107 protein-coding genes and 1 tRNA gene (1 of these 108 only partly in view) are annotated in these 113,261 nt (G+C 63.7%); 33 read left to right on the top strand and 75 right to left on the bottom strand.

Annotation, left to right across the window (positions count from 1 at the left end):
- The first annotated feature begins 249 nt into the window (after nt 1–249).
- From P9A16_RS02375 to P9A16_RS02365, 3 genes are all read left to right on the top strand, one after another.
- Complete coding sequence (locus P9A16_RS02375) at nt 250–1,500, top strand: Zn-dependent hydrolase (protein WP_023515507.1); 1,251 nt, start codon at nt 250–252, stop codon at nt 1,498–1,500.
- Nucleotides 1,501–1,575: 75 nt separating this feature from the next.
- Nucleotides 1,576–3,030 (top strand): dihydropyrimidinase, encoded by a 1,455-nt coding sequence (hydA, locus tag P9A16_RS02370; RefSeq protein ID WP_024270839.1) that lies wholly within the window; start codon nt 1,576–1,578, stop codon nt 3,028–3,030.
- On the top strand, nt 3,027–3,401 hold the full coding sequence (locus P9A16_RS02365; RefSeq protein WP_023514105.1) for a hypothetical protein: 375 nt from the start codon (nt 3,027–3,029) through the stop codon (nt 3,399–3,401). Before hydA ends, P9A16_RS02365 begins: the two co-directional genes overlap by 4 nt.
- A gap of 92 nt (nt 3,402–3,493) precedes the next feature.
- Here the strand turns inward: P9A16_RS02365 and P9A16_RS02360 are convergent, their stop codons facing one another.
- Nucleotides 3,494–3,907 (bottom strand): cupin domain-containing protein, encoded by a 414-nt coding sequence (locus P9A16_RS02360; protein ID WP_023514106.1) that lies wholly within the window; start codon nt 3,905–3,907, stop codon nt 3,494–3,496.
- 119 nt (nt 3,908–4,026) lie between these two features.
- Here P9A16_RS02360 and P9A16_RS02355 point away from each other — a divergent pair, with 119 nt between their 5' ends.
- The 8 genes from P9A16_RS02355 (at nt 4,027) to P9A16_RS02320 (ending at nt 13,809) form a co-directional block, all read left to right on the top strand.
- Nucleotides 4,027–4,830 carry an ABC transporter ATP-binding protein gene (locus P9A16_RS02355; protein WP_037407945.1) on the top strand — a complete coding sequence of 268 codons (804 nt, stop codon included), beginning with the start codon at nt 4,027–4,029 and terminating at the stop codon, nt 4,828–4,830.
- The gene (locus P9A16_RS02350) at nt 4,830–5,165 is read left to right on the top strand and encodes a transporter (protein WP_023514108.1); all 336 of its coding nucleotides are present in this window, start codon (nt 4,830–4,832) and stop codon (nt 5,163–5,165) included. Before P9A16_RS02355 ends, P9A16_RS02350 begins: the two co-directional genes overlap by 1 nt.
- 3 nt (nt 5,166–5,168) lie before the next feature.
- Nucleotides 5,169–6,053, top strand: coding sequence for an ABC transporter permease (locus tag P9A16_RS02345; protein WP_023514109.1), 885 nt, complete (start codon nt 5,169–5,171; stop codon nt 6,051–6,053).
- On the top strand, nt 6,050–6,919 hold the full coding sequence (locus P9A16_RS02340; protein WP_023514110.1) for an ABC transporter permease: 870 nt from the start codon (nt 6,050–6,052) through the stop codon (nt 6,917–6,919). Before P9A16_RS02345 ends, P9A16_RS02340 begins: the two co-directional genes overlap by 4 nt.
- Before the next feature lie 23 nt (nt 6,920–6,942).
- On the top strand, nt 6,943–7,935 hold the full coding sequence (locus P9A16_RS02335) for an ABC transporter substrate-binding protein (protein WP_024270838.1): 993 nt from the start codon (nt 6,943–6,945) through the stop codon (nt 7,933–7,935).
- A 324-nt stretch (nt 7,936–8,259) separates the two neighbouring features.
- The gene (locus P9A16_RS02330) at nt 8,260–9,465 is read left to right on the top strand and encodes an efflux RND transporter periplasmic adaptor subunit (protein ID WP_023515440.1); all 1,206 of its coding nucleotides are present in this window, start codon (nt 8,260–8,262) and stop codon (nt 9,463–9,465) included.
- A 199-nt stretch (nt 9,466–9,664) separates the two neighbouring features.
- The gene (locus tag P9A16_RS02325; RefSeq protein ID WP_023515439.1) at nt 9,665–12,976 is read left to right on the top strand and encodes an efflux RND transporter permease subunit; all 3,312 of its coding nucleotides are present in this window, start codon (nt 9,665–9,667) and stop codon (nt 12,974–12,976) included.
- A gap of 149 nt (nt 12,977–13,125) precedes the next feature.
- Nucleotides 13,126–13,809, top strand: coding sequence for a Crp/Fnr family transcriptional regulator (locus tag P9A16_RS02320; protein WP_023512057.1), 684 nt, complete (start codon nt 13,126–13,128; stop codon nt 13,807–13,809).
- A 21-nt stretch (nt 13,810–13,830) separates the two neighbouring features.
- Here P9A16_RS02320 and ureG read toward each other — a convergent pair whose 3' ends face one another.
- The 22 genes from ureG to P9A16_RS02210 all read right to left on the bottom strand — a co-directional run bounded on the left by ureG (nt 13,831) and on the right by P9A16_RS02210 (nt 35,136).
- The gene (ureG, locus tag P9A16_RS02315) at nt 13,831–14,442 is read right to left on the bottom strand and encodes an urease accessory protein UreG (protein WP_023512056.1); all 612 of its coding nucleotides are present in this window, start codon (nt 14,440–14,442) and stop codon (nt 13,831–13,833) included.
- A gap of 94 nt (nt 14,443–14,536) precedes the next feature.
- Nucleotides 14,537–15,208, bottom strand: a complete 672-nt coding sequence (locus P9A16_RS02310) for an urease accessory protein UreF (RefSeq protein ID WP_023512055.1) — start codon at nt 15,206–15,208, stop codon at nt 14,537–14,539.
- Nucleotides 15,201–15,671, bottom strand: coding sequence for an urease accessory protein UreE (gene ureE / locus P9A16_RS02305; protein ID WP_023512054.1), 471 nt, complete (start codon nt 15,669–15,671; stop codon nt 15,201–15,203). Before ureE ends, P9A16_RS02310 begins: the two co-directional genes overlap by 8 nt.
- 107 nt (nt 15,672–15,778) lie before the next feature.
- The gene (locus P9A16_RS02300; protein ID WP_023512053.1) at nt 15,779–16,612 is read right to left on the bottom strand and encodes a GGDEF domain-containing protein; all 834 of its coding nucleotides are present in this window, start codon (nt 16,610–16,612) and stop codon (nt 15,779–15,781) included.
- Between the two features lie 139 nt (nt 16,613–16,751).
- The gene (ureC, locus tag P9A16_RS02295) at nt 16,752–18,458 is read right to left on the bottom strand and encodes an urease subunit alpha (RefSeq protein WP_024270837.1); all 1,707 of its coding nucleotides are present in this window, start codon (nt 18,456–18,458) and stop codon (nt 16,752–16,754) included.
- A 127-nt stretch (nt 18,459–18,585) separates the two neighbouring features.
- Nucleotides 18,586–19,203 carry a hypothetical protein gene (locus P9A16_RS02290; protein WP_023514122.1) on the bottom strand — a complete coding sequence of 206 codons (618 nt, stop codon included), beginning with the start codon at nt 19,201–19,203 and terminating at the stop codon, nt 18,586–18,588.
- Between the two features lie 11 nt (nt 19,204–19,214).
- Nucleotides 19,215–19,649 (bottom strand): lysozyme inhibitor LprI family protein, encoded by a 435-nt coding sequence (locus P9A16_RS02285; RefSeq protein ID WP_023514121.1) that lies wholly within the window; start codon nt 19,647–19,649, stop codon nt 19,215–19,217.
- A gap of 1 nt (nt 19,650) precedes the next feature.
- Nucleotides 19,651–19,956, bottom strand: coding sequence for an urease subunit beta (locus P9A16_RS02280; RefSeq protein WP_023514120.1), 306 nt, complete (start codon nt 19,954–19,956; stop codon nt 19,651–19,653).
- Nucleotides 19,957–19,966: 10 nt separating this feature from the next.
- Entirely contained in the window at nt 19,967–20,221 is a 255-nt protein-coding gene (locus tag P9A16_RS02275; protein ID WP_023514119.1) for a DUF1272 domain-containing protein, read from the bottom strand.
- Nucleotides 20,222–20,225: 4 nt separating this feature from the next.
- Entirely contained in the window at nt 20,226–20,528 is a 303-nt protein-coding gene (locus tag P9A16_RS02270; protein ID WP_023514118.1) for an urease subunit gamma, read from the bottom strand.
- A gap of 98 nt (nt 20,529–20,626) precedes the next feature.
- The gene (locus tag P9A16_RS02265) at nt 20,627–21,478 is read right to left on the bottom strand and encodes an urease accessory protein UreD (protein WP_023514117.1); all 852 of its coding nucleotides are present in this window, start codon (nt 21,476–21,478) and stop codon (nt 20,627–20,629) included.
- Nucleotides 21,479–21,667: 189 nt separating this feature from the next.
- Nucleotides 21,668–22,786: a branched-chain amino acid ABC transporter substrate-binding protein gene (locus P9A16_RS02260; RefSeq protein WP_023514116.1), complete on the bottom strand. Its 1,119-nt coding sequence runs from the start codon at nt 22,784–22,786 to the stop codon at nt 21,668–21,670.
- 111 nt (nt 22,787–22,897) lie between these two features.
- Nucleotides 22,898–23,242: a DUF6867 family protein gene (locus tag P9A16_RS02255; protein ID WP_024270836.1), complete on the bottom strand. Its 345-nt coding sequence runs from the start codon at nt 23,240–23,242 to the stop codon at nt 22,898–22,900.
- 106 nt (nt 23,243–23,348) lie between these two features.
- Entirely contained in the window at nt 23,349–24,074 is a 726-nt protein-coding gene (locus P9A16_RS02250) for an ABC transporter ATP-binding protein (protein WP_024270835.1), read from the bottom strand.
- On the bottom strand, nt 24,071–24,958 hold the full coding sequence (locus P9A16_RS02245) for an ABC transporter ATP-binding protein (RefSeq protein WP_024270834.1): 888 nt from the start codon (nt 24,956–24,958) through the stop codon (nt 24,071–24,073). Before P9A16_RS02245 ends, P9A16_RS02250 begins: the two co-directional genes overlap by 4 nt.
- The gene (gene livM / locus P9A16_RS02240) at nt 24,958–26,346 is read right to left on the bottom strand and encodes a high-affinity branched-chain amino acid ABC transporter permease LivM (RefSeq protein WP_024270833.1); all 1,389 of its coding nucleotides are present in this window, start codon (nt 26,344–26,346) and stop codon (nt 24,958–24,960) included. The genes P9A16_RS02245 and livM overlap by 1 nt, the downstream gene beginning before the upstream one ends.
- A gap of 3 nt (nt 26,347–26,349) precedes the next feature.
- Nucleotides 26,350–27,252 carry a branched-chain amino acid ABC transporter permease gene (locus P9A16_RS02235; protein ID WP_024270832.1) on the bottom strand — a complete coding sequence of 301 codons (903 nt, stop codon included), beginning with the start codon at nt 27,250–27,252 and terminating at the stop codon, nt 26,350–26,352.
- 285 nt (nt 27,253–27,537) lie between these two features.
- Entirely contained in the window at nt 27,538–29,964 is a 2,427-nt protein-coding gene (locus P9A16_RS02230; protein WP_024270831.1) for a GcvT family protein, read from the bottom strand.
- 120 nt (nt 29,965–30,084) lie between these two features.
- Nucleotides 30,085–30,639 (bottom strand): sarcosine oxidase subunit gamma, encoded by a 555-nt coding sequence (locus P9A16_RS02225; protein WP_023512211.1) that lies wholly within the window; start codon nt 30,637–30,639, stop codon nt 30,085–30,087.
- A gap of 9 nt (nt 30,640–30,648) precedes the next feature.
- Entirely contained in the window at nt 30,649–33,606 is a 2,958-nt protein-coding gene (locus P9A16_RS02220) for a sarcosine oxidase subunit alpha family protein (protein WP_023512210.1), read from the bottom strand.
- A complete protein-coding gene (locus tag P9A16_RS02215; RefSeq protein WP_023512209.1) occupies nt 33,603–33,878 on the bottom strand; it encodes a sarcosine oxidase subunit delta in 276 nt (91 codons plus the stop codon). Before P9A16_RS02215 ends, P9A16_RS02220 begins: the two co-directional genes overlap by 4 nt.
- Before the next feature lie 7 nt (nt 33,879–33,885).
- On the bottom strand, nt 33,886–35,136 hold the full coding sequence (locus P9A16_RS02210; RefSeq protein ID WP_023512208.1) for a sarcosine oxidase subunit beta family protein: 1,251 nt from the start codon (nt 35,134–35,136) through the stop codon (nt 33,886–33,888).
- Between the two features lie 203 nt (nt 35,137–35,339).
- Between P9A16_RS02210 and cysQ the strand changes: the two genes are divergently transcribed.
- From cysQ to P9A16_RS02190, 4 genes are all read left to right on the top strand, one after another.
- On the top strand, nt 35,340–36,146 hold the full coding sequence (gene cysQ / locus P9A16_RS02205) for a 3'(2'),5'-bisphosphate nucleotidase CysQ (protein ID WP_051758720.1): 807 nt from the start codon (nt 35,340–35,342) through the stop codon (nt 36,144–36,146).
- Nucleotides 36,147–36,338: 192 nt separating this feature from the next.
- Nucleotides 36,339–37,748, top strand: a complete 1,410-nt coding sequence (locus P9A16_RS02200; protein ID WP_023512205.1) for a capsule polysaccharide export inner-membrane protein BexC — start codon at nt 36,339–36,341, stop codon at nt 37,746–37,748.
- 24 nt (nt 37,749–37,772) lie between these two features.
- Nucleotides 37,773–38,564, top strand: a complete 792-nt coding sequence (locus P9A16_RS02195) for an ABC transporter permease (RefSeq protein WP_023517035.1) — start codon at nt 37,773–37,775, stop codon at nt 38,562–38,564.
- Entirely contained in the window at nt 38,564–39,247 is a 684-nt protein-coding gene (locus tag P9A16_RS02190) for an ABC transporter ATP-binding protein (protein WP_024270830.1), read from the top strand. The genes P9A16_RS02195 and P9A16_RS02190 overlap by 1 nt, the downstream gene beginning before the upstream one ends.
- A gap of 85 nt (nt 39,248–39,332) precedes the next feature.
- Here P9A16_RS02190 and P9A16_RS02185 read toward each other — a convergent pair whose 3' ends face one another.
- The 7 genes from P9A16_RS02185 to P9A16_RS02155 form a co-directional block, all read right to left on the bottom strand.
- Complete coding sequence (locus tag P9A16_RS02185; RefSeq protein ID WP_024270829.1) at nt 39,333–40,745, bottom strand: capsule biosynthesis protein; 1,413 nt, start codon at nt 40,743–40,745, stop codon at nt 39,333–39,335.
- A 176-nt stretch (nt 40,746–40,921) separates the two neighbouring features.
- Nucleotides 40,922–42,967: a capsular polysaccharide biosynthesis protein gene (locus P9A16_RS02180; protein ID WP_051758718.1), complete on the bottom strand. Its 2,046-nt coding sequence runs from the start codon at nt 42,965–42,967 to the stop codon at nt 40,922–40,924.
- Between the two features lie 95 nt (nt 42,968–43,062).
- The gene (locus tag P9A16_RS02175; protein WP_024270828.1) at nt 43,063–44,280 is read right to left on the bottom strand and encodes a polysaccharide biosynthesis/export family protein; all 1,218 of its coding nucleotides are present in this window, start codon (nt 44,278–44,280) and stop codon (nt 43,063–43,065) included.
- Between the two features lie 465 nt (nt 44,281–44,745).
- Complete coding sequence (locus tag P9A16_RS02170; RefSeq protein ID WP_278025516.1) at nt 44,746–47,829, bottom strand: efflux RND transporter permease subunit; 3,084 nt, start codon at nt 47,827–47,829, stop codon at nt 44,746–44,748.
- The gene (locus P9A16_RS02165) at nt 47,826–48,899 is read right to left on the bottom strand and encodes an efflux RND transporter periplasmic adaptor subunit (RefSeq protein WP_023515226.1); all 1,074 of its coding nucleotides are present in this window, start codon (nt 48,897–48,899) and stop codon (nt 47,826–47,828) included. Before P9A16_RS02165 ends, P9A16_RS02170 begins: the two co-directional genes overlap by 4 nt.
- Nucleotides 48,896–49,981: an efflux RND transporter periplasmic adaptor subunit gene (locus P9A16_RS02160; protein WP_023515227.1), complete on the bottom strand. Its 1,086-nt coding sequence runs from the start codon at nt 49,979–49,981 to the stop codon at nt 48,896–48,898. The genes P9A16_RS02165 and P9A16_RS02160 overlap by 4 nt, the downstream gene beginning before the upstream one ends.
- Nucleotides 49,982–50,519: 538 nt before the next feature.
- Nucleotides 50,520–52,841 carry a methyl-accepting chemotaxis protein gene (locus tag P9A16_RS02155; RefSeq protein WP_023512653.1) on the bottom strand — a complete coding sequence of 774 codons (2,322 nt, stop codon included), beginning with the start codon at nt 52,839–52,841 and terminating at the stop codon, nt 50,520–50,522.
- A 364-nt stretch (nt 52,842–53,205) separates the two neighbouring features.
- Between P9A16_RS02155 and P9A16_RS02150 the strand changes: the two genes are divergently transcribed.
- Both P9A16_RS02150 and P9A16_RS02145 read left to right on the top strand, forming a co-directional pair.
- Nucleotides 53,206–54,159 (top strand): ring-cleaving dioxygenase, encoded by a 954-nt coding sequence (locus tag P9A16_RS02150; RefSeq protein WP_023512654.1) that lies wholly within the window; start codon nt 53,206–53,208, stop codon nt 54,157–54,159.
- A 74-nt stretch (nt 54,160–54,233) separates the two neighbouring features.
- Entirely contained in the window at nt 54,234–54,791 is a 558-nt protein-coding gene (locus P9A16_RS02145; protein WP_023512655.1) for an NADPH-dependent FMN reductase, read from the top strand.
- 67 nt (nt 54,792–54,858) lie between these two features.
- Here P9A16_RS02145 and P9A16_RS02140 read toward each other — a convergent pair whose 3' ends face one another.
- Entirely contained in the window at nt 54,859–56,415 is a 1,557-nt protein-coding gene (locus P9A16_RS02140; RefSeq protein ID WP_023512656.1) for a VOC family protein, read from the bottom strand.
- 155 nt (nt 56,416–56,570) lie between these two features.
- Nucleotides 56,571–56,789, bottom strand: a complete 219-nt coding sequence (locus P9A16_RS02135; RefSeq protein WP_024270827.1) for a hypothetical protein — start codon at nt 56,787–56,789, stop codon at nt 56,571–56,573.
- Between the two features lie 659 nt (nt 56,790–57,448).
- Between P9A16_RS02135 and P9A16_RS02130 the strand changes: the two genes are divergently transcribed.
- Nucleotides 57,449–58,873 carry an efflux transporter outer membrane subunit gene (locus tag P9A16_RS02130; protein ID WP_023514546.1) on the top strand — a complete coding sequence of 475 codons (1,425 nt, stop codon included), beginning with the start codon at nt 57,449–57,451 and terminating at the stop codon, nt 58,871–58,873.
- A 106-nt stretch (nt 58,874–58,979) separates the two neighbouring features.
- Here the strand turns inward: P9A16_RS02130 and P9A16_RS02125 are convergent, their stop codons facing one another.
- Nucleotides 58,980–59,654, bottom strand: coding sequence for a GntR family transcriptional regulator (locus P9A16_RS02125; RefSeq protein WP_023514547.1), 675 nt, complete (start codon nt 59,652–59,654; stop codon nt 58,980–58,982).
- 113 nt (nt 59,655–59,767) lie between these two features.
- Between P9A16_RS02125 and P9A16_RS02120 the strand changes: the two genes are divergently transcribed.
- Entirely contained in the window at nt 59,768–60,607 is an 840-nt protein-coding gene (locus tag P9A16_RS02120; RefSeq protein WP_023514548.1) for a fumarylacetoacetate hydrolase family protein, read from the top strand.
- A 63-nt stretch (nt 60,608–60,670) separates the two neighbouring features.
- On the opposite strand, the gene P9A16_RS02115 is transcribed toward P9A16_RS02120, so the two are convergent.
- The 6 genes from P9A16_RS02115 to P9A16_RS02090 form a co-directional block, all read right to left on the bottom strand.
- The gene (locus tag P9A16_RS02115) at nt 60,671–60,832 is read right to left on the bottom strand and encodes a hypothetical protein (RefSeq protein WP_023514549.1); all 162 of its coding nucleotides are present in this window, start codon (nt 60,830–60,832) and stop codon (nt 60,671–60,673) included.
- 109 nt (nt 60,833–60,941) lie between these two features.
- Nucleotides 60,942–61,586, bottom strand: a complete 645-nt coding sequence (locus P9A16_RS02110) for a thermonuclease family protein (protein WP_023514550.1) — start codon at nt 61,584–61,586, stop codon at nt 60,942–60,944.
- Between the two features lie 146 nt (nt 61,587–61,732).
- Entirely contained in the window at nt 61,733–63,142 is a 1,410-nt protein-coding gene (locus P9A16_RS02105) for an adenylate/guanylate cyclase domain-containing protein (RefSeq protein ID WP_024270826.1), read from the bottom strand.
- Between the two features lie 104 nt (nt 63,143–63,246).
- A tRNA-Met gene (locus P9A16_RS02100) sits at nt 63,247–63,323 on the bottom strand.
- Between the two features lie 132 nt (nt 63,324–63,455).
- The gene (gene mnmA / locus P9A16_RS02095) at nt 63,456–64,652 is read right to left on the bottom strand and encodes a tRNA 2-thiouridine(34) synthase MnmA (protein WP_023514316.1); all 1,197 of its coding nucleotides are present in this window, start codon (nt 64,650–64,652) and stop codon (nt 63,456–63,458) included.
- Between the two features lie 225 nt (nt 64,653–64,877).
- Entirely contained in the window at nt 64,878–65,627 is a 750-nt protein-coding gene (locus P9A16_RS02090; RefSeq protein ID WP_024270825.1) for a helix-turn-helix transcriptional regulator, read from the bottom strand.
- A gap of 434 nt (nt 65,628–66,061) precedes the next feature.
- On the opposite strand from P9A16_RS02090, the gene sciP reads away from it, so the two are divergent.
- Complete coding sequence (gene sciP, locus P9A16_RS02085) at nt 66,062–66,337, top strand: CtrA inhibitor SciP (RefSeq protein ID WP_023515011.1); 276 nt, start codon at nt 66,062–66,064, stop codon at nt 66,335–66,337.
- A 65-nt stretch (nt 66,338–66,402) separates the two neighbouring features.
- On the opposite strand, the gene P9A16_RS02080 is transcribed toward sciP, so the two are convergent.
- Complete coding sequence (locus P9A16_RS02080) at nt 66,403–66,897, bottom strand: paraquat-inducible protein A (RefSeq protein ID WP_051758716.1); 495 nt, start codon at nt 66,895–66,897, stop codon at nt 66,403–66,405.
- A gap of 107 nt (nt 66,898–67,004) precedes the next feature.
- Here P9A16_RS02080 and P9A16_RS02075 point away from each other — a divergent pair, with 107 nt between their 5' ends.
- Nucleotides 67,005–67,286: a GNAT family N-acetyltransferase gene (locus P9A16_RS02075; RefSeq protein ID WP_023515013.1), complete on the top strand. Its 282-nt coding sequence runs from the start codon at nt 67,005–67,007 to the stop codon at nt 67,284–67,286.
- A gap of 78 nt (nt 67,287–67,364) precedes the next feature.
- Here the strand turns inward: P9A16_RS02075 and P9A16_RS02070 are convergent, their stop codons facing one another.
- Nucleotides 67,365–67,715 (bottom strand): hypothetical protein, encoded by a 351-nt coding sequence (locus P9A16_RS02070; RefSeq protein ID WP_024270823.1) that lies wholly within the window; start codon nt 67,713–67,715, stop codon nt 67,365–67,367.
- Nucleotides 67,716–68,242: 527 nt separating this feature from the next.
- Between P9A16_RS02070 and ctrA the strand changes: the two genes are divergently transcribed.
- On the top strand, nt 68,243–68,941 hold the full coding sequence (ctrA, locus tag P9A16_RS02065) for a response regulator transcription factor CtrA (RefSeq protein WP_024270822.1): 699 nt from the start codon (nt 68,243–68,245) through the stop codon (nt 68,939–68,941).
- Between the two features lie 156 nt (nt 68,942–69,097).
- On the opposite strand, the gene P9A16_RS02060 is transcribed toward ctrA, so the two are convergent.
- Together P9A16_RS02060 and chpT are read right to left on the bottom strand one after the other, a co-directional pair.
- Nucleotides 69,098–69,460, bottom strand: coding sequence for a response regulator (locus P9A16_RS02060; RefSeq protein WP_024270821.1), 363 nt, complete (start codon nt 69,458–69,460; stop codon nt 69,098–69,100).
- Nucleotides 69,461–69,575: 115 nt separating this feature from the next.
- Entirely contained in the window at nt 69,576–70,229 is a 654-nt protein-coding gene (gene chpT / locus P9A16_RS02055) for a histidine phosphotransferase ChpT (protein WP_023514488.1), read from the bottom strand.
- Nucleotides 70,230–70,472: 243 nt separating this feature from the next.
- Between chpT and P9A16_RS02050 the strand changes: the two genes are divergently transcribed.
- The 3 genes from P9A16_RS02050 to P9A16_RS02040 all read left to right on the top strand — a co-directional run bounded on the left by P9A16_RS02050 (nt 70,473) and on the right by P9A16_RS02040 (nt 72,722).
- Nucleotides 70,473–71,027, top strand: coding sequence for a DUF1134 domain-containing protein (locus tag P9A16_RS02050; protein WP_037407931.1), 555 nt, complete (start codon nt 70,473–70,475; stop codon nt 71,025–71,027).
- Nucleotides 71,028–71,164: 137 nt separating this feature from the next.
- A complete protein-coding gene (locus P9A16_RS02045; RefSeq protein ID WP_023514490.1) occupies nt 71,165–72,313 on the top strand; it encodes a hypothetical protein in 1,149 nt (382 codons plus the stop codon).
- 25 nt (nt 72,314–72,338) lie between these two features.
- Nucleotides 72,339–72,722 (top strand): hypothetical protein, encoded by a 384-nt coding sequence (locus P9A16_RS02040; protein ID WP_278025515.1) that lies wholly within the window; start codon nt 72,339–72,341, stop codon nt 72,720–72,722.
- Between the two features lie 37 nt (nt 72,723–72,759).
- Here P9A16_RS02040 and P9A16_RS02035 read toward each other — a convergent pair whose 3' ends face one another.
- The gene (locus P9A16_RS02035; RefSeq protein ID WP_023514492.1) at nt 72,760–73,590 is read right to left on the bottom strand and encodes a TrmH family RNA methyltransferase; all 831 of its coding nucleotides are present in this window, start codon (nt 73,588–73,590) and stop codon (nt 72,760–72,762) included.
- A 6-nt stretch (nt 73,591–73,596) separates the two neighbouring features.
- The gene (locus P9A16_RS02030; RefSeq protein ID WP_023514493.1) at nt 73,597–73,989 is read right to left on the bottom strand and encodes a hypothetical protein; all 393 of its coding nucleotides are present in this window, start codon (nt 73,987–73,989) and stop codon (nt 73,597–73,599) included.
- Between the two features lie 35 nt (nt 73,990–74,024).
- On the opposite strand from P9A16_RS02030, the gene P9A16_RS02025 reads away from it, so the two are divergent.
- Nucleotides 74,025–75,050, top strand: coding sequence for an RluA family pseudouridine synthase (locus tag P9A16_RS02025; RefSeq protein WP_023514494.1), 1,026 nt, complete (start codon nt 74,025–74,027; stop codon nt 75,048–75,050).
- 256 nt (nt 75,051–75,306) lie between these two features.
- Nucleotides 75,307–76,212 (top strand): RNA polymerase sigma factor RpoH, encoded by a 906-nt coding sequence (gene rpoH / locus P9A16_RS02020; protein WP_024270820.1) that lies wholly within the window; start codon nt 75,307–75,309, stop codon nt 76,210–76,212.
- Nucleotides 76,213–76,306: 94 nt separating this feature from the next.
- Here the strand turns inward: rpoH and P9A16_RS02015 are convergent, their stop codons facing one another.
- The 3 genes from P9A16_RS02015 to P9A16_RS02005 all read right to left on the bottom strand — a co-directional run bounded on the left by P9A16_RS02015 (nt 76,307) and on the right by P9A16_RS02005 (nt 80,682).
- Complete coding sequence (locus P9A16_RS02015) at nt 76,307–76,921, bottom strand: LysE family translocator (RefSeq protein WP_023515083.1); 615 nt, start codon at nt 76,919–76,921, stop codon at nt 76,307–76,309.
- A gap of 191 nt (nt 76,922–77,112) precedes the next feature.
- Entirely contained in the window at nt 77,113–79,317 is a 2,205-nt protein-coding gene (locus tag P9A16_RS02010; protein ID WP_278025514.1) for a hypothetical protein, read from the bottom strand.
- Nucleotides 79,318–79,386: 69 nt separating this feature from the next.
- On the bottom strand, nt 79,387–80,682 hold the full coding sequence (locus tag P9A16_RS02005) for an adenylosuccinate synthase (RefSeq protein WP_023517014.1): 1,296 nt from the start codon (nt 80,680–80,682) through the stop codon (nt 79,387–79,389).
- A 223-nt stretch (nt 80,683–80,905) separates the two neighbouring features.
- On the opposite strand from P9A16_RS02005, the gene P9A16_RS02000 reads away from it, so the two are divergent.
- Nucleotides 80,906–81,799, top strand: coding sequence for a DMT family transporter (locus tag P9A16_RS02000; protein ID WP_024270819.1), 894 nt, complete (start codon nt 80,906–80,908; stop codon nt 81,797–81,799).
- Between the two features lie 135 nt (nt 81,800–81,934).
- Nucleotides 81,935–83,746 (top strand): methyl-accepting chemotaxis protein, encoded by a 1,812-nt coding sequence (locus P9A16_RS01995; RefSeq protein ID WP_037407927.1) that lies wholly within the window; start codon nt 81,935–81,937, stop codon nt 83,744–83,746.
- A gap of 78 nt (nt 83,747–83,824) precedes the next feature.
- Here the strand turns inward: P9A16_RS01995 and serA are convergent, their stop codons facing one another.
- The 20 genes from serA to ruvC all read right to left on the bottom strand — a co-directional run bounded on the left by serA (nt 83,825) and on the right by ruvC (nt 104,378).
- Nucleotides 83,825–85,420, bottom strand: a complete 1,596-nt coding sequence (gene serA, locus P9A16_RS01990) for a phosphoglycerate dehydrogenase (protein ID WP_023513696.1) — start codon at nt 85,418–85,420, stop codon at nt 83,825–83,827.
- An 80-nt stretch (nt 85,421–85,500) separates the two neighbouring features.
- Nucleotides 85,501–86,682 (bottom strand): phosphoserine transaminase, encoded by a 1,182-nt coding sequence (locus P9A16_RS01985; RefSeq protein WP_023513695.1) that lies wholly within the window; start codon nt 86,680–86,682, stop codon nt 85,501–85,503.
- A gap of 177 nt (nt 86,683–86,859) precedes the next feature.
- Entirely contained in the window at nt 86,860–87,693 is an 834-nt protein-coding gene (locus tag P9A16_RS01980) for an outer membrane protein (protein WP_023513694.1), read from the bottom strand.
- 206 nt (nt 87,694–87,899) lie between these two features.
- Nucleotides 87,900–88,733 carry an outer membrane protein gene (locus P9A16_RS01975; RefSeq protein WP_023513693.1) on the bottom strand — a complete coding sequence of 278 codons (834 nt, stop codon included), beginning with the start codon at nt 88,731–88,733 and terminating at the stop codon, nt 87,900–87,902.
- A 262-nt stretch (nt 88,734–88,995) separates the two neighbouring features.
- Entirely contained in the window at nt 88,996–90,348 is a 1,353-nt protein-coding gene (glmM, locus tag P9A16_RS01970) for a phosphoglucosamine mutase (protein WP_278025513.1), read from the bottom strand.
- 340 nt (nt 90,349–90,688) lie between these two features.
- On the bottom strand, nt 90,689–92,611 hold the full coding sequence (ftsH, locus tag P9A16_RS01965) for an ATP-dependent zinc metalloprotease FtsH (protein WP_023516766.1): 1,923 nt from the start codon (nt 92,609–92,611) through the stop codon (nt 90,689–90,691).
- 200 nt (nt 92,612–92,811) lie between these two features.
- Nucleotides 92,812–94,098 carry a tRNA lysidine(34) synthetase TilS gene (tilS, locus tag P9A16_RS01960; protein ID WP_024271173.1) on the bottom strand — a complete coding sequence of 429 codons (1,287 nt, stop codon included), beginning with the start codon at nt 94,096–94,098 and terminating at the stop codon, nt 92,812–92,814.
- Nucleotides 94,099–94,118: 20 nt separating this feature from the next.
- Nucleotides 94,119–95,132, bottom strand: coding sequence for a tol-pal system protein YbgF (gene ybgF / locus P9A16_RS01955; protein ID WP_023515468.1), 1,014 nt, complete (start codon nt 95,130–95,132; stop codon nt 94,119–94,121).
- A gap of 151 nt (nt 95,133–95,283) precedes the next feature.
- Complete coding sequence (gene pal, locus P9A16_RS01950) at nt 95,284–95,820, bottom strand: peptidoglycan-associated lipoprotein Pal (RefSeq protein WP_023515469.1); 537 nt, start codon at nt 95,818–95,820, stop codon at nt 95,284–95,286.
- Nucleotides 95,821–96,059: 239 nt separating this feature from the next.
- Nucleotides 96,060–97,364, bottom strand: a complete 1,305-nt coding sequence (gene tolB, locus P9A16_RS01945; RefSeq protein WP_023514590.1) for a Tol-Pal system beta propeller repeat protein TolB — start codon at nt 97,362–97,364, stop codon at nt 96,060–96,062.
- A 21-nt stretch (nt 97,365–97,385) separates the two neighbouring features.
- Nucleotides 97,386–98,498, bottom strand: coding sequence for a cell envelope integrity protein TolA (locus P9A16_RS01940; RefSeq protein ID WP_023514591.1), 1,113 nt, complete (start codon nt 98,496–98,498; stop codon nt 97,386–97,388).
- Nucleotides 98,499–98,507: 9 nt separating this feature from the next.
- Nucleotides 98,508–98,960 carry a protein TolR gene (tolR, locus tag P9A16_RS01935; protein ID WP_023514592.1) on the bottom strand — a complete coding sequence of 151 codons (453 nt, stop codon included), beginning with the start codon at nt 98,958–98,960 and terminating at the stop codon, nt 98,508–98,510.
- 29 nt (nt 98,961–98,989) lie between these two features.
- The gene (gene tolQ / locus P9A16_RS01930) at nt 98,990–99,706 is read right to left on the bottom strand and encodes a protein TolQ (protein ID WP_023514593.1); all 717 of its coding nucleotides are present in this window, start codon (nt 99,704–99,706) and stop codon (nt 98,990–98,992) included.
- A 310-nt stretch (nt 99,707–100,016) separates the two neighbouring features.
- Entirely contained in the window at nt 100,017–100,493 is a 477-nt protein-coding gene (ybgC, locus tag P9A16_RS01925) for a tol-pal system-associated acyl-CoA thioesterase (protein ID WP_023512180.1), read from the bottom strand.
- Nucleotides 100,494–100,539: 46 nt separating this feature from the next.
- Nucleotides 100,540–101,442 (bottom strand): metallophosphoesterase, encoded by a 903-nt coding sequence (locus P9A16_RS01920; RefSeq protein WP_023512181.1) that lies wholly within the window; start codon nt 101,440–101,442, stop codon nt 100,540–100,542.
- The gene (gene ruvB / locus P9A16_RS01915; protein ID WP_023512182.1) at nt 101,443–102,483 is read right to left on the bottom strand and encodes a Holliday junction branch migration DNA helicase RuvB; all 1,041 of its coding nucleotides are present in this window, start codon (nt 102,481–102,483) and stop codon (nt 101,443–101,445) included.
- 40 nt (nt 102,484–102,523) lie between these two features.
- On the bottom strand, nt 102,524–103,141 hold the full coding sequence (gene ruvA / locus P9A16_RS01910; RefSeq protein WP_023512183.1) for a Holliday junction branch migration protein RuvA: 618 nt from the start codon (nt 103,139–103,141) through the stop codon (nt 102,524–102,526).
- Nucleotides 103,142–103,152: 11 nt separating this feature from the next.
- The gene (locus tag P9A16_RS01905; RefSeq protein WP_023512184.1) at nt 103,153–103,569 is read right to left on the bottom strand and encodes a type II toxin-antitoxin system VapC family toxin; all 417 of its coding nucleotides are present in this window, start codon (nt 103,567–103,569) and stop codon (nt 103,153–103,155) included.
- Nucleotides 103,550–103,810, bottom strand: a complete 261-nt coding sequence (locus tag P9A16_RS01900; RefSeq protein WP_023512185.1) for an AbrB/MazE/SpoVT family DNA-binding domain-containing protein — start codon at nt 103,808–103,810, stop codon at nt 103,550–103,552. The genes P9A16_RS01905 and P9A16_RS01900 overlap by 20 nt, the downstream gene beginning before the upstream one ends.
- 55 nt (nt 103,811–103,865) lie before the next feature.
- Nucleotides 103,866–104,378 (bottom strand): crossover junction endodeoxyribonuclease RuvC, encoded by a 513-nt coding sequence (gene ruvC / locus P9A16_RS01895; RefSeq protein ID WP_023512186.1) that lies wholly within the window; start codon nt 104,376–104,378, stop codon nt 103,866–103,868.
- Between the two features lie 171 nt (nt 104,379–104,549).
- Between ruvC and P9A16_RS01890 the strand changes: the two genes are divergently transcribed.
- Complete coding sequence (locus P9A16_RS01890) at nt 104,550–105,551, top strand: LLM class flavin-dependent oxidoreductase (RefSeq protein ID WP_023512187.1); 1,002 nt, start codon at nt 104,550–104,552, stop codon at nt 105,549–105,551.
- A gap of 178 nt (nt 105,552–105,729) precedes the next feature.
- Here P9A16_RS01890 and P9A16_RS01885 read toward each other — a convergent pair whose 3' ends face one another.
- From P9A16_RS01885 to P9A16_RS01875, 3 genes are all read right to left on the bottom strand, one after another.
- The gene (locus P9A16_RS01885) at nt 105,730–106,476 is read right to left on the bottom strand and encodes a YebC/PmpR family DNA-binding transcriptional regulator (protein ID WP_023512188.1); all 747 of its coding nucleotides are present in this window, start codon (nt 106,474–106,476) and stop codon (nt 105,730–105,732) included.
- A gap of 169 nt (nt 106,477–106,645) precedes the next feature.
- The gene (locus P9A16_RS01880; RefSeq protein ID WP_023512189.1) at nt 106,646–107,140 is read right to left on the bottom strand and encodes a hypothetical protein; all 495 of its coding nucleotides are present in this window, start codon (nt 107,138–107,140) and stop codon (nt 106,646–106,648) included.
- A gap of 15 nt (nt 107,141–107,155) precedes the next feature.
- Entirely contained in the window at nt 107,156–107,992 is an 837-nt protein-coding gene (locus P9A16_RS01875; protein WP_023512190.1) for an MBL fold metallo-hydrolase, read from the bottom strand.
- 165 nt (nt 107,993–108,157) lie between these two features.
- Between P9A16_RS01875 and P9A16_RS01870 the strand changes: the two genes are divergently transcribed.
- Complete coding sequence (locus tag P9A16_RS01870) at nt 108,158–108,694, top strand: pyridoxamine 5'-phosphate oxidase family protein (protein ID WP_023512191.1); 537 nt, start codon at nt 108,158–108,160, stop codon at nt 108,692–108,694.
- A gap of 20 nt (nt 108,695–108,714) precedes the next feature.
- Here P9A16_RS01870 and P9A16_RS01865 read toward each other — a convergent pair whose 3' ends face one another.
- Together P9A16_RS01865 and P9A16_RS01860 are read right to left on the bottom strand one after the other, a co-directional pair.
- Nucleotides 108,715–109,539 (bottom strand): TIGR00282 family metallophosphoesterase, encoded by an 825-nt coding sequence (locus tag P9A16_RS01865; RefSeq protein ID WP_023512192.1) that lies wholly within the window; start codon nt 109,537–109,539, stop codon nt 108,715–108,717.
- A 9-nt stretch (nt 109,540–109,548) separates the two neighbouring features.
- Nucleotides 109,549–110,133: a 5-formyltetrahydrofolate cyclo-ligase gene (locus tag P9A16_RS01860; protein WP_023512193.1), complete on the bottom strand. Its 585-nt coding sequence runs from the start codon at nt 110,131–110,133 to the stop codon at nt 109,549–109,551.
- 193 nt (nt 110,134–110,326) lie between these two features.
- Here P9A16_RS01860 and P9A16_RS01855 point away from each other — a divergent pair, with 193 nt between their 5' ends.
- Nucleotides 110,327–110,548: an ATP-dependent transcriptional regulator gene (locus tag P9A16_RS01855; protein WP_023512194.1), complete on the top strand. Its 222-nt coding sequence runs from the start codon at nt 110,327–110,329 to the stop codon at nt 110,546–110,548.
- Nucleotides 110,549–110,601: 53 nt separating this feature from the next.
- On the opposite strand, the gene P9A16_RS01850 is transcribed toward P9A16_RS01855, so the two are convergent.
- A complete protein-coding gene (locus P9A16_RS01850) occupies nt 110,602–111,588 on the bottom strand; it encodes a sugar-binding transcriptional regulator (protein WP_023512195.1) in 987 nt (328 codons plus the stop codon).
- A gap of 289 nt (nt 111,589–111,877) precedes the next feature.
- Between P9A16_RS01850 and tal the strand changes: the two genes are divergently transcribed.
- A complete protein-coding gene (gene tal / locus P9A16_RS01845) occupies nt 111,878–112,840 on the top strand; it encodes a transaldolase (protein WP_023512196.1) in 963 nt (320 codons plus the stop codon).
- A 296-nt stretch (nt 112,841–113,136) separates the two neighbouring features.
- Here tal and P9A16_RS01840 read toward each other — a convergent pair whose 3' ends face one another.
- Nucleotides 113,137–113,261 carry the end of a hypothetical protein gene (locus tag P9A16_RS01840; RefSeq protein ID WP_024271175.1) on the bottom strand. The gene runs 133 nt beyond the window's last position, so the window shows 125 of its 258 coding nt (coding positions 134–258); the start codon falls outside the window, past its right edge; its stop codon occupies nt 113,137–113,139.

Genomic DNA, 113,261 nt, shown 5'->3' with positions numbered 1-113,261 from the left:
TCGAACCGGAAAAGTGCCGCCAAATTCACCAGTTTAACCAGCCGCCATTTTCTTCGGCGCAGCCCAAGTTTTTGGTTTTTCGGCTTGAGTGCCGCAACGGAAGCTGTAATGTTTACCAACCGGTCAAATTATCAGCCAGTTATCACACAAAGGCAACTGCTGATCGGAAGGCGCAAAACAACAACGGCGCCGCCAGCCGGTGGGAACGAGAATGGGGCTGCAAAAGTCCGACGACATGGGAGCATAGACATGGCCGCACCCGGCGAGAACATGCGTGTCAACGCGGACCGCCTGTGGGATTCCCTCATGGACATGGCGAAGATCGGCCCCGGCATTGCCGGTGGCAACAATCGCCAGACACTGACCGACGCCGACGCCGAAGGCCGACGCCTGTTCCAGGCCTGGTGCGACGGCGCGGGCCTCACCATGGGTGTCGATACGATGGGCAACATGTTCATGACGCGCCCGGGCACCGATCCCGACGCCCTGCCCGTCTATGTCGGCTCGCATCTCGACACCCAGCCGACGGGCGGCAAATATGACGGCGTGCTCGGCGTGCTGGCGGGCCTTGAGGTCGTGCGCTCGCTGAACGACCTCGGCATCCGCACGAAACACCCGATCGTCGTCACCAACTGGACGAACGAGGAAGGCGCCCGCTTTGCACCAGCCATGCTGGCGTCAGGCGTTTTTGCCGGCGTGCATACGCAGGATTATGCCTATGGTCGCAAGGACCCCGAGGGCAAGGTTTTCGGCGAGGAGTTGCAGCGCATCGGCTGGATCGGCGACGAAACGGTCGGCGCGCGCAAGATGCACGCCTATTTCGAATATCACATCGAGCAAGGCCCGATCCTGGAAGCGGAAGGCAAGGACATCGGCGTCGTCACCCACTGTCAGGGCCTGTGGTGGCTGGAATTCACGCTGACCGGCCGCGAGGCGCATACCGGCTCGACGCCGATGACGATGCGCGTCAATGCCGGCCTCGCCATGGCCCGCATCCTCGAAATGGTGCAGACCGTCGCCATGGAGAACCAGCCGGGCGCCGTCGGCGGCGTCGGCCAGGTGTTCTTCTCGCCCAATTCGCGCAACGTGCTGCCCGGCAAGGTCGTCTTCACCGTCGACATCCGCTCGCCGGACCAGAAGAAACTCGACGGCATGCGCGCCCGCATCGAGGCAGAGGCGCCGAAAATCTGCGCGGCGCTGGGCGTCGGCTGTTCCGTCGAGGCGGTCGGCCATTTCGACCCCGTCACCTTCGATCCGACCCTCGTCGCCACCGTGCGCAAGGCCGCCGAAGACCTCGGCTACAGCCACATGAACATCATCTCCGGCGCCGGCCATGACGCCTGCTGGGCGGCAAAAGTCGCGCCGGCCACGATGATCATGTGTCCCTGCGTCGGCGGCCTCTCGCACAACGAGGCGGAGGACATTTCCAAGGAATGGGCCGCCGCAGGCGCCGACGTGCTGCTCCATGCGGTGATCGAGACTGCCGGCATCGCCGAGTGATCTTTTGCCGCCCGGTCTGTCGGGCGGTCTCGCGCTTTGTGCGCCACCAAAAATCGAGACAGGGAGCGGACCAACATGAGCACAGTCATCAAGGGCGGAACCATTGTCACCGCCGACCTCACCTACAAGGCGGACATCAAGATCGAGGGTGGGAAGATCATTGAGATCGGTCCTGATCTTTCCGGCGACGAGGTGCTGGATGCGGCGGGCTGTTATGTCATGCCGGGCGGCATCGATCCGCATGTGCATCTCGAAATGCCCTTCATGGGCACCTATTCGGCCGATGATTTCGAGAGCGGCACGCGCGCCGGGCTTGCCGGCGGTACGACCATGGTGGTCGATTTCTGCCTGCCTGATCCCGGCCAGTCGCTGCTCGATGCGCTGAAGCGCTGGGACAACAAGTCGACCCGCGCCAATTGCGACTATTCCTTCCATATGTCGGTGACCTGGTGGAGCGAACAGGTCTTTGACGAGATGAAGGCCGTGGTCGAGGAAAAGGGCATCAACACCTTCAAGCACTTCATGGCCTACAAGGGCGCGCTTATGGTGAACGACGACGAGATGTTCGCCTCGTTCCAGCGCTGCGCCGCGCTCGGCGCCCTGCCGCTCGTACACGCGGAGAACGGCGATGTCGTCGCGGCGATGCAGGCGAAACTGATGGACGAGGGCAACAACGGGCCGGAAGGCCACGCCTATTCGCGCCCGCCGTCCGTCGAGGGCGAGGCGACAAACCGCGCCATCATCATCGCCGATATGGCGGGTGCGCCGCTCTATGTGGTGCACACCTCCTGCGAACAGGCACATGAAGCCATCCGCCGGGCCCGGCAGAACGGCATGCGCGTCTACGGCGAGCCGCTGATCCAGCACCTGACGCTCGACGAAACGGAATATTTCAACAAGGACTGGGACCACGCCGCACGCCGCGTCATGAGCCCGCCCTTCCGCAACAAGCAGCACCAGGATTCGCTCTGGGCCGGCCTTGCGAGCGGCTCCTTGCAGGTGGTGGCGACCGACCATTGCGCCTTCACGACGGACCAGAAGCGCACCGGCGCCGGTGATTTCCGCAAGATCCCGAACGGCACCGGGGGCCTTGAGGACCGCATGCCCATGCTCTGGACCAACGGCGTCAACACCGGCCGGCTCACCATGAACGAGTTCGTCGCCGTCACCTCCACCAACATCGCGAAGATCCTCAACGTCTATCCGCGCAAGGGCGCCATCCTCGTCGGTGCGGATGCGGATATCGTCGTCTGGGATCCGAAGCGGTCGAAGACCATCTCGTCGAAGAACCAGCAGTCCTCGATCGACTACAACGTCTTCGAAGGCAAGGACGTCGTCGGCCTGCCACGCTTCACCCTGACGCGCGGCGTGGTCGCCATCGAGGAATCGACCGTCAAGACGCGCGAGGGCCACGGCCAGTTCGTTAAGCGCGAGCCCTTTGCCGCCGTCAACAAGGCGCTGTCGACCTGGAAGGAGATCACCGCGCCACGCAAGGTCGAGCGCAGCGGCATTCCGGCGAGCGGCGTATGATCCGCAGCGGCCGCCTCACCCTTCTTCTCGGCATCGCACTCGCCGGTTCGGCGGGGGCGGCAGCCGATCTTGTCGATGGCAGCTATGGCAACAAGGAAGGCTGCCACTATGCCGAGACGGGTGAATCCTCCGGTGCCGATTTCTTCTTCCTGCTGAACAAGGAAGGCGTCACCACCGCGGCCTCCTTTTGCGAATTCAAGGGCGACGGGAAACAGGTGGATGGCGCGACGAAGATCGCCGCCGAGTGCCACGAGGAGGGATACGAGGAGACCACGCCGCACGAACTGACGCTGACACCCGAGAGCGGCGGCTACACCGTGAGCTTTCCGGACGGCACGCGCTGGGGGCCGCTGATGCGGTGCAAGACGTGAGGATTGGGCCGCGGCGATATACCCCCCTCTGTCCTGCCGGACATCTCCCCCTCAAGGGGGGAGACCGGCCCCGTGGCCTGATCTCCCGCTCTCTAAATCGCAACCAGCGCCTCGAGATGCGGCAGGAGCACCACGCTCTCCTGCTCGTGGGGATCTGTCCGAGCGATGACCGCCGAAGCCGGCTGGTCGGAAAGGTTTGCCGGCAGATGCGGCACGCCGGCGGGGATGTAGAACATCTCGCCCGCCCTGACGACGACATGGTTCTCCAGTCGCTCGCCGTACCAGGTGTGGGCCTCGCCGGAGAGCATGTAGATCGCCGTTTCGTGGCTCGCATGCATGTGCGCCTTCGCCCGTCCGCCCGGCGGAATCGTCAGGAGATGCATGCAGATGCCGGAGGCGCCGACCGTCTCCCGGGCAATCCCTTCGAAATAGCTGAACCCCTGTTTTCCGTCATACGTGCCGCCCGGGCGCACCACCCGGCATTCGGCCTTCGCGTCCACCGCCATCGTCTCCCCCGGCTCCAGCGTGAGAATTCCGTGCTCAAAGTGATACCGCAGACAATGCCGATTGCAATGCTGAGAATGGACATGCAGTCTGCCGCAACCCGCGCCGAAAGATGACCGTCATGTCCCATGCCACGCCTTCCAGCACCGTCGTCTCAGCAAAGGACCTCGGCCTGACCTTCCAGACCGCCGATGGCCCCGTGACGGCGCTGACCGGGGTAAACCTTGCCGTCGAGAAAGGCGATTTCGTCTCCTTCATCGGCCCTTCCGGCTGCGGCAAGACGACCTTCCTGCGCGTCATCGCAGATCTCGAAAAGCCGACGTCAGGCAAGATCACCGTCAACGGCATGACGCCGGAAGAAGCCCGCAGGCGCCGCGCCTATGGCTATGTCTTCCAGGCCGCCGCGCTCTATCCCTGGCGCACGATCGAGAAGAACATCGCCCTGCCGCTGGAGATCATGGGCTACTCCAGGGCCGACCAGAAGGCCCGCATCGAGCGCACGCTCGATCTCGTCAACCTGTCGGGCTTCGGCAAGAAGTATCCCTGGCAGCTCTCCGGCGGCATGCAGCAGCGTGCCTCGATCGCCCGCGCGCTCGCCTTCGATGCCGACCTTCTCCTGATGGACGAACCGTTCGGTGCGCTCGACGAGATCGTGCGCGATCATCTCAACGAGCAGCTCCTGAAACTGTGGGCCGCCACCGAAAAGACGATCTGCTTCGTCACCCACTCGATCCCCGAGGCCGTCTACCTCTCGACGAAGATCGTCGTGATGAGCCCCCGCCCCGGCCGCGTCACCGACGTGATCGAATCGCCCCTACCGAAGGAGCGTCCGCTCGGCATCCGCGAAACGCCGGAATTCCTCGAAATCGCCCACCGGGTGCGCGAGGGGCTGCGCGCCGGCCACAGCTACGAGGAGCACGCCTGATGAAGCTCTCCTTCGTGCTCTGGCTGTTCGGCGCGACCGCCGTCTTCATCACCGCAGCGACCGCTTCGCGCGCCTATATCGGCACCACGAACATCCTCTACCTGCTGTTCTCCCTGGCGCTCTACATCGTCGGCAACCTGATGATGCTGAAACTGATGCGCGAAGGCGGGCTTGGCATTGCCATTTCGCTCTCCGCCATTACCCAGTTGCTGCTGATCAATGTCATTGCCTTCCTGTTCTTCGGCGAACGGCTCAGCAGCACGCAGCTCGCCGGCGTCGGCCTCGGTATTCTGGCCATGGGGCTGATGCTGCTGCCCTCCCCGGCAAGGAGCTGAGCCATGGCGGAACCCGGTTTCCTGCGCGACCGCCTGCTGCCGATAAGCACCGTCGTGCTGGCACTCGTTGTGCTCTGGTATGTCTTCGTCGTCGTGTTGAACGCCCCCTTCGAGCGGGATACGGCGGCGCGGGCGGGAACCACCATCGGTTTCATGGAGCTGTTGCCCAAGACCATGATGCAGGAGCGGCCCGTGCTGCCGGCACCGCACCAGGTCTTCGCCGAACTCTGGGACACGACCGTCAACAAGGCCGTCACCTCCAAGCGAAGCCTCGTCTATCATTCCTGGATAACGCTTTCGGCGACACTGCTCGGCTTTGCCATGGGGGCCGTGCTCGGCATCCTGCTTGCCATCGCCATCGTGCACAACCGGGCGATGGACCGTTCGCTGATGCCCTGGGTCATCGCCAGCCAGACGATCCCCATTCTCGCCATCGCGCCGATGATCATCGTTGTCCTGAACGCAGTCGGCATTTCCGGCCTGATGCCGAAGGCGCTGATCTCGACCTACCTTTCCTTCTTCCCCATCGTCGTCGGCATGGTGAAGGGCCTGCGCAGTCCCGAGCAGATCCAGCTCGACCTGATGCACACCTACAATGCCTCTTCCGCACAAACCTTCTGGAAGCTGCGCTGGCCCGCCTCGATGCCCTATCTCTTCACCTCGCTGAAGGTGGCGATCGCCATCTCGCTCGTCGGCGCCATCGTCGGTGAACTGCCGACCGGCGCCGTCGCCGGCCTCGGCGCGCGCCTGCTTGCCGGCTCTTATTACGGCCAGACGGTACAGATCTGGGCCGCGCTGTTCATGGCCGCGGCGGTGGCGGCGCTGCTCGTCATCGTCGTGGGCTTTGCCCATGGCCTTGTCCTCAAGCGCATGGGGGTGCGGGCATGAACTATAGCGTCCTCATCGCCGCCATCGTCTTCTGGCTTGCCGCCTGGGCCTTCAACGAATGGCTCGTGCGCCAGAAGTTCACGAGCCCGGCCACGGACCGGGCGGCGCGCCTCGCCGTGCCGCTGGTCTTCGGCATCACCATCCTCGTCCTGTGGGAAGGCATCGTCAGGGGCTTCAACGTCCCCTCCGTCCTGTTGCCGCCGCCGAGCATGATCTGGGCGCGGCTCATCAGTTCCGTTCCGACCCTGTGGGCGGATTTCCGCCAGACGTTTCTCAAATCCGTGCTTGTCGGCTATGCACTCGGCTGTGGCCTCGGCTTCCTCGTGGCGATCCTCATCGACCGCTCGCCCTTCCTTCAGAAAGGGCTCCTGCCGCTCGGCAACTTCGTCTCGGCGCTGCCCGTCATCGGCGTCGCGCCCATCATGGTCATGTGGTTCGGCTTCGACTGGCAGTCGAAGGTCGCCGTCGTAGTCATCATGACCTTCTTCCCCATGCTGGTAAACACCGTCTCGGGCCTTGCCGCGACGAGCCACATGGAGCGGGATCTGATGCGCACCTATGCCGCCGACTGGTTCCAGACCCTCGTCAAGCTGCGCCTTCCCGCCGCCTGGCCTTTCATCTTCAATGCGCTCAAGATCAATTCGACGCTCGCGCTGATCGGCGCGATCGTCGCCGAATTCTTCGGAACGCCCATCGTCGGCATGGGCTTCCGGATCTCCACGGAAGTGGGCCGCATGAATGTCGACATGGTCTGGGCCGAAATCGCGGTCGCCGCGGTGGCTGGCTCCGTCTTCTACGGGATCGTCGCGCTTATCGAGCGGACCGTCACGTTCTGGCATCCGTCTGTCCGCGGTGGACAGGCGTAAAATAAAGAAAAGAGGGAACTGACATGAAAACGAAGATCGCATCGCTCCTGCTGGCAAGCGCCTTCTCGCTTGCCGCGTTCCAGTCCGAGGCCGCCGACAAGGTGACTCTGCAGCTGAAATGGGTGACCCAGGCCCAGTTCGGCGGCTACTACGTCGCGAAAGACAAGGGGTTCTACGAAGAGGAAGGCCTTGATGTCGAGATCAAGCCGGGCGGCCCGGATATCGCGCCTGCCCAGGTGATCGCCGGCGGCGGCGCGGATGTCATCGTCGACTGGATGCCGTCTGCTCTCGCCACGCGCGAAAAGGGCGTGGCGCTCGTCAACATCGCCCAGCCCTTCAAGTCCTCGGGCATGATGCTCACCTGTCTGAAGGAATCCGGCGTCACCGGCCCGGAGAACTTCAAGGGCAAGACGCTCGGCGTCTGGTTCTTCGGCAACGAATATCCGTTCCTGTCCTGGATGAGCCACCTGAAGATTCCGACCGACGGCGGGCCGGATGGCGTTACCGTGCTGAAGCAGGGCTTCAACGTCGATCCGCTGATCCAGAAGCAGGCTGCCTGCATTTCCACCATGACCTACAACGAGTATGGCCAAGTGCTCGATGCCGGCATCAAGCCGGAGGACCTCATCACCTTCAAGTATGAGGATCAGGGCGTGGCAACGCTGGAAGACGGCCTCTACGTTCTGGAGGACAAGCTCAAGGACCCGGCCTTCAAGGAAAAGATGGTCAAGTTCGTGCGCGCCTCCATGAAGGGCTGGAAATATGCCGAGGAGCATCCGGACGAAGCCGCCGAGATCGTGCTTGAAAACGACTCGACCGGCGCACAGACCGAGGCACACCAGAAGCGCATGATGGGCGAAGTGGCCAAGCTGACGGCCGGCTCCAACGGTGCGCTCGACGAGGCGGACTACAAGCGCACCGTCGCTTCGCTGCTTGCCGGCGGCTCCGACCCGGTCATCTCCAAGGAACCGGAAGGCGCCTGGACGCACGAAGTGACCGACGAAGCGCTGAAGTAAACGATTTTTCTGCCGGATGCGCGACGTGCGGGGCCGCAAGCCCCGCACGTTTCGTTTTTGGCACCAAGAAAAACATATGGAGCACCTGCGACAGCGCGCCGCGATTGCCATTGAAATGCCAAACGCATAAAATAATGAGGCACCATTTCGTTACCCCTTGTAAGGACAAGGTGCGCCGATTACATAGACCGCACAGCGGAGTGTGGAGGAGCTGGGGAGCCGCTCTGTGTCCGCCATATTTTTAGGGAATAGGGTCCGGCAAGAACCTCAAGAACAACGTCCGGACCGAGATCATAAAGTCATGCTTTTGGGAAAGTTCGGCCTATGGCTTCTGGACGCAGGAAAGTACTCTCTTTTTCCGTCGCGACATTCTTGACGGCAACGCCGCTTTTCGCCTTCGCCGCCGATCCGGCCGAGGGTGAAGCCGGCAAACAGCAGGCGCAAAACCTTCCGGCAATCGTCGTCACCGCCGCCGAAACGCGCCCCCTCACCGACCGCGTGCTCGCCACCGGCTCGGTCCAGGCGGTCGAGGATGTCTATGTCACGCCACTCGTCGATGGCCTCTCCATCCGCACCCTTGCCGCCGATGTCGGCGATCGGGTCGAGGCCGACGGGACGCTCGCCACCCTGAACGACGATGCGCTGGTGCTGGAGAAGAGCCAGACCCAGGCGTCGCTCGCCAAGGCCAACGCCGCCCTCGCGCAGATCCACGCCCAGCTCGTCGAAGCCAAGGCCAATGCCGACGAAGCCGTGCGCGTTCGCGACCGGGCCCAGCGGCTCGTCAAGTCCGGCTCGCAGTCACAGGCAGCCGCCGACCAGGCCGTTGCCGCTGCGGATGCAGCGCTCGCCCGCGTCAATTCCGCAAAGCAGGCGATCGCCGTTTCCGAGGCGGACATCAAGGTCGCCCAGTCGCAGATCGACGACATCGACCTGAGGCTTGCCCGCACCGCGGTGAAATCACCGGTCGCCGGTATCGTCTCGGCACGAACGGCCAAGATCGGCGCCATCGCCAGCGGCGCTGCCGCACCGCTCTTCACCGTCATCCGCGACGGCGAGATCGAGCTGAAGGCCGACGTTTCAGAGGACGGCGTCCTCAAGCTCGCGCCGGGCCAGAAAGCGACCGTCACGCTCGCGGGCGGCGCCGCGACGCTTACCGGCACGATCCGCCTCGTCGAACCGACACTCGACCCGGCAAGCCGCCTCGGCCGCGTCTTCATCCGCTTCGACGAGCCGGGCAAGGCCCGTGCCGGCATGTTCGCAAGCGCGGAAATCATCGTGGAGGAAAAGCAGGGCATCGTGCTGCCGCTCTCCGCCATCACCACAGCAGGCGGCAAGACGGTCGCCCGCAAGGTCGAGAACGGTGTGGTCAAGCTGGTGCCGGTCGAAACTGGCATCCAGGACGGCCAGGGGATCGAGATCGTCAGCGGCCTTACGGCCGGCGACGAGGTCGTCGCCAAGGCCGGCGCCTATGTTCGTGACGGCGACCGGGTCAACCCGGTCCACGCCGAGCAGGCATCGGCCACCAAGTGAAGCAATGGCCCCGCCGCAGCGGGGCAGCTACCGCCCAGGGCGGAGAATGCCGGGCTGGGGCGCCCGGTCGCATGGCGGGTGATCCGGGATGGGGCCGGATGCCTGGACGAGGTCCGGCAACGGCGCACCATTGTTCTGCGCCCGGACCTGCACGGAATCATACGCAAACGTCTGGTCTCTTACCAAGGACTTTGGGGACATGAATTTTTCAGCTTGGTCCATTCGCAATCCGATTGCGCCGCTGCTCGGGTTTTTCCTGCTGATGTATGTCGGCATCCAATCCTTCTATGCCCTGCCGATCACCCGTTTTCCCAATATCGACGTTCCCCTGATCGCCATCACCGTCGAGCAGAGCGGCGCGGCCCCCGCCGAGCTGGAGGTTCAGGTCACCAAGGAGATCGAGGACGCGGTCGCCGGCATCGAAGGCGTCGACGACATCATGTCGACCGTCACCGACGGCAGCTCCGTCACATCCGTGCTCTTCGAGATCGAAAAGCCGACCAACCAGGCGCTTCAGGACGTCAAGGATGCGATCGACCGTATCCGCAGCGACCTGCCGGCCTCCGTGGAAGAGCCCGTCGTCACGAAGATCGACGTGGAAGGCCAGGCGATCCAGAGCTTTGCCGTCTCCTCGCCCAATATGACGCTCGAGGAGCTGTCCTGGTTCGTCGACGACAAGGTCAAGCGTGCCCTGCAGGGCCGGCCGGGCATCGGCAAGATCGATCGCTTCGGCGGCGCCGACCGCGAGGTGCGCATCGACCTCAATCCAGGCAAGCTCGATTCCTTCGGCATCTCGGCCGCCGACGTCAACCGGCAGATCCGCAGCATGAACGCCGATGTCGGCTCGGGCCGCGGCCAGGTCGCCGGCGCCGAGCAGGCGATCCGTACGCTCGGCGACGCCCGCTCCGTCGAAAAGCTCAACGGCACGATGATCGCGCTGCCGAACGGCCGTTTCGTGCGGCTTTCCGAACTCGGCACGGTCACCGACACCTATGAGGAGCCGCGCTCCTTCTCACGCTTCAACGGCAATCCCGTCGTCACCTTCGCCGTGTTCCGCTCGAAAGGCGCCAGCGAAGTGACGGTCGCCGAATCCGTCGCCACCTCGCTCGACACGGTGCGCAAGCAATATCCCGACGTCTCGATCGACCTCGTCGATGATGCCGTCTACTTCACCTATGGCAATTATGAAGCGGCGCTGCACACGCTTCTGGAAGGCGCACTGCTTGCCGTCGCCGTCGTGCTGCTCTTCCTGCGCAACTGGCGGGCGACGCTGATCTCCGCCGTGGCGCTACCGCTTTCGGCGATCCCCACCTTCTTCGTCATGGACATGCTCGGCTTCTCGCTGAACCTCGTCTCCTTCCTGGCGCTGACGCTGGCGACCGGCATCCTCGTTGACGACGCGATCGTGGAGATCGAGAACATCGCCCGGCATATCCGCATGGGCAAGACACCCTACCGGGCTGCGATCGAGGCCGCCGACGAAATCGGCCTTGCCGTCATCGCGACGACCTTCACCATCATCGCAGTCTTCGTGCCGGTCTCCTTCATGCCGGGCATTCCGGGCCAGTACTTCATCCAGTTCGGTCTGACGGTCGCGGTGGCCGTGTTCTTCTCCCTTGCGGTGGCGCGCCTCATAACGCCCGTCATGGCGGCCTATCTCATGCGCTCCGGCGATGCCGACGGCCATGGCGAGGAGAAGGAAGGCGTCTTCATGCGCTTCTACACTTGGGTCGTCAGCACGACGACGCGCAAGTGGTATGCCCGCTATGCGACGCTCCTTGCCGCCGTCGCCTTCCTTATCGCCTCGGTCATGCTGCTCTTCACCGTTCCCGGCAGCTTCCTGCCGCCGGAAGACGCTTCCCGCGTCGTTCTCTCTGTCGAACTGCCGCCGGATGCGATGCTCGACGATACCGACCGTACGACGACGCAGATCTATGAGAAGGTCAAGGACATCGATGGTGTGGAAAGCGTCTTCGTGCTCGGCGGTTCCTCGCCGAAGGGCGATCTCGAGCTGCGCCGCGCCTCGGTGACCGTCATCCTCGACAAGCTCGAGCACTCGCTCACCCACAAGCTGGTGAACGACGTGCTCGGCGGGATTCCGGTCATCGGACCTTATCTGCCGAAGGTGGAGGCGAAGGGCCGCCTGCGTCCGCAATGGGATATCGAGCGGGAGATCTTCGCGGGCCTGCGCGACATTCCGGACGTGCGCATCATCAAGCTCAACGATCGCGGCGAACGCGACCTTGCCTTCAACCTTCTCTCCAACAACGAGGCGGACCTCAACAACACCGTCGCCGTGCTGGAATCGAAACTGCGCGCCGATCCGGTCCTGGCCAATATCAGCTCCGAAGGCTCGCTGCCGCGGCCGGAACTGCAGATCCGTCCCCGCGACGACCAGATGGCCCGCCTCGGCATCACGACGGCGCAGATCTCGGAAATCGTCCGCGTCGCCACCATCGGCGACATCGATTCCCAGCTCAGCAAGGTCTCGCTTGACGATCGCCTGATCCCCATCCGCGTGCAGGTCGACCGCGATTTCCGCGCCGACCTTTCGGCCATCCGCGACCTGAAGATCCAGACGGCGAGCGGCCAGATGGTACCGCTGTCGAGCGTCGCCGACATCGAATATTCGGAAGGTCCGAGCTCGGTGAAGCGGCACAACCGCAACCGCGTCGTCTCCATCGGATCCGACCTCAAGCCCGGCGTTGCGCTGGACACGGCCACCGCCCGCTTCAAGGAGATCGCGAACAGCATCGACATGCCGCCCACCGTGCAATTCGCCGAGAGCGGCGACGCCGAGATCCAGGGGGAAATGCAGCAGTCCTTCGCCAATGCGATGCTGCTCGGCCTGCTGCTCGTGCTGATGGTGCTGATCCTGCTCTTCAAGGACGTCATCCAGCCCTTCACGATCCTCCTGTCGCTGCCGCTCGCCATCGGCGGCGTGGCCGCTGGCCTCATCTTGACGCAGAACGCGCTTTCCATGCCCGTCCTCATCGGCATCCTCATGCTGATGGGCATCGTGACGAAGAACGCCATCCTGCTCGTCGATTTCGCCATCGAGATGATGCATCACGGCATGGAGCGGGTGGAAGCCATGATCGAGGCCGGTCGCAAGCGCGCCCGCCCCATCGTCATGACCTCGATCGCCATGTCGGCCGGCATGCTGCCCTCGGCGCTTGGTGTCGGCGAAGGCGGCTCCTTCCGTTCGCCCATGGCGATCGCCGTCATCGGCGGCATCATCGTGTCGACCGTGCTCTCGCTCGTCGTCGTTCCGTCCTTCTTCCTCATCATGGACGATCTGTCCCGCCTGCTCGGCTGGATTTTTGGCCGCTTTGTCGGCAAGAAGGACGATGAACTGCTGGCCATGGAGCCGGAGGCGCTGACCCGCCTGGCGGACCAGACCAGCCGCGACGTCGCCGACCTCGAAAAGCGTATCGAGACGCTCGAGAAGAAAAATGGCGGGCGGAAGCCCTTCAGCGTGGTGCATCACTCGCCACTCGCCGCGGAATAACGGCAAAGCCAAACAAACAGCCGGTTCGACGTCTGTCGAACCGGCCGTTTTCGTATTCATTGATCGAAATCAAATAAGACTTCCTCTTCCTCGACTATCGTTCTCCCATCGAAGACCGATGATGCCTGCGGGAGCATGGAGTGAGATCGATGAACAGGCTGATGAAACCCGGTGCCCGGGAACGGGAAACCCTGCTGAATTCCGGCCTCTTGTCCGCCCTTGGCGTGGAGAGCGTGGCGGCGATGATGGAGATAGCGGCGATCGGCAACCTGCCGGCACGCCAGATGCTGTTTCGCGAGGGTGAGCCGGCGGACATGCTGCATTCCGTTCTCTCCGGCTATGTGCGCGTCTACAAGCTCGACCCGGACGGCCGGGAAGCGGATGTCGAACTCTACGGTCCCGGCGACCTCATCGGCGCAAGCGTCGTGCTCGACGGCAGCCGCTACGGTGCTACTGCCCAGGCCGCCGAGCCTTCCCTCATCGCGCGTTTCGACCTGAAGCGCGTGCGCGACATTGCAGGGCGGCGGCCGGATCTGGCGATGGCGCTCGCCAACGCCTTGTCCGGCCAACTGTCACGGGCCTTTGCCAGCCTTGCCGACGACCGGCTGCACACCGCACCGCAGCGCGTGGCGCGCTACCTGCTCGCCCAGTGCCCGGCAGACGACAAGGCGACAAGTTTCCGCCTGCCCTACCAGAAGAGCCTGCTCGCCGGCAGGCTCGGCCTTGCACCCGAGGCACTGTCGCGCGCCTTCTCGATGCTGCGCAGCCACGGCGTCAATGTGCGCGGCCGGCTCGTCCATGTAAGCGACCCCGAAGCCCTTCGACGGATCTGAGAGACGTTTGCCGGGGCGGGATCAGAGACCGCCCTCGACGCACAGGAAATCAACGATACGGCCGACCCCCTCTCCCCGCTTCATATCGGAGAAGACGAAGGGCCGGGCGGCGCGCATGCGCTCGGCGTCGCGCTGCATGACGTCCAGATCTGCCCCGACATGGGGGGCAAGATCCTTCTTGTTGATGACCAGCAGGTCCGAACGCGTGATACCCGGCCCGCCCTTGCGCGGGATCTCCTCTCCCTGGCAGACCGAAATGACATAGATCGTCAGGTCCGCGAGATCCGGCGAGAAGGTGGCGGCCAGATTGTCTCCGCCCGATTCGATAAAGACCACGTCGAGATCGGGGAACCGCCGGTTGAGATCGGCAATGGCCTGGAGGTTGATCGAAGCATCCTCGCGGATCGCCGTGTGCGGGCAGCCGCCCGTCTCGACGCCGACGATGCGGTCGGACGACAGCGCCTGCATGCGCACCAGCGCCTCGGCATCCTCCTTCGTATAGATGTCGTTGGTAACGACCGCGACGGAAAAGTGCTCGCGCATCGCCTTGCAGAGCTTTTCGGTGAGCGCCGTCTTGCCCGAGCCGACCGGGCCGCCGATACCGACGCGCAGGGGGCCATTCTTCGATGTCATGGGAAACCTCCGGTAGATCCGGGATAGCCGGCCGGGAGCGCCGCAACCCCTTCGTTGAAACTCCGCGCCGTACCGCGCATCACCGCACGCGCCGTCATGAGCGAAACAGCCGTGTCACCAGCGTCTCGTGCCGCAGACTGGCGATATCCGCCCGGATGGCCGCCGAACCGAGATCATCGAGCGTCGAACGGGCTGCCGCCGCCGCAAGCGTGAGGACCGTCCCCTCCAGCTCCGCCAGTAGCGCTACGCCACCCCGCTGGCCGATAACGCCGCAGCGGATGGCGACCGAGGCAAGGTTCGAGGCGACCGCGTGCAGATAGGCGACAAGCGCCGCCTCGGCCGCAACGCCATGCCCGCCCGAAACGGCACCGACGGCCACCGGATAGGCGGAGACGGCACCGAGCGTCGCCAACACCGGATGCGGCCAGCTCGCCGCAGCGGCGAGAAAGGCCTCGCCCTGCAGCGTCGTCTCACGATACCGCTCCGCCGAGCCCGACAATGCCGCCGCGAGTTCGGCAACCTCCGTCAGCCGCCCGGCATCGCCGAAGGCCCGATGCGCCTCGGCGAAAAGCACGGCATCGTTCCAGAGATTGCCGTGCGCAAGGATGCTCACGAGCCAGGTACGGAGCGTTTCCGCATCGCTCACATCGCCATCGCTCACCACCTGCTCCAAACCGCCGGAATAGGAGAAGGCACCGACTGGAAAGGCCGGCGAGAGCCAGGTCATCAGGCGCAGCAGAGCCGCAGGCGACGCCGTGTCAGCCATGGCTGTGATGGTGGTGGCCGTGCCCCGCGCCGTGATAGGCACCGCGCAGCGGATGGAAGGGCTCCACGACATCCCGCACCGCAGCACCGAGCCCCGTCAGCATATCCCGGATCACATGGTCGCGCAGGATGAGGATACGCATGTCCTCGATCTGCGCCGGCAGGTGACGGTTGCCGAGGTGCCAGGCAAGCTCGGCAAGATGCAGGCGATCCTTCGGCACCACCTCGTAGAGCTCCTCCGCAGCGGCGATCACCTCGATCACCTCGCCCGCTTCCGTGAGCAGGAGATCGCCATGGGCAAGCTGTACGGGTTCGCGGAGATCGAGCATCACGACATCGTCGCTGCGCATGTGCAAGAGCTTGCGACGCACATGGCGCTGATCATGGGCGAGAATGACGGCGTCGATGGGCGTGCGGGATCCGCCGGTTCCGTGCGGCAGGATTTCCGTGGAGCGGTGGGGCAAGAGGCGACCTCGGGTCTCGATGGATCAAGTCCCCCCGACAAGAGCACGTTTGCCCTGTCGAGGAAACCGCCGAAGCGCCAACCTACGTCATTTGGCGTAGGTCGTCATCAGCGCCGGCGCCCGCCAGCGGCAACGCGGCGGCTCGGCTCCAGCAGTCCCTCACCCTCGTCCTCATGGATCGTCCGGTCGCGGCCGAGCGACTTGGCAAGATAGAGCGCCCGGTCCGCCGCCTCGAAGATCGCTTCGAACGACCGGCCTTGAGCTCGATCCGCGATGCCGGCCGACAGGGTGACGGTGACCGGACCCTTGGCACCCGCGACTCGGCGCGCAGCAACGGAACGACGGGCTTCCTCCACCAGCAGGCTGCAATCCCCGCGGTCGTCGTTCTCGATGAAGACGGCGAACTCCTCGCCGCCGACACGCCCGACGAGATGTGGAGCGGCAAAGACCCGCTCAAGCTCCTCTGCAACGGCAACGATGACCGCATCGCCCACCGCTTGCCCATGCGTGTCGTTGACAAGCTTGAACCGATCGACATCGAACAGCACGAAAAAGCCGTTAACCTTCTTGTCCGCCATATCAGCGATGAAGGCCCGCCGGTTCAGGAGGCCTGACAGCGAATCCAGCCGGCTAAGCCGTTCCAATTCGGCGCGTGACAGCGCCATTTCATGCACTGCCATGCCCAGAAGCCAGGCGATCAGGGCCGAAACGCTCGCCGCGACCAGCACCGTCGTGGGAGTATCGAAACCGAGAGCGGCAGCAAAGGGGTTGGGGAGCAGGCCGAAGTTCGCGAGGATTGCCGTAGCCATCAGATAGCCCGCAGTGGCAAGCGTGATGGTCACCAGGACGGTGTTCAGCACGAACATCGAAATATCGGCCCGCGTCTGGAAGACACCCGCCTCCCACTGGGCCCTCAGCCAAAGGGCCAGCCTGCCACGCATACATCTCTCCATAATGAACAAGGAGACCCTAAGGCACTTTCTTTCAGATTCAGCTAATGCCTTCGCTAGAAGTTTAACTGTCCCGTTTTGAAACTTCCGTTAAGGGATATGCGGAAAGGTCCGCTTGGCCGGCAGCCGCCTAGAAAAGGAAATAGCGCTGTGCCATCGGCAGCACGGTCGCGGGCTCGCAGGTCAGCAATTCGCCGTCCGCCCGCACCTCGTAGGTCTCCGGATCCACCTCGATATGCGGCGTCAGGTCGTTCAGCACCATCGAGGCCTTGGAGATGGTCCGCGTGTTGCGCACCGGCAGCAGCTGCTTGGCGACGCCGAGCCGCTCGCGCAGGCCGAGATCGATCGCCGCCTGCGAGACGAAGGTGACGGAGGAATTGGTGCGCATCTTGCCGAAGGCACCGAACATCGGGCGGTAGTGCACCGGCTGCGGCGTCGGGATGGAAGCGTTCGGATCGCCCATCGGCGCCATCGCAATCCCGCCGCCGATCAACACCATGTCCGGCTTCACACCGAAGAAAGCCGGGTTCCACAAGACGAGGTCGGCCCGCTTGCCGACCTCGACGGAGCCGATCTCGTGGCTGAGGCCATGGGCGATCGCCGGATTGATCGTGTATTTCGCGATGTAGCGACGGATGCGCAGGTTGTCGTTCTCGCCCGTCTCGCCGGCAAGGCGGCCGCGCTGGCGCTTCATCTTGTCGGCGGTCTGCCAGGTGCGGATCGCCACCTCCCCGACGCGGCCCATGGCCTGGCTGTCAGAGGAGATGATCGAGAAGGCGCCGATATCGTGCAGGATGTCCTCGGCCGCGATCGTCTCCTTGCGGATACGGCTCTCGGCAAAGGCGATGTCCTCCGGAATCGACGACGACAGGTGATGGCAGACCATCAGCATGTCGAGATGTTCGGAGATCGTGTTGACCGTGTAGGGTCGTGTCGGATTGGTCGAGGACGGAATGACATTGGCATGGCCACACACCTTGATGATGTCCGGCGCATGGCCGCCGCCCGCCCCCTCAGTGTGGAAGGCATGGATGGTGCGGCCTTTGATGGCGGCCATCGTGTCCTCGACGAAGCCGCTTTCGTTCAGCGTGTCCGTATGGATCATAACCTGCACGTCGTAGTCATCAGCGACGGAAAGGCAGCAGTCGATCGCCGCCGGCGTCGTCCCCCAATCCTCGTGCAGCTTCAGCGCGCAGGCCCCGGCCTTCACCATTTCCTCGATCGCCGCCGGCAGTGAGGCATTGCCCTTGCCGGCAAGCGCCAGGTTCATCGGAAAGGCGTCAAAGCTCTCGATCATGCGCTCGATATGCCAGGCGCCCGTGCAGGTGGTGGCAAGCGTACCGTGCGCCGGGCCGCTGCCGCCGCCAAGCATCATGGTGATGCCGCTCGCCAGCGCTTCCTCGATCTGCTGCGGGCAGATGTAGTGGATATGGGCGTCCATGCCGCCCGCCGTGAGGATCTTGCCCTCACCTGCAATCACCTCGGTCGAGGGGCCGACAATGATGGTGACGCCAGGCTGCGTATCAGGATTGCCCGCCTTGCCGACCGCAGCGATGCGACCGTTCTTGAGGCCCACATCGGCCTTGAAGATACCGGTGTGGTCGATGACCAGCGCATTGGTGATGACCGTGTCGACGGCCCCCTCGGCTCGCGTTGCCTGGCTCTGGCCCATACCGTCGCGGATGACCTTGCCGCCACCGAACTTCACCTCGTCGCCATAGCTGGTGAAATCCCTTTCCACCTCGGCGAAGAGCTCGGTATCGGCCAGCCGTACCCTGTCGCCGATGGTTGGGCCGAACATGTTGGCATAGGCGGCACGGGACATTCGATAGGACATGGTCAACTTCCCCGGGAGGCAGGTGTCTTGTTCGGATGGTCGGAAACTTTGCCAACCGGAGCGGCATCGCTTTGGCGTCGCGCAAGGCGGCAAAAGATCGGGAGCCGCTCCGGTAGATCGGCGCCCATCAGAGGCGCTCCAGCCGGTCGAGACGGCCGGCAGCAATCTGGGCATCCACCCAGCGCCGCTCGGCGACAAAGGGGTGCCATTGCCACCCTTCGTGACCGAACCCGGCGATGGAAACGCGATCGCCCGCCTTAGCGACGGTGTCGAGCACATGGGCAATGACGATCAGCCCGGAACTCGGCACCACATAAGGTGGCGGGTCGAAGACCGCCAGCGCAGCATCGAGCGTATGATGCACCGCAGACGGGATCACGTCGATCCGCCGACCGGTGGCGTGCGCGAATGTCTCGAAGCCGAGCGTGTAGTCGTCGCAGAAATCGTCGAGATCGGGATGGCTCACGGCAAGGGCCGGGCGCATGGCGGCAAACATCTGCGATGCCCGCACGCACCAGAATTCGCGCGCCTGCCGCACCGCGGCACTTGCCTTCCAATGGCCACTGCCCAGCATCGCCAGGGCCGGGCGGCCGGTGTTGCAGACCGCCACGATATCGGTCCTGTCGCCCCCGCGCCCCAGGGAGCGGCAGTCGTTGAAGCGGATCACGAGATCGGCGGCATCGATCGCCGCTGCAAGCCCGTCTGGCACGGGCCCGTTTCCGACAATGGCGATCCTGCGCGACACCGCCCGCCTCCTCAATTGCCGGAAAATTCGGAGACGGCCTTCAGTTCGGCCGTGCGTTTGCGCGTCAGGTCGGCGAGGCAGCCGGAAACCAGCATCGGCTCCATGGAGCCGCCGCGCGCCTCGAAGCCGGCCAGCTCGCACTGCCCGTCCCGGTAGCCGATCCAGGCTCGCTGGGCACGTTTCAGCGCGTCAACGGCGCCGACATAGTGCTCGCCCATCTCGCGGGCCTGTTCGTCCATCTTGCGCGCCGCGGCCATGGTCACCTTGTAGGCGGCATTCAGTTCTTCGTCGGCGGCCTCATAATCGCGGCCGGCGCAGATGTTCATCTCGATCTGTGCCTGGGCGTTTTGGCAATCAACCTCCGGCTCACCGTCCTGTGCGGCGGCCATAGGGGCAGAGAGAAGAAGGAGCGCGGTGGCGAGCAGGAGGCAGGAACGTATCACCATGTCAGAGCTTCCCCATCACGCCCTGGCGGAAACCGTAGATTTCGCGCTTGCCGGCAAAAGGAATGAGATGAACCGTACGGGTCTGCCCCGGCTCGAAACGCACCGCCGTGCCGGCTGGAATGTCGAGACGCAGGCCCCGCGCCTTCTCCCGATCGAAGGCGAGACCCGCATTGGTTTCGTAAAAATGGTAGTGGCTGCCGACCTGGATCGGCCGGTCGCCGGTGTTGGAAACATCTAGCGTGGTGACCGGCAAGCCGGCATTGAGTTCGAGGTCGCCGGAAGCGGCAATGATTTCACCGGGGATCATGATACCCTCCTCACGCCGCGGCTGCCGGCCCGCAGCCTTCGGCCTTCAGGACCCGCTTGGTGGAGGCCGGATATTTTGCGAGCAGTGCCGCAGGCCGGACCGGGCGGCGCACGAACTCGCCGCCGCAGTTCGGACAGGCACCGCCAAGAACACCCGTCACGCAATCGGTGCAGAAGGTGCATTCGAACGTGCAGATCATCGCCTCCGGGCTTTCCGGCGGCAGGTCGCGGTCGCAGCATTCGCAGTTCGGTCGAAGGTCCAGCATGATCTCACCTGATCGGTTCGTGCACGGTCACGAGCTTCGTGCCGTCGGGGAAGGTCGCCTCGACTTGAATGTCGTGGATCATCTCAGGAATGCCCTCCATCACCTGGTTGCGCGCCAGCACGTGGGCACCTGCTTCCATCAGCTCGGCAACCGCCCGGCCGTCACGCGCACCCTCGACGACGAAATCAGTAATCAACGCGATCGCCTCGGGATGGTTGAGCTTCACGCCGCGTTCCAGCCGCTTGCGCGCCACGATCGCGGCCATGGCGATCAGCAGTTTGTCCTTTTCGCGGGGAGTCAGGTTCATGGATGGTCCATCGCTTGATTCACGTCGTGCGATATTAAACAGGGGAATTGCGCGCACGACATACGTAAAACAGGAACCCGGCTCAAAACCGCAGGGGGTCAGAGGGTCCACACTTTCGGTACGCCCGCGCCGCCACGCAGGTGCGAAATGATCGGGATCAGCTTTTTGCGAAGCGCGAACCCATCGGGCGCAACGAGGCGCAGAACGAGCTTGTCCTGCCAATGGCTGGCACCGCCCTCCCCGTCCACCAGAAGCCGGCGCAGCGGCTCCAGATGCGCCTCTGCTGCAGGGCCACAGAAGAGCACGGTGGCAAAGGCACGAGCACCGGCCAATGTCGCCCTTTGGTCCGCCAGCGCGGCAATCCCGCCGGCCAGCGCGGTTTCCTCCGCATGGATCAGCCGGCCGGCACGGCGGATGCGCCAGCGGTCCCGGAAAAGCCCGGCCTCCATACGCTCGCCCATCGCCTTGCGACCGAGCAGAATGGCCTCGACCGCAAGGAACGTGGCGTCTTCGGCAAGATCCACCTCCAGCCGGCGGCCGAGTGCCGCCTGATCAAAGAGAATGGTCTCCTGCGGCAGCCAGTCGACTCGCGCACCGGCACCGACAGCAATGCGGGTCTCCACCGTCGCGGTGGACGCATGTGCCTTGTAGGCCCGTTCACAGGCCTGCGTCGTCGCCGTCAGGCGCGTTGCGGCGCGAGCCTCCAGCTCCCAGAGGACACGGTCCCCGCCGGTGAGCCCACCTGCCGTGTTGATCAACACCGCTTCCATCGTTCCGTCGAAGATCTTGGGCAGGCGGATCTTGGCGCAGCCCTCCTGGAAGAGCACGTCGAGCCGCGTGCCGGCGGCAGAAGCCTTCGCAGCCAGTCGCCCGTGCCCGCGTGCGCGTTGAAGGCGCTGGGAAGGAACCTCCCCTTCAAGAGCAGATGGCGGTTCCGCATAAATGTTCATGGGTTTCGATACCGGAGTTGGGACACTCTTTGGTGCAGGTTTCACCAGGACGCCTCGACACGCAAGCCCCAACCGTGTCCCACCATCATCGCAGAACCCTGCCGGCGACAAAAAAGCCCGGCACGAAGGCCGGGCTCAAGCTCAAGCGGCCGGGCGACGTGCAATGCGCCGCCCGTTCCGTCAGAACGACTACTCGTTCTGAATGTAGGTGTACTTGCCGTCTTCACCCTTCTTCCAGGTGTACATGACGTAGTCCGGACGGGTGATGTCGCCCTTTTCGTCGAAGCCGAGTTCGCCGATCGCGGTCTGGAACGGACCCTTGGACTTGATGGCTTCGGCAACGGCCTGCGCGTCGGTACCGCCGGCAGCCTTGGCGCCTTCAGCGATGACCTGAACGGCAGCATAGGCATAGAGCGTGTAGGCTTCCGGCTCGAAGCCGGCAGCGCGGAACTTCTCGACGAGGTCCTTGGCGGCCGGGTTCTTGCGCGGATCGGGCGCAAAGGTCATCAGCGTGCCGTCGACGGCATCGCCGGCGATGGAAGCCAGTTCGTTCGAAACGATGCCGTCGCCCGAGATGAAGGTGGCCTTCAGGCCCTGGTCTGCGGACTGGCGCTCGATGAGGCCGAACTCGGTGTGCAGGCCGCCCCAATAGACGACCGAAACGCCGGCTTCCTTCATCTTGGCGATGAGTGCGGAGAAGTCCTTGTCGCCGACATTGACGCCTTCATAGATGGCTTCGGTCACGCCGGCTTCGTTCATCGACTTCTTGGTCTCGTCGGCAAGACCCTGGCCATACGGCGTCTTGTCGTGCAGGACGGCGACCTTGGCGTCCTTGAAGTTGGCAGCAACGAAGGAACCGGCAACAGCACCCTGCTGGTCGTCACGGCCGCAGGTACGGAAGGTGTTCCACAGGCCACGCTCGGTGTAGGTCGGGTTGGTGGATGCCGGCGAGATCTGCAGGACGCCATTTTCCGCATAGATTTCCGAAGCCGGGATGGAAACGCCCGAGTTGAAGTGACCAACCACGAACTTCACGCCATCAGCGACGAACTTGTTGGCGACCGAAACGCCCTGCTTCGGGTCGGAAACGTCGTCGCCAAGCACGATCTTGACCTGCTCGCCATTGATGCCACCGGCTGCATTGAGATCGGCAGCGGCCTGCTCGGCACCCTTCTGCAGCTGCGCGCCGAAGGCGGCGTTCGGACCGGTCAGCGGGCCGCCGACGCCGATCAGGATGTCGGCCCAGGCGCTGCCGCTGAAGGCGACCATTGCAGCCAAAGCAACAGCCGACATGAGAGACTTCTTCATATTGTTACTCCCAAATTTAAAGCGGGCTTGTTTCAACCGGTCGCAACACCCGCATCATTGCGCCGATATCGTTATGCCGCGACCGAAAACCGGCCGCGGGCTTCCCTCTGGTTATTTCGCTTTCCAGGAAAAGGGCGATGCCTTTTCATAGAGCCAGTAATAGTTATTGGTCATCTGCCGCGTGCGATAGTAGCGGTAACCCAGCGTAGCAAACAACAAAAGCACGACCGTGTCCACGACATAGTATTGCACCGTGAGCATGGTGCCGTGGAACAGCGCATGGTGAACGAAGCGGATCGCCGCACCGAGCAGAAGCACGTAAATCACCAGCGTGGCGTAGCTCTGCCAGTTCTCGGCGACGCTCTTGCCGGTACGCCAGGCCGTCCAGCCGCCCATGATGACGGTGATGAACAGGAACTGCCAGATCGACGGTTCTTCGTAGAGAATTCCCTGCATAATACATACTCCCCTTACAGGGCCGCGCGTCCCGCAGGATATGCGCCAGCCGCCGTAAATCCTAGGATCGGCGCAGGATCCGTGCGGGTCCTGCGCGGGACCACCCTCAGTGCCGGCCGCCTTCGAGATAGGCGGCGCGCACTTCCGGATTGGCCAGAAGTTCCTTGCCCGAACCGCTCATCGTCACCTGACCGTTGACCATCACATAGGCCCGGTCGGAGAGTTTGAGAGCGGCGAAGGCGTTCTGCTCGACGAGGAACACCGTGAGGCCTTCGTTCTGATTGAGCTTCTTGATCGCGTCGAAGATGCCCTTGACGATCAGCGGGGCAAGACCGAGCGAGGGCTCGTCGAGAAGCAGGAGCTTCGGACGCGCCATCAGCGCACGACCGATGGAGAGCATCTGCTGCTCGCCGCCCGAAAGCGTGCCGCCGCGCTGGGCCTGACGCTCCTTGAGCCGGGGGAAGAGCGTGAAGATCTTTTCCACGTCCTCGTTGAAATACTTCAGATTGTCGAGGCTCGCGCCCATCTGGAGATTTTCATAGACCGTCATGCGCGGGAAGATGCGGCGCCCTTCCGGCGACTGGGCGATACGACGACGGGCGATCAGATGCGTCGGCAGACGGGTGATGTCCTCGCCGTCGAACGTGACGGTGCCGGCGCGGGCCTGCGGGCTGCCGCAGATCGTCATCATCAGGGTCGACTTGCCGGCGCCGTTCGCACCGATGAGCGAGACGATCTCGCCCTTCTTGACCTCGACATCGACGCCGGCGAGTGCGCGGATATTGCCGTAGTAGGTTTCCACGCCTTTGACGCTGAGAAGCGTATCGCTCATTCCTGCGATCCTCCCTGCGTGCCCTCGATCACCTCGATTTGCTCGATCACCTCTTCGACCTCATCATCTTCGACACCGAGATAGGCCGCGATAACCTTCGGATCGTTCTTCACATGGTCCGGCGTGCCGTCGGAGATCTTCTGCCCATATTCGAGCACGACCACATGGTCGGAAATCTCCATGACAACGGACATGTCGTGCTCGATGAGCAGGATCGACGTGCCGCTGTCGTTGCGGATCGAGCGCAGGAGTTCGTTGAGCGCCAGCGATTCGCGCGGGTTGAGGCCTGCGGCCGGCTCGTCGAGGCACAGGAACTCCGGCCCCGTGCACATGGCGCGGGCGATTTCCAGACGCCGCTGCGCGCCGTAGGGCAGATCGCCCGCCGGGTCGTCGGCACGCTCGATGAGATTCGCCTTTTCCAGCCAGTACTTTGCGACATCGATCGATTCGCCGGCAGCCTTCTTGTAGGCGGGCATGCCGAGCAGGCCGAGGATCGTATAGCCAGAGGCCTTCATCAGCATGTTGTGCTGGGCGACGAGCAGGTTCTCCAGAACCGTCAGGCCGGAAAACAGCCGGATGTTCTGGAAGGTGCGCGCCACCTTGGCATCGCGGTTGACCTCGAAGTCGGTCATGCGCTCCAGCAGGAACTGCTTGCCGCCCTTCTGGCACATGGTGATCATGCCCATGGTCGGCTTGTAGAAGCCCGTCACGCAGTTGAACACCGTGGTCTTGCCGGCACCGTTGGGGCCGATGAGCGCCGTGATGTCGCCGCGGTAGGCCTCGAAGGAGAGGTCGTTGATGGCCATGAGACCACCGAAGCGCATCGACAGATGCTCTACTTTCAGGATGGGATCTTTCGTCATCGTATTCGTTCCGGGCGCCATCAGCCGTGCCCTTCCTTGGTAAAGCTGCCGGAGACCGCCTTGCGCTCCTTGAGGAACGCAGTCGGCTCACGGCTTCCGACGAAGCCGCGCGGCTTCCAGACCATGACGACGACCATGGCGAGGCCGAAGATCAGCATGCGGTAGAGCTCCGGCGTGAAGTCAGGTCCGAAAATGGACTTGAGGAACGTCATCTCGCGCAGGAGCTCTGTACCGCCGACCATAACCGCCGCGGCAATGGCGATACCGACGAGCGAACCCATGCCGCCGAGAACGACGATGGCAAGGATGATCGCCGATTCGAGGAAGACGAAGCTTTCCGGCGACACGAAGCCCTGGCGCACAGCGAAGAAGGAGCCGGCAAACCCGCCAAACATCGCGCCGATGGAGAAAGCCGTCAGCTTGGTCGTCACCGTGTTGATGCCGAGCGAACGGCAGGCGATCTCGTCTTCACGCAACGCTTCCCAGGCTCTGCCGATCGGCATGCGGCGCAGGCGGATCGTCACGTAGGCGGTGAGCAGGGCCAGCGCCAGGATGAGATAGAAGAGGAAGATCTTGTAATAGGCCGAGGACATCGGCAGACCGAAGACCTTGGCGAAGTTGTTCGGCGCGCTGACGTCGAACGACCAGATACCGAAGACCGAAGCCTTGGGAATGCCCGACACGCCGAAGGTACCGCGGGTCACTTCCGTCCAGTTGATGAGCACGAGACGGATGATTTCCCCGAAGGCCAGCGTCACGATGGCAAGGTAGTCACCCTTCAGGCGCAGCACCGGGAAGCCGAGGATCATGCCCCAGAAGGCCGCAAGGATGCCGGCGAGCGGCAGCAGGATCCAGAAAGAGAAGCCGAACTGCTGCGACAGCAGCGCGTAGGAATAGGCACCGACCGCATAGAAGGCGACATAACCGAGGTCGAGCAGGCCGGCGAGACCGACGACGATGTTCAGGCCCCAGGCGAGCATCACGTAGATGAGGATCTGGATACCGAAATTGTCGACCCACTTCAGCGAGCCCTGCACGCCGAAGAGCATGACCATCAGCGGCGGATAGATGAGCAGCGCAACGATGGCGATCTTGCTGAAGTTGCGCTTGAAGAAGCTCTCCTCGCCTTCCGCCGGCTTGGCCGAAGCGGCCGCCTTGCGGGCGGCAGCCCAGGGACGCAGATAGGCGACGGAGAGGAAGCGACCGACGGCAGCGACGACCACGAAGATCGCAAGCAGCCCCCAGCGCTGGTTCAGCACAAGCTCGTTGCGGATGTTCTGCGTGGTCTCGAGACCGACGAAGAGGACGAAGAGACCGAGTGCGACGAGACCGGCAAAAAAGCCCTCGCGCAGAGCCTGCGCCGTCAGGTTCCCGCCGGCGCGCTCATGAGTGTTCGAAATGTTGGACATGGATCAAACCTTCTCGACTTCCGGTCGTCCGAGAATACCGGACGGCTTGAAGATCAGGACGATGGCGAGGATGGAGAACGTCGCGACGTCCTTGTAGTCGATGGTGAAGTAGGCGGACCACAGGCTCTCGATGAGGCCGATGAGCAGACCGCCGAGCACGGCACCCGGAAGCGAGCCGATACCGCCGAGAACCGCAGCCGTGAAGGCCTTGACGCCCGGAATGAAGCCGTCGGTGAAGACGGTCACGCCGTAATACATCAGGTACATGGTACCGGCGACGGCAGCGAGCGAGGCGCCCATGATGAAGGTCACGGAAATCGTCCGGTCGACATCGATGCCGAGCAGGGCCGCCATCTTGCGATCCTGTTCCGTCGCGCGCTGGGCACGCCCGAGCGAGGTCTTGTTGACGATGTACCAGAAGGTCGCCAGCAGGATGACCGTCAGCACCATGATGATCAGCTGCTTCAGCGAGATCGAGATGCCGAAGACGTTGTAGACCGACGACACCATCGGCGGGATCGGCTTGTTGCGCGGACCCTGCGTGACCTGGATGAAGTTCGACAGCGCGATCGACATGCCGATTGCGGTGATCAGCGGCGCCAGGCGGAACGAGCCGCGCAACGGCCGGTAGGCCACCTTTTCGATCGTCCAGTTCCACAGCGATGCCGTCAGCATGGCCGCAGCGATCATGACCAGCAAAAGTATGACGACCGGAAGGCCGACAAACACGCTGGTGAGGACGAGAAAGACGATGAGAGCGGCAAATCCGCCAAGCATGAAGATATCGCCATGGGCGAAGTTGATCATGCCGATGATGCCGTAAACCATGGTGTAGCCGATGGCTATCAAACCATAAATAGATCCAAGCGTCAGCCCGTTGACGAGCTGCTGGACAAAGTATTCCATTTGCTATCCCCCGGATGCGGTTCCTGAGGGCCGCATCTCTTGTTCTTGTCTGCTCTTTTTCCGAGCTTGTTTGACAGTCCGGATTCCATACCGCTTTCAATACAAAAGGGAAGCCCAAAAAGCCCGGATCGACAATTTCTTTAGCAAGAACGGTTAAATGGCGCGTTTGACGCCAGGAAAACCAAAATTTCGGCACGAAGCGCGGCGCTTTTGCCCAAAAAGATGCACGAAAGTCGCAAACGGCGCTGTGCCGATCTGGCACGACGCCATGTAAGCGAGAGCAAATCAGCCGCGCATACGCGCGCCGGATGGGTCGAACAGCGGTTCGGGCTGCAGGCGCGCCGGCAGCATCTCGCCCAGAAGCTCGATCGACCAGCCGGATTCGACATCGGCGATCTCCTTCGGCACATAGCCGACCGCGACCGAGAGGCCGGCCGCATGCGCATAGCCCCCCGAAGTGACCCAGCCGCGCACCGCACCATCCAGATAGATGGGCTCGTCGCCGATCACATCGGCATCCTTCGCCGCAAGGACGAAGGTACGCAAGCGGAGCGCACCGCCCGCTTCCCGCTCAGCCCGCGCCGCGTCCTTGCCGATGAACTCCGCCGCCTTGCCCGTGGCCACGAATCGCTCCAGCCCGGCCTCCGCCGGGCCGTAGAGCGGGCGATACTCGCGCGACCAGCTGCCGTAGGATTTTTCGAGGCGCAGGGCATTCAGCGCCCTGAGGCCGAACAGGCGGATGCCGAACTCGGCCCCGGCTTCGAGGATGAGATCGTAGAGATAGCGCTGGTATTGCGGCTTCATCCAGATCTCGTAGCCGAGATCGCCGGTATAGCTGACGCGCCCGACGACAGCTGGCGCCATGCCGAGATCCATCCGGCGCACCGCCATGAAGGGAAACGCCGCGTTTGAAACATCCCGATGCGTCAGCTTTGCCAGCACATCGCGCGCCCGTGGCCCGGCAATGGCAAGGCCGACAAGCGAGAGGTTCAGCGCCTCCAGCGTGACGGAGCCATCCCGCGGCAGGTGCGTCTCGAACCAGCGCATATGGTAGTCTTCGGCGATCCCCGAACCGATCAGCAGAAAATCCCCCTCGCCGAGCTTGGCAAGCGTGAAGTCGCCGATCAGCTTTCCGTCATCCTTCAGCATGGGCGCAAGCGTCATGCGCCCGGTTTCCGGCAGGCGGCAGGCGAGCAGCCGGTCGAGCCAGGCTTCCGCCGCCCTCCCCTTCACCGCATATTTCGCAAAGCCCGAGGTCTCCATCAGACCGACGCTCTCGCGCACCGCGCGGGCTTCCGCGCCGACGGTCTCGAAATCCGTCGAGCGGCGCCAGGAGAACCGGTCCTCCACGCCGGCAGGCGCGAACCACAGCGGCTGCTCCAGGCCATAGGATGCCCCGAAGACGGCACCGGCCGCCTTGAGCCTGTCATAGATCGGCGTCGTCTGCAGCGGCCGGCCGGCCGGCAGCTCCTCGTTCGGATAGCGGATCGAGAAGCGGCGCGAATAGTTTTCCCGTACCTTGGCATTGGTATAGGCGAGCGTGGCATAGTCACCGTAGCGCGCGACATCCATGGCAAAGACATCGAAGCCGGGATCGCCGTTGATCATCCAGTTGGCGAGCGCCAGCCCGACGCCTCCGCCCTGGCTGAAGCCGGCCATGACGGCGCAGGCCGACCAGAAGTTCGTCATGCCGCGCACGGGCCCGACGAGCGGATTGCCATCGGGCGAGAAGGTAAAAGGTCCGTTGATGATCTTCTTGATGCCGGCCTTGTTGAAGGCCGGGAAGTGCCGGAAGCCGACCTCCAGCTCCGGGGTGATTCGCGCGATGTCCTCTTCCAGCAGCTCGTGGCCGAAATCCCACGGCGTGGTGAGCGGCGACCAAGGCCGACAGGCCTTTTCATAGGTGCCCATCAGCATGCCGTTGCGCTCCTGGCGGAGATAGATCTCTCCGTCGAAGTCGACGCAATGCATCAGCTCCTTGCCGGTGGTCCGGTTGAACTCGATGACCTCAGGCATGTCCTCGGTGATGAGATACATGTGCTCCATGGCAAGCACGGGCAGTTCGAGGCCGACCATGCGGCCGATCTCACGCGCCCAGAGCCCGCCGCAATTGACCACATGCTCGGCAACGATCTCGCCCTTGTCCGTGATGACGCGCCAGCTGCCGTCCTCGCGCTGCACGAGATCTTCCACCTTGGTATGCAGATAGATCTCGGCGCCGTTCTTCTTTGCGGACTTCGCATAGGCGTGTGTCGTGCCATAGGGATCGAGATGGCCCTCGACGGGATCGAAGACCGCACCGACGAACTGGTCCGGATCAAGCAGCGGCATCAGCTCATGCGCCTCCTTCGGCGTGAGGAGATGCGCATCGAGGCCCATGTAGCGGCCCTTGGCGAGGATCGACTTCATCCAGTCGAAGCGATCCTTGGTCGATGCCAGCATCATGCCCGAGGTCATGTGCAGGCCGATGTCCTGGCCGGAATAGTCCTGGATCTCCTTGTAGAGCTCCACCGTGTACTTCTGCAGCTTTGCGACGTTCGGATCACCGTTGATCGTGTGCATGCCGCCGGCTGCGTGCCAGGTCGAGCCGGAGGTCAGCTCCGAACGCTCGACGAGCACGACATCGGTCCAGCCGAATTTCGTGAGGTGGTAAAGGACGGAGCAGCCGACAACGCCGCCCCCGATAACGACGACCCTTGCATGGCTCTTCATGAAAACTCCGGTTTTTCCGGGTTGAAGGGAATTCAATGCGGCGCGAATGCAGCCTATTGGGTTCCCCCGACGCCCGGCAAGCCCGAGGTGCGAAGTGCCATGTCGCTCCGGATGTTTTTGTCAGCGCGTGGCGAAATCGACGGAGAGATCGTGACTGCGCGCCATGACCTTGAGATCGGCGACCAGTGCCTCGGCAAAGCTGCGCATCACCACGAGATCAAAACGATCGGCACCGGTGCGGGCGAGATTGACCGAGAGATGGTTGCACAGCACGTTCGCGGCGCGCCCGACGGCGAAGGCCTCCGGATGAAGGTCGATAGCGATACCGTTCGCAAGGATGCGTGCCGCATCGGGGCCGGACAGGGTAAGCGCCACGCGGCCATGGCTCTGGTCGACCACGAAGGCGAAGGCACCGAGCCGGACGGACAGTTCGGCAGCCAGCGTTTCCGGCGCATGCACCTCCGACAGCACCAGCCATTCGCCCGGGCCGCAGAAGCGGGCCTCGAACGCACCGTCGGCGACGAGAATGCCGGCCGCTTCGGCACCGTGGCCGCGTGCCGCCAGCACCACGGCGATGGCCGTGGCACGGTGCACGGCAAGATGGTTGGTCCGCTCGCCGGGGACGGCGCCGATCGTGCCGTCCAGCGCGTGTACTGCCTGATACTCGTAAGCCATGGTCTTACCTCACGCCGTCAGCTTTCGGTTTTCCGGATCGACGAAGACCGGATCGCAGACTTCGGCAAATGTCTCCACACCGCGCAGCTGGTCCCAGACGACGATCTTCTCGCCGTAGCGCTCGCGCCCTGATTTCAGGAAGGCAAGCGCGATATGCGTGCCGAGCGTCGGTGAGAAGCAGACGGAGCTAACCCAGCCCTGGTCGTTGATCGTCGAAGGCTTGGCACCGTCCTTGAGAAGATGCGCGCCGGCGCGCATGTCCTTGTCCGCCTCCAGTGCCTTCAAGCCAACGAGCTGGGCGCGGTCGGCGGCGGTCAGGCCGAAGCGGGTGGAGAGCCGCTTGCCGATGAAATCCGGCTTGCCGGTGCCCATCATGCGGCCGAGGCCCGCATCGTCGGGCGTCACGCGACCGTCGAGCTCGGCATGGGTGACATGGCCCTTCTCGATGCGCAGCACGTTCAGCGCCTCGACACCATAGGCGCAGAGGCCGTGCGGCGCGCCTACCCGCATCAGCGCGTCGGCCACCGCTTCGCCATAGCTTGCCGGCACCGCCAGCTCATAGGCAAGCTCGCCGGAAAAGGAGATGCGGAAGAGCCGTGCCTTCAGATTGCCCTTCAGCCGCACCTCACGCGCGGCTAGGAACGGGAAGGCTGCATCGGAAAGATCGTCCTCGACGACGGCCTGCAGGATCGTGCGCGCCTTCGGCCCGGCAATCGACATCTGCGCCCATTGGTCGGAGACCGACAGGAAGCGAACGCGAAGCTCCGGCCAGAGGGCCTGTGCGGCAAACTCCATATGCGAAAGCACGCCCGCGGCCATGGCCGTGGTGGTCGTCACCAGGAAATGCTCTTCGGCCAGCCGGCTCACCGTGCCATCGTCATAGACCATACCGTCCTCGCGCAGCATCAGCCCGTAGCGAGCCTTGCCGACGGGAAGCTTGAGCACGGGATTGCAATAAAGCCGGTTCAGGAACTCGGCGGCATCCGGGCCGAAGACCTCGATCTTGCCGAGCGTCGAGACATCGCAGAGGCCGGCATGCTCGCGCACGGTCCGGACCTCGCGATCGACGCTTTCCCGCCAGGTCTTTTCCCCAGCCTTCGGGAACCAGGAAGAGCGATACCAGAGGCCGGCATCGATGAAGACGGCACCGTGCCGGGCCGCCCAGCCATGCAGCGGCGAGCGGCGGGCGGGCATCGCATGTTCATCACGCGCGGGACCGGCGAGCGCGCCGAAGGAGACGGGCGTATAGAACGGCCGGAAGGTGGTGGTGCCGACCTCGGCGGGGCTGACGCCGCGCATCGTGGCCAGGATGCCGATGGCGTTGATGTTGCCGAGCTTGCCCTGGTCCGTCGCCATGCCGCTCGTCGTGTAGCGCTTGGCATGCTCGACATGGCCGAAGCCTTCGCGAAGGGCAAGACCGAGATCCTTGCCGTGCACGTCGTTCTGGAAGTCGACGAAGGCCTTCGACTTGGCGCCCGGCACATGCCAGAGCGCCGTGAAGGATGGATCGATCTCCTCGTCGACGACGGGACGCTCGAAGCCGGCAACAGGGCGGCCAAACATTTCCACGACGGCGGCCGCCTTGCGCGCACCGTCCTCGAAACATTCGGACAACCGATAGTGCCCCGCCGCGGCACCGGCCATGACGAGGCCGTCGCCCGCGTCCGGCGCCAGGAACGCCTGCAGGGCCTGCGACCAGACCGGCTTGCCGCCGCGCTGGCAGGCAAGGTGGATGACCGGGCTCCAGCCTCCGGACATGGCCAGGGCGTCGCAGGGGATCAATTCCTCGAAGCCGCCGCGATCAGCAACCACGGCGCGGAGACGCTTGCTCCCCTTCGTATCGACGATGCTGCCGCCACGCATGACCCGCACACCATCGGGCGCTGGGTCCGCAGCCTCCGTGCGGCTGTCGATGAGCACCTCAACCGGCACACCCTGCGCGGAAAGGTCTGCAGCCGTACGGTAGCCGGACGAACCGTTGGTGAAGATCGCCACCGACCGGCCGGCGGCGACGCCGAACCGGTTGGCATAGGTGCTGGCGGCGCTCGCCATCATTATGCCCGGCCGGTCATTGCCGCCGAAGACCAGCGGCCGCTCCTCCGCACCGGTGGCGAGGATCGCGTGCTTCGCCACGATGCGCCACAGGCGCTCGACTGGCCTTGCCGCGTCGATCGTCGCGCTGTGCTTCTGCACCCGCTCGACGGCACCGAAAACATTGTCGTCGTACCAGCCGAAGACCGTGGTCCGGGACAACAGCGTAACGCCGGGATGCCCCTGCAATTCGTCGATCGCGTGCCGGGCAAAGACGAACGACGCCTCGCCGTCAAGCCTGGTCGTTTCCGAAAGCAGCGCCCCGCCGAGGGCGAAATCCTGCTCGGCAAGGATCACACGCAGCCCCGAGCGGGCGGCGACCAGCGCCGCGGCGAGCCCCGCCGGGCCAGAACCGACGACGAGAAGGTCGCAATGCGCCCAGCTCTTCTCGTAGGCATCGGGATCGCGCGGAAGGTCCGTGCGGCCGAGGCCGGCGGCGCGGCGGATCAGAGGTTCGTAAACCTTTTCCCAGAAGACGGCCGGCCACATGAAGGTCTTGTAGTAGAAGCCGGCGGACAGGAAGCGCGACAGGCGGTCGTTCACCGCGCCGATATCGAAGGCGAGGCTTGGCCAGCGATTCTGGCTGGTGGCCGCAAGGCCGTCATAGAGCTCGGCGACCGTTGCCTTCGTGTTCGGATCGCGCCGCGCGCCCGTACCGATGGTGACCAGCGCATTCGGCTCCGACGGCCCGGCCGTCACGATGCCGCGCGGGCGATGGTACTTGAAGCTGCGGCCGACAAGCAGCCGGTCGTTGGCCAAAAGCGCCGAGGCGAGCGTATCACCGGCATGGCCCGAAAGGTTCGCCCCGTCGAAGGTGAAGCCGATGGTGTTGCTGCGGTCGATGAGGCCGCCGGAGGCAAGGCGATAGGCGGTCATTGCGCGCCTCCCTGCGCCGTGGCGGCATCCGTCACGGAAAACACCTCGTGGGTAAAGTTGTCCCGTTCCACCACCAGCCAGCGCCGGCAGCCGGCGACATGCTGCCAATGTTCGCGGATACGCCCGCGTGGATTGGTACGGACATGTACATAATCGTGCCACGCCTCGTCCGAAGCCATCGGCGCCGGGCGGGCCGGGGTCGCATCGCCGCGGATCGAAAACTCTTCCTTGGGGCGTACCCCACAATGAGGACAGGAAATCAGGCTCGCCATGGCATCCTCAATGCAGGTTCGGCTGGGTGCCCGCACCCGCCTCGTCGATGGGGAAACCGCGCTCGAAACGATCGAGCCTGAGCGCGCGCGCCACATGGTGGCTCTCTCCCTTGGCGATGAGATGCGCAAAGCAGAAGCCGGAGGCCGGCGTCGCCTTGAAACCGCCGTAGCACCAGCCGCAGTTGAGATAGAGATTGTCGATCGGCGTGCGATCGATGATCGGCGAGCCATCCATCGACATGTCCATGACGCCGCCCCAGGCACGCAGCACCCGCACGCGGGATAGGCCGGGGATCATCGTCACCCCCTCCTCCATGACATGTTCGGCGGTCGCAAGGTTGCCGCGCTGGGCATAGGAGGAATAACCGTCGATCTCCGCGCCGAAGACGAGGCCGCCCTTGTCGGACTGCGAGATGTAGAAGTGCCCTGCGCCATAGGTGATGACGTGGTCGATGCAGGGCTTCAGCCCCTCGGTGACGAAGGCCTGCAGAACGTGACTCTCGATCGGCAGCTTCAGCCCGGCCATTTCACCGACGCGCGAGGTGTTGCCGGCGGCGGCGAGCGCCAGCCTGTTGCAGCCGATGAAGCCCTTCGTCGTCTCGACGCCGGTGACGATACCGTTTTCCCTGCGGATGCCGGTCACCTCGCAGTTCTGGATGAGATCGACGCCGAGCCGGTCCGCGCCGCGTGCAAAACCCCAGGCGACAGCATCGTGCCGGGCCGTGCCGGCGCGCCGCTGCAGAAGGCCGCCGATGATCGGAAAGCGGGCGTGGTCGAAGTTGAGGAAGGGCAGCATCTTCTTCAGCGTCTCGCGATCGAGCTGCTCGGCCGCCACGCCCTCCATCATCATGGCGTTGCCGCGCCGGACATAATGATCGCGCTGGCCGTCATTGTGGTAAAGGCTGATGATGCCGCGCTGCGACAGCATGATATTGTAGTTCAGCTCCCGCTCCAGCCCCTCCCACAGTTTCAGCGAGAACTCATAGAACGGCTCGTTGCCGGGCAGCATATAGTTGGAGCGCACGATGGTCGTGTTGCGTCCGACATTGCCGGAGCCGAGATAGCCCTTCTCCACCACGGCGATGTTGCGGATGCCGAACTCGCGGGCAAGATAGTAAGCCGTCGCAAGACCATGCCCGCCGCCACCGACGATAATCACGTCGTAGTGGGGCTTGGGTTGTGGCTCCCGCCAGGCGGGCTTCCAGCCGAGGTTGCCGGCAAAGGCTTGTTTGAAGATCGAAAGGGCGGAGTAGCGCATGCGAAATCCTGCATCAGTCGCCCCACATTCGCATATGCAGCACAAACGGCAAGGCCGGCGTCATCTTGTCGCATCCGGGATCCGGGACTGTCCACATGCCGTTATCGAGGCCGGAAAGACGGCGCATTTGCTTTCAGTCCGTCCCGCAGCTATGGCATCAGCAGGAAAGCCGGACCGGAACCATGCAGGCAGACAGGATGGAATTGAGGCAAGTCTTGGAAAGCGCGGCACTGGCCGCAGGCAGCGCCATCATGGCCATCCACAAGGCCGGGGCCGATGTCCAGTACAAGGCGGATCAATCGCCGGTGACCATGGCCGACGAGGAGGCCGAACGGCTGATTCTCGCCGCACTCGCACAGCATTTTCCGGACATTCCCGTCGTCGCCGAGGAGGCTGTGGCCGCCGGCCGCGTGCCGGATGTTTCGGGCGGCGTCTTTTTCCTGGTCGATCCTCTGGACGGCACCAAGGAGTTCATTGCCGGGCGCAGCGAATTCACCGTCAACATCGCGCTCATCCGCGATCGGGCGCCGGTGGCCGGCATCGTCTATGCGCCCGCGCTCTCGACCGGCTTTATCGCCGACAGCGAGCGGGCGGAGCGCTTCGAAGTCGATGGCGAGGGCGCGATTTCCAGGCGCCAGCCCATCGGCTGCCGCAAATGCGGCAACGCGCTGACCGCGGTCGCCAGCCGATCGCATGCCACACCCGAAACGGCCCGCTTTCTCGACGACCACGGTATCGACGCCTGCACGGCGATCGGTTCCTCGCTGAAATTCTGCCTCGTCGCCCAGGGGCTCGCCGACGTCTATCCCCGCTTCGGCCGCACCATGGAATGGGACACGGCCGCGGGTGACGCGGTGCTGCGTGCAGCCGGCGGGCACACCCGCACGCTTGACGGCGCGCCCCTGCTCTACGGCAAGATCCAGCAGGCGAACGACGCGGATTTTGCCAATCCGGACTTCATCGCCGCAAGTGCCGACTGGAGCGGCGGGCCGGCGGCGACCACAAAATAACCAGATTGCTCGAAGAGGAATGCGCGCCGACCGGAGGGGGTGGATTTTCCGCTCCCGTTCGCCCTGCGGGCGGCGTTGGCGACCACCGGGCCGCCGCGGCATTTTTATTGTCTGTAAAGGCAATTTCGAATAAGTTGCGGCGACAAGCATTTAGGCGACGCCCCCGTTTGCTGTTGGAAAGAGTGAGCCGACGTGAAAGATGAGAAAGCGCCCCTCGTGGCGGAAACCCCGACCCACGTCGCCGACAACACGAGCAGCCTGCTTGAAATCGCCAAGCAGCGGGCCCGCCAGCGCGCAACAGAACAGAAGGTCGTGAAGATCAAGCAGGGCGCAGCAAAGCGTCCGGTCAATCCGGCCATCGATGACGACGAGAATCTTGGATCGCGGGCGGAAATACGCGCGCGCAAGCCCGCCGACCTCGTCAGTTCCGTCCTGACCCTGCCCGCAATCCCCAAGCAGAAGCGACAGCTTCCCTGGCCGATCATTTCCTTCCTGCTGGCCGCGGTCCTGCCGACGATCCTGACGGGCCTCTACTATCTCTTCCTCGCCAGCCCGCAATACGTGGTCGAGACCCAATTTTCGGTGCGCGGCTCGAACTCGTCCTCGCTCAACGCCCTCGGCCTGACCGCGCTTGTCGGAAACAGCGCGCAGTCGGGCGATTCCTACGTGGTTGCCGACTACATCCAGTCCTCGCAGATCCTGCCTGACATCCGCGAGCAGACCGGCGTCGACATCCGCACCGTTTACTCCCGTCCGAGCATCGACTTCCTCTATCGCGAGAACGAGAGCCGTCCGCTCGACGAGTTCCGCGATTATTGGCGCGACATGGTCAATGTCAGCTACAATTCCACGACCGGCAACGTGACGATGCGCGTCTTCGCCTTCTCGCCGTCGGACGCGAAGAAGGTGGCCGACGCGGTCCTCACCGTCTCGGAAAACCTGGTCAACACGCTTTCGGAAAAGTCGCGCCGGCAGTTCGTCGAGGTCGCCAACCAGCAGGTCGCACGCTCGGAAGAGCGGCTGCGCAACATCCGTGGGCAGATCACAGACCTGCGCATTTCCGAACAGGCCGTCGATCCGACAGCGGTTGCGACGATGGAAGCCACGATCATCAGTTCGCTCGAACAGGAACTCGCTTCTTTGCGCACCCGCTACAAGGCGCTGGTCGATTCGGTCAGCAAGGATGCGCCGTCCGCCCGCGTCATCGAGCGGCAGATCGTCGCCCTGGAAGAGCAGCTGATCGAGCAGAAGAAGCGCATCAGCGGCGATGGCGCCAACGACGACAGCAGCAACAAGACGACACGCAGCGGCCTGGATGCCGGCCGGGCCCTGCCCGAAATGATCGACCGCTTCACCGAGCTCAGCGTCGAGCAGGAGTTCGCCGTCAAGGCTTATACGACCTCGCTTGCCGCACTGGAAGCAGCCATGCAGGAAGCGCAGAAGCAGGAGCGTTACTTCGCCGTCTACGTGCAGCCGCGCGAGCCGGAAATTGCCCTCTATCCGCTGGGTGCTATCAACACGCTCATCATGCTCGCCGCGGCGTCGTGCCTCTGGCTGATCGGTTACTTCGCCTTCCGGTCCGTGAAGGATCATGCGATCTGATCGCGATGAGGAGAGAGTGGCGGAATGGCTCTGCTCGCTGAAAAACCCCTAAGCTATGCCCTGCGCGAAAACGCGCGGGTGATTGCTGCGCTGGTCGTTCGCAGCGCCGTGACGCGCTTCGGGGAAAGCCGGCTGGGTTTCATCTGGATCCTGGCCGAGCCCGCCGCCTATGTCGGCATCTTCCTCCTCATCCACACACAGCTGAAGGCACATGTGCCCTTCGGCGACAATGCGTTGTTGTTCATCCTGGCCGGTGTCTTCGGCTTCCGCATGACGCGCGGCATCTCGCGCAAGACGGAACGCGCCATCATGAGCAACCAGCCGATGCTGACCTACCCGCTGGTCAGGCCGCTCGATACGCTGGTGGCGACCTTCCTGCTGGAAACGACGATCTGGATGATCATCTGCGCCGTGTTCATGGGCGGGCTCGCCATTTCGCTCGACCGGGACGTCATCGTCTATCCCGGCGAATTTGCCGAGGGTATGGCAGCGATCCTCTACTTCGCCTTCTCCTTCGCAGCGTTTAACGCAACGATGAGCGCGCTCGTACCGCGCTACGACACCTTCCTCAGCATGCTGAGCATGCCGCTGATGCTGATGTCCGGTGTCTTCTTCATGCCCGCGGAAATGCCGCCGGGCTTCCAGGCCGTGCTGTGGTGGAACCCGTTCCTGCACTGCGTCGAATGGTTCCGCACGTCGACCTATCTCGATTACCACGCGCTGCTGAGCAAGCCCTACCTGCTCGGGCTTTCGACCGCGCTGCTCACATCCGCGCTCGTGCTGGAGCGCCTGTTCCGCCGAAAGATCATAGACTGATGATCATCTTCGACAATGTCAGCAAGGCCTTCCCTCGCCCGGGCGGCGGCAAAAAGGTCATCCTCGACCGGTTCACGGCGGCCTTCCGCCCCGGCACCAATGTCGGCATCCTCGGCCGCAACGGCGCCGGCAAGTCGACGCTGATGAGCCTGATCTCCGGCGCGGACATGCCCGATTCGGGGCGCATCCTGCGCGAAGGCAAGATTTCCTGGCCGCTGGGTTTTCGCGGCGGCGTGCACAGCAAGCTGACGGGCGCACAGAACACCCGCTTCATCGCCGATATCTACGGCAAGAACCGCACCAAGGTTCTGGATTTCGTCGCCGACTTTTCCGAGCTCGGCCCCTATCTCGATATGCCGGTGAAGACCTATTCCGCCGGCATGAAGGCACGCCTTTCCTTCGGCATCTGCATGGCGATCGGCTTCGAATATTACCTGATCGACGAGGTGATCGCCGTCGGCGACTCCACCTTCAAGAAGAAATGCAAGGACGTCTTCGACGAGCGTCGCGAGAACGCCACCCTGCTTCTCGTCTCCCACTCCTCCGGCCTCCTGCGCTCGTTCTGCGACATCGGCGGCGTGATGAACAATGGCCAGCTCACCTTCTACAACGACATCGAGGAAGCGATCGAGGTGCATGAAGAGATCCTTCGCACTTCCGCCAGCCAGCGCCGTTCGGCCTGATTTCCGAAACAAAAAAGCGCCCCGCAACCATGTTGGGGACGCTCGGCTTTCCTGAAAACCTCGGGGCGGAGGCCCCGGCCACCGCCTACTGCGATTGGGCCAGCAGGGGCGTGACGTTGGACGCCTCGGGCAGTTCCACCACCCGGCCTGCCGCATCAACCGCCCGCAGCTTCTCGAGCAGCGAATTCACCGCAACCTCGATGCCCTCATAGGCATAGTAGTCACCGGGGTGCAGGCATTCCTGCGCGATCCAGTTCAGGTAGTCGCGCCGCTGCGCCACCGGCGCCACGTGGCCGGATGACCAGAAACTGTCCAGCTCGATACCCTTGTTGACGCAGAAGGCGAGCGCGGGATGCCGGTAAAAGGCCTGGCCGAGAACGGCAAGTGGAATGCCGTGCTGCAGCGCCGAGAGGCCGGACGTGCTGTTGATCGTCACCATGCCCGCCGCATGCCGCGTCATCAGGCCCAGCGAACCGCTGTCGAGGATGTGGATACGATCCGAGACGTTGTTGAGCACGCCGACCTGGCGGATAAACTGCTTGTCCTGGCTGTGTCCCCGCTCCATCGGATGGATCTTGAACACCAGCTGGTGCGTCGGTGGCGCGTTTCGCGCAAAGGAGACGATGCTCTTCAGGATGAGCTTCTGGTTGTTCCAGCCGCTTGCCGCCGCGCCGAGCTGGCTGTCGTCATGCACCTGCAGCGGCACGATGTAATATTTCTTGTCGTGGTGCTCAAGCAGCCGCTCCATCGTGCGGTAATTGCTGCCGAGATTGCGGAACTTCCGGTAGTAGTTCTTGATCCAGTAGAATGCCTCGGGCGCGAGAGACCGCTTGTGCTTGTGGAAAAGCTTGCGTTCGCTCAGTGTCGAAAAGACGCCGCGCACCGAAAAATAGGTGAAGGCATAGGTTGCCATGGCACCGAAAGACGACGGGAAGTTTGTCCCGCGCGTGCGTTCGCGACGCTTTTCGTCATCCTTGTCGGAAGGTAGAAGACCCGCGATTGGCGAGCGCCAGTTGTTGCCGCCAACCTCCATCGTGACGAAGCCGGGGCGGATATAGCCTTCCTCAAGGCTGAGCACGGGAATGTTGAGCGTGGCGCATTGCTCGATGGCGATCTTGTGGATCTCGCGCTCGCAGCCGAACAGCACGACATGATCGAAACCATGCTCGCCGACGATCTCGGTAAACCAGTCCCGCCAGACATCGGCCGTTCCGGAGAAATGCAGGCTCTTGCCACCGCGGGCGAACAACCGGTCTCCGGCGTTGAAACAGACACGCCAGGCATCGAAACCGCTGTCATTGAGCAGCGCCTGAGCCTTGCGGAAGAAGGGACCGACCGGCCCCTGCAGGAAGAGAACGCGCGGTGCGCTCTTGGAAGGGAACCGCTTGGAGAGCTTTCGGCGCAACGCCAGATTGATCAGCCGCGATCCACGCGCTCCAGCGACGCCATCTGCGTCGGAGCGACCCGCCTTCAAATCGGTATCATGCTGTACGCTCATGACAGGTCGGCTCAACTCAAATTATGCTGCTGGATGGAATGGTATTCGCACAAAGGCGCCGTTTTAGCAACCGCATCTGCCATGCTCCCCGATTTTCTCGCCGATCCCCCGGCATACAGACAACTGCTGCGTACAAGACGGCGACTCGGATGTGTTCCCACGTTTCTGACCGTCTTTTACCGCAACCGCGAGTCGCGAAGCAACACCCCCACGCGATTGATCTGTTGCGCCGCACACAAAAAGAGCTTCCGCCCGACTCCGGGCGATTTCATGGCGGCACCCGAAATTTCTTCAACCAAATCCTCCGGACGGCACGGCAAACCACTGAGAGGATGGATATAAAGCGGGTATCGGACAAGGCTTGCAGCCACCAGGGCCTCAAGATCGATACGGCGCAAGCGGCGGGGAATGGGCAAGCGATCGTCGGTCAGGCCCCAGCCTGCATAGAATGGCGCCCCATGGACGCCGACCGCCTTGCCGCGCAGGAGCGCCTCGAAGCCGGCCAGCGAGGTCATCGTCTCGACCCGGTCCGCCCAGCCGATCCATTGCAGGATATCGCCGCTGCGAGCGATGAGATCGGCCTCCTGCGGCTCGGCGCCACCATCACGCACGCCAGAAACCACATCCGGATGCGCCTTGTAGACGATGAAGGCATCGGGAAACAGGGCCCGAGCCGCGCGCACGAGGCCGGCATTGGAGCGTACCACGGGCGAGCCGTAGCGGATGGACGCATCCTTCTCCACCTGCCCCGGCACAAGGATTTTCACCCGCCCTTCGGCAACCGCCGGCAGGTCGGCCGCCGTGCCGAGATTGTATTTGGAGACACCGCGCTGCACCAGCAGGCCTATGAGGTCGCTCGCCCGCCGCCGAAGGTCCTCGTCGACCGTACCATGCGCGATCAGCGCCTCCAGCCGGCTTTCTCCCCGTGCATCATAGTAGACATGTTCCCCGTCGATCGCGATGGAGGATGGCATGGTGAGATTCACCCCCAGCCCGCGGGACCGGATGAAGCCATCCTCAAGCCGCATTGCCGGTACATCGGCCGGCAGCGCCACATCGCTTCCCCACAGCGCGACGACACCGTCTGCCGCCTTCGCTGCGGCAACCGCCGCGTCGATCGAGCGGGCATGGACCGGGTCACCCGCCATGCCCTTCAGGAAAGGCGCCATGGCCCTACGCTTCCATGGAGAGAAGCCGGCCGTAAAGACCTTGCGCCCGATGCGCGCGCGCTGGTCGCGCACCGTAATCGCCTGCTCGACCGCCCGCTCCGGGGCACAGGGCTGGCGCGTGTGCAGGTCGAGATAATGCGAATAGTCGATGTAGGCTGCGTGGAAGACCTGTTCGAGCGAGGCGGACGGACGGACGGGCGACAGCTGGCCATGATCGACCGTGAGGCCGCGACCGGAATAATAGGTGGTGCCGAAACAATGGACAGGCCGCTCCGCCACCAACGCCTCGAAACCGAGCTGGCTTGACACCGTGTAGACGCTGTCGGCTTCCTCCAGCAAGGGCCAGGGGTTCATGCGCGGGGGCACGACGATCTCGACACCCAGCGCACTTGCCGCCTGCCGCAAGAGGCTGCGGTCGCCTGCCGCCGGATGGGTACGCACGACCAGGGTCTTTCCCGGGTGATGGGCCGCCGCATGCTCCAGCATGGCGCGGAAACTCGCGGCACTCGCCCCTGCCCCGGCAATGGAGGCATCGCCGGCCACCTGATCGACGAGCAGGACAAAGGGACGCCCTTGCGGCACACCGGCAGCTGCCGGCGTCAGCACTGGACTGTTGTTGTATTTCGACAGGCGCGCAGCGCGCAGCTGCGCCATCAGCCGGCTCGCGCGCGCCAGCGCAGCGGCATCGGTCACCGGCTGCGACAGCAACCGTTCGAGGCCACTCGGATGGAGCGCATCGAAATAGATGCCCTCCCGGTCGACCACATAGGAATGGCTGGGCTCCCCGCGCCCCGCTGCAAAGCCGCGCAGGAAGCCGTCCTCAAGGGTGATGGCCTCGTTGCCGGCGCGTGCCGCAAGCCGCACCGCGCGCCGGCCGGACGATCGGCGTCCCCAGCCGACGAACCCGTCGATCCGCCCGGGCAGGGCAAAGGGCCATGCAACGATCTCCGCATCGAGCAGGCGTGCGATATCTGCCCGCTGCTGCCAGAGGCCGAAGGAAAGAAGCGCATAGGTTTTGCGTGCCTTGCCGGCCATGCAGTCCTCGAAAGCCATTCCGGCTAATCTGCGGAGCGCGCGAGGCCGGCGACCCCGGCAATGCCGGAGCGCCGCACAGGCATCACCGCATCAAGCGGGCCGAATCCCACCCGTCAGAGCAGGTCCGCCGTGCGCTGGATATTGTAGGCCGCGCTCGAACCGCTGGAAACGATCGTCAGGAACTTCGCAAGGTCCGTCGCAACGTGGCGCGCCAGATAGACGACGTCCTTGTTCCGAACGGGGAAGTTCTGCGCGACGATATAGCTCTGCGTTGCCCCGAGATCGAGGCGATAGACGATCGGATAACGCCCTTCCGAATCCGCCACCATGCCGCGGGCGATGAGGTCGCGGAAGCGATCATCACCGACAACGGTGCGGTAAACGTTCTCGTCCTCGTAACGGAAGACGAAATAGCCCTTCGGGTCGGCCGTCGCGACATTGCCGCCGCCGGCCAGCGCCGCAGCTTCGACAAGGCTCAGCTTGGCCGCGTCGAACGGAATCTTGCCGGACTTCTTCGTCTGGCCGAGTGCAGCGAAGGTCTGCGGGTCATAGGTCAGATAGATTTGGTCATCCGGCTTGACGTAGATGTCGTCCTTCGGATTGTCGATGACCGACTGCAGCAGCACGCTGCGCGTCTTGCCGCCGCGCTTGAGGCTGACATAGGTATCATAGGGCGGCTTGGCGGCGCCGCCGGCCATGGCGATCACTTCGCTGATATGCTGGCCGCTGAGGCCGAGCGGCACGATGCCCGACTTGTTGACGTCGCCCTGAATGGAAACGGTGCGCGAGGCATTGCCGGCCATGGAAACGATGACGTCGGGCTCGACGGCCTTCGCCTTCAGCGCATCGACGATCGTGGCACGCGCCGAATCGATCGTCATGCCGGCAAAGCGCACGGAACCGACATAGGGAATCTGGCCATGGCCATCCGGCTGCACGATGACGGGGATCGTCGTGGACTTGCGATCATTTGTGGAGAACAGGCCGTCCGGACCCGCTTCGAAGATCGTGACTTCCAGGCGATCACCGACGCCGATGACCGGCGTGCCGCCGCCACCGCCGAAGCCGAAGGTGCTGGACAGGCCGTACCGCTTGGCCGCGCTGACACTGTTGGCAACGCGCTGATCGACATTCACGACGTCGAAGATCAGCTTGGTCTGGGGAATTTCGTAGGACTTGCCGTCCGCGCCGGCCGAAAGGACCTCGTGGGTCAACGGGCCATCGCTCGGAACCACGCAGCCCGCCAGCGTCAACAGGGCACCCGCCGCAAGAATCCGCGCAAATGCGCCCAAAAGCCTGCGCGGCGTGCCCACGTCTTCAATTGCGATCATCACTTAGCATTTCCCTTCGACCGTACCTCACAAGGCACGGGGCAAGAGCCAGCCGCTTGCCACGACAGGGCGCCATAGACATGCAGTTCCAATGTCTCGTCAAGTCCCATGACCAAACCTTGTCCCACCACGCAAGCCCATGCGGCCCCCGCCGACACCATGGAGCAAATCCCTTGCACATTCGTTACGGTCTGAAAAGACGGCGGGCCGTTTGGCGTTGAAAATCAACTTTTTCCACCAGCTTTTTCAGAAGGAGTGCGACAAAAAGAACGCAACTTTTCCTCCACCCGCCCGACAGCGAACGCGCCTCCCAACCCACAGTTTATGCACATGCCTTGCCCGGCTCTGACCTTCCGGGGGCGACCGGGCGCAGAAAGCAGTGACGGGGGAGATGGGCAAAAATATGGGTGGCGGTTATCGCGCCTGCGCGGAACGGGTTCGCCGCGCAGGACCGGCAGGGCTGCCTCACACCGCCTCGACAGGTTCGGGTTCGGGTACAGACACCTCCGCCTCTTCCGGCTGGATACGGAACCAGGCGATATAGAGCGCCGGCAGGAAGAGCAGCGTCAGCACCGTGCCGACGATGATTCCGCCCATCATGGCATAGGCCATCGGCCCCCAGAACACCTCGCGCGAAATGGGGATGAGCGCGAGGCTGGCGGCGGCCGCCGTCAGCATGATCGGCCGCATGCGATGCTCCGTCGCCTCGCGCACGGCCCTCCAAGCATGCATGCCCTCCCGTCTTAGGTCCTCGATCTGCACGACGAGGATGACCGAGTTGCGGATGAGGATGCCGATCAGCGCCAGCACGCCGAGAATCGCGACGAAGCCGAGCGGCGCCCCGCTGCCGAGCAGCGCGATGACGACCCCGATGAGCGCCAGCGGCGCCACGGCGAAGACGAGGAAGAGCCGCGAGAAGCTCTGGAGCTGGAGCATCAGGATCGTCGCCATGGCAAACAGCATGAGCGGCACGACCGCGACGATAGGCGCCTGGCTGTCAGCGCTTTCCTCCACCGTACCGCCAACCTCGACCGCATAGCCGGAGGGCATCTTCGCCTGGAAGGCAGAAACGTCCTTTTCCAGCCGCGAGACGATCGTCGCCGGCTGCACGCCGCCAGTGATGCTTGCCTTGACCGTGATGGTCGGCTGGCGGGAGCGACGCCAGACGACGGGCTGCTCCATTTCGTAGCGAAAGTTCGCCACCGCGGCGAGCGGCACGGAGGTGCCGTTGGCCGTGGGCAACTGGAGCTGACGCAGCGTCTCGATGGACTGGCGCTCGGCGGCCCGCGCCCGGCCGATGACGTCGATCAGGTAGACGTCGTCGCGGATCTGGGTGACGGCCGTGCCGCCGACGACGCCATTCAGAGCGGAGGCGATGTCCTGCGAGGTGACGCCGAGCTGGCGTGCCTTGTCCTGCAAAACATCGACCTTCACCACGCGGGCGGGCTCGTTCCAGTCGTAGACGATGTCCCCGAGCCGGGTGTCCTTGCCGATGACTTCGCCGAAGGCGAGCGCCTGCTTGCGCACCTCCTGGATATCCGGACCGCTGACGCGGTACTGAATCGGCCGGCCAACCGGCGGACCGATGTCGAGCAGCTTCACCAGCGCGTCCGTGCCGACGAAGGTCTCGCGCAGATAGGCCTGGAGATCGGCCCTCAGCCGGTCACGCGCCTCCAGGTCCTTGGTGACGATGACCGTCTGGCCGAAGGCCGGCGACGGTGGCTGAACGTCGAAGGACAGAAGGAAGCGCACCGCGCCCTGCCCGATATAGGAAGACCAGCGCTCGATGTCCGGGTTGCCCTTGAGCTTCTCCTCTTCCAGTTTGGCGATCTGCGCATTGGTCTCGGCAATCGAGGCATTCTGCGGCAGCGACCAGTCGATGATGAGCTCCGGCCGGTCGGAGGACGGGAAGAACTGTTCCTGCACGAAGCGCATGGCGAAGACGGAAACGCCGAAGACCAGCACGGTCGCGACGATGGTCGTCCATTTCCAGTGCATGCAGGTATCGAGCAGGCGCGCGAAGGTGCGGGCGAACCAGCCCTTCTGCTCGTGATGCTTCTTCATCGTCTTCGGCAGGATCGTCACGCCGAGCAGCGGCGCGAAGATGACCGCGACCACCCAGGAGACGACGAGCGAAACGGCGATGACGACGAAGAGGCTGAAGGTGAATTCGCCGGCCGCGCTGTTGTTGAGGCCGATCGGAATGAAACCCGCCACCGTCACCAGCGTGCCGGTGAGCATGGGAAAGGCGGTGGACGTATAGACATAGGTCGCCGCCTTGCGGAGCGAATCCCCCATTTCCAGCCGCGCCACCATCATCTCGACGGCAATCATCGCATCATCGACGAGCAGGCCGAGCGCGATGATGAGCGCGCCGAGCGAGATGCGCTGCAGCGAGATGCCGTCGTAATACATGAAGACGAAGGTGATCGCGAGCGTCAGCGGGATCGACAGCGCCACGACGAGACCCGCGCGGATACCCAGGCTGACGAAGCTGACCGCGAGCACGATGATGACAGCCTCGAACAGTGCCCGCGTAAAACCCGACACCGCCTCCTCGACCACCTTCGGCTGGTCGGAGACGAGGTGCACGTCGACGCCGACCGGCAGTTCATGGGAAAGCAGCTCGATCTCCTTTTCCACCGCCGCGCCGAATTCGAGCAGGTTCGAGCCCTGCTTCATGCCGATGGCAAGGCCGATGGCCGGCTCGCCGTTGAAGCGGAAGAGCGCCGATGGCGGGTCCTCGTAGCTGCGGGTAATCGTTGCGATGTCGCTGAGGCGGAAGAAGCGGTTGTTGACACGCAGATTGACGTCGCGAAGGCTCGCCTCCGAGGCGAACTGCCCGCCGACGCGCACGCTGACGCGCTCGCCGCCGGCCTGCACCACGCCGGAGGGCGCCACGGCATTCTGGGCCTGCAGCGTGGACACCACCTGCTGGGTGGAAATGCCGAGGGCGGCAAGCTGGCGCGTCGAAAATTCGAGATATATCACCTCGTCCTGCGCGCCGACGAGATCGACCTTGCCGATATTGGGCACGGTGAGGATGCGCCGGCGGGCATCCTCGACATAGTCGCGCAGCTGGCGCGGCGAGAGGCCATCGGCGGTGAAGGCATAGATATTGCCGAAGACATCGCCGAAGCGATCGTTGAAGGCCGGGCCGACGACGCCGGAGGGGAATTCACCCCTGATGTCGCTGATCATGTTGCGGACGGTCACCCAGGTGGGAGCAACGTCGCGTGCACGGGTCGTCGGCTTGAGGTTGACGAAGATCAGCGTCTGGCCGGGTGTCGTGATGCTGCGGGTGAAATCGAGCGATTCCAGCTCCTCCAGCTTGCGCTCGATGCGCTCGGTCACCTGCAGCGTCGTCTCTTCCACGGAGGCCCCGGGCCAGGCAGCGCTGATCGTCATCGTCTTGATGGTAAAGGAAGGATCCTCCTCGCGGCCGAGATTCTGGTAGGCGAAGAAGCCGAGCAGCGCGAAGACGATCATGAAGTACCAGACGAGCGATGCATGATCGAGCGCCCAGTCCGAAAGGTTGAACTTCTTCATAGGCCTGCCTCGTCTTCAACCTTGATTTCCTGTCCCTCTTCGAGGCTGTTCACCCCAGCCGTGACGACCCGGTCGCCGGCTTTCAGTCCACCTGTGACCTGAAGCGTGCGCCCAGCAACGGGGCCTGTCTCGATCGGCACCAGATGCACCTCGCCCTTCTCGCCATCGACCAGCCAGACATTCGGCTTGCCGTCCTTCCGAAACACGGCGGTTTCAGGGATCACGATGGCAGTGAGGCGCGGCCCTTCGAGCTCGGCGGTGATGGTTGTACCGAGGCGAACGGTATTCGGCGGGTTTTCCAGCGCGATCTTCACCCGCCGCGTGCGCGTAACGGCATCGGCGGACGGCGCGACCTCGCGCACCATGCCCTTCACGGTGACGCCGGGGTTGATCTGCAGGGAGACGGTGAAGCGACTGCCGAGGGCGATGGCCTCCGCCGTCTCGGGAATATCGACCACTGCATCGCGCTCGTCGGGCCGCGCCACCGTGACGATCGCTTCGCCGGGCGAGACGGTCTGCCCAACCTCGGCACCGGTCGCCACGACGACGCCATCGAATTCGGCAAGGATGCGGGTGTAGGAAAGCTGCTCTTCCGCCTTGACCAGCGCCGTCTTCGCTCGCGTCAGGCCGGCATCGGCCGCCTCGCGGGATTGTTCAGCGCTTTCGACGGCGGCCTTGGCCGCAGCATTCGACTGGAGCAGCGTCTTCTGGCGCTCCTCGGTCGCGATCGCGCTTGAAAGCGTCGCCTCGGCGCTGGAAAGCTCGGCCCGGGCCGAGCGCACGGCAAGTTCATAGGCCGTCGCATCGAGGACGGCGAGCTCGTCGCCCTTCTTCACGAGATCGCCGACATGAACGGTGCGCGAGACGAGGCGGCCGGAAACGCGCGAACCGAGCGCAGCCTGCACCTTGGCCTGCACCGTGCCGGCAAAGCGCGTTCCGGGCAATGCTGTGGGCACGACCACCATGGAGAGAACCGGACGCGGCGGTGCGGCCGCCTCTTCTTCCTTCTTGCAGCCGGCAAGCGCCATGGCAGCGATGACGACCGTTGCGAGAGGTACATGTTTCCTCATCGGGCGGCTCCTTCGATCGCGGTGACGGTCTGGCCGGGGCGGAGCAGCTTCGTGCCATCGGCAACGTAGGTTTCCCCCTCCTCGATGCCGCCCGAAAGCAGCGCGACATCGGTCTCGAAGGACAGGACCTCCACCGGGCGCAGATCCACCGTACTGTTCGCCTTGTCGACGATCCACAGCGCCGGCTTGCCATCAAGCCCAGCCGACAACGCCTGCCACGGCACCACCGCCACCCGGCGCGGCGCCAGGGCGCCGACGCCGACGACCGAGGAGCCGAGGGTCATTTCCGGCGGCGTGCGGTCCATGGCGATCTTGACGCGCACCGTGCCGGTCTCAGCGTCGATTGTCGGCGAGACCTCGCGCACATTGCCGGTCGTGCGCACGCTGTCATCGCTGAGCAGGGTAACGGTCACCCCATTTTCCGCCGGCCGGGCGAAGAACAGCGATTCATAGACATTGAAGACGGCGTCACGCGGACCTGTATCGGCAATCGTGAACATGGTCTGCGCCGCCTGCGCCACCTGTCCCGTTTCGGCCAGACGCGCGGTGACGATGCCGTCGGCGGGCGCACGCAGTTCGGTGTAGGACAGCACCTCCTTTGCCGTGTCGCGCTGGGCGATCGCCGCCTCACGGGCGCTTTCGGCCGTGCGCAGGGCCGTTTCGGCATCGTCGAAATCCCGGCGGGTGCTGATGCCGTCGCTCAACAGGGATTTCTGGCGGTCGAAATTGGCCCGGGCGAGCTTGAGCTGTGCTCCCGCAGCGCGCACGCCGGCTTCCGCCGCCTCGACATCGGCCCGCTGCTCCTCGGGATCGAGCCGCGCCAGGACCTGCCCCTCCTTGACCGCACCGCCGACATCGACGAACCAACCGGTGATACGGCCTCCGACGCGGAAGGAGAGATCCGTCTCCACCCGTGCGACCACTTCCCCGGTAATGCTGATCGTCTGTTCGCGCTCCTCGAAATGCACGGCGGCGGTGTGGACCGGCCGCGCCGCGCTGTCGGCCCATGCCGGCCAGACGGCGACGGAAAGCGCCAGCACCGCCAGCAGCATCCTGCCCGCCCTATTACCCGCTGAGGTCATCGCCGTCTCCACCGTTGCAGAATACCCATTTAATATGGGTCCTCATTATATCGCGAAGATCAGACTGACAAGCCGCACCCTCTAGAGGCGCTGTCTTGCCGCAGGCGAGTGTGGCGGAGTCCGGCAAAAAAGCCAACCGGGAAGATTCTTTGGTAGAGGAATATAATAAGCCATATTTCTCAGCGCACTAACAGCAGCTTCGCCATCGTGTGCAAACAAGAAAGCCGCCGGCAACCGCGAAACCTTTCCGGTTCCCACTGGGCTGCGCGACGGCTTTATCGGAGCGTCATTCGTTGGACGCTTCTCTTTCGGCCCCCTCTGGACCTGCAAGGAAGAAAGCAGAAAGCGTGCCAGATCGATGACGCGCAAAATACAAAAATGATTTCATATTACTAAAGCGATTTATAATAAAAACATCGGTCGAACGACCGTATCGGCATGGCCAATTTGCGTGCAGCGCACAAACGTTGTGCGCCTTTTTCGTCCAAAAAAACGGCCCGGTGAACGGGCCGCTTTTCAGATTGATCTGTTGGAAGGTTCAGAACTCTTCCCAATCCTGCGCCGCCGCACTGGCCGCAGCCGCCTGTCCACCGCCGCCAAAGGCGCGGGCCAGCGTGTTGCCAAGCGCCCGCGCGCCGGAGGCGGCCGGGCGATGCTCGGCAGCTGAAGCGATCACCGGGCGAGCGGCCGCGCCGGTGCCGAGGCGGAACTGCGCGATCAGGCTGTTGAGCGCGGCTGCCTCGGTTGCAAGCGAATGGCTTGCCGCCGTCTGCTCCTCCACCATGGCCGCGTTCTTCTGCGTGCCCTGGTCGATGGAGTTCACCGCGGCGCTGATCTCGTTGAGGCCGGTCGATTGCTCCCGCGCCGACCGCACGATGGCAGCGACGTTCTGGTCGATCTCCTGCACCTGATCGACGATCTCCGTCAGGGCCGATCCCGTCTCGCCGACCAACGCCACGCCGAGATTCACCTGCTCGCCCGATTTGGTGATCAGCGCCTTGATTTCCTTGGCGGCATTGGCCGAGCGCTGCGCCAGTTCGCGCACTTCCTGTGCGACGACCGCAAAGCCCTTGCCCGCCTCCCCGGCCCGCGCCGCCTCGACACCGGCATTGAGCGCCAGGAGGTTCGTCTGGAAGGCGATCTCGTCGATGACGCCGATGATGTTGGAAATCTCACGCGAAGAATTCTCGATGCCGCTCATCGCGCTCACCGCGCGCTGCACCACCTCACCCGATTTCTCGGCACCGAGGCGGGTCCGCTCGACGAGCTGTCCGGCATCCTCGGCCCGCTTCGTGGCGTCCTTGAGCGAGGTGGTGATCTCTTCGAGCGCGGCAGCCGTCTCCTCAACGGAGGCAGCTTGCTGTTCGGTCCGCTTGGCGAGATCGTCGGAGGCCGAGCGGATTTCCGCCGAGCCGGCCTGGATGGCATTGGCGTTGCTGCCGACCGAGCGCAGCGCCGATTGCAGCTTTTCGACCGAGGCGTTGAAGTCGTGGCGGACCTGGTCGAGCGAACCGGCAAAGGCTTGCTCGATGCGATGCGTCATGTCCCCATCGGCCAGTTTGTGGAGACCTTCGGCAAGCGCATCGACGGCAATGCGCGTCTGGCGCTCGCGTTCGGCAGCCTCCTCGGCACGCTGACGGCGCTCGTCTTCCGAAAGCGCACGGTTCTGCTCCGCTTCCCCCTCGAGCCGCACCTTGGCAAGCGTCGCATCCCGCAGCACGGCAAGCGAGCGGGCCATTTCGCCGATCTCGTCCTTACGCTCGGATTCGCTGAGATCGACATCCGTGCGGCCATGCGCGATCTCGCTCGTCGCGACGATGACGGTTTCGAGACGCTTGCGGAAGCGGGCGGCGAGCAACCAGCCGATGGCGATCATCAGGCCGGTCGCGATGGCAATCACGATGATCGAGGTGACGGCAAGCGCGGAGAGATTGGCAAAGAGCACCGACTTCGGCACCGCGACCACCGTATACCAGGTCGTGCCCGGCACCAGCGGCACCGGCACGGCCACCGCCATGGAGGTGAGGCCGTTGGCATCGGTGATTTCCATGGCCTTTTCCGGATTGGCGATCAGCGCCTGCCAGGCCGCGGTGTCGAGACCGGAATCGCCGAGCGTCTTGCCGAGAACCGCCGCATCCGGATAGCTCACGATGCTGCCGCCCTGGCTGAGCAATGCGACATAACCTTCGCCGAGCGGCTTCAACTGCGCCATGTCGGCAGCCAGCGCGTCAAGCGCGATGTCGACGCCGGTGACGCCCTTGAAGGCGCCGTCGAAGCTGAGCGGCACCATGAAGGACGTCATCAGCACGTTCTTGTCGCCGATGACATAGCTGTAAGGCTCCGTGAGGAGATCTTTGCCCGTGACCTTCGGCACCTGGTAGTAGTCGCCGGGGCCGGGCTTGTCGTAGTCGACGAGCGCGACCATGTCGACCTTGCCCGCGTTGCGCACGAAATAGGGAATGTAGCGACCCGTGGCGTCGTGCCCCGGCTGGTTCACGTATTGCGCATCCTTGCCGTCGAAGGCATCCGGCTCCCAGCCGGTGCTGACGCCGAGCGCGAAGGGATTGTCGGCCATCAGACGGTCGAATATGCCGTTCATCGTCTCGCGGCTCGGGGCATTCGTCGCCTTCATCGCGTAGAGCGCCGAGCGCATGTTCCAGCTCAGCGCCTTGACCTGCGCGAAGTAGGTCTCCACTTCGCCCGCGCTCGCCTCTGCCGCGTTGACCATTTCCGAAATGGAGCGCTCTTCCACGGCGCGGTAGGACAGAAAGAGCAGAACGCCCGCCGTCGCAACGGTGGTGGCAACACCAGCCGCCACGATGGCGAACATGTTTCGGGCAGTCGCAGTCTTCGGCAGCATAACGTCTCCTCCCATCCGCGCGGGAAAATCCGCAGCGGCAGTCATCACAAGAATGGCGGAACATGCCGGCAGACGCGGCGAAACAGGGACGAAGTCATTTCGCAGGCCGGCAGCGTAAGCGCATGCTGGTTTATGAATGGATAAAATTTGAACCAACCGGTTGTGGAACAGAATGGGTGGAAAACGCGTCCCAGCCATAGCCGGTGGACGCGGCGGAGGCCCTTGCCGTTCAAGAAAAGTGAACGATCCGTTCGTCCGCCCCGATCTTCCGGCCGTGCCTGCGAAGGGCGATATTCGCCTCAACGCAAGGCCCCGAAGCGGGGCAGCACAGCCATCCCGGACATCCGGGGAAAGGAGCTTCGTCATGACCCTGCAGCTCACGGGCATCCACCACCTGACGGCAATCACCGCGAACGCGCCGGAGAACCTGCGCTTCTACACGCAGGTCCTCGGCCTGCGCCTCGTCAAGAAGACGGTCAACCAGGACGATACCAGCGCTTACCACCTCTTCTACGCCGACGGTCTCGCCTCGCCCGGCACGGATCTTACCTTCTTCGACTGGCCGGTCGGCCACGAGCGGCGCGGCACACACAGCGTCTCGCGCACCGGCCTGCGCGTCGCCAGTCTTGCGACGCTGGAATGGTGGAAGGCCCGCTTCGGCGAGCTGAAGGTCAAGGCCGGCGAGATCCGCGATGTCGGCGGCCGCGCAAGCCTCGATTTCGAGGATGGCGAAGGACAGCGCTTCCGCCTTGTCGTGGACGATGCCGGCACGCCCGCCAACCCCTGGGAACGGAGTCCGGTTCCGGCCGAACACCAGATCAAGGGTCTTGGGCCGATCACGCTGAGCGTGCCGGATATCCGCAACACGGAAGCGGTGCTGATCCAGGTGATGAACATGCAGGAGACCGCGACCTATCCCAATCCGGACGGTGCGGGTGACGTGCACGTCTTCTCGATGGGCGAAGGTGGCCCCGCAGCCGAGCTGCATGTCGCCGTCGAGCCGGATCTCCCGGTCGCCCACCAGGGCGCCGGCGCGGTGCACCACGTCGCCTTCCGCGCACCGGACGAGGAAGCGCTGCATGCCTGGACGGAGCGCCTGCGCGGCTTCCGCCTGCCTTCCAGCGGCGAGGTCGAGCGCTTCTACTTCCGCTCGCTCTATTTCCGCGAGCCGAACGGCATCCTGTTCGAAATCGCCACGGACGGTCCCGGCTTCGCCGTGGACGAGCCGCTTGAAACGCTCGGCGAAAGCCTGTCCCTGCCGCCCTTCCTTGAACCGCGCCGTGCGCAGATCGAGGCCCGGCTGAAGCCGCTCGTCTAGGCTTCAACAAAACCCCGGCGTGACAAACGGTCCGCCGGGGTTTTTTATGCCCTTGTTTTGAAAGGAGAGTCGGGATGACGAAACTGGTGGCAATCTCGGGAAGCCTTCGCAAGGGTTCCTACAACACGGCGCTGCTGCGCGCTGCCCTCGCCATGGCGCCCGAAGGGGTGGCGATCACCGAAGGCTCGATCCATGGCATTCCCCTCTATGACGGCGACCTTGAGGCCGAAGCGGGCATTCCCGAAGCGGTGACGCGCCTGAAGGAGCTTGTGGCGGCAGCCGATGGCGTCGTCCTCTTCACGCCGGAATACAACAACGGCATTCCGGGCGTCTTCAAGAACGCCATCGACTGGATGAGCCGGCCCTCCACCGACATCGCCCGCGTCTTCGGCGGCAAGCCCTTCGCCATCACCGGCGCCTCGCCGGGCAATTTCGGAACGCTTTTGTCGCAGGAGGCTTGGCTTCCCGTCATGCGCACGCTCGGCACCGTGCCCTGGTTCGGCGCCAAGCTTTTGGTCTCGCGCGCCGGCAGCGTCATTCAGGACGGCCGCATCGCCGACGAGGCGACCGAAAAGAAACTCGGCGACTTCATCGCCGGCTTCTCTGCCTTCGTGACGGAATACACGCGGTAACGGACCCGATCCACGGCAAAAAAGGGGGCGCTTCGCAGGAAGCGCCCCCTTTCCGTTCGTCCCGGCGTCAACCGAGTATGCGTTCCCTGTAGGCCCGGGCGAGCTCCATATCCGCCGTGCCGATATCGTGGCCTGCGGCAAGCAGCCGGTTCTCGACCGATGCGCCGGCCGCCTTCAGATGTGCCTCCAGATCACCGGCATAGACCCCGTAAGGATCCGATTGACCGGTGATCATCAGCACGTTCACCCCCGAAAGGTCCGCTTCCGGCACAGTCTCCAGCACGTTCATGCCCCGCAGCAACACCGCGTTGCGGATGATGCCGGGATGCAGCAGCATGATCGCGCCGATCATGTTCGCACCGTTCGAATAGCCGACGAACAGCGTTCTCTCCGGATCGAGCCCATAGGCCGCATTCGCCCCTTCCATGAAGGCCGCGAAGGCTTCCGCCTCCCCTGCAATGTCCTTCTGATCGAAGGTGACGGCGGTCAGCCGGCGGAAGAACCGCGGATAGCCTTCGTCGACACTGCGGCCGCGCGGACTGAGCAGCACGGCATTGGGCGCGAGCTTCGTTCCGAAAGGCAGAAGGCTCGCCTCGTTGCCGCCGGTGCCGTGAAGGAGCACGACAGCGGCGCCATCAGGATTTTCCGGCCGATGCACCCGGTGGATGAAGGGCAGGTCCCGCTCGGTCATGCGTTCCTCTCCCGGCAGGGAGAACTGTGGAAGCCGCGCCCGCACATCCTCCGGGTCAGCGCGAAAATGCTTCGGCACGAACAGTTTCTCCCCAAGCGCCTCCAGCGGTTCATCCACTGTCATGCCGGGACCATCGGTCGCGTATTCGAGCAGTGCACCACCGGGTTCACGCACATAAAGCGAGTAGAAGTACTTCCGGTCGTGCATGTTGGTCTCATCCGCCTCTTCGGTGGCGAGTCGAGCAGCGACGGCCTCTACCGCGGCGCGGTCCGGCGCGCGCAGTGCGACATGGTCGATCGTCCCGGTGCCGGGCGCGGACGTCCAGAAGCCGCTCGCGTCGCGGATGTCGAGTACGTCGGCCACATCGCCGGCGAGACGGGTGATGCCATTCGCTACCGCCACCTCCCGGTACCCGAAATGACCGGCAATGAAGGCCGCGGTCTCGGTCGGCTTCTCGGAAAAGATTGTCGCGCCGCGGATGCGCTGGATGGCATCGGCGGCCGCAATGTCCTTCGTGACATGCGGCGCCGGGCCGTCCACACCCGCTTCACCGACGAGCTTGACGATGATACCGTCCGGGTCCTTCAGCCGCAGCACCGGCTCGCCGAACTCCTGCGCCGGGCCGCTCATCGCGATGTTCTGCGTCAGCGCACGCGTCAGCCAGAAGCCGATCGCCTCCGGCTTGATGGAGAGGGCGATCTCCGCAGGCTGGCCGAGACCGACGCGACCGGGCGAGCCATCCTCCCAGGCAAGAAAGGTGACCAGCGAGCCGGGGCTGGCCGCCGCGTCGCCATAGATGAGATGAAGCTGATCGGCGTCCTCGTAACCCGCCGTACGCTTGACGAGGCGCAGGCCGAGGAAGCCCACGTAGAAATCGACGTTCGCCTGGATCTTCCGGGTAATCGCCGTGATGTGATGGATGCCGCTGACCATGGGGCACCTCCTTTCGAAGGCTACACAATCAGCATTCGGCATCCCGCGCCAGCCGCTGCCCGGTGAATGCACTGTCCACAAAACGAAACCGGCCCCGCTGGCGGGCGGGGCCGGTGGATCCCGGTGCCAGGGACACCGGATCATCTGGATTGGGTTCAGGCGGCCGCGATACGGGCCGGCGACATCGCCCGCGTAGAAGCGGACGGATCGTTGAGAAGACGACGGATTGCCGCGCGCACCTCGTCAGCCGAGGAGAAACGCTGGGAATCCAGATCCCAAACGGAATATTTGACGGCCACGAATTTCAGCCGATCCTCATCGGGAACGACAACACCGACGGCCTCACCACCGATTTCGATAACCTGCTTTTGCATAACAACTCCTGCCGCGCCGAAGGCACAGCTCATTCAAATCTTGCGCTAAAATCGAGGAGGGAAGTCAGATCACATTCGGCGGAGTGCCGTATGCGCTTTCCCTGTAATCGTTTCACGACAGGAGTACGCCACACGCACGGAGGCGATGCAGTTGATATCGTACATGACACACTCCCTCTTGCTGGCGCTGACGCTCTAAAATGGACGCGTCAGAGGTGACCGGAATAAAACGCATGCGGTCTTCATGCGATGCTCCAACACATAAGCGCCCCTCCTTTCCTTGTCAATGGAATCCACAAAAATTTGGAATAAATTACTGCAGAATTTGTGTGACAATTCGAATCGCAAAATAATCTTCGCGTCCGCAGCATTTTTCAGGAAAATATGTCGCGAAGACGAACATTCCGGGGAAAAGCCGTGACGCAACCAGATCGCGCAGGCACAACCATGCGCTTGCGCCTGGCGGGCAAAACCGAAAACCGGGGGCAAAGCTTCCCGTTGCCCTGCGGACACACCCCTTGAAGGAAGCGGGGAAAAAACGCTGTGGGACCATTCTTTTTTTAGGGGGAGGCTCGATCTTGCCGCCAAACATGAATAAAGAATGAATCGCGATTTTGTTCTGTTAATAAGTACGCCACGACCGCTGGCAGGGTAGGCCCATGAATTTCACCAGAACGCTTTTTCCGTTGAGCATGCTTCTCCTGTCAGGCTGCGTCGTCGGCCCCGACTACCAGAAGCCCGAGACCGCCCTTCCGGCCAAGTTTTCCGAAAGCAAGGCGACGAGCGGCGAGAGCGTGACGCTCAATCCGTGGTGGGAATCCTTCCGCGACAAGCGCCTCAACGATCTCGTCCACCAGGGCATGGCCGAAAACCTCAGCGTGCTGCAGGCCCTCGAGCGCATCACGGCGGCAGAGGCGAATGTCGTCGTGGCCGGTGCCGGCGCGCTTCCCAGCATCGGCGCTTCGGCGGAAGCATCGGCTAGCGGCCAGGACGGCGACTACCTGCGCCGCACCTCGGGCGGCTATTCATCCTCCTCGAAATCGTTGACCGCCGGGGCGAGCGCCTCCTGGCTGCTCGATTTCTTCGGCCAGTACCGCCGTTCGAAGGAAGCCGCGAACGCCTCGCTCGACGCCGCCTATGACGACGTCAACGTTGCGCGCCTCGCCTACCTCTCGGATCTCGTGTCGAGCTACGTCAATGCGCGTTACTACCAGGAAGCGCTGGCACTCAGCCGCAAGAACCTGGAATCGCGTCGCGAGACACTGAAGCTGACCAACGAGATCAAGGAAGCGGGTGCCGCCTCCAGCCTCGACGTGCTGCAGGCAGAAGGCCTCGTCAACCAGACGCTGGCCGAGCTTCCCGGGCTTGAGACCGGCTTCCACCAGTCGGCAAACCACATCGCGACCCTGCTCGGTCTGCCGGCCAGCACGATCACGTCCAGCCTGATCAAGGGCTCGGCACAGCCGATGCCGCGGTATGCGACGCGCACAGGCATTCCGGCAGACCTCATCCGCAACCGTCCGGATATCCGCGCGGCCGAGCGCCGCCTGGAGGCGGCAACGGCGCAGATCGGCGTGGCCGAAGCCGACCTCTATCCGAGCATCGAGCTCGGCGGCTCGATCGGTGCGACGCGCAACTTCACCAGCGCCGCCACCGGCAACCTGACGAGCTGGTCCTTCGGCCCGACGCTGACGCTGCCGATCTTCAACGGCGGCTCGCTGAAGGCGCGTGTCAAGATTGCCCGCTCGGAAGCCGAGCAGCAGTATCTGACCTGGAAATCCACCGTGCTGAACGCCGTGGAAGAGGTCGAGAACGCGCAGGCCGCGCTGATTCGCGACGGCCAGACCGTCGCTGCCCAGCGCAAGGTCGTGAACTCCTACGAACAGACGCTGAATCTTGCCCGCGAAAGCTATCGCGGCGGCGCCAGCACCATCCTCGACGTGCTCGACGCCGAGCGCAACGTCGCAACGGCCCGCCTGCAGCTCGCTTCCGCGATCCGCCAGCTTGCCCGCGACTTCGTCGCCCTCAACGTGGCAATCGGCGGCGGTGCGGAAATCGGCTCGGCAACCGTCGCCAGCAAATAAGCGGAAACAGCGCTTCCGGGTAGCATACCCGGTGTCGGACAAAACGGGAGCGGCAGGCGAAGGCTTGCCGCTCCCGTTCTTTTTTCGGGAAAGCGCAGAAGCAACGTTAGGGCGTGAAAAAGCCCTCCAGTGCCGCGGCCGTCCTGCCGTAGTGGTCGCGCAGCGCCGCAGCGGCGCCTTCCGCGTCCCGCGCAAGGGCAAGCTCCATCAGCCGCCGGTGCTCCCCGGCCACATCCCGCGTGGCTCCGGCGAGACTGACGGAAAGCCGCCGATACCGGTCGGCGCGTGAAAACAGCTTGTCGCAGATCTCCAGCAGGCTCGGGGAGCCGCAAGCCGAGACGAGCGCGGCATGAAAGACCGCATGGCGCGCCTCCCAGTCCTCGCGCATCGCCGAGGGGATATCCTCGCGCGCCTGCGGAATGCGTGCCATCAGATGGTGTGCCGCGATCACCCTTCCCTCCCAGTCGGCATCTCCCCGCAGCACCGAAAGCCGGAGCGCCTCGCCCTCGCAAAGCTGCCGCGTCGCCGTGATGTCGCGCAGCTCCGCCAGCGAGAGGCTCGCAACGCTGTAGCCGCGATGATCGTCCAGCACGGTGAACCCTTCCGCCGTCAGCCGGGCCAGGGCCTCACGCACCGGCGTCACGCTCATGCCGCACAGCGCCTGGAGATCGGCAAAGCGCAACCGGTCGCCGGGCTTGAACGCGCCCGTGCGGATCGCCTGCCGGATCGCCTCGTAGGCATCGCCCGCCAGGGTGCGCCCGCCTGCCTTCTTCTGCTCCATCTCATCCCGCCGAATTTATAAAAGCTTTAGGATTTTCGAAAATCGTTGACTTCATGTAAAACCAAGGGAATGGTGCGCGCAACCGAAATCGGTGACATCCAACGGAGGTTCTCATGAAACTGGTGCGCTTTGGCGCGGCGGGCGCGGAAAAGCCCGGACTGATCGACGCGGACGGCAAGATCCGCGACCTTTCCGGCGTGGTGCCGGATATTGCAGGCGACGTGCTTGGTCGCGAAGGCCTGAAGCGCCTTGCCGCCCTCGATCCGAAGAGCCTGCCACTCGCGCCGGAAGGCAGCCGCTTCGGCGCCTGCGTGGGCCGCGTCGGCAACTTCATCGCCGTCGGCCTCAACTATGCGGACCATGCAGCCGAGAGCGGCATGGCCGTGCCGAGCGAGCCGGTGCTCTTCAACAAGGCCCCCTCCTGCGTCGTCGGTCCTGACGACACCATCCTCATCCCGCGCGGTTCGGAAAAGACCGACTGGGAAGTCGAGCTTGCCGTCGTCATCGGCGAGCGTGCCTCCTACGTCTCGGAGGCCGATGCCCTCAACTATGTCGCCGGCTATTGCGTCTGCAACGACATTTCCGAGCGCGCCTACCAGCTCGAGCGCGGCGGCCAGTGGACCAAGGGCAAGGGTTGCCCGACCTTCGGTCCGATCGGCCCCTGGCTGGTCACGACGGACGAAGTGGATACGGCCGACCTCGCCATGACGCTCAGCGTCAACGGCGAACGCGTCCAGAACGGATCCTCGAGCACCATGGTCTTCAAGGTGCCCTTCCTGGTGCACTACATCTCGCAGTTCATGGCGCTGGAACCCGGCGACGTCATCACCACGGGCACCCCGCCCGGCGTCGGCATGGGCATGAAGCCGCCGCGTTACCTGAAGCCCGGTGACCGCATGGAAGTCTCCATTGCCGGCCTCGGCGTGCAGCGTCAGGTCGTCGCTGCGGGATAAGCCCTTCATCGCATGGCTGAAAAAGCGAGAGGGGCCTCAAGGGCCCCTCTTTCGTGTCAGCGATCAGTGCACCGTTGCAGGCGAGGCCTCATCCCCGAGAATGCGGAAAGCTTCATCCAGCGCGGCCACGAGAATGTCCGTCAGCTCGTCGACATCATTTTCAAGGAGGAAGAGCGCGACCGTTGCATTGTCCGGATCGCTGTAGCGCTCAAGGTCGTTAGACATGTCATTGTCCCTTTCCAGCCGGCACCATCCCGGTTAACGGAAAGCATAGGGACGCAGGCTTGCGTCTGGCTTGTGCCGGAAAGGTACAGGTTGCGCAAGGACGAATCCGTCAACCGCACCAGGATTGGTGCCTGCCCGTCCATGGCCTCGCCAGCCCCTCCCCGACCAGCCGCTGGCCGACCGACTGGCCGCCCCGCAGCACGAGATGTGGCGCTGCGCCGACCTTTCCGGACGCCCCGCCTTTCGCCACCAGCGTGACGTCCCCCTCGTTGAGGATTTCGCGCAAGCGAAGCTTCGCATCCCCCCCACGCAGGCGCTCCGCATCGCAGCGCGCGCCCGCGATCGCCGGCGTATCGACATCGGCGAGCCGCACCTTGCGGCCGGCATAGAGGATCGTGTTACCATCGAGCACGCAGTAATCCGTCTGCGTCGTGCAGATGAACCATTTGCCCGAAAAGGCCGGCAGTTTCTCCGGCATCGGCAGGGCCTGCTCCACGGCCTTTTCGACCGGCCGCTGCTTCGGGCGCGCCAGCACAGCCTCGCGCTCGACCACCTTTTGCTTGCGCTCGACAGAGGCTGTCTTGATCCCTGTCGCCTGCGTTTCGGGGCCCGGCAGGCGGTTGTCCATATAGAGAATGCCGCCGACCACCGCCGCGCCCAGCAAATACCAATGCGCCATGCCGCCGCCGCGCCGCGCCGGTGCCGCCCGCTTGGTTCCCGCCCGTTTCTTCCGCCTGCCCGCCGTCTTCGCCATCACCTGTCTCCTGCGCGAGACAGTGCGACGATCTCTTGAAGATATGGTTACCAGACTGCACCGGCCAACGCCTTTCGGCTCGTTGGAGCTTACCGGGTCGTATGGACGCGGGGGTCAGAAATACGGCTGGCGACGAGGCGCCGGCATCAGGGAATGGCAAAGATGCTGATCTCGCTGGCAATGCCCCGCAGGGTGACGTTGTGTGCGACAGGGCTCACGCCGCGATCCGACAGCAGGCTGGAGGCGCGGGCGTCCCGCAGCACCGAGCCGGTGGCGAAGATTTCCAGCGAGGTGGCAAGATGCTGGACACGCGAGGCGATGTTGACCGTCTGGCCGAAATAGTCCTGCCGCTCGTTGAGATTGACCGCAATGCATGGCCCTTCGTGAATGCCGATCTTCAGCAGCAGGTCCTCGCTGCCGCGCGCATCGTTCAGGGCACGCATGGCATCGCGGATGCGCATGGCCGCCGCCACCGCCCGGTCCGGCGTCGGAAAGGTCGCCATGACGGCATCGCCGATGGTCTTGACTACCGCACCGGCCTCGGCAGCGACGATCTCGCTGAGAACCTTGAAATGCGTCCTCACGAGATCAAAGGCCGCGAGATCGCCGACCCGCTCATAGAGTTCCGTCGAGCCGCGCAGGTCGGTGAACAGAAAGGTGAGACTGGTGATCTTCAGCCGCTGGTCGATGTCCAGCGTATCGGTGCGGTAGAGGTCGCGAAACGTCTGGTTGGAGAGCAAGCGCTTGGCTGTGAGGAAGGGACGGCGCTGGCCGAGCAAGGTATGCAGCGCCTCATTGGCGACGCAGACAGACGGCAGTGTGCGCACATCGACATGGTTCTCCATCTGGATGCGCAAGGGCCCCGGTTGCAGCACCAGTGTCTCGTTGTGGCGATGTGTGCGATCGAAGACCAGGGTCAGGTTGCGCCGCTCCCGCGTTGGTTCCCCGCGGACGTCGAGGAATTGCGCCGCATGCGTCACGGGCTCGAAGACGATGACGAACTCCGCCGGCAGCTGCAGCGAGATGACCGCCTTCTCGCCGGGCGGCAATTCCAACGCCTCGAGTACGAATTCATCGACCTTCTCGTCGTAGCCCTCGTCCGGCAGGTCGAGCCCCGAGCCCCAATAGACCTGCCGAAAATATTCCCCCGGCGGCAGTTCATGCGGATTGTGGGCGGCGATATGGCGCACGCGAGGACTGACCGTGAACGTCACCTCGACCATCTCGTCGAGCGTCGGCTCGTACCCGGCGGCGCAGAGCGCACAGGTGTATTCCGTGCTCTGCACGCTCTTCAGCGACGTGCCGGCATCGAGTACCCCGCCGCATCCCGGGCACAGGACATTCCAGAAAAGATCGAAGATACCGAGCCGGGTGGCCTGCATGAAACCCGCAATCACCTCTTCCTCGCCAAGCCCCTCGGCTGAGGCAAAGGCGAGCGCATTGACACGGCAAAGCTTGCGATCCGGCGCATCCCGAACCAGCCGTTCGAGTGCATCGACAACCCCAGGCGTCACCGACTGGCGCAGAACTTCGAATAAAGTCCGGGCTTCACTCATGCCCCATTCTACACCCAAATCATCACGAGAGACAGGTGTCGCAAAGCAAAGGCCATGGCGTTTGTCGCCATGTGGACTACAGGAAGTTTTTCTGGAAAACCGGCTGGTAGCGGAGGAGGGATTCGAACCCCCGACACAAGGATTATGATTCCTCTGCTCTAACCTACTGAGCTACTCCGCCGCCCGAAAAGAGGAACAGAACGATGTCTGTTTCCGTCCGGTGCGCGGCTTATAAGGCGCTGTTCCCGCGGGTGTCAAGCGACGTTCGCACAAAAATCACTTTGTTCACGAAGGCCTTGGCAAATGCGGGGGTTCAGGCCGCGGCCGGGGTGGACAGAATGCGCCGGAGTGCGTCTTCGGCCGCCGGCTCCCGCTCGGAGCGCAGGATGAAACCGCCGCCGTGGATACGGGCATCCTCGCCTTCGCCGGAATAGAGCGCGCAGGCCTGGCCGGGCGCCACGCCCGGTTCCCCTTCGGCAAGCTCCACATAAAGGCCACCGGGGCCAGACAGAAGGCGGGCAGGACGCGGCGGGCGCGTCGAGCGCACCTTGGCATAACAATCGAAGCCGGCAGCCGCCACGGCTTCCACGTCGCTGTCGCCGATCCAGTTGATGTCGCGCAGATAAAGCCGGCGCGTTTCCAGCGCTTCCTTCGGCCCCACGATGACACGTCGCGAGCGCGCGTCGAGATAGACGACATAGAGCGGCTCGCCCGTTGCGATGCCGATGCCGCGCCGCTGGCCGATCGTATAGTGCAGGATGCCGTCGTGGCGGCCGAGCACGCGGCCGTCGATATGCACGATATCGCCGGCAAGCGCCGCATTGGGCTTCAGCTTGTTGACGATGTCGGAATACTTGCCCTGCGGCACGAAACAGATGTCCTGACTGTCGGCCTTCTTGGCGACGACGAGGCCCATCTCCTCGGCAAGCGCCCGCGTTTCGGCCTTCGAGAGATGGCCAAGCGGAAAGCGCAGATAGTCGATCTGCTCCTGGGTCGTGGCAAACAGGAAGTAGCTCTGGTCGCGCTCGGCGTCGACCGGGCGATAGAGCGCACGGCGCTGCGGCGCGTCAGGCGTCGGGTTCGGCCGGGAGCGGATGTAATGGCCGGTCGCGAGCGCATCGGCGCCAAGTTCCTTGGCGGTGATGAGGAGATCGGCGAACTTGACGGTCTGGTTGCAGGCGACGCAGGGGATCGGCGTTTCACCGGCAATATAGCTTTCAGCAAACGGATTGATCACCGTCTCGCGGAAGCGCTTTTCATAATCGAGCACGTAGTGCGGAATGCCGAGCGTTTCGCAGACACGGCGCGCATCGTCGATGTCCTGACCCGCGCAGCAGGAGCCCGCGCGGTGCACGGCGGCACCGTGATCGTAGAGCTGCAGCGTGATGCCGAGCACGTCATAGCCTTCACGTTTCAGGATGCCGGCCACGACGGAGCTGTCCACGCCGCCCGACATGGCGACGACGACACGGGTATCTTCCGGCTTGCGATCGAAATCGAGACTGTTCACGCGAGGTCCGTTCCGGTACTGCAGCGCCAGGAGGCTTGCCGCAGGTCACCTTTCACTGGGGTTTGCTTGACGCAAGGGCGACGCCCCGCGACCGGCGCGGCGTCTTTCGGGCGACATATAGAAACTTGCCGCACCGAGGGCAAGAGAAGGCCGGAAACCTCGTCGTCCCGGCCGCACACCGGCCCTGCCTTTCCGACCCGCCGGCAGGCGCGTATGCGCAGGATATCAGATGAGGCGCAGGCGCAGGGCGATGGCGATCGCCTGCATGCGGTTGACCGCCTTGAGCTTGCGCGTCGCGCTCTTGAAGTAGCTGCTCACCGTATAGGCCGAGATGCCGAGGATGATCGCAATCTCGTCGCTGCTCTTGCCGGCGGCCGCCCAGCGCAGGCACTCGACCTCGCGGCTCGACAGCTTCTCCCGACTCGCCGTTGCCGCCACGAAGGTCTTTTCAAGGCATTCGAAAAGCTGGAGGGCGGCGAAATGCAGGTCGGTCAACGCCCGGCGGGCGAGCGGGACCTGCGTGCCCGAAAAGGCCATCAGATAGGGGTCGGATGTCGTGGAATGCAGGAGAAAGGCTGTCGAGGCGGCAAGACCGTGGCTTTCGGCCAGCGCGATCGCCTCACCCACCTGGCCGTTCTCCCAGTCCGATGGGGCGAGCAGCGAGCTGTCGCCCTGCACGGGCAACTTCGTCATGCCCGTCTCGATCGCCAGCCGGCTCAGATGGAAGAGGTTCATCGCATCGTATTTGCGCACGAGATCGGCCGGCCAGTTGCTGACAAGCAGCCGTTCGGCAAAGCGCTGCTGCTCGTTGGCAGGAAAGCGCGACACCAGGAAATGACTGAAGCCGAAATGGTTGGCGCACTGGCGCATGAGGTGCAGCACCTCATATTCGGTCTGCACGGATTCGAGATTGGCCGTGGACAAGAATTCAGGCGACCAGCCCTGCTGCAGGAGCATGTTGTCTGGGTCTTTCATTTTCCGTTTCCAACAGCCGGCGCGAACGCCGGGAGCGTGTGCATTCTCGGTTCGGAAAACTTCAGGCGCACCCCTTCAGAAAAGCGGCGACGAAAAACGCCGCGGAAGCCATATCCCGGGGGGAACAGCTTGCGGAGGGAATTCATGATGATGCAGCCTAGGGCTTCCGGTGGCATCCATCGACGCCGCCCTTAAATTTGGGGGCGTATTAGCAGTGTTTGAATAAAAGGGAAATGAAATATTTGCATGGCTCCCATGCGGATGCCGCGCAGGCCCGGCTCGGTGAACGTAAGGGAAGTCAGTACTTAACGCCCGGAATACAACAGGCGAAGCCGCTCAAAAGATTAGAAAATTGTTAGCATGCGCTTAGGCAAATCTTAAATGTGGCGGGCTACAGTCCCGGCATATGGTCTTGAGTTTATGTAGAGAGTCCAATGACCGATCTGATACGACCCCGCGTTAAATACGTCATCGGCCCCGATGGCAGCCCCCTGACGATCGCCGATCTGCCGCCGGCCAATACGCGGCGCTGGGTGATTCGCCGGAAGGCAGAAGTCGTCGCCGCCGTACGTGGCGGGCTTTTGAGCCTCGAAGAAGCCTGTGAGCGCTATACGCTGACCGTCGAAGAATTTCTTTCCTGGCAGTCCTCCATCAACGATCACGGCCTGGCCGGCCTGCGCACCACGCGCATCCAGCAGTACCGCCACTAGACCGTTTCATTTTTGATCAAGACCCTCTACGGCTGCGCCCTGCGCGGCCGTAGTTTCGTTTCCGGTCAGGGCCGCGCTCCATGCGGCTGCAGCTTCATCTGCAGTAGGCCGGTCATGATCGCCGAGGCGGCGTAGAACCAGAGACCCGGCTGAGTGAAGGCCGAGGCCATGCCGCTCGTCTTCGCCGCGACGATGACCAGCGCGACCAGCATCACATCCATCATCGACCATTTGCCGAGGATCGGCAGCAGCCGGGTAAGCCAGCTCGCCTTGCCCGTGGCCGGCGCCGGCGCGGTCGCCTCCAGCGCGATCGCAAAAAGTTTGACCACCGGGAAAACAATGGAGAAAAGCGCGACGAGCACCGCAAGGCCTCCGCTCTCCTGCGCCCAGAGCGAGACGACGATATCGATCAGCGAGGGGGTCTCGTCAAAGAAGTAGAGTTTCTCAAAACGCACGAGCGGCAGGACGAGACCGAAGGCGAGGAACAGCGCAGAGAGCACGAGAAGGACGGGAACGACGAGGATCATGGCAGGCCAACGCTGGTTTCGATGCCCCTGCATAGCACCGCGGTGGCGCGGACGCAGCACGCTCTGTTCACATCCCGTGCGCTTGCGGGAGGGCGCCAGACAGGAAAGGATGGCACCAGACAACAGGAGCGAGGAGCACCATGGACATCAGGAACGCGGAAACCGGCTCGAAAGGCCGCTACTCGACCACCGTCGAGGGCCATGAGGCGGAGGTGACCTATTCACGCGCCTCGCCGCAGCTCGTCATCGTCGACCACACCGGCGTACCGGATGCGCTGCGCGGCAAGGGGGTCGGTCAGGCCCTGGCGGCCCATGCCGTGGAAGAGGCGCGCAAGGGCGGCTGGAAGATCATGCCGCTCTGCCCCTTCTTCCGCGCCCAGGCCATGCGCCACAAGGAATGGCACGACGTCGTCAATCTGTGACGGAACCTTAAACAACGCGAAGAGCCCTCGTGAGCGGTCTTGCGGCCGCTCGCGAGGGTTCTTCAAAACCGGACCGGGTCAGGCGCGTAGCCGGACCGCGTTGTCGCGCTCTTCGAGCGCCGAAGCCTTGGCGAACTCCGCCTCCGCCTCTTCCAGCGCCAGTTCGGCCGCATCCTGCTGCACCTTCAGTTCCCGGATCGAGACCTGGAGGTTGTCGGAACGCTGGCGCGCCGCCTTGGCGAAGGTGGGGTAAGCGAAGTGGTTGGGATCGTTGATCCCGGATTTCTTTTCTTCGATGGCGATCTGGCTTTCCAGTTCCTTCGACATCCGTTCGAATTCGGACATCATCAACTGAAGCTGGGCCAGTTGCCGTCTCTTCTCTTTCACCTGAAATTCCTTCAGGCGAACTAGGCTCTCACGCGACTTCATACGCAATACTCCCGTGGATAGCGAGACCCCGGCATTGGAGCGAACGGCCGCCAAAACGCGACACCCGTTCACCCGGCATTCCAAATCAGTGCCCGAAGCACGGCTTTTAACCGCACGCCGGAGACCGGCACTCCGCCCGAAACCCGGAAAAACGCACCGGGTCTTAAAAAAAATTCAGCGATATTAATAAAACCCTACCGCTGGTAACCTTTCGTTTACGGGCATCGTTAATCATAGGTCCGATGATTTAAGGCTCAGTAAATGCGGTTCGCTAAAAAACGGGTTCGCCACATTGATGAGTCGAAAGAGTCGGTTAACCGTGGTTCTTAAAGAGACAGTTTAAGAGACACATTTCTGATTCATCCATGAAATCAGGGAGCTGCCTAAAATAATTAACAGATCGATACACCTTGCCAAAGGGAATCAGGATTTGTTAACCAATTCGTGGCAGCCTCCAAATCAGGCAACGACTGGATCCGTATCGCGTAGGGGGCCAGGTACCTTGAGCGGCGGAAAAGGGGACAGATATGCGGGTTCTACTCATTGAGGACGACAGCGCGACGGCGCAGAGCATCGAGCTGATGCTGAAGTCCGAAAGTTTTAATGTGTATACCACCGACCTCGGCGAGGAAGGTGTCGATCTGGGCAAGTTGTATGATTACGACATCATCCTGCTCGATCTGAACCTGCCCGACATGTCGGGTTACGAGGTTCTGCGCACGCTGCGCCTGTCCAAGGTCAAGACGCCGATCCTCATCCTCTCCGGCATGGCCGGCATCGAGGACAAGGTGCGCGGCCTCGGCTTCGGCGCCGACGATTACATGACGAAGCCGTTCCACAAGGACGAACTCGTCGCCCGTATCCACGCCATCGTGCGTCGTTCCAAGGGCCATGCCCAATCGGTCATCTCGACCGGCGAGCTTATCGTCAATCTCGACGCCAAGACGGTCGAGGTCGGTGGCCAGCGCGTCCACCTGACGGGCAAGGAATACCAGATGCTCGAGCTGCTCTCGCTGCGCAAGGGCACGACGCTCACCAAGGAAATGTTCCTGAACCACCTCTATGGCGGCATGGACGAGCCGGAACTGAAGATCATCGACGTCTTCATCTGCAAGCTGCGCAAGAAGCTGGCCAACGCCGCCGGCGGCGCGAACTATATCGAGACGGTCTGGGGCCGCGGCTATGTGCTGCGCGAGCCCGATGGCGACTTCGCCGAAAGCGCCTGATCGGCTCTCCCCTCACCGCTCGAGATTTCGACCCGCCGCTTGCCGGCGGGTTTTCCTTTTGCGCGAAAGTTTTTACCTTGCAAAGCTCAGACAAAAACGCGGCCGGCTCCTGGCGAGCGGCCGCGTCCACAAAAATCAACCAGATGGTGGGGCGTTTCAGGCGGCGGCCGAGAGGCTGCCGAATACCTGCGTCAGGATCTTGCGGTCGAAAGGCTTGAGCAGGAAGTCGTCCGCACCGGCGCGCTTGCCCATCATCATCTTCTTGAGATCGGCCTCGACGACGCAGTAATAGATGCGCACCGACTTGCCCTGCGGCAGGTTGCGGATATTGCCGATGAGTTCGAGAGCCCCGTCCATCGTCGAATCGACAATGAGGATATTGGGCAGTTCCGCCTCGCAGCGCACGAGGGCTTCCAGCGAGCTCGATGCTTCCAGAACGAGGAAATCGAAGCCGGAGAGAATACGCTTGCCGACCTTCCGGACGACGTCGGAACCATCGGCGATCATCAACCGCTGCATTCGCTGCTCCTAGGTCTCCCGCCCGTTGGACGGGAACAATACAGGATGCAACTCTACCGGCGACTGGCAAACAAAGCGTTAGCGGCCATGGTTAACGAACCATGGCCGCCATCGATTATTCCGAGGCCGGAACGACCCGTGCCGAAAAGACGATCTCTTCCGGGCTGACGGCGACGTCGAGCTCCATACCTGCCTCGTCGGCAAGCAGCACCGTGTAATAAGGCTGGATGGAATGGGCATCGACGGCCTCTTCCGGCGTGCCGGAGAGGATTTCCATGAACTTCGGCGGCACGCGCAGCATGCGGCCCCGGGCCGCGAGCTTGAAGGTCGCGTCGAACTCCGGATTGTCGAGCGTCACGTCGATCGAGCCGCCGCGCGGAATGGCACCGTAGGCCACGAGGAACAGATTGAGCAGCAGCTTGACCCGGTTCTTCGCAACGATGGCGCGCGGTCCGGTCCAGGTGATCTCGGTCTTCTTTTCGGCGGCAGCGAAATCACGCGCGGCCTTTTCCGCCTCGCCCGTGTCGATGGAGGCGCCGACCGAGCCGGAGGCGCCGAAAGCGAGCCGCGCGAACTTCAGCCGGACCGAGGCATTGAGCGCGCTGGTGCGGATGAGATCCATCGCATCGGCATCGGCGCCGCCCTCGTCGAGCAGTTCCAGCCCGTTGTTGATCGCGCCGACAGGCGAGATGACGTCATGGCAGACACGGCTGCACAGAAGCGCTGCCAGGTCGGGACCGGTCAGCGTAAGGTTCGGATTTTTCGCCATAAATTTCTCCCAGATCCACGCATCACTTCACGCGGACGGCCCTAGCATGGGCACATTCGCGGGCATCCTGCGCGACGCATAGCACGCCGGAATTGCGCGAGGCGTGCCCGATTTGAAGACAGCCATAATGACACCACATTTGGTAAACCGATTGTTAAGACGATCGGATCAAATTGCAGCATGGAACGGGGCCGGTACATGAAGAAAGGCGAACGGGACATGGGTGTTTCAAATCTGGTCAGGATGGCGTGCAGGATCGCAACAGCAACGATCCTGGCGCTTCTCACGGTTCTGCCGGCGCAGGCGCAGCAGAACGGCCAATATTCCATGCAGGAAATCGTCGATGCCGGCCACGGCTTCTTCGGCTCGACCTCGGGCGGCCTTGCCAAGGTGGTCGAGCGCGCCTTCGAGGCTCACGGCCTGCCGAACGGCTACATCCTTGGGCAGGAAGGCTCCGGCGCCTTCGTCGCGGGCCTCACCTATGGAGAGGGCACGCTCAACACCAAGAATGCCGGCCAGCATCCGGTCTTCTGGCAGGGTCCCTCGCTCGGCCTCGACTGGGGCGGCCAGGGCAGCCGGACGATGATGCTCGTCTACAATCTGCCCGACGTTAACTCGCTCTACGAGCGCTACGGCGGCGTCTCCGGCTCGGCCTATGTGATCGCTGGCGTCGGCATGCAGGTCAATGTCAACCGAGACGTCGTGCTCGTGCCGATCCGCACCGGCGTCGGCGCCCGCCTCGGCATAAATGCCGGCTATCTCAAGCTGACCCGCGAGCCGACCTGGAATCCCTTCTGAGAATGAAACGGCCCCCTCGTCCGTCAGGTTAACCGAGAGTTGATTTCTGAGGGAAAGCCCCTCCCGCAAGGTCGAGCGAGCCGCTATAGTGGGCTCGTTCGAACCCGTTTTGGGCCAGTTTTGAAACGAGTGGACCCGTGATCGAGTATGCCCTTCTCTTCGCGCTCGGCTTTCTCGCCGCCACGCTGACCGGCCTGCTCGTCGCGCCGGCCATCCAGAAGCGCATCGTCAAATTCACCGAGGACCGCATGCGCGCCACCATGCCGCTGAGCCCGCAGGAAGTGCGCGCACAGAAGGACATGGCCCGCGCCGCCTATGCCGCGGAAAACGCCCGTCTGTCGGAAGGGGTGCGCCGCGAGCGCGAAAAGCACACGCTGGAAATGGTGCGCAGCGAGAAGCTGCTGGCCCAGGCCGCGGCGATCGGCACGGAAAACGCCGAGCTGCATGCCCAGATCGCCGACATGAACATCGAGGCCGGCGACATGCGCTCGGCGCTGCGGCGCGAGGAAATGAAGACCGAACAGCTGAAGTCGGCGCTCGCGACGGCCGACCGCGAAATCCGCGGCAAGGTCGCCGACATCGAGACGCTGCACAGCCGCATCAACCATCTCGAAGCCGATCTCGACACGATGAAGATCGATCTTGCGACCCGCGACACGACGATGGAGAACCTGAAAAGCCGTATCGGCAATCTCAAGGACGAGCGCGACAAGCTGCGCGAGGATATCAAGACGGCGAGCCAGAGTGCCAAGGCACTGGAAGTGCGCCTGTCGCGCGAGGAAGGCCGCGTGCGCCAGCTCGAAACACGGCTGACGCGCGAGCTTGCCGGCAGCGCCGACAAGGACAATGCGATCGAACGGCGCATCGCGGAAATCAGCCGCCTGCGCGACAAGGTGAAGACGTTGACAACGGAAAACAAGGAAGCCGTGAAGGCCGTGCGCTCCACCGGGCTTGCCCGCACTATTGCCGCGAGCCGGCTCGCCCCGCGCCGCAGCGACAAGGTGGCCCCGCCACCGATCGACATTGCGGCACTGGAAGAGGACGTACGCAATCAGGGAACGGCTCTTTCCGAACGGCTGATGGCGGCGAAGACCGGCGAAAACGACGCGGCCCTGCGCGAGGAGATGGCCGACCTTGCCAGTAAGATGATCGTGCTGACGGCCACCCGGGAGGGGGCCGGCTCACCGGTGCACGATCTCATCGCCACGATCGACCCCGCTCTCGACGGCGACGAGCGCAGCCTCGCCCAGCGTGTGCGCGGGCAGATCAACCGCGACGAGGCATAGCGCCACTGCGGCGCGGGAGTGTGGAATGAAGACTGCCATCCTGGCCCTGATCATCGGCGTGACCGGCGCGACAGCTCCCTCGCCCAAGCAAGCAGCCGGTATCGACGGACGCTATTGTGGTCGGCTTTGGAGCAACGGTGTTCTCGTCGAGGCGGTCACGGTGCTGAAGCTTGCCGGCGACGGTCGGCTGAGCGGCACCTATGAATTCGCCGACGGCGACGGTCGAACCCCGGGAACGCTGGCCGAGAGCCCGCCCGGCAACGGCCTTGCCCGCACGCTCGACTGGCAGGACATGTATGGCAACGGCAAGCTTTCCATCACCTTCCAGCCGGATTTCAGCGGCTTCACCGGCACCTGGCAGGACCAGAGCGGCACGCCGAACGAACTGTGGGATGGCGTGCGCTGCTGATAGGTATCGTGCGGAACAAGGGCCGGACCAGGAGCGTCTAGGCGACACGTTCCATGGCAAGGGCGATCTGGTAGAGCGCGATGCCGCTCGCCGTCGCGACGTTGAGGCTGTCGAGCCCAGGTCGCTGCGGAATGCGCGCCGTCCGGAAGGAAGAGAGAATGCTGTCAGGCAGCCCCTCGCCTTCCGTGCCGAGTACGAGCGCGATGCGTCGCGCCGCCGGGATGTCCGCCACCGGCACCGCACCACGTGGTGAAAGCCCCCAGATCTCGAACCCTGCTTGCGCAAGGCCGCCAAGCATGGCTTCGGCCCCGAGGCCACGGGAAAACGGCACGCTCAGCACCGAGCCGACGGAGACACGGATCGCCTTGCGGTAGAGCGGATCGCAGGACGTCTCATCAAGGAACACCGCATCCGCGCCGAAGGCCGCGGCATTGCGGAAGATCGAGCCGACATTGTCGTGGTTCGAGAGGCCGCATCCTGCGAGAACAAGGCTCGTTTCCGGCAGACGGCCCAGAAGCGTGGCCCCCTGTTCCACCGGCGGCTTGCTGCCGAGCGCCAGCACGCCGCGGTGCATGTTGAAGCCGGCGACCGCATCGAAGACCGCGGACGAGGCAATATAAACCGGCACCGTCTCCGGGAAGGAAGCCAGCACATCCGCAACACCCGCGAGGCGGTTTTCGAGCAGCAGGATAGCCTCGGCGGCAAAACCGTTCTCGCGGGCCGTGGGCGCTCCGAGCATGCGCAGCACCACCGTGCCTTCGGCGACGAACAGGCCGTCCCGGCCCGTCAGGTCACGCTCACGGATCGACACGAACCCCGCAATGCGCGGATCGGCAGGATCGTCGATCCGAACCGGTTGCGCCGCCATGCCGGATCAGTTGCCAGCGACCGCGACCTCGGCGACGATGCGCCCGGCCGCGATGTCGAACAGGAACGCCTTGCGCGCACCGTCGGCCATCACGCCATAGAACAGAATCTGCCCGCCAGAATTGGAGACTGCAGAGACGGCGAAACCATCGGGCAGCGTCGCGGTCGCCTTGAGCGGCGCATCACTCGGCACGGCGAGGGCCTCACCGGACGAGGCCACAGCTTCCGGCTTGCCATCCCGCGTGTTGATCTTATAGACAATGGCCGCAAGCACCGCCATGAACATCAAAAGCATGATGCCGCCCGAGACCAGCTGCAGGCGCATCATCTTGCGACGAACGTTTTCCATGACAGGGTCGAGCGGCTTGTCTTCCTGATCGTTGTTTTCGATGTTGGACATGGCAGGCGCCCTTCCGGCAATAAGTGTAGTGAACGATGACCGACCCCTTTAAAGAAGCCGACGCCACAAGAAAAGTCCTGACGGTACCGGAAGAGGCCGAAGGGCGTATCGACGCCTGGCTCGCCGCAACGCTTGCCGGCGATTTCTCGCGCAGCCGCATCAAGGCGCTGATCGAGGAAGGCGCCGTGCTCGTCAACGGAGCGGCCATCGGGGAACCGAAGCGCAAGATCCATCCCGGCGATCGCGTCGAGATCGCTCTGCCGGAGCCGCGCGATCCCGAGCCGAAGGCCGAGGATATCCCGCTCGACGTGCTCTACGAGGACGACGACCTGATCGTCATCTGCAAACCCGCCGGCCTCGTCGTCCATCCTGGCGCCGGCAACTGGACCGGCACGCTGGTCAATGCGCTCATCCATCACTGTGGAGCGAGCCTTTCCGGCATCGGCGGCGTGCGGCGCCCAGGCATCGTGCACCGGCTCGACAAGGAGACCAGCGGGGTCATGGTCGCCGCCAAGAACGACGCCGCGCACCGCCACCTCTCCGACCAGTTCGCCGACCACGGCCGCACCGGTCCGCTGGAGCGCGCCTACCAGGCCGTCGTCTGGGGCCGCCCCCGCCAGCTCAAGGGCACGATCGACGCCCCGCTCGGCCGCGGCGCCGACCGCACGAAACGCGCGGTGAAGCGCGAGGGCGCCGACGATGCCCGCGAGGCGATCACCCACTACGAAGTGGTGGAGCGCTACGGCGAGACCGAGGACGGCACCAGTCTTGCCTCTCTCGTCGAGTGCCATCTCGAAACCGGCCGTACGCACCAGATCCGCGTGCACATGGCCCATATCGGCCATCCCCTGATCGGCGACCCGGAATATGGCGGCGCGTTCAAGACCAAGGCCAACCGGCTGCCGGACGACGCGCGCCAGGTCGTGAACGCCTTCCACCGCCAGGCACTGCATGCCTTCCTGCTGCAGTTCGAGCATCCCGCGACGGGCGAGACCATGCATTTCGAAGCCCCTCCGCCGGAAGACCTGGAGCTGCTGCTCGAAGCGCTGCGGACGATCTGAATGCCTGCCAGGCCTTGATTCTCAGGCGCGGGACCCCATTTTGAGGCTGTGTCGTACAATCTGTCCCGCCCCTCCGCCTTCACGCAGCCGTGAAGCCTGCGGCGCCTTGAACCATTGTTTTGCCATACCTATCTATAGGATCGTGGGATCGCCATGACCCACAGGGAGCATGGTTGCTGACGGGGATCCGGTTTTCAGGATCAAGCTCCATACCAAGGCTTGCCGGAATGGAAGCCGTCTCAGAAAGGGGTGCTGAATGGCCCGCAATACGCTGCCGTCGATCACGGCTGGAGAAGGTGGTCTCAACCGCTATCTCGATGAAATCCGCAAGTTTCCGATGCTTGAGCCGCAGCAGGAATACATGCTCGCCAAGCGTTACCAGGAGCACGGCGACCGTACTGCCGCCCATGAGCTCGTCACGAGCCATCTTCGTCTCGTGGCCAAGATCGCCATGGGTTATCGCGGCTACGGCCTGCCGATCGGCGAAGTCGTCTCGGAGGGCAATGTCGGCCTGATGCAGGCCGTCAAGAAATTCGATCCGGAGCGCGGCTTCCGCCTTGCGACCTATGCCATGTGGTGGATCAAGGCCTCGATCCAGGAATACATCCTGCGCTCGTGGTCGCTGGTCAAGATGGGCACGACCGCCAACCAGAAGCGTCTCTTCTTCAACCTGCGCCGCATGAAGAGCAAGATCCAGGCGATCGACGACGGCGATCTGAAGCCCGACCAGGTGAAGGAAATCGCCACCAAGCTGAAGGTCTCGGAAGAGGAAGTCGTTTCGATGAACCGTCGCCTCACCGGCGATGCTTCGCTGAACGCGCCGATCAAGGCCGGCGAGGGCGAATCCGGCCAGTGGCAGGATTGGCTCGTCGACGACCACGACAGCCAGGAGCAGACGCTCATCGAGCAGGACGAACTGGATACCCGCCGCGCCATGCTGGCGCGCGCGATGGGCGTCCTCAACGAGCGCGAACGCCGCATCTTCGAGGCTCGCCGCCTCGCCGAGGATCCGGTGACGCTGGAAGAACTCTCTACCGAGTTCGACATCAGCCGCGAGCGCGTCCGCCAGATCGAGGTCCGCGCCTTCGAGAAGGTACAGGAAGCCGTGCAGAAGTATGCGGCCGAGCAGGCCCGCGCAGTCCGCGTAATCGAAGACGCCTGAAGGTAACGCATCCTGGATATTGGAGGGGGCCGGCATCGTTGCCGGCCCCTTTGTCTTTGCGCTATCGCCATCGCCTGCGCCCTGGCATCGGTGGCTACCGTGCCGCGACAACCGCCACCCCGGCCCCCACCATGACACCGCCGGCCGCGCGGTTCATGCGGCGGACAACGGCAGGCGTCCGGAGCAGCTTGCGGGCACGGCCGGCAAGGATCACATGTCCGCCGATCACCACGGCCTCGACCACAAGGATCACCGCCATCAGCACAAGGAGATGGCCGGGGGTCAGCGACGCCCCGACGACATTCGGCAGGAGTGCCACGTAGAACAACGGCATCTTCGGATTGCCCAGGTTGAGCGCAATGCCGGTCGCGAAGATCTTCAGCAGGCCACGCCGTTCGGCCACCGGTTGCAGCTCCGGCACAACGGGCATCGCCGTCCACAGTTTCACCCCCATCCAGACCAGATAGGCCGCTCCGGCGTAGCGCAGGATCGTCATGACGACACTCATCTCGGCAGCAATGACGGAAAGACCGAATGCGGCCAATGTCAGGAAGATGAGAATGCCGGCAACCGTACCGGCCCCATAGGCGATGCCCGAGGCCGCCCCGTGCGAGATCGTGCGGGCGACGATCGTCATATTGTCAGGTCCCGGGCTCGCGGCGAACACGAAAAAGGCCGCAGCAAAGGCAAGTAAGGTCGAGAAATCCATGGAACCTCCGAAAGTCATGAGTCGCTTCCGGAGGTGTAGAATAGCCCAGTCCCGCCGATGGGAAAGTGGAAATCGTGGCAACGCGCAGGATCGGCAGCGGCGCCCGCCGCGCGGCGCTTTCGGAACGGGTCCCATAACGAAGAAAGGGCCGGCATTGCTGCCGGCCCTTTCTCGATCAGAGGTCCGCGCCCTTACTGGCTGCCCGGCGCACCCAGCGTCGCCCAGGCCTTCATCACCTTGTCAAAGGCTTCCGCGCCCGCGGTGCCCTTGTCGAGCGTAATCAGCGCGCGGCGGCCATTGCGATAGGTGATCGGAATGTCGATCCAGCTGCGGGTGCGCAGGAGGTCGATGTTCTTGGCGATCGCCTCAGGGAAGTCGTTGAGCGCGATCATGTGGAAGTCGTCGGTGATCTTTGCCGGCACGGCGATCAGCGCATCGCCGCGGTCCTGCTCCGTGCGCTTCATCGCCACGCGCTGCACGCTTTCGATGCCGCCGCCTTCGAAGTTCTCCGGCAGCGAAAAGACGAGTTCCACCAGATGGCTCGCTGGCAGCGAACGGTCGCCATTGCGGCGGAAGGTGATCAGTGCCGTCAAACCTTTCGAGGGCACATTGACCTGCGCGCGCACCACAGGTTCGGGCTTGGCATCGCCACCCGGCGACTCTTCCGCGCTCGACCATGCCACCGTGCCTTCGATCGCCGTCGGCGCCGTCTGGCCGAGGCGCTCCTCATAGAGGAACATCTTCTGCGTCACACCGAGCGCCGGCTGCTCACCGGTCGCAGCGGGCGTGCCGCCCTCGGTCGTCGTGGCGCCACCGGTACCGGCAGGGGTCTGCGCCGCGCCGTCGGTGGTGCCCGGGGTCGCTTCACCCGTCGTCGTGCCGCCGGCAGCGGCCGCGCCACCTTCCGTCGTCACGCCAGCCGTTTCCGGCGTCTGGGCGGCAACCGACTTGCCTTCCTCCGACGTCGCACCGTCAAGCGCGGCCGCCGGACCTTCATCTACCTCGGTGCCGTCCGTCAGGAGGCGTTGGGTGAACTTGCCGTTGGCGCTCGGGGTCGCCGCGGCGACCTCGGTGTTCGTCGTCGTGCCGCCGGCTCCGTCCGGCGTCTGGGCAGTCTCGCCCGACGTGGTGCTCGCCGGCAGATTGCGGCCGCCTTCGGCGGTTTCGTTCGTCTTCTGGGTTTCCGCCGGCGTCTCGGTGGAGGGAGCGGTGAACGCTGCAATGCGCTCGTTGACCCAGCCGTTCACCGTTTCGCGGTTGAACCAGTAGGCAGCACCCGCCCCGCCGACAATGGCGACCAGCGCCACCACGGCTGCAAGCGCCGCGACATTGATACGCGACTTGCGCGGCTCGGCGCGGAAGGAACGCTGCGGCGCCCGCGCCGTCTCCACGACGGGAGTGGACGGCGTCGCATCGGCAAACCCGGCCTCCGCCGCGACGGCCGCACCTGCTGCGGCCGCACCAGCCTTCGGGCTGTGGCCGAGAAGCTCGTCAAGATCGCCCCAATCCCGGGAAGACGTTGCCTGTCCCTGAACTGCCGCCGGCTGGGCAGCCTTCTCCTCCGGCCAGTCCCAGGCGAGCGGGTCGACAGGGGTCTCGGCCGGCTGAGCACGGTTCTCGGCGCTCACATCAGCAGCGCTCGCCTCGTTCCAGTTCCACTGGGCTTCGGCCGCGGGCATGCGAGCATCCGCCACCGGTTCGGCTTCGGGCGCATGCTCGTCATGCACCGGATAGGTCTGCGCCTGCGGCTCGACGGCCGCAGCCGTCTCCTCCGCATCGGTCTTGCGTGCAGATTCCTGCTCCGGCTCCTGCCAGGAGGGAACATAGTCATCGGCCGGTGCAGCCTCGACATGCCAGGACGGCTCGTTGTGCGCCTCGACGGCGGCTGGCTCCGCTTCCTCTTCGGCACGGTCTTCCGCAACGGGCTCGACAGGCTCGGATTCGGCATAGGCAGCCGGCATTTCTTCCGCCGGCGCCTCGGCGGCGGGCTCTTCCTCAGCGGTCTGCTCGTCCTCGTTGGGTTGCCCAACGGGCTCGGCAACAGGGTCTTCGTGATGCTCCGGCTCCCGCTCAGCCTCGGCAACGGCCTCCTCAGGCTCGGCAACGGCGGCGGTTTCTTCCGCCACCGGCTCCGGTTGCAACACCTCTTCGACGGGCTCGGGCGCGGCGTCGTCAGCCGGCAACGCCTCGGCGTGGTCCAGCTCGACGCTATCGATCGCCGCCTCAAGCTTGTCGAGCTGGCGTTTCACAAGGTCATCGGAAGGGCGCGGGTTCATGGATTCGAGCTGCCGGCGGACGGCACCGCGAGCCTTCTCGTAAACCTTCTGCCGCATCTCGGCATTGTTGTCCGAGAGGCCATCCACGGCCCTTCGAATGACTGCTACAAAATCCGCCATCAGAACTTTCCGTCGTGTCCGCTCGCTATCTCATTGGAATACGTCACGGAACTGGTGTTGAGCTTGAGATTAGTCCTCAAACGGGTCAGTCACAAGTATGGTGTCATCCCGCTCCGGACTGGTCGAAAGCAGCGCGACCGGGGCGCCGATCAGCTCTTCGACCTGGCGTACATATTTGATCGCCTGGGCCGGCAGATCCGCCCAGCTGCGCGCGCCGACCGTCGACTGCTTCCAGCCTTCGAGTGTGATATAGACCGGCTCGACACGGGCCTGTGCTGCCTGGTTGGCCGGCAGATAGTCGATCTCCTGGCCATCGAGCTTGTAGGCGACGCATATCTTCAGCTCATCGAGGCCGTCGAGAACGTCGAGCTTGGTGAGCGCGATGCCGGTGATACCAGAGGTCTTCACGGTCTGGCGGACAAGAACCGAATCGAACCAGCCGCAGCGGCGCGGACGTCCGGTATTGACGCCGACCTCGCGACCGACAGTCGAAAGATGCTTGCCGATCTCGTCATCGAGTTCGCAGGGGAACGGTCCCTCGCCGACACGGGTCGTGTAGGCCTTGGTGATGCCGAGCACGTAGCCGATCGCCGTCGGGCCGAGGCCGGAACCGGCGGCGGCTTGGCCTGCGACCGTGTTCGACGAGGTCACGAAGGGATAGGTGCCGTGGTCGTTGTCGAGCAGCGCGCCCTGCGCCCCTTCGAAAAGGATGCGGGAACCGGCCTTGCGGTGGTCGTCGAGAATGCGCCAGACCTGATCGACATAGGGCAGCACGCGGTCGGCGACGTCCGTGAGTTCCTTCTCGATCGATTCCACCGAGATTTCCGGCAGGCCGAGACCACGCCGCAGCGCATTGTGATGGGTCAGCAGCCGGTCGATCTTCGCCGGCAGCGCGTCCTTGTCGGCCAGGTCGATGGCGCGAATGGCGCGGCGGCCGACCTTGTCCTCATAGGCGGGGCCGATGCCGCGGCGCGTCGTGCCGATCTTCGTGCCGCTGTTGGAGGCGGCATCTTCACGGAAGCCGTCCAGGTCACGGTGCAGGGACAGGATGAGCGGGGCGTTGTCGGCGATGCGCAGGATCTCCGGCGTGATGTTCACGCCCTGGCCGCGCAGCTTCTCGATTTCCGCCACGAAGTGGTGGGGATCGACGACGACGCCGTTGCCGATGACGCTGAGCTTGCCGCGCACGAGGCCGGACGGCAGCAACGCCAGCTTGTAGCTGACACCATCGATAACAAGCGTATGACCTGCATTGTGGCCGCCCTGATAGCGGACGATGACATCCGCGCGTTCGGAAAGCCAGTCGACAATCTTGCCCTTGCCTTCGTCACCCCATTGAGATCCGACCACCACGACGTTCGTCATTTCATCTTTCCCGTTTTCGCGCGCGAGCGCTTTACTGTTACGCACACATGCGCGCGCGCCTGACACAAACCCGCGCATCTATACTGTGTTGTCTTTGGGAATGCGACCCTGTTATGACGGCCACAATCCGCTTTTTGCATGACATCTCGTGCTTTTTCACCTTATGTGAGGCGCCAGCCGGCCCGCCCTGCATGCATCCTTCCACCCACCGGACCCAGTTGCCTTGAACAGCAGAGCCTATTTCTACCTGTGCATCACCTCGCTTTTCTGGGGCGCGAACTCGGTGGCCGGCAAGCTTGCCGTCGGCCATGTCAGTCCGATGGTGCTGACCACCTTCCGCTGGATCGTCGCACTGAGCATCATCCTGATCCTCATGCTGCCGCAGGTGAAACGTGACTGGCCGGCGATCCGCAGGCACTGGCTGCAGCTGCTGCTCTACGGTGCCCTGGGCTTCACCGCCTTCAACGCCCTGCTCTATACGGCGCTCGGTTATACCAGCGCCATCAATGCCGTCATCGAGCAGGCCGGCATCCCCATGCTGATCTTCGTCTTCAACTTCGTGCTCTTCCGCATCCAGGCCTCGATCGCGCAGGTCCTCGGCTTCACCGTCACGCTGGTCGGCGTTCTGGTAACAGCCTCTCATGGCGAATTCTCGACTTTGGCGGAACTCGAATTCAACTTCGGCGATGCATTGATGCTCGGTGCCTGCATCGTCTACGCCGCCTATACGGTCTCGCTGCGCTGGAAACCGGAGATGCACTGGCAGAGCTTCATCGCCGCCCCGGCCTTCGGCGCGCTGCTCAGTGCCATTCCACTCTTCTTCTGGGAAGTATCGCGCGGCGCCGCCATCTTCCCGGATACGACCGGCTGGGCCATCGTGCTCTATGCCGGCATCTTTCCTTCCCTGCTCTCGCAGGTGCTCTATGTACGCGGCGTGGAGATGATCGGCGCCAACCGGGCCGGCCTCTTCATCAATGCCATCCCGGTCTTCGGCACGATTCTGTCCGTGGCCCTTGTCGGCGAGACCATGCACATGTTCCATGTCGTCGCACTTCTTCTCGTGCTCGGCGGCATCGCGATAGCCGAATGGGGGCGACCGAAAGAGAAGAAGACCTGACAGATGTTAGAAATGACCTGTAAGAACCTGTAATCGCAGGACGTTCATCCCTAAAACTGGGGCCGTCACTTAAATCTTGTTTAGATTTTTAATGTTGCACTCGCCGTCAGCATGGATCTATTCGAGTTTCAAGTCGTGAAAAACATCCGCATTTCCACCCGCATCTATCTGCTCACCGCCATGGCGCTGTTCTTCATGGCTACCGCCATGATCTACAAGACACAGGCCGCCAACGAGGAGGTGAACGACGAGCGCCGCCAGATGCTGCGCAACGTCACGGAATCCGCCATCTCCGTCATCGCCTCCTATGACAAGCTGGCCAAGGACGGCGCGCTTTCCGAAGAGGAAGCCAAGACGCGCGCCGTCGCCGACGTCATGGCCATGCGCTTCGGCGAAGGTGGCTATTTCTTCATCAACTCCTTCGACGGCATGATGGTGGCGCATCCGCTGAACGCCAAGCTGATCGGCACGGATGTGCGCGGGCTGAAGGACACGCAAGGCAAGGCCTTCAACATCGAGCTGATCCAGCTCGCCCAAAACCCCGGCAGCGGCTTCGTCGACTACTATTGGGACAAGCCGGGCCAGAGTGAACCGGTCGAGAAGTTCTCCTATATCCAGGGCTTCAAGCCCTGGGGCTGGGGTATCGGCACCGGCGTCTATGCCGACGACCTTGCCGCGAAGTATTATGCGTCGCTGACGACGACGATCGCCATCACGTTGCTTGCCGGCGCTGCAACGCTTCTCGCCGCACTCGCCATCGGCCGCTCGATCAGCCGTCCAATCAACCGCCTGAAGGACGTGATGCTCGAAGTCTCGCGCAACCAAACGCACTCCACCGTGCCGGATACCGACCGCAAGGACGAGATCGGCAACATGGCCGATGCACTCGTGCTGCTGCGCAACTCCGTCATCGAGCGCAACGAGCTGGAAATCCGCCAGCGCGAGCAGCAGGGTCTGCTCGACGGCGAGCGCAGTGCCAACGAGGAGCGCCAGGCGGCCGTCGCCCGCAGCCAGTCGCGTGTCGTCGAAACCATCGGCTCCGCACTGGAACGCCTCGCCCAGGGTGATCTCACCGTCGATGTGCCGGACCTTGGCCGCGACTATGAAAAGCTCCGCCGTGACTTCAACGGTGCCACCGATGCCCTGAAATCGACCATCGCGGCCATCGCGGAATCCACAGCCGTGGTAAACGGCAGTGCGGGCGAGATCAGCCGCGCAGCCAACGACCTGTCACAGCGCACCGAACAGCAGGCCGCCTCGCTGGAGGAGACCGCCGCCGCACTCGACGAGATCACCGCCGCCGTGCAGAACTCCACCGCGCGCGCAGAGGAAGCCAAGCGCATGGTTTCCGAAGCCCGCGCCGGCGCCGCAAAGTCGAGCGAAGTCGTGCGCAACGCGATCAACGCGATGGGCCGCATCGAGCACTCCTCTTCCAAGATCGGCGAGATCATCGGGGTCATCGACGACATTGCCTTCCAGACGAACCTGCTCGCGCTCAACGCCGGCGTGGAAGCGGCCCGTGCGGGCGAAGCCGGCAAGGGCTTTGCCGTCGTCGCCCAGGAAGTGCGCGAGCTCGCCCAGCGTTCAGCCAATGCAGCCAAGGAGATCAAGACGCTGATCAACGCCTCCACGACGGAGGTCTCGGCCGGCGTCAACCTCGTCGAGGAAACCGGCAGTTCGCTCGCCGATATCGAACGCCGTGTCAACGATATCAACGAGCGCATCGTCGCCATCGCGACCGCAGCGCAGGAACAGGCCGTCGGCCTTCGGGAAATCAACACCGCCGTCAACCAGATGGACCAGATGACCCAGCAGAACGCTGCGATGGTTGAAGAAACCTCGGCCGCCAGCCAGACGCTGGCGCAGGAAAGCGGCCAGCTCGCCGGCCGCATCGCCCACTTCCAGCTGGCCGGCTCCGGCCGCGGCGAGATGCGCCGCACTGCCTGACCGCCGCAGCACACCTCAACGAAAAGGCCCGCCGGAGACATCCGGCGGGCCTTTCTGTTCGTCTTGGGAGGACGACGATCAGTCGACGTTGAAGACCAGCGACTTGACCTGGCGGATCGCCGGGTTGGCGCGAAGCTTGTTCATCACGTCTTCGGAAACGGCGGCATCGACATAGAGCAGCGCGATGGCGTCACCGCCCTGCTTGTCACGGCCGAGCTGGAAGTTGGCGATGTTGACGCCGCCTTCGCCCAGCGTGGTGCCGATGAAGCCGATCATGCCGGGAACGTCGGTGTTGGTGATGTAGACCATGTGGTTGCCCACATCGGCGTCGAGGTTGATGCCCTTGATCTGAATGAAGCGCGGCTTGCCGTCGGAGAAGACCGTGCCGGCGATCGAGCGGGTCTGGTTGGCCGTCGTCACCGTCAGACGGATATAACCGTCGAAAACGCCCGACTTGTCGCGCTTGACCTCGGAGAGGATGATGCCCTTTTCCTTGATCATGATCGGCGCGGAGACCATGTTGACGTCGGCGACCTGCGAGCGGATGAGACCGGCAAGCACCGCGCTGGTCAGCGCCTTGGTGTTCATCGAAGCCGTCGCGCCGTCGTAGAGGATCTCGATTTCCTTGATCGCGCTTTCCGTGACCTGGCCGACGAAAGCGCCGAGCACGTCGGCAAGCCGGATGAACGGCTTCAGGATCGGTGCTTCCTCAGCGGTGATCGACGGCATGTTGATGGCGTTGGAGACAGCACCGCGCACCAGGTAATCCGACATCTGCTCGGCGACCTGCAGGGCGACGTTCTCCTGCGCTTCCGTGGTGGAAGCGCCGAGATGCGGCGTGCAGACGACGTTCGGCAGGCCGAAGAGCGGGCTTTCCTTGGCAGGCTCGACCTCGAAGACGTCGAAGCCGGCGCCGGCGACCTTGCCGGACTTCAGCGCTTCGGCAAGGTCCGCCTCGACGACGAGACCGCCGCGGGCGCAGTTCACGATGCGCACGCCGTCCTTCATCTTGGCGATGGCCGCCGCGTCGATGATGTTGCGCGTCTTGTCCGTCAGCGGCACATGCATGGTGATGAAATCGGCTTCGGCAAAGAGTTCGTCGAGCTCGACCTTCTTCACGCCCATCTCCTCGGCGCGCTCCTTGGAGAGGAACGGGTCATAGGCGATGACGTGCATCTTGAGGCCGATGGCGCGCGAGCAGACGATCGAGCCGATATTGCCGGCGCCGATGACGCCGAGCGTCTTGCCGGTAATCTCGACGCCCATGAACTTCGACTTCTCCCACTTGCCGGCCTGCGTGGAGCTGTCGGCGGCCGGAAGCTGGCGGGCGACGGCGAACATCAGCGCGATGGCGTGTTCCGCCGTGGTGATCGAGTTGCCGAACGGCGTGTTCATGACGATGATGCCGCGGCGCGAGGCGGCCGGGATATCGACATTGTCGACGCCGATGCCGGCACGGCCGATGACCTTGAGGTTGGCAGCAGCAGCGATCAGCTTTTCCGTCGCCTTGGTGGCGGAGCGGATGGCGAGGCCGTCATAGTTGCCGATGATTTCGGCGAGCTTGTCCTTGTCCTTGCCGAGCTGCGGCTGGAAATCGACGTCTACGCCGCGATCGCGAAAGATCTGGACGGCGGTTTCCGACAGTTCGTCGGATACGAGTACGCGAGGTGCCATGAGAGGCCTCCTTCAATTGAGTCTAGGGAGATGAGATCAAAGGTGGCTTCGCCCAGAGGACGAAGCCGGTCGCGAAAAAATCAGGCCGCAGCCTTGGCCAGCGTCGCCTTCTGGGTCTCGAAAGCCCAGGTCAACCAGGGCATCAGCGCCGCAAGATCAGCCGTGTCGATGGTCGCACCGGTCCAGATTCGCAGTCCCGACGGAGCGTCGCGGTAGGCGCCGATGTCGTAGGCGACACCTTCCTTGTCGAGCAGGGCAACGAAACCCTTGGCGAAAGCGGCCTGTGCATCGGCGTCGAGCGCCAGCACGTCCTTGTCGGCAATCGTCAGGCAGACCGAGGTGTTGGAGCGCGTCGCCGGGTCCTTGGCGAGGTTGGCGATCCAGTCGTTCTTCTCGGCGAAGTCGAAGATGACCTTGGCATTGGCGTCGGCGCGGGCCATCAGGCCCTTGAGTCCGCCGACCTGCTTTGCCCAGAGGAGCGCATCGATATAGTCCTCGACGCAGAGCATGGAGGGCGTGTTGATCGTCTCGCCCTGGAAGATGCCCTCGATGATCTTGCCGCCCTTGGTCATGCGGAAGATCTTCGGCATCGGCCAGGCCGGCGTGTAGCTTTCGAGACGCTCGACAGCACGGGGCGACAGGATGATGACGCCATGCGCGCCCTCGCCGCCCAGAACCTTCTGCCAGGAGAAGGTGACGACGTCGAGCTTCGCGAAGTCGAGGTTCTGCGCGAAGGCGGCCGAGGTCGCATCGCAAATGGTGAGGCCCTGACGGTCGGCCGGGATGAAGTCGGCGTTCGGGACGCGGACGCCCGAGGTGGTGCCGTTCCAGGTAAAGACCACGTCACGGTCGAAATCGATCGTGGAAAGGTCGGGAAGCAAGCCGTAGTCGGCCGTAATCTTGCGCGTGTCGGGAAGCTTCAGCTCCTTCGCGACATCCGAGACCCAGCCCGAACCGAAGCTTTCCCAGGCGACCATGTCTACGCCGCGCGGGCCGAGCAGCGACCACAGCGCCATCTCGACGGCACCGGTATCGGAGGCCGGCACGATGCCGATGCGGTAATCATCAGGCACTTCCAGGATTTCACGGGTAAGGTCGATGGCCTGTTTGAGCTTGGTCTTGCCGATCTTGGCGCGGTGCGAACGACCGAGCGGAGCATCGGAAAGCGCGTCGAGCGACCAGTTGGGGCGCTTCGAGCAAGGGCCAGAAGAGAAATGGGTATTGTTCGGACGCACGTCCGGCGGTGTGACGGTCTTCGTCATGATCGCTATCCTTCCAGATAGATAGCCCTTCGTTGGGGAAGGGTGTCCCGCCGCCGTGAATATGGAAGAGCCGCTCTCAAGTCAAGCGGAATATGTCGGAAACGAAAAATGATCCGGCGCAAAGGAAACGGCGCGCCGATTTCCCGACGCGCCGTTGCACAAGACAAAAGGGGTCGCTTACCAGGTGGAGACGCGGATACCGGCACGGAATTCGTGCTTCTGGAACCCCTCGTCACGTCCCTTGACGCTGACGGTGCCGACACCGGGCACGTCGGCACTGCCGCCGAAGGCCTTGCCGCCCGCCATGTCGGAGAAGCGGTAGCCGAGATCCAGCTTGACGCGTTCGGTGAGATCGATGGCGGCGCCCGCCATCAGCGCATAGGTGAAGCGCCAGCTGTCGTCGCCCTTCACGCGGATCTCGTCGAAGGTCGCGCCCGCGCAGGATCCCGTGTCGTTCCGGCAGTTCGCGTTGGTCCGGAAGCTGTCCCATTTCATGTAGGTCACGCCTGCACCCGCGCCGACATAGGGCGTTATGCCGGCATAGGTTCCGAGATCCACATAGCCGTTGGCGAGGAAGTTGGCCGCGCTGTAATCCGCCTTCTGGCCGAGACGGCAGGTCGTGCCCGCCGGGGCGGTGATGCAGGGCGAATCGAGGCTCGAGCTGCCGCGCAGCGAGCCGTTGAAGAAATCCGTCGTCAGGTCGGCGCGCAGGAAGTTGTTGAACTGGTAACCCATGCCCACGCCATAGGACACGGGTTTCGAGAAGCGGGCATTGTCGAAATCGCCTTCCGCGAAGGTCGCACCGAAGGCGTCGATCCGGTAGTTCGGCTTGTCGTGCTTGACCCAGCCGGAATAACCGAGGTCGCCGCGGATGTACCAGCCCTCGGCCACCGTGCTGCCGGAAACATCGATTTCCGGCGCATTGATGATGTCGAGATCGCTCGCTGGCGCACTCGTCGCGACGAGGCCGGCAAGAACGGCAATACCAAGCGGTGCAATGCGGCGGAACATGGTCTCGATCCCTCAAGGCCGGACAGGCCGGCGGTTGCGTGATGGGCGCACGACCACGCATCCTTAGGAGATCGCTGCCCTACACCATTGGTTAACCATAAATCTTAAGGCATGAAGAAACGGTTAAGTACCGGGATCCACAGCACGTTCCGAAATGCGAAAGGCCGCCCGGAGGGCGGCCTTGCAGGACAATCGAAAGAACGGGCTTACTTGTAAACCGGCTGTTCGATCGGGATTTCGACCGGCGGGATATAGGCCTGCTGGTCGCAGCCGTTGAAGGAGTAGCGCAGACCCGCACGCGCTTCGTGGCTGTAGAAGCCCTTATCGTAGCCCGGGCCGCCGCCGGCATTGAAGCCGAACATGTCGCCCTTGGTGACGTGGCGGAAGCGATAGCCGACGTCGGCCTTCAGGTTGCAGGTGACATCGACGGAGGCGCCGGCCATCAGCGCGTAGGTGAAGCGCCAGCTCTTCCGGCCACGGTGATCGAAGCTCGGGTCGCAGTTGGTCGGGTCGCCCGTTTCGCACGAGGTGTTCTTGAGGCCCTTCCAGTTCACATAGGTGCCGCCGATACCCGCGCCGACATAGGGCGTCACGATACCGTAGGTGCCGATGTCGACATAGGCGTTGGCGAGCAGGCTGAGGGCCGTCAGCGAGGAGACGTCGGTCGAGGTGCAGTTCACCGCAACGCCGCAACCGCCCGTCGTCGAGCCTTTGAACTTGGACTTGAACATGTAGTCGAGCGTCACGTCCGTGCGGAAGTGGTCGTTGATCTGGTAACCGACACCACCGCCGATGGTAAAGCCGCTCTTCAGGCGCGTGGAATCGAAGCTGCGATAGGTATCGTTCGAGCCCTGATAGAAGTTGGCCCCGCGCATCTTGTTGTAGGACCAGCCCATGTCACCGCGCAAATACCAGCCGCCCGTCTCGATGACGGTTTCCTGCACCGGCGCTTCGATGACCTCCGGCTGGTAGATGTCGGCCGCATAACCCGACGTGCCCGTCAGCAGGACGGCAACCACGCCACTCAAAACTTTCCTCATGGCCTTGCTCCAATAGGCTTTGCTTGGGTTGGCCGGCGCGCCGGATTCCAAGTCCCTCGATCAGGCATGGATAATGGCGAGGAAAGGTTAAGGGGCGATTAACTACAAACATTTACCGTATTTGTTAATGGCCGTTCATGAATTCGGTAAACAACAAATAAAAATCGAAGGATTTTCACGACAACCGCCACCACGACTTACCGATAAAAGAAAAGGCCGAAGCAATGCTTCGACCCTCTCAAGAAATACGCGGCGGAGCGGCTCAGGCGGCGTTGCGTACAGCGCCGATCACGTCCACCAGCTCATCGACGATGCGCTCCACCTGCGCCCGGTCGTCACCTTCCGCCATCACGCGGATCAGCGGCTCGGTGCCGGAGGGGCGGATGAGGAGGCGGCCATTGCGGGCAAGTTCGCTTTCTGCGTCGGCGATCGCCTGGCGAACGGTGGCGTCCTCCAGCGGCTGACCGGCCTTGATCCGCACGTTTTTCAACACCTGCGGCACCGGCTCGAAGCGATTGCACACCTCGCTGACCGTCTTGCCGCTGCGCTTGACGCAGGCGAGCACCTGGAGGGCGGCGACGAGGCCGTCGCCAGTCGTACCGAAATCGGACAGCACGATATGGCCGGATTGTTCGCCGCCGACATTGTAGTCGTGCTGGCGCATGTGCTCGACGACATAGCGGTCGCCGACCTTGGTGCGCTGGAGGCTGAGGCCCTGGCCGGTGAGGAAACGTTCGAGACCGAGATTGGACATGACGGTCGCGACAATGCCGCCACCACGCAACATGCCGTCCGCCGCCCAGCTTTCGGCAATAGCGGCCATCAGCTGGTCGCCGTCGATGATCTTGCCGTTCTCGTCGATGACCTGCACGCGGTCGGCATCGCCGTCGAGCGCGATGCCGATATCGGCGCGCACCTCGTGCACCTTGCGCTGCAGGGTTTCGGGATGGGTGGAGCCGCAGTCGAGATTGATGTTGAGGCCGTCGGGCTCATGGCCGATCGTCACGACGTCGGCGCCGAGTTCCCAGAGGGCAGCAGGCGCAACGCGGTAGGCGGCGCCGTTGGCGCAGTCGATCGCAACGCGCAGGCCTTTCAACGTCGTGTCGCGCGGCAGCGTGCGCTTGGCATGCTCGATGTAGCGGTCATGCACACCATCGATACGCTTTGCCCGGCCGATCTCGGCGGATTTGGCGAGCTGCGCCGTGATGTCCTTGTCGAGCAGCTCCTCGATCTCCATCTCGATTTCGTCGGAGAGCTTGTAGCCGTCGGGGCCGAAGAGCTTGATGCCGTTGTCGTAAAACGGGTTGTGCGAGGCGGAGATCATCACGCCGATATCGGCGCGCAGCGAGCGCGTGAGCATGGCGACGGCAGGCGTCGGGATCGGGCCGAGGATGAAGGCATCGATACCGGCGGCGGTGAAGCCGGCGACCATGGCGTTTTCCAGCATGTAGCCGGAAAGGCGCGTGTCCTTGCCGATCACCACCCGGTGGCGGTGCGCGCCGCGGCGAAAGATCGTGCCGACGGCGATGCCGACCCGCATGGCAAGGTCGGGCGTCATCGGGAAGATGTTGGATTGTCCCCGGATACCGTCCGTGCCGAAATAACGACGTTTCATGTTCACTCCTGAAATCGCCGGCCTGGGCGGCGCTTTGCGCTACGCCCTGCTCTGGCTTTTTGTCTCTACGCAATTCCGGACGCAAAACCGCTGCGCACGTTTTCCGGAACGGCTTTCGCATTCAATCTGCCGCACCCGCACACCCATTTCAGGGCAGAAGGTAACGATAAATCCGCGCGGTAATCCAATCCTTAAAACGGCGTAGAGCTATCACCTTTCTTTGCCACAAAAGCCGGCAAAGGACAGCCACCCGAATATCAGAATTCATTACAGTCCGTTACCAAAGGAAAACGGCCGGGATAGACTTCCCGGCCGTTTTCAACTCCGTTGGGCGCTGTCTTTATTGCGGCTGCGGTTCAAGCCCGCCTTCCGCCTCGCCGCCCTTCTTGTGGCCGGCCTTCGGTACGGCGGAGCCACGGTGCGGCGGCGTGTCGTCGCCAAGATCGCGCGCCGGCTTCTCGCCGCGGATAAGCGCCTTGATCTCGTCACCCGTCAGCGTCTCGTATTCGAGCAGGCCTTCGGCCAGCGCCACGAATTCGTGGTTCTGCTCGGTGATGATGCGCTTGGCCTCGGTGTAGGCCTCGTCGATCAGGCGGCGGATCTCGTTGTCGATCTTCTGCGCCGTCGCCTCGGAGACGTTCTTCTGCTGCGCAACCGAATGACCGAGGAAGACCTCCTGCTGGTTCTCGCCATAGGCGACCTGGCCGAGCTGGTCGGAGAAGCCCCACTGGGTGACCATCGCGCGGGCCAGCTTCGTCGCCTGCTCGATATCCGAAGAGGCACCAGAGGTGATGTTATCCTTGCCGAAGGTGATTTCTTCGGCAACCCGGCCGCCCATCATGATGGCAAGGCGCGAGACCATCCACTTGTAGCTCATCGAGTAGCGATCGCCCTCGGGAAGCTGCATGACCATGCCGAGCGCACGGCCGCGCGGAATGATCGTCGCCTTGTGCAGGGGATCGGCGAGCGGCACCTTGAGCGCGACGATGGCGTGGCCGGCCTCGTGGTAGGCGGTGAGCTTCTTTTCCGCCTCGGTCATCGCCGAAGAGCGGCGCTCGGCGCCCATCATGATCTTGTCCTTGGCGTCCTCGAACTCCTGCATGGTGACGAGGCGCTTGTTGCGGCGCGCGGCCATCAGGGCAGCTTCGTTGACGAGGTTCATGAGGTCGGCACCGGAGAAGCCGGGCGTGCCACGGGCGAGAACCTTGAGATCGACATTCGGGGCGAGTGGCACGTTGCGCACATGCACCTTCAGGATGCGCTCGCGGCCGACGATATCAGGGTTCGGCACGACGACCTGGCGGTCGAAACGGCCGGGACGCAGCAGCGCCGGGTCGAGAACGTCGGGACGGTTGGTCGCGGCGATCAGGATGATGCCTTCATTGGCCTCGAAGCCGTCCATCTCGACCAGGAGCTGGTTCAGCGTCTGCTCGCGTTCGTCATTGCCGCCGCCGAGGCCCGCGCCACGGTGACGACCGACAGCGTCGATTTCGTCGATGAAGATGATGCAGGGCGCGTTTTTCTTGGCCTGCTCGAACATGTCGCGCACGCGGCTTGCGCCGACGCCGACGAACATCTCGACGAAGTCCGAACCGGAAATGGTGAAGAACGGCACATTGGCCTCACCCGCGACGGAGCGCGCCAGCAGCGTCTTGCCGGTGCCGGGCGGGCCGACGAGCAGCACGCCGCGCGGAATGCGGCCGCCAAGGCGCTGGAACTTCTGCGGATCGCGCAGGAATTCGACGATTTCCTCGAGATCCTGCTTGGCTTCGTCGACGCCCGCGACGTCAGCGAAGGTGACGCGGCCGTGCGCTTCGGTCAGAAGCTTCGCCTTGGACTTGCCGAAACCCATCGCGCCGCGCGAGCCGCCCTGCATCTGGCGCATGAAGAACAGCCAGACGCCGAGGATCAGCAACATGGGCAGCAGCGTGCCGATATAGCTGAGGAACCCGGACGAACCGTCCGTTTCCGGCCGTGCGCTGACGACGACGTTCTTCGCTTCAAGTCGCTGGACGAGCGAGTTGTCGCCGGTCGGCGCATAGGTCTGGAAGGTCGCGCCAGTCTCGACATAGCTGCCGACGATCTTTTCACCGGTGATGACGACTTCCTTCACCCGGCTCGAGTCCACCTCTTTGAGGAACTGCGAATAGGGGATTTCCCGCGAGCCGGTCTGCGCCGGGCTCGTCTGGAACATGCTGAACAGCGCGATCAGCAAAAGGGCGATAATCGCCCACAGGGCGAAGTTGCGGAAATTGGGATTCATCGAACGTTCCGGGCACTTTCCCGGCCGGAGTTTCCCGGCCGCTTCTCTGTCGCCTAACATAGGGTCGCCTTGCGGCCTTGCCAAGGCAAAGCGCACAGGGTCAGGGCTTTTCTCTCAATATCGTCAACGACGCGCACGGCCCTACAGCCGGCCGCCATCGACATTGCCTCTATCTTACCACAACGCTTTCGTGCGCGCCTTCATTCGTTCGGCGGAGACGAAAACGGCACAGACCCGAGAATTCCTGCCAATGCATTGGCAAGCGGAAGGTCGAAACGCGGCAGGAAACGGACATGGGGCGCGACCAGCGGCCCCAGAATGGCGAGATCCGCCGGCACGCGCGCTCCGTCCTCGAATTTCAGACGCGGCGCGGCGCGGCTGGCGCGCAGGGCAGCGCCGGTCAATCCCGCATCATCCCCTCGCCCTGCCCCGCTGCCGAAAGCCGACACGGTGATCGCCCGGCTGGCGCGGTTGACGACACGGTATCGCCCATCCCAGACGGCCGTCGCTCCCGCCGGAAGGACAAGGGTCTCGATGCCCCGGCATTCGCGATAGAGGAAAAGACCATCGCGCCGGCGATCGAAGACAACGCGGCCGGCGGTCAGCCGCGACAGTGTGCCGCTGGCAAGGAAGCTTCGCAGGCGCTCGGCCGATGCCGTTTCAAGAGTATGAACCCGCCCACCCGCCGCTGCCGCCAACAGCAGGAGGCCGCGCCAGGCGCCCGCATCGGTGAGGAGCGTGCCGATCGCCGCCGATTCCAGCACAAAAGCGGCGCCTTCCGCCCGGGCGTTTCCGGTGAGGAAGATTGCGGCCTGCCGGGAAAGCAGCGCCCTGTCCTTGCCCGCGTGATCGGGCAGAACGCCGCGCGCCCGGATACGGACGCGCTCGAAACGAGGATTGTCGTTGCTCGGATCGTCACGCCAGCTTTCGCCGCGCGCCGCAAGGAAAGCACGGACGGCCGCCCGGTCGAGGGCGAGGAACGGCCGCAGCAGCCAGACCGCACCGTTCAACAGAACGGCATCCGCCATCCCGGAAAGGCCGATCCCCTCCGCAGATCGCGCGGCACGCATCGCCACGGTCTCGCTCTGATCGTCGCGCGTGTGCGCCGCAAGGATGGCATCGGCTCCCATGTCCACGGCAGCAGCAGCAAGAAGGTCGTAGCGCTTGGCGCGGGCCGCAGCCTGCAAGCCAGAATGCGGCTTTCCTCCCTCCCAACGGCGAACGCTGTGCCCAATACCGTAGCGCGCGCAGAGTGCGCCGACCCAAGCAGCCTCCTCAGCCGAGCCGGGGCGCAGGTCGTGGTCGATCGTGCAGGCGGAAAGGGTGATGCCGGGAAAGCGCCCGGTCGCGCAAAGCGTGGCGAGGGCCACGAGCAATCCGGTTGAATCGCTGCCACCGGATATGGCGACGAGCAGATGCGCAGGGCGTTTGAAACTGTTCAGAAAACGGCTGGCTACCTCGACGACGGGATCGTCCGCGCGGGCCATGGCGTTTCTTCCGTCCGCAGTCAGCAGGACAGGCGGCTCTGTTCGGAGGAGACCTTGGTCTTCACGGCCTTGGAAGCGTCGGGATAACGCTTGTTCACCTCGCGCAGCGTGGCGCAGGCGGTTTCACGGTTGTCGAGCGCGGCAAGCGACATGCCGAGCTTCAGCAGCATTTCCGGCGCCTTCTTCGACTTGCTGAACGTCTGGTGCGCGTTGAGGAAAGTCTTGGCGGCGTCGTTGAAATTGCCTTGCGAATATTGCGCCTCGCCCAGCCAGAAATTGGCGTCGGCCGCCTTCTCGCCTTTCGGGAAGATGTCGAGATAGTCGCGGAATTCGCGTTCGGCGAGCTGGTAGTCGCCGGAAAGCACATGGCCGTAGGCCACCTGGTAGAGGTCGTCGGGATTGTCGAGCGAGGCGGACGACGACTGCGAGGCCTGCGGCAGGCCGTCCTCGACGCCCGGCAGCGTGTTGTCGTTGCCGATCGAGGCGCTCTGGTTGTTGAGGTCCGGATTGGTCTCCGCACCGATCGGGTTGCCGTTCTCGTCGAAACGGATGGACCCCAGTTCCTGCGGCTGCGCACCACCGCCCGTGTTCTGGTTACCCGCGGTCTGGTTCCGCGTGTCGGCTCCGGCGGGATCATCCGCCGGCACCCTGTTCGAGGCGATCTGCTGGTCGGCCGTGCCGCCATTCACCGGCTTTTCAAGGGCGCCGCTCTTGCCGGAGCCACTCTTGCCGCTTTCGAGATCCTGGAAGCGATATTCGTTGTCTTCCTGCGCCTTGCGAATCTGCTCCTGCATCTGGAGGAGCTGGTAGCTCATTTCCTCGATCCGGCCATTGAGGCTGCGGATCTGTTCTTCGAGCTGCCCGACGCGCGGATCCATGGCCTGCGCGAGGATAACCTCACCCGTTTCCATCCGTTCGTTCTTTGCCGGCAGAAAACCGTTGGCAAGCGGGAAAAGCGGCGATGCGCTGATCGGCCCGACCATGCCTGCTACCGCTGCCAGACTGAGAACGCCTGCCGCGACAAGTTTCTTCATCTATCTTCGTCCTGTTGGTCCCATTGTACGCCGAAGCGCTGCCGAAGAGTTTTCCAAATACTCTCAAAAAGCAACGGAGTTCGGCCAAAGTATGTTGAAAAAAGAAAGGCGGCCTCTCGGCCGCCTTTCCCGCATCCTTCCGAAGAAGGAATTACATGCCGGCGCCACCAAGAACGGTCACGGCGCGGCGGTTCTGCGACCAGCAGGAAATATCGTCGCAGACGGCGACCGGCTTTTCCTTGCCGTAGGAGATCGTCTTGATACGGTTTGCCGGGATACCGCGCGACGCGAGGTACTGGCGGGTCGAAGCTGCACGGCGTGCGCCGAGCGCCAGGTTGTATTCACGCGTGCCGCGTTCGTCAGCATGGCCTTCGACCGTGATCCCGTAGTTCGGGTACTTCTGCAGCCACTGGGCCTGACGGTCGAGCGTCGCTGCGGCGTCGGCACGGATCGAAGTCGAGTCCGTGTCGAAGAAGATGCGGTCGCCGACATTGACGGTGAAGTCCTGCTGCGAGCCCGGCGTCGCGGCACCAGCGCCGCCATTGAGGCCGAGGTCACCGGCATTGTTCGGCATGTTCTTCTTGGAGGCGCAGCCAGCAAGTGCCAGGCTCATGAACAGGGCGATCATTGCCGGATTGCGGGCGATGGTCTGCATGCGGCCAGCGGCCGGGGAATGAATGCGGCTCATGAGCCGGTCTCCTTGCATCAGTTCTTGCGTCAAGTTCGTTGAAGCGTCGGTTTCAATCAGGGTTGCCAGACTGTAACCGCGGTCGGTTAATCCGCGTTCAACGTTTATGGTTAACGATTGCTTGTAAGACCGTCCCCGGCCCCCGCGCATCAAATGGAGACGGGCCTGCCGCGTCTCGCTGCCGCCTGATTTACAGGACTTTGCGGCAAGAACGCGGCAGGCCCGCCTCATATGTGTTGCTATTCCAGAAGCGGCGACCAGGCCGGGTCGGAAGCAAAGCCCTTGGTCTGCACGGCCTGTTCGTTGTAGCCGGAAAGGTCGATCGAATAGATCTGCGGGCCGCCGGCGCCGGCCGGCTGGCGGAAGAACATCAGCACGCGGCCGTTCGGCGCCCAGGTCGGGCCTTCATTGTGGAAGCCCGATGTCAGGATGCGCTCGCCCGAACCATCCGTCTTCATCACGCCGATCGAGAACTTGCCGCCCGACTGCTTGGTGAAGGCGATGAGATCGCCGCGCGGAGACCAGACCGGCGTGGAGTAGGAACCGTCACCGAACGAAACGCGGCGCTGGTTGGAGCCGTCGGCACCCATCACATAGAGCTGCGGCCTGCCGCCCCGGTCGCTTTCGAACACGATCTGCGTGCCGTCAGGCGAATAGGAGGGTGCGGTATCGATCGCCGCCGTCGAAGTGAGACGCGTCGTCGTGCGCGAGCGCAGGTCCATCGTATAGATGTTGGCATTGCCTTCCTGCTGCAGGCTCATGATGACCTTCTGGCCATCCGGCGAGAAGCGCGGCGAGAAGGTCATGCCCGGGAAATTGCCGACCACTTCGCGCTGTCCCGTCTCCAACTGGAGCAGGTAGACGCGCGGCTGGTTGCCCTCGAAGGACATGTAGGTGATTTCCTGGCGGCTCGGCGAGAAGCGCGGCGTCAAGACCAGCTCGTTGGAATTGGTAAGGGCCCGGGCGTTGAAGCCGTCCTGGTCCATGATGGCGAGCTGGCGCTTGCGGGCGTTCTTCGGGCCGCTTTCGGCGACATAGACGATGCGGGTGTCGAAGTAGCCCTTTTCGCCTGTCAGGCTCTCATAGATCGCATCGGCGATGATATGCGCCACACGGCGCCAGTTTTCCGGCTGGGTATAGAACTGCTGGCCGGTGATCTGTTTGCCGGCGAAGGTGTCCCAGAGACGGAATTCGGCGCGCAGGCGGCCATCGCCTTCCTGCGTCACGCGGCCCGTGACGAGGGCCTGCGCATTGATGACCTTCCAGTCGTCGAAGCGCGGTGCCTGGTCCGGGTTGGCGATCTTCTCGATGAAGGCCTGTTTGTTGACCGGCGCGAAGAGGCCGGACCGCTTCAGGTCCGCCGCGATCACGTCGGTGATGCGCTGGCCGAGATCGCCACCGGCGATGAAGTCGGTAACGGCGATCGGCAACGGCTCGACATTGCCCTTGTTGATGTTGATTTCCACGAGCGCCCAGGCCTGCGGCAGGGAGGCCGCAAGGCCGGTCAGCACGACCAGCAAACGGAGAAGAGTGCGTCTGAACATAAATCTAGGCCTTCCTAGTTCTTACATCATCTGGCTGGGGTCGAAGTTCACGACGACTTCGCTCCAGGCGTCATATTTTTCTGGCGGCAGGCCCTTGAAGGGCCGCGATTTCATGATGGCGCGGCGGGCACCGCCGGCCAGCGCCCGGCGCGCGGAATCCGAACCGCCCGTCGCCACCACTTCCGGCTCGCCGATGATGTCGCCGTTCTGGTCGAGCTGCATCTTGACCTGGATGCGCACGTCGGCGGAGTCGGCAAGGCCGGGAATGATCGACCAGTTGTTCTGGATCTGGCCGCGCAGGGCGTCCATTTCGCTCAGCGACAGTTTCGTGCCGCTCGTCGTCTTCTTGCCGCCGAGCGCGGCCTGCTCCTGCGAGCGTTTCGCGCCGCCGCCGGCCGCTTTTTCCTTGTTGAGAAGCGCAGCGATCTCGTCCGAGTTGAAATCGCTTTCGTTCAGCGAGCTCGCCTTTTCCTGCTTCTTCTTCTGGTCCTTCTTGCGGTCGGGCGTCTTGGCGGTCTCGGCCTTCGCCGTCTCCACCTTCTTCTCGGCCGGCTTTTCCGCGGTCTCGGTCTTCTTCGTCTCGACCTTCGGCTTCATTTCGGGAAGCGGGATCTTGTCCGGCAGCGCCTCGGCGTCCTCGACTTCGGCTGGCTTTTCCTCGGACGGCGTCGCCTCGGGCTTCGGGTCCGGCTTGACCTCCTGCTTGGTCTCGGGAAGCGCGGCGACCTCGGTCGAGGGCTCGCTGGCAGTCTCTTCCTGCTTCACGTCCTCGACAGGCTTGGTGTCCGGCGTCTGCACGACCTTTTCGGCCTTTTCCGGCGCGGCAGCGGTCTCGATATCGCGCGGCTTTTCCTCCGGCGTCGGCAGGTTCTTCAGGTCGACATCGTTTTCGCCGGCGTTTTCCGCATTCTCGACCGGCGTCTGCTTCTTGGTCGGAACAGGCGCGGCCTTTTCCTTCAGCTCGGCTTTCTTGTCGCCCTGCTGGATCTGCGTCAGCTCCTCGATCGACACGATATCGACCGGCATCGCCTCGACATTGGCGACGTCGAAACTTTCAGGACTGCCGAGCGAAACCAGCGCCCAGGTGAGAACCAGGGAGTGGATGACGGCGGATGTGGCGAGACTGCCCTTCATGGCGTGCGATCACGTGTCCGGTTTCTGCTCGGTGACGAGGCCGATATTGGTGAATCCGCCCGCCTGGATGCGCGACATCACGTCGGCGATGACGCCGTACGGCGCCGTGCCGTCGCCCCGCACGAAGACGCGCTCGGTATAGCCCGTCGTCGCTACGGCCTGGAGCTTGGCGGCGATCTCGTCGACAGGGATCGGCGTTTCCTGCAGGTAGACCTGGCCGTCCGCCTTGACGGAAACGGTGATCGGCTGCGTATCGGCGTTCAGGGCCTTGGCCTGCGTCTTCGGCAGGTCGAGCGGCACGCCGACAGTCATCAGCGGCGCGGCCACCATGAAGATGATGAGCAGCACGAGCATGACGTCGACGAACGGCGTCACGTTGATCTCGCTCATCGGGGCCTTCTTGCCTCCGCCGCGACGGCGGCGGCCACCGCCCGCATTTTTCGCTCCGACTGACATGCCCATGGGGTCGTCTCCGTCTTTCTAAAGGCCGGTCACTGCGCCGCGGCGCGCGGCTGCAGCTTTTCATCGATCTGGCGCGACAGGATGGCGGAGAACTCGTCCGCGAACCCTTCCATGCGCGCCGTCAGCTTGCCGGCATCGGCAGAGAACTTGTTGTAGGCAATAACCGCCGGAATTGCGGCAAGGAGGCCGATGGCGGTGGCGAGAAGCGCTTCGGCGATGCCGGGTGCCACAACCGCAAGGCTCGTCTGCTTGGATCCGGCAATCGCCTGGAACGAGGTCATGATGCCGACAACCGTACCGAAGAGGCCGACGAAGGGTGCCGCCGAACCGATGGTGGCGAGCGAGCCGAGGCGCGCTTCCAGCGTTTCGGATTCGCGTGACAACGTCACGTCCATGGCCCGGTCGATACGCATCTGCAGGCCGATCGGCGATCGCGCCCCGCGCTCGAAGCTCTTTTTCCATTCGCGCATCGCTGCGACGAAGATGGCGCTCATGCCCGACGTCTGGCGGTCGGAGAGCGTACGATAAAGCTCTTCCAGCGACTGCCCGGACCAGAAGACCTGCTCGAAGCTGTCGAGCTGGCGACGCGCCTTTCCGTAGCTCACCGTCTTGTCGACGACGATGGCCCAGGTCCAGACGGACGCGGCGATGAGGCCGAGCATGACCAGCTTCACGACGAACCCGGCCTGCATGAAGAGACCCCACAGGGTCACATTATGCGCCGCTTCCAAACCCACTTGTTCCATAGACCTATGTCCCCGAATCCAAACACCCGGCACGGGCCCTTGCGGCTCGAACCGGGTAACATTCACGCCTTCGCGGTCTCCTGGGAGGTGGATCTCGCATCGGCATTCACAAACAAGACGTTGCCAGGAGGATTAGATCCGCACCCGCTCCGCATGTCCGTCAAGAATGTCCGGTTGATGCCGCCGGCCGCCATGCCGGTCAAACGCTTACAACCTGCCTTCTTCACGGCAATTTTGGTTAAAGGATGACGTGCAGTGCACAAAACCATCCTCATGGAGCGAGTAAGACATCATTATGGTTAAGGGAGTGTTACTGCCGATGTATCCCGGCCACGTCCTGCGCTTTCGCAAGGAACCGCGCCGCAAGCCCCTCCGGCAGGCGCCGCGGCCGGCCCGCGGAATTGATGACCGCGATGATGACGCGGGCGGCGATCAGAAGCTGCTCGCCGCGACGGATCTCCTGGTTGAGGATCATCTTCGCCCCGCCGGCCTTTTCCGTCGAGGTGAGGATGGTCAGGATGTCGTCCATGCGCGCCGGCGCCTTGAAGTCGATCTCCATGCGGTGCACGACAAAGACCAGACCCTCGCGGTCCTCTTCCAGAATGAGGCTGCCCTGTTCGACACCGAGCAGGCGGAGGTAATCCGTACGCCCGCGTTCCAGAAAATGCAGGTAGCGGGCGTGATAGACGACGCCGGAAAAATCCGTGTCCTCATAGTAGACCCGCTGTGCAAGCCGGTGTCCGGCGTGCGTGAGCTCGCCCGAGAGATGGTGATTGTAATCCGTCATGGCGCTTCTCTTCCGCAAAGCGCCCGCAATTGCAAGGTTTTCGCGCTCACCCGAGCTCGACAACCATGATTTCCGGCGGCGAACCGAAACGAACCGGCGCAATCGAGCAGCCAAGTCCGCCGGAAACGCAAAGATGCCGCCCGCCCTCGACGACATGGCCATAGGCGTAGCGGTTGCCATAAGCGGAGGGCACCATGGGCGAATAGCCGAAAAGCCGCACCTGCCCGCCATGCGTATGACCCGACAGCGTCAACGTAACCCGGGAGGGCACCTTCGGAAAGATATCCGGCTCATGCGCCATGAGGAGAACGGGCGCGTCATCCGTCGCCTGCGCCAGTGTTCCCGGAAGATCATCCAGCCCGACGAAACCGGCGCGCTTCCACTGGCGGCTCGGCCGCAGCGCGATCTGGTCTTCCAGCCCGGCAAGCCAGAATGCGCCCGTCGCCGTCTCGATTCGCGCCGCCCGGTTGGAATAGACTGCGATACCCGCGTCGCGAAGCAGGCGGTGGCTGAATGTTTCCCCGCCTCCAGCCGCCTGCGCTTGCGGATCGTCCCACCAGTCATGGTTTCCAAGCACCGCATGCACGCCAAGCGGGGCCTCCAGGACAGACAGCGCAGCAACCCAATCAGCCGGCGGCACCTTGCCCCAGACGGCACGCATACTGGAAAGATAGTCCCCGAGCAGCAGGACGATATCGCCGCCAAGCGTGTTGGCGTGTTCGCAGATACCGCGAATACGGCTGGCGCTCATCCACGGCTCGCAGGCATGGATATCGGCGAGTGCGACGATCCGCAGTTTTTGATCCGCCGGCCAGCCGGGCGGCGTCAGCCGATAGGTCGTGGTGCGCAGCCGCAGCATCGGCTCGACGCCGACCGCATAGGCCGAAGAGGCGAAGCCCGCGGCGATGAAGCCTCCAAAAGCCTTCAGCAAACCGCGGCGTGTGATCACTCAATCGTCCTCGGAAAACAGCCTGAACTGCGTCGCCTCCAGATCTTTCGGTGGCGTCAGTCCCATATGTTTCCAGGCATTTACGGTCAAAACACGGCCGCGCGGCGTGCGCTGGATAAAACCCTGCTGGATCATGTAGGGCTCGATGATGTCCTCGATCGCATCGCGCGGCTCGGAAAGCCCCGCTGCGATCGTCTCGATGCCGACAGGCCCGCCGCCGAAATTGTGCGCGATCATCGAGAGATAGCGCCGGTCGAGCTGGTCGAGGCCCATATTGTCGACGAGAAGCCGCGTCAGCGCCTCGTCGGCAATCTTTTGCGTCACCGCCTCGGCTCTTGCCACTTCGGCGAAATCGCGCACGCGGCGCAGAAGGCGGCCGGCAATGCGCGGCGTGCCCCGCGCCCGGCGGGCGATTTCGCGCGCACCCTCGTCCGTCATACCGAGGCCCATCAGCCGCGCACCACGGCGCACGATCAGTTCCAGTTCCTCGGCCGTATAAAAATTGAGCCGTACCGGAATGCCGAATCGGTCGCGCAGCGGCGTCGTCAGGAGGCCGAGGCGCGTGGTGGCAGCGACCAGGGTGAACTTCGACAGGTCGATCTTCACCGAACGCGCCGCCGGGCCTTCGCCGATGATCAGGTCGAGCTGAAAATCCTCCATGGCCGGATAGAGGATTTCCTCGACGGCCGGGTTGAGGCGGTGGATTTCGTCGATGAAGAGGACGTCGCGCTCTTCAAGGTTGGTCAAAAGCGCCGCAAGGTCGCCGGCCTTCGCGATGACGGGGCCGGACGTCGAGCGGAAATTGACGCCGAGCTCCTTGGCCATGATCTGCGCCAGCGTCGTCTTGCCGAGGCCGGGCGGGCCGACGAACAGCACATGGTCGAGCGCCTCGCCGCGGTTCTTCGCCGCCTCGATGAAGATCTTGAGGTTCGCCCGCGCCTCCGCCTGGCCGGTGAAATCGTCCAGCGTCTGCGGCCGCAAGGCCGTATCGATGTCCTCGCCGCGCTTTTCCGGCGAAAGCAGTCTGTTCTCGTCGCTCATCGCGCCCTAATCCCATTGTCCACGGCCGAAGGCAACCGCGTCACCGCGACAATTCCTTGAGGCCGAGGCGGATGAGCTTGGCGCTGTCGGCCCCCTCCCCGCCGTTCTTCAGCGCCGCAGCGACGGCGTTGGCCGCCTGGTCGCGCGAATAGCCGAGATTGGTGAGCGCCGAGACGGCATCGGAAACCGGCGCGGAGGCCACGCCTTCACCCAGCTCCTGCTTGAGCCCGATCGAGGCGGACGCCTCCCCGGCAAAGGCCGGCGCCTTGTTGCGCAGCTCCGTCATGATGCGCACCGCGACCTTCGGTCCGACGCCCGGCGCGCGCGACACCGCCGTCTTGTCCTGAAGCGCGATGGCGTTCGCCAGTTCCCCCGGTGTCAGTGTCGACAGCACGGCCAGCGCCACCTTGGAGCCGACGCCCTGCACGCTCTGCAACAGCCGGAACCATTCCCGCTCCAGTGCCGTCAGGAAGCCGAACAGCTTGAGCTGGTCTTCCCGCACATAGGTCTCGATGAACAGCACCGCCGCCTCGCCGCTTGAACCGAGCTTGCCGAGCGTACGTGCCGAACAGAAAGCGACGTAACCGACGCCGTGCACGTCGAGCACCACATAGTCCTCGCCGATCTCGTCGATTGTGCCCTTGAGTTTGCCGATCATGAAAGAATCCGTCAGGGATGGGTTTCGGGGGAGATGATGTCGAGCGCGGGAAAATAGCTGCGATAGCGCGCGGCGTCGCGGGTGAGCAGGCGGTGGGAACGCACCGCAGCATGGGCGCCGACGAGAAAGTCCGGAAGCGTTCGCTCGCGCAGCCCGCCGGCCCGGCGATAGGCATAGTGCGCCTTGCCGGCGGCGAAGGCCGCTTCATAGGATAAAGCCTCGCGCCGCATGCGCAGCCAGCCGAAGGCGAGATTCAGTTCCAGTTCACTCAGCGACGAGGTCGCAAGCTCCGACCATACGACAGGATTGAGAACCAGTTCCCCCTGCTCCAGGCATCGCTTCAGGGCGGCGAAGGACCAGCGCCGCTGCGGCCGGTCCGGCCCCAACATGTCGATAAGGACGTTGGTATCAACGACGGTCGAGGTCATCACGCGGTCCTCGCAGCCATTCGAAATATTCGTCCGGCGTCATGCCATCCAGATTCCACGTTCCCTGAACGCTGGCCGCCCAGGCATCGAAATCATCGAAGTCCGGCTTGCCGTCGCCCACCTTGACGAGCATTACGCCCTCATCGGACACGACGAAATCCACCTCCGAACCGGGCTCAATGGCGAGCCGATCACGGATTGGCTTGGGGATCGTCACCTGGCCTTTTTCCGTCACGCGCATGGTAATACCTCTGCGGTATTACTTATTGGCCAAACCGGAACAAGTCAAGAACAAATCAGCCGGCGAGCTTGGCGAGGCGGCCGGAGAGGCCCTGGCGGTTGTGGGCGTGGCAGATGGCGATGGCGAGGGCATCAGCAGCGTCGTTGCCGGTGAAGGTCGCTTTCGGCATCAGCACCTTCAGCATCATGTGGATCTGCTGCTTTTCGCCGTGGCCGACGCCGATGACAGCCTTCTTCACCGCATTCGGCGCATATTCGGCAACGCGCAAGCCGGCGCGGGCCGGCACGAGCATGGCGATGCCGCGCGCCTGGCCGAGCTTCAGCGTCGCAGTCGCGTCCTTGTTGACGAAGGTCTGCTCCACGGCGGCCTCGTGCGGCTGATAGCTGTGCACCACCGCGCTGAGACCGTCGTGCAACTGGCAGAGGCGGGAGGCGAGATCCATGTCTCCATCGGAGGTGACGGTGCCGGACGCGACGAAGCGCAACGAATTGCCGAGCGTCTCGATGACACCCCAGCCGGTGCGGCGAAGCCCCGGATCGATGCCGATGATGCGAATCGTTTCCTGCATGACGAAACCCTAATGCCCACGGGCGGACCCTGCCAGCGAAATGTGAACAAAACAAAAACAGAGCGGCAATTCCACGCGACACTGCGAAAACCCCGAACCCATCGCTTGGATTTCACGAAACTGAACCTACATGGGAGCACAATCAAATCTGCTCACAAAGAGGCCGCGGCCATGGTGCCCTTCTCCATCCTCGATCTTTCCCCGGTCATCGAAGGCGGCACCGTCGCCCAGTCGCTCGAAAATTCCCGGCGCCTTGCGCAGGAAGCCGAGGCACTCGGTTACAAGCGCTTCTGGCTCGCCGAACACCACGGCATGCGTGGCATTGCCAGCGCCGCCACCTCGCTCGTCATCCAGCACGTCGCGGCGGGCACGGAGAAAATCCGCGTCGGCTCCGGCGGCATCATGCTGCCGAACCATTCACCGCTCGTCATCGCCGAGCAGTTCGGCACGCTTGCCGCGCTTTTTCCCGACCGGATCGATCTCGGCCTCGGCCGCGCGCCGGGCACCGACATGCGCACCGCGCAGGCGCTGCGCCGCAATCTCGACAGCGCCGCCAACAATTTCCCGCAGGACGTCGTCGAACTGATGCAGCTGATGGGGCCTGTCAGCCCCGAGCAGAAGATCATCGCCATTCCTGGTGCGGGAAGCAACGTGCCGGTCTGGCTGCTTGGCTCCAGCCACTACTCGGCGCATCTCGCAGGCATGCTGGGCCTGCCCTTCGCCTTCGCCTCGCATTTCGCACCGGACATGCTGCTGACGGCGCTGGAAATCTATCGCGACCGCTTCGAGCCTTCGCAGTACTTGGACAAACCCCATGCCATGGTGGGCGTGATGGGTGCTGCGGCCGATACGGATGCGGAGGCGGACTATCTCTTCACCTCGATGCAGCAGTCCTTCGTGCGCCTGCGCCGCGGCACGCCCGGCGCCTTCCCGGCACCGGTCGACGACATGGATCCGCACTGGAGCGAGAACGAGCGCATCAATGTCGAGCACACGCTGCAATATGCCGTCGTCGGCGGACCGGAAAAGATCAAGCGCCGCATCGCCGACTTCCTGTCGATCACCAAGGCCGACGAACTGATCGTCTCGATGCCGATCCATGACATGGAGGCCCGGCTGAATTCCGTGCGGCTGTTTGCCCGGGCACAACAGGCGCTGGCGGAAGCGGCATAGCGGAAAAAGCCACCTTGAAGCGCCCCGGCCTTCAGGCTGCCGGCAAATCCGCCCCGTCTCTTCCGCATCATGGCTCCTCGGCCCAAAACCGAGAGTGACAAAGGCGGGCGGGCAGGTTTACCGACAAACAAAAAGCCGGGCCCCTGCGGCGCCCGGCCTTTTTCACTGGCGTCGTCGATCAGGCCGAAAGCTTGGCCATCACTTCGTCGGAAACCTCGAAGTTCGAATAGACGTTCTGCACGTCGTCATCGTCTTCCAGCGTGTCGATCAGCTTCATCAGCGACTGCGCCTTTTCCTCATCGACCGGCACGGTGTTCTGGGCCTTCCAGATCGCCTTGACCGTCTCGGCTTCGCCGAGCTTGTCTTCCAGCGCCTTGGAAACGTCGCCGATATCCTCGAAACCGCAGATGATCGTGTGGCCGTCCTCGTCGGTCGTCACATCCTCGGCGCCGGCCTCGATGGCAGCTTCCATGACGGCGTCGGCATCGCCGACCGAGAGCTTGTAGGTGATCTCACCGACGCGGTCGAAAGAGAAGGAGACCGAACCGGTTTCGCCGAGCGCCCCGCCGGCCTTGGAAAAGGTCGAACGGACGGAGGAAGCGGTGCGGTTGCGGTTGTCGGTCAGCGCCTCGACGATGACGGCAACGCCGCCCGGGCCGTAACCCTCGTAGCGGACTTCCTCGTAGTTCTCGCTATCCGCGCCGGAGGCCTTCTTGACGGCGCGCTCGATATTGTCCTTCGGCATGGACTGCGCCTTGGCGTTCTGGATCGCCAGGCGCAGGCGGGCGTTCATCGACGGGTCAGGCAGACCCGTCTTTGCCGCGACCGTGATTTCACGGGCAAGCTTGGAGAACATTTTCGACCGCACGGCATCCTGCCGACCCTTGCGGTGCATGATATTCTTGAACTGTGAATGGCCAGCCATGGCACCCCTGTCTCATCTGTTCGGCGCCCGTTTCTTTGGTCGCCGGCGGTGTGCGGGGCGTGTCGCCGCGGTAAAGCGTCGCCCTGCCGCCCCGATTTTCGGAATGCCGCCTTATAATTTCATTGCTGGCGCACGTCCAGCAGTCCCGCAAACAAAGCGGTGGCCCGCATCAGTCGGCACGCAGACGTGCCCGGCTCAACAGGAAGGAGTGGCCATCCGTGCGCTCGCAGGTCAGCCCCGTGCGCTCCGAATAGCAGGTAAAGGGGCCGGCCGACCATGTTTCACCATAGGCGATGGTCCTGTCGCCGCCGCAACATCCCTGGTCGCCTACATTGGTAAGCACCACCGCCTTGCCACTTCGACCAAGCGTTGCGCGCACATATTTCGGCTCCACGCGGTCGCAGGAGAGTTCGGGACCGCCATCGGCCGGCTGATAGGTCTCCGTGCCGCCCTCGGGAATGTAGATGCAGCCGATATTGCCTGAGGGCATGACGAAACTTTCGGCGACGCCGAAAGAGCGCGTCGGAAGCTTTTCAACCGGCGGGGTGACGATCTCCCGCGGCTGGCCGGACTCCGCACCGGGGCCACCCGGCGTCGGCGCGCTGCTTGCGAAGGCAAGAGCGGAGGAAAGCAGGACGGCGGGCACGGCAAGAAGGAAACGCATGAAAAGCTCCGGGCATCAGACGCCGGAGAGAATATGAATCGTCGGCCGCTTGGGCAAGTTGCGGATCGAAACCGTGATCGTCGCGTCGTCATCGGTCACGGCATCAAAGCCCTCGCCGAACATGGAAAGGAACTGGCTGATCGGCGGCCCACGGCGATGCATCGGCAGGATCAGCGCCGAGCGCAGGCGCTGCACGACACGGCTCATGCTCTCGGCCCCCATGGTCAGCCCGCCATCGACTGGCACCATCAGCACGTCGAGCCGGCCGATTTCGGCATATTGTTTCTCGGTCAATTCGTGGTGCAGGTGGCCGAGATGGCCGATGCACAGGCCCGCCACCTCGAAGATGAAGATGGAATTACCGTTCGGCTCCATCGCCCCGCCCCAGCCGCGGATATCCGTCGGCACGTTGCGGATATAGGTATCTCCCGCCACGACGTCATGATCGGCCCCCTTTTCCGAACCATCGAGCCAGCCGTGCAGTACATATTCGATGCCCGGCTCCGGGGTCAGCGTGTAGTGGCTGGAATGGGCCTTGTTCATCGTGACCACGGTCGGCAGCGCCGGCGGCTTGTACCAGCCGTTATAGTCCGTCGCGATCTTCACGCCGGCCGGCGTCTCGATGAAGAAGGTCGAGTGGCCGACATAGGTGATGCGCACCTCCTCGTTCGCCTTGGCCTGCACCTTGAGGGCCGCGCCGCCCGAAAAGCTGGCAAAGGTGACGGAGGGCAACGAGCGCGCGATCATCTGGCACTGGCTGACGGGCGCTTCCGCCTGCGCGAGTGAAACCCGCGGAGCGGCAAAAACCGCGGCGGCGGCGAGGATCAACGGAATGAGCAGGAGATGCGGCATCGGCGGCTCCGTTCATTGGTCGGCGCGACTATGCGCCCGCGAGGCGGGCGGGTCGAGATTGCGCGGCCGGCCGGCCGATCACAATCCGTTGAGCCATCTCGCGCGGAACCTTGCACGCCGCCTCACGTTCTCCATCCATCAATCCAACGATTGCGAGGAGCAGCCATGTCCAACCTCACCAAGGCACGCGAGAACCCGAAGGAACAGCTTTTCGACGAGATCGACAGGATCCATGCCGGCATGCTGGGCGTCGACGGCAGCCATATGCACATGCAGCCGATGGCCCCGCAGCTCGACCGCCAGAGCGCGACGATCTGGTTCTTCACCAAGACCGACGCCGAGATCGTCGAGGCCATTTCGCCCGGCACGCGCGCCCATTTCTGCGTCGTCGGCAAGGACCACGACTACCATGCCTGCCTCGCAGGCCGGATTTCCGTACGCAAGGATCCCATCAAGATCGACGAATACTGGAGTTCCGTCGTCGAGGCGTGGTTCGACCACGGCAAGAACGATCCGAAACTCACCCTGCTGGCGCTGGAAATCGAGGACGCGGAAGTCTGGGCCTCGACCGGCAGCAAGCTGAAATTCGGCTGGGAAATCGCCAAGGCCAACTTCAACCCCGACGAGGAACCCGACGTCGGCGTGAAGGCGCATCTCAACTTTTCAAACGGCTCGGCCGATCACCTGCGCCACATGATCTGAGACTCGGCCGGCGTTCGAGATCAGGCCCAGAAATCCGGCAGCGTTTCGGCAAGGCGCGGGCCGAGGCGAAGCGGGGCGATCTTTTCGGCAAGGCCGGTGCGGTCGGAAATCTCGACCGCCAGGCCGCAGATGGTCGCCGGGCCGGACGCCGCCTCGAAGCGGCCTTTCGGCATTTTGGAGATGAAGCGGTTGAGCGGCTCCTCCTTCTCCATGCCGAGGGAGGAATCGTAGTCGCCGCACATGCCGGCATCCGACATATAGCCGGTGCCGCCATTGAGGATCTGGCAATCGGCGGTCGGCACATGGGTGTGCGTGCCGACGACGACGCTGGCACGACCATCGACGAAGTGGCCAAAGCACTGCTTCTCGCTGGTCGCCTCCGCATGGAAATCGAAGATCACGGCATCGGCCTGCTCGCCGAGCGGGCAGGAGGCGAGGATCGTCTCGCCGGCGGTGAAGGGGTCGTCGAGTTCGGGGTGCATGAAGACCCGGCCCATGATGTTGGCGACCAGCACGCGCGCGCCGTTCCGCGCGATGAAGAGGTTCGCGCCGCGGCCGGGCGTGCCGGCGGGGTAGTTGGCGGGGCGCAGGAACTGGTCGTGCCGGCTGGCGAAGGTCACCGCCTCCTTCTGGTCCCAGACGTGGTTGCCGGTCGTCACCACGTCGGCGCCGGCGTTGATCGTCTCAAGGAAGATGTCTTCCGTGATGCCAAAGCCGCCCGCCGCGTTCTCCCCGTTGACGACCACGAAATCCAGCTTGAGATCGCTGATCAGCCCCGGCAGGCGCTGCCAGACGGCCGTCCGCCCGGTCTTGCCCACCATGTCGCCGAGAAAGAGAAAACGCATCGAAGAACCTTACGAAACCTGTTGGAACAAACGAAGGCCGCTTTCGGTGAGGATCGCGTCCAGCGCGACGTCATGCGGCTCCGCGGGTACTGATGCCACTTCCTGGCAATCGAAAGCAATGCCGATCAGTCTCGGCACACGGCCTTTTGCCTTGAGGCGATCAATGGCCCGGTCGTAGTGGCCGGCGCCATAGCCGATGCGGTGGCCTGCCCGATCGAAGGCGGAGAGCGGCACGAGAAGGATATCGGGATCCAGTGCCGCCGCCTCCGGGCCCGGCCCGATCGTGCCGAATCCGGTCTTGATGACGGGCGCACCGACGACCAGCTCCCGGAAGATGATCGTCTCCCGGTCGAGCACGACGGGTAGGCAAAGCCGCGCCCCGCGCGTGCGAAGATGCGCCATCAGCGGGCGGATATCGGCCTCCGAGCGGATCGGCCAGAAGCCCGAGATGACCGTGCCGGGTTCAAACTCGATACGGTCGCCCGCAAGCTCCGCCATGGCGAGACTGCCTTCGATGCGCGCTTCGGGCGCCATTCCATCGCGCAGCGCCAGTCGCTCGTTGCGGATCGCCGCCTTGTGTTCCTTGGGTGTCACTGTCGTCTCCAGCCGTGCTGCCGTGGCTTATCAGCTAGCAGCGCCGGAAGGCAAATCCCCATCCCGTTGCGACGACGGGAGGTCGCAGAATCTGTGCCGCAACGGGACAAAGAGGTAAAAAACCGCCCCGGCCCGTTAAGCATTGGAACAGCTTGTGCTTTCGGCAGCAGGCTTCAGCGGTTAAGCGGGGCGCATGTCATCGGAAAATGATCTTTCCCCCCTCCCCGAGCTGACCGAGATCGAAAAGCGGTGCCTCGAACTTGCCGCCAACGGCAGGACGCCGGCCGATATCGTGCTCGAAACCGACATCGCCATGGCGCGCGTGACGGACGCCATGCACAGCGCGATCGAAAAGCTCGGCGCCCGCAACATCACGGGCGCGATCACCCGTGCCGCCCGCCTCAGGCTGATCTAGAGCATTTCCGCTTTGTCCGACGCCGAGCCGATCCCGCTTCGGCTGGCAATGCTCTAGGCGGCGGCAGAGGCCTCTGCCAGCCGCAGCATGGCAAGCGCCGCGCCCTCGTCCGTTATCAGCGTGTTGCAGCCGACGCGGCGGATGGTGGCACGGATCGCCGGGGCGCGGTGCGCCCCGCCCGAGACGAGCACGATGTGGCGCGCTTTCTTCACCGTGTCGAGATCGATCGACATGACCCGATGGCGGATCGGATGGTCGATCGTGTGGCCCTCCGCATCGAGGAAATTGCACATCGTATCGCAGACGCAGCCGGCCGCGATCAGCTCTTCCAGCTCGTGCCGGGCAATGAAATCTCGCGAGAGCGAACTGGAACGTGGGCCGATGTCGCCGCAACTGACAACCGCGATATCCATGTTCTCCGCCAGTTCGAACAACGTCTTCAGGCCGCATTTCTCAATGAGGCTGCGCTTGGTTTCCCGCGAATCAACGAGCAGCGGCGCCAGGAACAGGTAGCATTCCGCCCCGAGCTGGCTGGCAAGCCGCCAAGTATATTCGATCGGGTTGATGTGGTGCGCCTCGACGACGCCGCCGAGCAGCGAGACGACCTTCACCCGCTCCCGCCGCACCGGGCGAAAACTGGCGAGCGAGGCGGTGAGCGTGCGCCCCCAGCCGACGCCGACGGTGCAATCATCCGGAATCGCCTCCGTCAGGAACTGGCCGAGCGCAAGACCGACGCCCTTGGCCGTCGCCTCCGCGCTGTCGGCCGCCGGCACCACCACCGCCTCGTCGAGCCCATAGGCCTTCTCCAGCCGCACGGCGAGCTCGACGCAATCGGCAACACCCTCGTTGATCCAGATCTGCACCTCCGAGCGCTTCAGCGCTTCATCCAGCATGCGGATGACCGTGGTGCGGCTGACGCCGATCTTTTCCGCCACATCCTTCTGGGTGAGGCCCTGGTTGTAATAGAGCCAGGCCGCCCGGAGGCGCAGTGCCGCCGATTCCGAATAGGCCGTGTGTGTGTCGCGCCGGAGCCTTGCCACGTCGCCTCCATCCTTGTCTGCAATGTCTGGGCGCACCATAACACGGGAAACAAAAAATGCGACATATGTTCAGAAGATTGATCAAAAGTGCTTGACTTTTTCCCGAGGAAACGATGATAGTCCGCCTCATATCGGCTGGCGGCACTCCGTCGGCAGATTGGTTGTGCCAGCCCGCGCGGTGACTGAAACAGGAAGCACAGTTGCCGGGCGCGCTTTCACAGGGAACATGGAGGAGGGCCTGGCGTTCGAGCCGAACGCGGCCCAGCAACAACCATTCGGGATATCGGATATGACGTCCAAGCTTGAACAACTCCGCGCGATGACGACCGTCGTGGCAGATACCGGCGACATCGAAGCCGTGCGCCGCCTGAAGCCGGTCGATTGCACCACCAACCCCACGATCGTCCTGAAGGCGCTCGGCACGCCCATGTTTGCCGACACCGTCGCGGAGGCCATCCGCTGGGGCCAGTCGCAGGGCGGCAACCGCGAGGGCGTCGTCTCGGCCGTGGCCGATCGTCTCGCCATCTCCGTCGGCGCAGCCCTTGCCGAACTCGTGCCCGGCCGCGTCTCGACGGAAGTCGACGCCGATCTCTCGTTCGACACCGAAGCCTCCATCGCCAAGGGCCGCGAGATCATCAAGGCCTACGAGGCACGCGGCATCGCCCGCGACCGCATCCTCATCAAGCTCGCCTCCACCTGGGAAGGCATCCGCGCCGCGGAAGTCCTCCAGAAGGACGGTATCGACTGCAACCTGACGCTGCTCTTCAACAAGGCCCAGGCCATCGCCTGCGCCGATGCCGGCGTCTTCCTCATCTCGCCCTTCGTCGGCCGCATCCTCGACTGGCACGTCAAGGCATCCGGCAAGACCTTCACGGCGGAAGAAGATCCGGGCGTTCTCTCGGTCCGCGCCATCTACGACTACTACAAGTCGAACGGCATCGACACGATCGTCATGGGCGCCTCCTTCCGCAACACCGGCGAGATCGAAGCCCTGGCCGGCTGCGACCGCCTGACGATCAGCCCGGCCCTGCTCGAGGAACTCGATGCGGCCGAAGGCACGCTGGAGCGCAAGCTCTCGCCGGAAAAGGTCGCCAAGGTTTCGCCGATCAAGCTCGACGAAAAGGCCTTCCGCTGGATGCTGAACGAAGACGCCATGGCCACCGAAAAGCTCTCCGAAGGCATCCGCGCCTTCGCCAAGGATCTCGGGAGCCTCCGCGCCATGATCGACAAGGAACTGAAAGCGGCGGCGTAAAGGCTTGCCACAGACACCAAGTACGAAGGCCGCCCTTGAGGCGGCCTTTTGTATGAATCTCATCTCGTAAACATAAACGCAAAAAACTTCGCGAGAAGGAGACAGGGACCTGAAGTGCCGGCTGTCATCCCCGCCTTCGCGCGCGGAGAATGTTCAATCCAACCGCTCCCGCTATAAACAGAAGGCCTACAGGGACGCCGTACTTGTAAAAGCCGGCCGCGGACGCCGTGTAAAACACGAGGAGTCCGATGACAAAATACAGCGCCTGAATAATCCTCAATTCGTCCACCCGACGTTCAACGGCGCTCACGCAAATGCTTGATGGCAATCCGTATGCCTTCGCCAAGCATCCACATCGCGAGCAGGCCCAAAAGCGCCGTCAGCAAGTAAAAGAAGAACGGCTTATCAATCTCAGTCACGA

Source organism: Shinella sp. 838, assembly GCF_029623935.1.
In the GTDB taxonomy this organism is placed as follows: Bacteria; Pseudomonadota; Alphaproteobacteria; order Rhizobiales; family Rhizobiaceae; genus Shinella.
The sequence above is the reverse complement of the archived record's forward strand: the minus strand, read 5'-3'. Positions and strand labels throughout refer to the sequence as shown.

Coding starts and splice junctions, on each gene's coding strand:
- P9A16_RS02375 (WP_023515507.1), top strand. CDS start 250: ATGGCCGCACCCGGCGAGAACATGCGTGTCAACGCGGACCGCCTGTGG.
- P9A16_RS02180 (WP_051758718.1), bottom strand. CDS start 42,967: ATGGCTTTCGAGGACTGCATGGCCGGCAAGGCACGCAAAACCTATGCG.
- P9A16_RS02140 (WP_023512656.1), bottom strand. CDS start 56,415: ATGGTCAGCGGCATCCATCACATCACGGCGATTACCCGGAAGATCCAG.
- P9A16_RS02345 (WP_023514109.1), top strand. CDS start 5,169: ATGGCGGAACCCGGTTTCCTGCGCGACCGCCTGCTGCCGATAAGCACC.
- P9A16_RS02335 (WP_024270838.1), top strand. CDS start 6,943: ATGAAAACGAAGATCGCATCGCTCCTGCTGGCAAGCGCCTTCTCGCTT.
- P9A16_RS02190 (WP_024270830.1), top strand. CDS start 38,564: ATGATCATCTTCGACAATGTCAGCAAGGCCTTCCCTCGCCCGGGCGGC.
- P9A16_RS02360 (WP_023514106.1), bottom strand. CDS start 3,907: ATGGCGGTGGACGCGAAGGCCGAATGCCGGGTGGTGCGCCCGGGCGGC.
- P9A16_RS02115 (WP_023514549.1), bottom strand. CDS start 60,832: ATGTCTAACGACCTTGAGCGCTACAGCGATCCGGACAATGCAACGGTC.
- ybgC (WP_023512180.1), bottom strand. CDS start 100,493: ATGACGGATTACAATCACCATCTCTCGGGCGAGCTCACGCACGCCGGA.
- hydA (WP_024270839.1), top strand. CDS start 1,576: ATGAGCACAGTCATCAAGGGCGGAACCATTGTCACCGCCGACCTCACC.
- P9A16_RS02195 (WP_023517035.1), top strand. CDS start 37,773: ATGGCTCTGCTCGCTGAAAAACCCCTAAGCTATGCCCTGCGCGAAAAC.
- P9A16_RS02060 (WP_024270821.1), bottom strand. CDS start 69,460: ATGCAGCGGTTGATGATCGCCGATGGTTCCGACGTCGTCCGGAAGGTC.
- tolR (WP_023514592.1), bottom strand. CDS start 98,960: ATGGGCATGTCAGTCGGAGCGAAAAATGCGGGCGGTGGCCGCCGCCGT.
- P9A16_RS02155 (WP_023512653.1), bottom strand. CDS start 52,841: ATGCTGCCGAAGACTGCGACTGCCCGAAACATGTTCGCCATCGTGGCG.
- P9A16_RS01855 (WP_023512194.1), top strand. CDS start 110,327: ATGTCATCGGAAAATGATCTTTCCCCCCTCCCCGAGCTGACCGAGATC.
- P9A16_RS02310 (WP_023512055.1), bottom strand. CDS start 15,208: ATGGCTGACACGGCGTCGCCTGCGGCTCTGCTGCGCCTGATGACCTGG.
- P9A16_RS01875 (WP_023512190.1), bottom strand. CDS start 107,992: ATGCCGCATCTCCTGCTCATTCCGTTGATCCTCGCCGCCGCCGCGGTT.
- P9A16_RS02355 (WP_037407945.1), top strand. CDS start 4,027: ATGTCCCATGCCACGCCTTCCAGCACCGTCGTCTCAGCAAAGGACCTC.
- P9A16_RS02110 (WP_023514550.1), bottom strand. CDS start 61,586: ATGGCGAAGACGGCGGGCAGGCGGAAGAAACGGGCGGGAACCAAGCGG.
- ruvA (WP_023512183.1), bottom strand. CDS start 103,141: ATGATCGGCAAACTCAAGGGCACAATCGACGAGATCGGCGAGGACTAT.
- P9A16_RS01975 (WP_023513693.1), bottom strand. CDS start 88,733: ATGAGGAAAGTTTTGAGTGGCGTGGTTGCCGTCCTGCTGACGGGCACG.
- ctrA (WP_024270822.1), top strand. CDS start 68,243: ATGCGGGTTCTACTCATTGAGGACGACAGCGCGACGGCGCAGAGCATC.
- P9A16_RS02285 (WP_023514121.1), bottom strand. CDS start 19,649: ATGGTGATACGTTCCTGCCTCCTGCTCGCCACCGCGCTCCTTCTTCTC.
- P9A16_RS02270 (WP_023514118.1), bottom strand. CDS start 20,528: ATGAACCTGACTCCCCGCGAAAAGGACAAACTGCTGATCGCCATGGCC.
- P9A16_RS02040 (WP_278025515.1), top strand. CDS start 72,339: ATGAAGACTGCCATCCTGGCCCTGATCATCGGCGTGACCGGCGCGACA.
- P9A16_RS02225 (WP_023512211.1), bottom strand. CDS start 30,639: ATGGCTTACGAGTATCAGGCAGTACACGCGCTGGACGGCACGATCGGC.
- P9A16_RS02125 (WP_023514547.1), bottom strand. CDS start 59,654: ATGGAGCAGAAGAAGGCAGGCGGGCGCACCCTGGCGGGCGATGCCTAC.
- P9A16_RS02030 (WP_023514493.1), bottom strand. CDS start 73,989: ATGTCCAACATCGAAAACAACGATCAGGAAGACAAGCCGCTCGACCCT.
- P9A16_RS02330 (WP_023515440.1), top strand. CDS start 8,260: ATGGCTTCTGGACGCAGGAAAGTACTCTCTTTTTCCGTCGCGACATTC.
- P9A16_RS02320 (WP_023512057.1), top strand. CDS start 13,126: ATGAACAGGCTGATGAAACCCGGTGCCCGGGAACGGGAAACCCTGCTG.
- P9A16_RS02185 (WP_024270829.1), bottom strand. CDS start 40,745: ATGAGCGTACAGCATGATACCGATTTGAAGGCGGGTCGCTCCGACGCA.
- tolQ (WP_023514593.1), bottom strand. CDS start 99,706: ATGGAACAAGTGGGTTTGGAAGCGGCGCATAATGTGACCCTGTGGGGT.
- P9A16_RS02365 (WP_023514105.1), top strand. CDS start 3,027: ATGATCCGCAGCGGCCGCCTCACCCTTCTTCTCGGCATCGCACTCGCC.
- P9A16_RS02165 (WP_023515226.1), bottom strand. CDS start 48,899: ATGAGGAAACATGTACCTCTCGCAACGGTCGTCATCGCTGCCATGGCG.
- P9A16_RS02130 (WP_023514546.1), top strand. CDS start 57,449: ATGAATTTCACCAGAACGCTTTTTCCGTTGAGCATGCTTCTCCTGTCA.
- P9A16_RS02070 (WP_024270823.1), bottom strand. CDS start 67,715: ATGAAGTCGCGTGAGAGCCTAGTTCGCCTGAAGGAATTTCAGGTGAAA.
- P9A16_RS02015 (WP_023515083.1), bottom strand. CDS start 76,921: ATGGATTTCTCGACCTTACTTGCCTTTGCTGCGGCCTTTTTCGTGTTC.
- P9A16_RS02050 (WP_037407931.1), top strand. CDS start 70,473: ATGGCGTGCAGGATCGCAACAGCAACGATCCTGGCGCTTCTCACGGTT.
- P9A16_RS02300 (WP_023512053.1), bottom strand. CDS start 16,612: ATGCGTGGCAGGCTGGCCCTTTGGCTGAGGGCCCAGTGGGAGGCGGGT.
- P9A16_RS02275 (WP_023514119.1), bottom strand. CDS start 20,221: ATGCTGGACCTTCGACCGAACTGCGAATGCTGCGACCGCGACCTGCCG.
- ftsH (WP_023516766.1), bottom strand. CDS start 92,611: ATGAATCCCAATTTCCGCAACTTCGCCCTGTGGGCGATTATCGCCCTT.
- P9A16_RS02255 (WP_024270836.1), bottom strand. CDS start 23,242: ATGCAGGGAATTCTCTACGAAGAACCGTCGATCTGGCAGTTCCTGTTC.
- P9A16_RS02230 (WP_024270831.1), bottom strand. CDS start 29,964: ATGAAGAGCCATGCAAGGGTCGTCGTTATCGGGGGCGGCGTTGTCGGC.
- P9A16_RS02120 (WP_023514548.1), top strand. CDS start 59,768: ATGAAACTGGTGCGCTTTGGCGCGGCGGGCGCGGAAAAGCCCGGACTG.
- P9A16_RS02260 (WP_023514116.1), bottom strand. CDS start 22,786: ATGAAGAAGTCTCTCATGTCGGCTGTTGCTTTGGCTGCAATGGTCGCC.
- livM (WP_024270833.1), bottom strand. CDS start 26,346: ATGTCCAACATTTCGAACACTCATGAGCGCGCCGGCGGGAACCTGACG.
- P9A16_RS02280 (WP_023514120.1), bottom strand. CDS start 19,956: ATGATCCCCGGTGAAATCATTGCCGCTTCCGGCGACCTCGAACTCAAT.
- P9A16_RS02340 (WP_023514110.1), top strand. CDS start 6,050: ATGAACTATAGCGTCCTCATCGCCGCCATCGTCTTCTGGCTTGCCGCC.
- pal (WP_023515469.1), bottom strand. CDS start 95,820: ATGAGCCGCATTCATTCCCCGGCCGCTGGCCGCATGCAGACCATCGCC.
- P9A16_RS02215 (WP_023512209.1), bottom strand. CDS start 33,878: ATGGCGAGCCTGATTTCCTGTCCTCATTGTGGGGTACGCCCCAAGGAA.
- P9A16_RS02145 (WP_023512655.1), top strand. CDS start 54,234: ATGACGAAACTGGTGGCAATCTCGGGAAGCCTTCGCAAGGGTTCCTAC.
- P9A16_RS02160 (WP_023515227.1), bottom strand. CDS start 49,981: ATGACCTCAGCGGGTAATAGGGCGGGCAGGATGCTGCTGGCGGTGCTG.
- ruvB (WP_023512182.1), bottom strand. CDS start 102,483: ATGAGCGACGAGAACAGACTGCTTTCGCCGGAAAAGCGCGGCGAGGAC.
- ureC (WP_024270837.1), bottom strand. CDS start 18,458: ATGTCCTATCGAATGTCCCGTGCCGCCTATGCCAACATGTTCGGCCCA.
- P9A16_RS01885 (WP_023512188.1), bottom strand. CDS start 106,476: ATGGCTGGCCATTCACAGTTCAAGAATATCATGCACCGCAAGGGTCGG.
- sciP (WP_023515011.1), top strand. CDS start 66,062: ATGACCGATCTGATACGACCCCGCGTTAAATACGTCATCGGCCCCGAT.
- P9A16_RS02325 (WP_023515439.1), top strand. CDS start 9,665: ATGAATTTTTCAGCTTGGTCCATTCGCAATCCGATTGCGCCGCTGCTC.
- P9A16_RS02090 (WP_024270825.1), bottom strand. CDS start 65,627: ATGAAAGACCCAGACAACATGCTCCTGCAGCAGGGCTGGTCGCCTGAA.
- tilS (WP_024271173.1), bottom strand. CDS start 94,098: ATGGCCCGCGCGGACGATCCCGTCGTCGAGGTAGCCAGCCGTTTTCTG.
- ybgF (WP_023515468.1), bottom strand. CDS start 95,132: ATGAAGAAACTTGTCGCGGCAGGCGTTCTCAGTCTGGCAGCGGTAGCA.
- P9A16_RS02350 (WP_023514108.1), top strand. CDS start 4,830: ATGAAGCTCTCCTTCGTGCTCTGGCTGTTCGGCGCGACCGCCGTCTTC.
- P9A16_RS02235 (WP_024270832.1), bottom strand. CDS start 27,252: ATGGAATACTTTGTCCAGCAGCTCGTCAACGGGCTGACGCTTGGATCT.
- P9A16_RS02245 (WP_024270834.1), bottom strand. CDS start 24,958: ATGGCGCCCGGAACGAATACGATGACGAAAGATCCCATCCTGAAAGTA.
- ruvC (WP_023512186.1), bottom strand. CDS start 104,378: ATGCAGGAAACGATTCGCATCATCGGCATCGATCCGGGGCTTCGCCGC.
- rpoH (WP_024270820.1), top strand. CDS start 75,307: ATGGCCCGCAATACGCTGCCGTCGATCACGGCTGGAGAAGGTGGTCTC.
- P9A16_RS01890 (WP_023512187.1), top strand. CDS start 104,550: ATGGTGCCCTTCTCCATCCTCGATCTTTCCCCGGTCATCGAAGGCGGC.
- P9A16_RS02080 (WP_051758716.1), bottom strand. CDS start 66,897: ATGCAGGGGCATCGAAACCAGCGTTGGCCTGCCATGATCCTCGTCGTT.
- serA (WP_023513696.1), bottom strand. CDS start 85,420: ATGGCACCTCGCGTACTCGTATCCGACGAACTGTCGGAAACCGCCGTC.
- tal (WP_023512196.1), top strand. CDS start 111,878: ATGACGTCCAAGCTTGAACAACTCCGCGCGATGACGACCGTCGTGGCA.
- P9A16_RS02265 (WP_023514117.1), bottom strand. CDS start 21,478: ATGAACATTTATGCGGAACCGCCATCTGCTCTTGAAGGGGAGGTTCCT.
- P9A16_RS01905 (WP_023512184.1), bottom strand. CDS start 103,569: ATGACCTCGACCGTCGTTGATACCAACGTCCTTATCGACATGTTGGGG.
- P9A16_RS02025 (WP_023514494.1), top strand. CDS start 74,025: ATGACCGACCCCTTTAAAGAAGCCGACGCCACAAGAAAAGTCCTGACG.
- tolB (WP_023514590.1), bottom strand. CDS start 97,364: ATGTTCAGACGCACTCTTCTCCGTTTGCTGGTCGTGCTGACCGGCCTT.
- P9A16_RS01870 (WP_023512191.1), top strand. CDS start 108,158: ATGTCCAACCTCACCAAGGCACGCGAGAACCCGAAGGAACAGCTTTTC.
- P9A16_RS01880 (WP_023512189.1), bottom strand. CDS start 107,140: ATGCGTTTCCTTCTTGCCGTGCCCGCCGTCCTGCTTTCCTCCGCTCTT.
- P9A16_RS02210 (WP_023512208.1), bottom strand. CDS start 35,136: ATGCGCTACTCCGCCCTTTCGATCTTCAAACAAGCCTTTGCCGGCAAC.
- P9A16_RS01985 (WP_023513695.1), bottom strand. CDS start 86,682: ATGACGAAGACCGTCACACCGCCGGACGTGCGTCCGAACAATACCCAT.
- P9A16_RS02135 (WP_024270827.1), bottom strand. CDS start 56,789: ATGCAAAAGCAGGTTATCGAAATCGGTGGTGAGGCCGTCGGTGTTGTC.
- P9A16_RS02250 (WP_024270835.1), bottom strand. CDS start 24,074: ATGAGCGATACGCTTCTCAGCGTCAAAGGCGTGGAAACCTACTACGGC.
- ureG (WP_023512056.1), bottom strand. CDS start 14,442: ATGACATCGAAGAATGGCCCCCTGCGCGTCGGTATCGGCGGCCCGGTC.
- P9A16_RS02105 (WP_024270826.1), bottom strand. CDS start 63,142: ATGAGTGAAGCCCGGACTTTATTCGAAGTTCTGCGCCAGTCGGTGACG.
- P9A16_RS02010 (WP_278025514.1), bottom strand. CDS start 79,317: ATGGCGGATTTTGTAGCAGTCATTCGAAGGGCCGTGGATGGCCTCTCG.
- P9A16_RS02150 (WP_023512654.1), top strand. CDS start 53,206: ATGACCCTGCAGCTCACGGGCATCCACCACCTGACGGCAATCACCGCG.
- P9A16_RS02035 (WP_023514492.1), bottom strand. CDS start 73,590: ATGGCGGCGCAACCGGTTCGGATCGACGATCCTGCCGATCCGCGCATT.
- P9A16_RS02220 (WP_023512210.1), bottom strand. CDS start 33,606: ATGACCGCCTATCGCCTTGCCTCCGGCGGCCTCATCGACCGCAGCAAC.
- P9A16_RS01940 (WP_023514591.1), bottom strand. CDS start 98,498: ATGAAGGGCAGTCTCGCCACATCCGCCGTCATCCACTCCCTGGTTCTC.
- P9A16_RS02005 (WP_023517014.1), bottom strand. CDS start 80,682: ATGACGAACGTCGTGGTGGTCGGATCTCAATGGGGTGACGAAGGCAAG.
- P9A16_RS01865 (WP_023512192.1), bottom strand. CDS start 109,539: ATGCGTTTTCTCTTTCTCGGCGACATGGTGGGCAAGACCGGGCGGACG.
- P9A16_RS02170 (WP_278025516.1), bottom strand. CDS start 47,829: ATGAAGAAGTTCAACCTTTCGGACTGGGCGCTCGATCATGCATCGCTC.
- glmM (WP_278025513.1), bottom strand. CDS start 90,348: ATGAAACGTCGTTATTTCGGCACGGACGGTATCCGGGGACAATCCAAC.
- P9A16_RS02175 (WP_024270828.1), bottom strand. CDS start 44,280: ATGATCGCAATTGAAGACGTGGGCACGCCGCGCAGGCTTTTGGGCGCA.
- P9A16_RS01900 (WP_023512185.1), bottom strand. CDS start 103,810: ATGCGCGTGACGGAAAAAGGCCAGGTGACGATCCCCAAGCCAATCCGT.
- chpT (WP_023514488.1), bottom strand. CDS start 70,229: ATGGCGAAAAATCCGAACCTTACGCTGACCGGTCCCGACCTGGCAGCG.
- P9A16_RS02075 (WP_023515013.1), top strand. CDS start 67,005: ATGGACATCAGGAACGCGGAAACCGGCTCGAAAGGCCGCTACTCGACC.
- P9A16_RS01980 (WP_023513694.1), bottom strand. CDS start 87,693: ATGTTCCGCCGCATTGCACCGCTTGGTATTGCCGTTCTTGCCGGCCTC.